General features: G+C 67.2%; 89 protein-coding genes and 1 pseudogene (2 of these 90 cut by a window edge). 28 read left to right on the top strand and 62 right to left on the bottom strand.

Translation table 11 applies throughout. The features are described from left to right. The 4 genes in view from BP05_RS03060 to BP05_RS03045 are tightly spaced (at most 32 nt apart) and all read right to left on the bottom strand, a layout consistent with a single transcriptional unit that may run on beyond the window. Positions 1-916 carry the 5' portion of an efflux RND transporter periplasmic adaptor subunit gene (locus tag BP05_RS03060; protein ID WP_496360299.1) on the bottom strand. The gene continues 302 nt to the left of window position 1, outside the view, so the window shows 916 of its 1,218 coding nt (coding positions 1-916); it begins with the start codon at positions 914-916; its stop codon lies off the left edge, out of view. A 9-nt stretch (positions 917-925) separates the two neighbouring features. Next, positions 926-3,283 carry an ABC transporter permease gene (locus tag BP05_RS03055; protein ID WP_496360631.1) on the bottom strand — a complete coding sequence of 786 codons (2,358 nt, stop codon included), beginning with the start codon at positions 3,281-3,283 and terminating at the stop codon, positions 926-928. Between the two features lie 2 nt (positions 3,284-3,285). Further along, positions 3,286-4,023: an ABC transporter ATP-binding protein gene (locus tag BP05_RS03050; RefSeq protein ID WP_496360297.1), complete on the bottom strand. Its 738-nt coding sequence runs from the start codon at positions 4,021-4,023 to the stop codon at positions 3,286-3,288. 32 nt (positions 4,024-4,055) lie between these two features. Continuing rightward, positions 4,056-4,880 (bottom strand): universal stress protein, encoded by an 825-nt coding sequence (locus BP05_RS03045; protein ID WP_496360295.1) that lies wholly within the window; start codon positions 4,878-4,880, stop codon positions 4,056-4,058. Positions 4,881-5,117: 237 nt separating this feature from the next. On the opposite strand from BP05_RS03045, the gene BP05_RS03040 reads away from it, so the two are divergent. Next, positions 5,118-5,756: a DUF4136 domain-containing protein gene (locus BP05_RS03040; RefSeq protein WP_496360293.1), complete on the top strand. Its 639-nt coding sequence runs from the start codon at positions 5,118-5,120 to the stop codon at positions 5,754-5,756. Here the strand turns inward: BP05_RS03040 and BP05_RS03035 are convergent. Genes BP05_RS03035 through BP05_RS03025 form a run of 3 tightly spaced genes read right to left on the bottom strand, consistent with a single transcriptional unit; the run spans position 5,742 to position 8,432 of the window. Continuing rightward, positions 5,742-6,503, bottom strand: coding sequence for a murein L,D-transpeptidase catalytic domain family protein (locus BP05_RS03035; protein ID WP_496360291.1), 762 nt, complete (start codon positions 6,501-6,503; stop codon positions 5,742-5,744). The genes BP05_RS03040 and BP05_RS03035 overlap by 15 nt on opposite strands. A 45-nt stretch (positions 6,504-6,548) precedes the next feature. Continuing rightward, a complete protein-coding gene (locus tag BP05_RS03030; protein WP_496360289.1) occupies positions 6,549-7,568 on the bottom strand; it encodes a zinc-dependent alcohol dehydrogenase family protein in 1,020 nt (339 codons plus the stop codon). A 24-nt stretch (positions 7,569-7,592) separates the two neighbouring features. After that, positions 7,593-8,432: a universal stress protein gene (locus BP05_RS03025; protein ID WP_496360287.1), complete on the bottom strand. Its 840-nt coding sequence runs from the start codon at positions 8,430-8,432 to the stop codon at positions 7,593-7,595. 203 nt (positions 8,433-8,635) lie between these two features. On the opposite strand from BP05_RS03025, the gene BP05_RS03020 reads away from it, so the two are divergent. Then, on the top strand, positions 8,636-10,315 hold the full coding sequence (locus BP05_RS03020) for an ABC1 kinase family protein (RefSeq protein WP_496360285.1): 1,680 nt from the start codon (positions 8,636-8,638) through the stop codon (positions 10,313-10,315). A 26-nt stretch (positions 10,316-10,341) separates the two neighbouring features. On the opposite strand, the gene BP05_RS03015 is transcribed toward BP05_RS03020, so the two are convergent. The 3 genes and pseudogenes from BP05_RS03015 to imuA all read right to left on the bottom strand — a co-directional run. Beyond that, on the bottom strand, positions 10,342-13,449 hold the full coding sequence (locus BP05_RS03015; RefSeq protein WP_496360283.1) for an error-prone DNA polymerase: 3,108 nt from the start codon (positions 13,447-13,449) through the stop codon (positions 10,342-10,344). After that, positions 13,446-14,870 (bottom strand): Y-family DNA polymerase, encoded by a 1,425-nt coding sequence (locus BP05_RS03010; protein ID WP_496360281.1) that lies wholly within the window; start codon positions 14,868-14,870, stop codon positions 13,446-13,448. Before BP05_RS03010 ends, BP05_RS03015 begins: the two co-directional genes overlap by 4 nt. A 154-nt stretch (positions 14,871-15,024) precedes the next feature. Next, positions 15,025-15,672, bottom strand: a pseudogene (gene imuA / locus BP05_RS03005) (translesion DNA synthesis-associated protein ImuA); the annotation flags it as partial. A 260-nt stretch (positions 15,673-15,932) separates the two neighbouring features. On the opposite strand from imuA, the gene BP05_RS03000 reads away from it, so the two are divergent. Further along, entirely contained in the window at positions 15,933-16,676 is a 744-nt protein-coding gene (locus BP05_RS03000; protein WP_496360279.1) for a 4'-phosphopantetheinyl transferase family protein, read from the top strand. Between the two features lie 142 nt (positions 16,677-16,818). Continuing rightward, positions 16,819-18,213, top strand: coding sequence for a TIGR03013 family XrtA/PEP-CTERM system glycosyltransferase (locus BP05_RS02995; protein ID WP_496360277.1), 1,395 nt, complete (start codon positions 16,819-16,821; stop codon positions 18,211-18,213). A 16-nt stretch (positions 18,214-18,229) separates the two neighbouring features. Here BP05_RS02995 and BP05_RS02990 read toward each other — a convergent pair whose 3' ends face one another. Together BP05_RS02990 and BP05_RS02985 are read right to left on the bottom strand one after the other, a co-directional pair. Then, positions 18,230-19,039 carry a DUF8692 domain-containing protein gene (locus tag BP05_RS02990; RefSeq protein WP_496360275.1) on the bottom strand — a complete coding sequence of 270 codons (810 nt, stop codon included), beginning with the start codon at positions 19,037-19,039 and terminating at the stop codon, positions 18,230-18,232. 137 nt (positions 19,040-19,176) lie between these two features. Further along, positions 19,177-19,584 carry a hypothetical protein gene (locus BP05_RS02985; protein WP_496360273.1) on the bottom strand — a complete coding sequence of 136 codons (408 nt, stop codon included), beginning with the start codon at positions 19,582-19,584 and terminating at the stop codon, positions 19,177-19,179. A gap of 236 nt (positions 19,585-19,820) precedes the next feature. On the opposite strand from BP05_RS02985, the gene BP05_RS02980 reads away from it, so the two are divergent. Genes BP05_RS02980 through BP05_RS02950 form a run of 7 tightly spaced genes read left to right on the top strand, consistent with a single transcriptional unit; the run spans position 19,821 to position 35,413 of the window. Continuing rightward, positions 19,821-26,366, top strand: a complete 6,546-nt coding sequence (locus BP05_RS02980) for an amino acid adenylation domain-containing protein (RefSeq protein ID WP_496360271.1) — start codon at positions 19,821-19,823, stop codon at positions 26,364-26,366. Further along, complete coding sequence (locus BP05_RS02975; protein ID WP_496360269.1) at positions 26,363-29,671, top strand: non-ribosomal peptide synthetase; 3,309 nt, start codon at positions 26,363-26,365, stop codon at positions 29,669-29,671. The genes BP05_RS02980 and BP05_RS02975 overlap by 4 nt, the downstream gene beginning before the upstream one ends. Positions 29,672-29,702: 31 nt before the next feature. Beyond that, entirely contained in the window at positions 29,703-30,503 is an 801-nt protein-coding gene (locus BP05_RS02970) for an alpha/beta hydrolase family protein (protein WP_496360268.1), read from the top strand. Beyond that, entirely contained in the window at positions 30,500-31,339 is an 840-nt protein-coding gene (locus BP05_RS02965) for a hypothetical protein (protein ID WP_496360266.1), read from the top strand. Before BP05_RS02970 ends, BP05_RS02965 begins: the two co-directional genes overlap by 4 nt. Next, positions 31,336-33,093, top strand: a complete 1,758-nt coding sequence (locus tag BP05_RS02960) for a glucosamine inositolphosphorylceramide transferase family protein (RefSeq protein ID WP_496360264.1) — start codon at positions 31,336-31,338, stop codon at positions 33,091-33,093. Before BP05_RS02965 ends, BP05_RS02960 begins: the two co-directional genes overlap by 4 nt. Positions 33,094-33,131: 38 nt before the next feature. Beyond that, the gene (locus BP05_RS02955) at positions 33,132-34,667 is read left to right on the top strand and encodes a lipopolysaccharide biosynthesis protein (RefSeq protein WP_496360262.1); all 1,536 of its coding nucleotides are present in this window, start codon (positions 33,132-33,134) and stop codon (positions 34,665-34,667) included. Then, complete coding sequence (locus BP05_RS02950; protein ID WP_496360260.1) at positions 34,664-35,413, top strand: YdcF family protein; 750 nt, start codon at positions 34,664-34,666, stop codon at positions 35,411-35,413. The genes BP05_RS02955 and BP05_RS02950 overlap by 4 nt, the downstream gene beginning before the upstream one ends. A gap of 67 nt (positions 35,414-35,480) precedes the next feature. Here the strand turns inward: BP05_RS02950 and BP05_RS02945 are convergent, their stop codons facing one another. The 12 genes from BP05_RS02945 to tviB form a co-directional block, all read right to left on the bottom strand. Further along, complete coding sequence (locus BP05_RS02945; protein ID WP_496360258.1) at positions 35,481-37,721, bottom strand: choice-of-anchor Q domain-containing protein; 2,241 nt, start codon at positions 37,719-37,721, stop codon at positions 35,481-35,483. A gap of 461 nt (positions 37,722-38,182) precedes the next feature. After that, positions 38,183-39,703, bottom strand: a complete 1,521-nt coding sequence (locus tag BP05_RS02940; protein WP_496360256.1) for a hypothetical protein — start codon at positions 39,701-39,703, stop codon at positions 38,183-38,185. Position 39,704: 1 nt separating this feature from the next. After that, a complete protein-coding gene (locus BP05_RS02935; RefSeq protein WP_496360254.1) occupies positions 39,705-41,015 on the bottom strand; it encodes an O-antigen ligase family protein in 1,311 nt (436 codons plus the stop codon). 5 nt (positions 41,016-41,020) lie between these two features. After that, complete coding sequence (locus BP05_RS02930) at positions 41,021-42,184, bottom strand: glycosyltransferase (protein ID WP_496360252.1); 1,164 nt, start codon at positions 42,182-42,184, stop codon at positions 41,021-41,023. After that, positions 42,177-43,397 carry a glycosyltransferase gene (locus tag BP05_RS02925; RefSeq protein ID WP_496360629.1) on the bottom strand — a complete coding sequence of 407 codons (1,221 nt, stop codon included), beginning with the start codon at positions 43,395-43,397 and terminating at the stop codon, positions 42,177-42,179. Before BP05_RS02925 ends, BP05_RS02930 begins: the two co-directional genes overlap by 8 nt. Positions 43,398-43,557: 160 nt before the next feature. Beyond that, positions 43,558-44,688, bottom strand: coding sequence for a glycosyltransferase family 2 protein (locus tag BP05_RS02920; RefSeq protein WP_496360250.1), 1,131 nt, complete (start codon positions 44,686-44,688; stop codon positions 43,558-43,560). Between the two features lie 16 nt (positions 44,689-44,704). Beyond that, positions 44,705-46,018, bottom strand: coding sequence for a porin family protein (locus BP05_RS02915; protein ID WP_496360248.1), 1,314 nt, complete (start codon positions 46,016-46,018; stop codon positions 44,705-44,707). Between the two features lie 7 nt (positions 46,019-46,025). Beyond that, positions 46,026-46,775: a P-loop NTPase family protein gene (locus BP05_RS02910; RefSeq protein WP_496360246.1), complete on the bottom strand. Its 750-nt coding sequence runs from the start codon at positions 46,773-46,775 to the stop codon at positions 46,026-46,028. Continuing rightward, a complete protein-coding gene (locus BP05_RS02905) occupies positions 46,772-48,361 on the bottom strand; it encodes an XrtA system polysaccharide chain length determinant (RefSeq protein WP_496360245.1) in 1,590 nt (529 codons plus the stop codon). Before BP05_RS02905 ends, BP05_RS02910 begins: the two co-directional genes overlap by 4 nt. Beyond that, positions 48,358-48,972: an XrtA/PEP-CTERM system exopolysaccharide export protein gene (locus tag BP05_RS02900; protein ID WP_496360243.1), complete on the bottom strand. Its 615-nt coding sequence runs from the start codon at positions 48,970-48,972 to the stop codon at positions 48,358-48,360. Before BP05_RS02900 ends, BP05_RS02905 begins: the two co-directional genes overlap by 4 nt. 77 nt (positions 48,973-49,049) lie before the next feature. After that, the gene (locus tag BP05_RS02895) at positions 49,050-50,048 is read right to left on the bottom strand and encodes an NAD-dependent epimerase (protein ID WP_496360241.1); all 999 of its coding nucleotides are present in this window, start codon (positions 50,046-50,048) and stop codon (positions 49,050-49,052) included. 3 nt (positions 50,049-50,051) lie between these two features. Then, positions 50,052-51,329, bottom strand: coding sequence for a Vi polysaccharide biosynthesis UDP-N-acetylglucosamine C-6 dehydrogenase TviB (gene tviB, locus BP05_RS02890; RefSeq protein WP_496360627.1), 1,278 nt, complete (start codon positions 51,327-51,329; stop codon positions 50,052-50,054). A gap of 252 nt (positions 51,330-51,581) precedes the next feature. Between tviB and galE the strand changes: the two genes are divergently transcribed. Next, positions 51,582-52,685 carry a UDP-glucose 4-epimerase GalE gene (gene galE, locus BP05_RS02885; protein WP_496360625.1) on the top strand — a complete coding sequence of 368 codons (1,104 nt, stop codon included), beginning with the start codon at positions 51,582-51,584 and terminating at the stop codon, positions 52,683-52,685. Positions 52,686-52,751: 66 nt separating this feature from the next. Here galE and BP05_RS02880 read toward each other — a convergent pair whose 3' ends face one another. Together BP05_RS02880 and BP05_RS02875 are read right to left on the bottom strand one after the other, a co-directional pair. Further along, positions 52,752-53,069, bottom strand: coding sequence for a hypothetical protein (locus BP05_RS02880; RefSeq protein WP_496360239.1), 318 nt, complete (start codon positions 53,067-53,069; stop codon positions 52,752-52,754). Positions 53,070-53,188: 119 nt separating this feature from the next. Continuing rightward, positions 53,189-53,494 (bottom strand): hypothetical protein, encoded by a 306-nt coding sequence (locus BP05_RS02875; protein ID WP_496360237.1) that lies wholly within the window; start codon positions 53,492-53,494, stop codon positions 53,189-53,191. A 246-nt stretch (positions 53,495-53,740) separates the two neighbouring features. Here BP05_RS02875 and BP05_RS02870 point away from each other — a divergent pair, with 246 nt between their 5' ends. After that, complete coding sequence (locus BP05_RS02870; protein WP_496360235.1) at positions 53,741-53,965, top strand: hypothetical protein; 225 nt, start codon at positions 53,741-53,743, stop codon at positions 53,963-53,965. Positions 53,966-54,259: 294 nt separating this feature from the next. On the opposite strand, the gene BP05_RS02865 is transcribed toward BP05_RS02870, so the two are convergent. Further along, positions 54,260-54,502, bottom strand: a complete 243-nt coding sequence (locus tag BP05_RS02865; protein WP_496360233.1) for a hypothetical protein — start codon at positions 54,500-54,502, stop codon at positions 54,260-54,262. A gap of 203 nt (positions 54,503-54,705) precedes the next feature. On the opposite strand from BP05_RS02865, the gene BP05_RS02860 reads away from it, so the two are divergent. Further along, positions 54,706-54,927, top strand: a complete 222-nt coding sequence (locus tag BP05_RS02860; RefSeq protein WP_496360231.1) for a hypothetical protein — start codon at positions 54,706-54,708, stop codon at positions 54,925-54,927. Between the two features lie 127 nt (positions 54,928-55,054). Then, positions 55,055-55,468 carry a response regulator gene (locus BP05_RS02855; protein WP_496360229.1) on the top strand — a complete coding sequence of 138 codons (414 nt, stop codon included), beginning with the start codon at positions 55,055-55,057 and terminating at the stop codon, positions 55,466-55,468. A 10-nt stretch (positions 55,469-55,478) separates the two neighbouring features. On the opposite strand, the gene BP05_RS02850 is transcribed toward BP05_RS02855, so the two are convergent. From BP05_RS02850 to BP05_RS02775, 16 genes are all read right to left on the bottom strand, one after another. Then, positions 55,479-56,561 (bottom strand): right-handed parallel beta-helix repeat-containing protein, encoded by a 1,083-nt coding sequence (locus tag BP05_RS02850; protein ID WP_496360227.1) that lies wholly within the window; start codon positions 56,559-56,561, stop codon positions 55,479-55,481. A 4-nt stretch (positions 56,562-56,565) separates the two neighbouring features. Next, the gene (locus tag BP05_RS02845) at positions 56,566-58,056 is read right to left on the bottom strand and encodes an asparagine synthase-related protein (RefSeq protein WP_496360225.1); all 1,491 of its coding nucleotides are present in this window, start codon (positions 58,054-58,056) and stop codon (positions 56,566-56,568) included. Further along, positions 58,037-59,539, bottom strand: a complete 1,503-nt coding sequence (locus tag BP05_RS02840; protein WP_496360223.1) for an asparagine synthase-related protein — start codon at positions 59,537-59,539, stop codon at positions 58,037-58,039. The genes BP05_RS02845 and BP05_RS02840 overlap by 20 nt, the downstream gene beginning before the upstream one ends. A 29-nt stretch (positions 59,540-59,568) precedes the next feature. Continuing rightward, positions 59,569-61,803, bottom strand: a complete 2,235-nt coding sequence (locus tag BP05_RS02835; protein WP_496360221.1) for a polysaccharide biosynthesis tyrosine autokinase — start codon at positions 61,801-61,803, stop codon at positions 59,569-59,571. 59 nt (positions 61,804-61,862) lie between these two features. Next, positions 61,863-64,163 (bottom strand): non-hydrolyzing UDP-N-acetylglucosamine 2-epimerase, encoded by a 2,301-nt coding sequence (gene wecB, locus BP05_RS02830; protein WP_496360219.1) that lies wholly within the window; start codon positions 64,161-64,163, stop codon positions 61,863-61,865. Positions 64,164-64,429: 266 nt separating this feature from the next. After that, positions 64,430-64,954, bottom strand: coding sequence for a low molecular weight protein-tyrosine-phosphatase (locus BP05_RS02825; RefSeq protein ID WP_496360217.1), 525 nt, complete (start codon positions 64,952-64,954; stop codon positions 64,430-64,432). Next, the gene (locus tag BP05_RS02820) at positions 64,929-66,110 is read right to left on the bottom strand and encodes a polysaccharide biosynthesis/export family protein (RefSeq protein WP_496360215.1); all 1,182 of its coding nucleotides are present in this window, start codon (positions 66,108-66,110) and stop codon (positions 64,929-64,931) included. Before BP05_RS02820 ends, BP05_RS02825 begins: the two co-directional genes overlap by 26 nt. A 96-nt stretch (positions 66,111-66,206) precedes the next feature. Then, positions 66,207-66,989 (bottom strand): YdcF family protein, encoded by a 783-nt coding sequence (locus BP05_RS02815; protein WP_496360213.1) that lies wholly within the window; start codon positions 66,987-66,989, stop codon positions 66,207-66,209. A 9-nt stretch (positions 66,990-66,998) separates the two neighbouring features. Continuing rightward, positions 66,999-68,003 carry a nitroreductase family protein gene (locus tag BP05_RS02810; protein ID WP_496360211.1) on the bottom strand — a complete coding sequence of 335 codons (1,005 nt, stop codon included), beginning with the start codon at positions 68,001-68,003 and terminating at the stop codon, positions 66,999-67,001. 28 nt (positions 68,004-68,031) lie between these two features. Continuing rightward, entirely contained in the window at positions 68,032-69,081 is a 1,050-nt protein-coding gene (locus BP05_RS02805) for an EpsG family protein (RefSeq protein ID WP_496360209.1), read from the bottom strand. A gap of 1 nt (position 69,082) precedes the next feature. Further along, positions 69,083-69,946: a glycosyltransferase family 2 protein gene (locus tag BP05_RS02800; RefSeq protein ID WP_496360207.1), complete on the bottom strand. Its 864-nt coding sequence runs from the start codon at positions 69,944-69,946 to the stop codon at positions 69,083-69,085. A gap of 10 nt (positions 69,947-69,956) precedes the next feature. Further along, positions 69,957-71,174, bottom strand: coding sequence for a polysaccharide pyruvyl transferase family protein (locus BP05_RS02795; protein ID WP_496360205.1), 1,218 nt, complete (start codon positions 71,172-71,174; stop codon positions 69,957-69,959). A gap of 174 nt (positions 71,175-71,348) precedes the next feature. Next, positions 71,349-72,638 (bottom strand): lipopolysaccharide biosynthesis protein, encoded by a 1,290-nt coding sequence (locus BP05_RS02790; RefSeq protein ID WP_496360203.1) that lies wholly within the window; start codon positions 72,636-72,638, stop codon positions 71,349-71,351. A 21-nt stretch (positions 72,639-72,659) separates the two neighbouring features. After that, on the bottom strand, positions 72,660-73,853 hold the full coding sequence (locus tag BP05_RS02785; protein ID WP_496360201.1) for a glycosyltransferase family 4 protein: 1,194 nt from the start codon (positions 73,851-73,853) through the stop codon (positions 72,660-72,662). A gap of 303 nt (positions 73,854-74,156) precedes the next feature. After that, on the bottom strand, positions 74,157-75,341 hold the full coding sequence (locus BP05_RS02780) for a right-handed parallel beta-helix repeat-containing protein (RefSeq protein ID WP_496360199.1): 1,185 nt from the start codon (positions 75,339-75,341) through the stop codon (positions 74,157-74,159). A 333-nt stretch (positions 75,342-75,674) separates the two neighbouring features. Further along, positions 75,675-76,847, bottom strand: a complete 1,173-nt coding sequence (locus BP05_RS02775; RefSeq protein ID WP_496360197.1) for a BON domain-containing protein — start codon at positions 76,845-76,847, stop codon at positions 75,675-75,677. Positions 76,848-77,055: 208 nt separating this feature from the next. On the opposite strand from BP05_RS02775, the gene BP05_RS02770 reads away from it, so the two are divergent. Further along, positions 77,056-77,619, top strand: a complete 564-nt coding sequence (locus BP05_RS02770; RefSeq protein WP_496360195.1) for an RES family NAD+ phosphorylase — start codon at positions 77,056-77,058, stop codon at positions 77,617-77,619. 68 nt (positions 77,620-77,687) lie between these two features. Here the strand turns inward: BP05_RS02770 and ligD are convergent, their stop codons facing one another. The 6 genes from ligD to BP05_RS02740 all read right to left on the bottom strand — a co-directional run bounded on the left by ligD (position 77,688) and on the right by BP05_RS02740 (position 86,401). Then, complete coding sequence (gene ligD, locus BP05_RS02765; RefSeq protein ID WP_496360193.1) at positions 77,688-80,126, bottom strand: DNA ligase D; 2,439 nt, start codon at positions 80,124-80,126, stop codon at positions 77,688-77,690. A gap of 61 nt (positions 80,127-80,187) precedes the next feature. Next, positions 80,188-81,375, bottom strand: a complete 1,188-nt coding sequence (locus tag BP05_RS02760) for an MFS transporter (protein WP_496360623.1) — start codon at positions 81,373-81,375, stop codon at positions 80,188-80,190. Further along, entirely contained in the window at positions 81,363-81,755 is a 393-nt protein-coding gene (crcB, locus tag BP05_RS02755; protein ID WP_496360191.1) for a fluoride efflux transporter CrcB, read from the bottom strand. Before crcB ends, BP05_RS02760 begins: the two co-directional genes overlap by 13 nt. A 73-nt stretch (positions 81,756-81,828) precedes the next feature. Then, positions 81,829-83,187: a replication-associated recombination protein A gene (locus BP05_RS02750; RefSeq protein WP_496360189.1), complete on the bottom strand. Its 1,359-nt coding sequence runs from the start codon at positions 83,185-83,187 to the stop codon at positions 81,829-81,831. A gap of 74 nt (positions 83,188-83,261) precedes the next feature. After that, positions 83,262-83,897, bottom strand: a complete 636-nt coding sequence (gene lolA, locus BP05_RS02745; RefSeq protein ID WP_496360187.1) for an outer membrane lipoprotein periplasmic chaperone LolA — start codon at positions 83,895-83,897, stop codon at positions 83,262-83,264. A gap of 134 nt (positions 83,898-84,031) precedes the next feature. Next, positions 84,032-86,401 carry a DNA translocase FtsK gene (locus BP05_RS02740; RefSeq protein WP_496360185.1) on the bottom strand — a complete coding sequence of 790 codons (2,370 nt, stop codon included), beginning with the start codon at positions 86,399-86,401 and terminating at the stop codon, positions 84,032-84,034. A 395-nt stretch (positions 86,402-86,796) separates the two neighbouring features. Here BP05_RS02740 and trxB point away from each other — a divergent pair, with 395 nt between their 5' ends. The 4 genes from trxB (at position 86,797) to infA (ending at position 89,976) form a co-directional block, all read left to right on the top strand. Beyond that, positions 86,797-87,750: a thioredoxin-disulfide reductase gene (gene trxB / locus BP05_RS02735; RefSeq protein ID WP_496360183.1), complete on the top strand. Its 954-nt coding sequence runs from the start codon at positions 86,797-86,799 to the stop codon at positions 87,748-87,750. Continuing rightward, positions 87,750-88,868, top strand: coding sequence for a GNAT family N-acetyltransferase (locus tag BP05_RS02730; protein WP_496360181.1), 1,119 nt, complete (start codon positions 87,750-87,752; stop codon positions 88,866-88,868). The genes trxB and BP05_RS02730 overlap by 1 nt, the downstream gene beginning before the upstream one ends. A gap of 44 nt (positions 88,869-88,912) precedes the next feature. Next, positions 88,913-89,659 carry a leucyl/phenylalanyl-tRNA--protein transferase gene (aat, locus tag BP05_RS02725; protein WP_496360180.1) on the top strand — a complete coding sequence of 249 codons (747 nt, stop codon included), beginning with the start codon at positions 88,913-88,915 and terminating at the stop codon, positions 89,657-89,659. Between the two features lie 98 nt (positions 89,660-89,757). After that, complete coding sequence (gene infA, locus BP05_RS02720; protein ID WP_031372296.1) at positions 89,758-89,976, top strand: translation initiation factor IF-1; 219 nt, start codon at positions 89,758-89,760, stop codon at positions 89,974-89,976. A 66-nt stretch (positions 89,977-90,042) separates the two neighbouring features. Here infA and clpA read toward each other — a convergent pair whose 3' ends face one another. Then, entirely contained in the window at positions 90,043-92,325 is a 2,283-nt protein-coding gene (clpA, locus tag BP05_RS02715) for an ATP-dependent Clp protease ATP-binding subunit ClpA (protein ID WP_496360177.1), read from the bottom strand. A gap of 135 nt (positions 92,326-92,460) precedes the next feature. Continuing rightward, complete coding sequence (clpS, locus tag BP05_RS02710; protein ID WP_056131263.1) at positions 92,461-92,781, bottom strand: ATP-dependent Clp protease adapter ClpS; 321 nt, start codon at positions 92,779-92,781, stop codon at positions 92,461-92,463. 93 nt (positions 92,782-92,874) lie between these two features. Here clpS and BP05_RS02705 point away from each other — a divergent pair, with 93 nt between their 5' ends. Genes BP05_RS02705 through hflD form a run of 4 tightly spaced genes read left to right on the top strand, consistent with a single transcriptional unit; the run spans position 92,875 to position 95,627 of the window. Next, positions 92,875-93,381, top strand: a complete 507-nt coding sequence (locus tag BP05_RS02705) for a hypothetical protein (protein WP_496360621.1) — start codon at positions 92,875-92,877, stop codon at positions 93,379-93,381. Between the two features lie 40 nt (positions 93,382-93,421). Beyond that, positions 93,422-93,886: an NUDIX hydrolase gene (locus BP05_RS02700; RefSeq protein WP_496360174.1), complete on the top strand. Its 465-nt coding sequence runs from the start codon at positions 93,422-93,424 to the stop codon at positions 93,884-93,886. Next, positions 93,883-95,001 (top strand): tRNA 2-thiouridine(34) synthase MnmA, encoded by a 1,119-nt coding sequence (mnmA, locus tag BP05_RS02695; protein ID WP_496360173.1) that lies wholly within the window; start codon positions 93,883-93,885, stop codon positions 94,999-95,001. Before BP05_RS02700 ends, mnmA begins: the two co-directional genes overlap by 4 nt. Before the next feature lie 14 nt (positions 95,002-95,015). Continuing rightward, positions 95,016-95,627 carry a high frequency lysogenization protein HflD gene (hflD, locus tag BP05_RS02690; protein WP_496360619.1) on the top strand — a complete coding sequence of 204 codons (612 nt, stop codon included), beginning with the start codon at positions 95,016-95,018 and terminating at the stop codon, positions 95,625-95,627. 88 nt (positions 95,628-95,715) lie between these two features. Here the strand turns inward: hflD and acnB are convergent, their stop codons facing one another. The 3 genes from acnB to BP05_RS02675 are packed head-to-tail and all read right to left on the bottom strand — an operon-like array spanning position 95,716 to position 99,000. Next, complete coding sequence (gene acnB / locus BP05_RS02685) at positions 95,716-98,304, bottom strand: bifunctional aconitate hydratase 2/2-methylisocitrate dehydratase (protein WP_496360171.1); 2,589 nt, start codon at positions 98,302-98,304, stop codon at positions 95,716-95,718. Between the two features lie 40 nt (positions 98,305-98,344). After that, entirely contained in the window at positions 98,345-98,755 is a 411-nt protein-coding gene (locus tag BP05_RS02680) for a type II toxin-antitoxin system VapC family toxin (protein WP_496360169.1), read from the bottom strand. Then, a complete protein-coding gene (locus BP05_RS02675) occupies positions 98,752-99,000 on the bottom strand; it encodes an AbrB/MazE/SpoVT family DNA-binding domain-containing protein (protein ID WP_496360167.1) in 249 nt (82 codons plus the stop codon). Before BP05_RS02675 ends, BP05_RS02680 begins: the two co-directional genes overlap by 4 nt. A 467-nt stretch (positions 99,001-99,467) precedes the next feature. On the opposite strand from BP05_RS02675, the gene acnA reads away from it, so the two are divergent. From acnA to BP05_RS02655, 4 genes are all read left to right on the top strand, one after another. After that, positions 99,468-102,392: an aconitate hydratase AcnA gene (acnA, locus tag BP05_RS02670; protein WP_496360165.1), complete on the top strand. Its 2,925-nt coding sequence runs from the start codon at positions 99,468-99,470 to the stop codon at positions 102,390-102,392. A gap of 193 nt (positions 102,393-102,585) precedes the next feature. Then, positions 102,586-102,807, top strand: a complete 222-nt coding sequence (locus tag BP05_RS02665; RefSeq protein ID WP_496360163.1) for a hypothetical protein — start codon at positions 102,586-102,588, stop codon at positions 102,805-102,807. Positions 102,808-103,067: 260 nt separating this feature from the next. Beyond that, a complete protein-coding gene (locus BP05_RS02660) occupies positions 103,068-104,747 on the top strand; it encodes a long-chain fatty acid--CoA ligase (RefSeq protein WP_496360161.1) in 1,680 nt (559 codons plus the stop codon). A gap of 159 nt (positions 104,748-104,906) precedes the next feature. Further along, positions 104,907-105,782 (top strand): crotonase/enoyl-CoA hydratase family protein, encoded by an 876-nt coding sequence (locus tag BP05_RS02655; RefSeq protein WP_496360159.1) that lies wholly within the window; start codon positions 104,907-104,909, stop codon positions 105,780-105,782. Between the two features lie 88 nt (positions 105,783-105,870). On the opposite strand, the gene BP05_RS02650 is transcribed toward BP05_RS02655, so the two are convergent. The 8 genes from BP05_RS02650 to carB all read right to left on the bottom strand — a co-directional run. Beyond that, positions 105,871-108,036, bottom strand: a complete 2,166-nt coding sequence (locus tag BP05_RS02650; protein ID WP_496360157.1) for an ATP-binding protein — start codon at positions 108,034-108,036, stop codon at positions 105,871-105,873. Between the two features lie 3 nt (positions 108,037-108,039). Next, a complete protein-coding gene (gene rpfG, locus BP05_RS02645; protein ID WP_496360155.1) occupies positions 108,040-109,152 on the bottom strand; it encodes a cyclic di-GMP phosphodiesterase response regulator RpfG in 1,113 nt (370 codons plus the stop codon). An 81-nt stretch (positions 109,153-109,233) separates the two neighbouring features. Continuing rightward, positions 109,234-110,742 carry a lysine--tRNA ligase gene (lysS, locus tag BP05_RS02640; RefSeq protein WP_496360153.1) on the bottom strand — a complete coding sequence of 503 codons (1,509 nt, stop codon included), beginning with the start codon at positions 110,740-110,742 and terminating at the stop codon, positions 109,234-109,236. An 83-nt stretch (positions 110,743-110,825) separates the two neighbouring features. Further along, positions 110,826-111,954, bottom strand: a protein-coding gene (prfB, locus tag BP05_RS02635; protein WP_496360151.1) for a peptide chain release factor 2 whose coding sequence is annotated in 2 segments (ribosomal slippage) — positions 110,826-111,878 and positions 111,880-111,954 — 1,128 coding nt in all. Because the reading frame shifts where the segments join, the coding sequence is not laid out codon by codon here. A 60-nt stretch (positions 111,955-112,014) separates the two neighbouring features. Next, positions 112,015-113,733: a single-stranded-DNA-specific exonuclease RecJ gene (gene recJ, locus BP05_RS02630; RefSeq protein ID WP_496360149.1), complete on the bottom strand. Its 1,719-nt coding sequence runs from the start codon at positions 113,731-113,733 to the stop codon at positions 112,015-112,017. Then, on the bottom strand, positions 113,730-114,659 hold the full coding sequence (locus BP05_RS02625) for a phosphoglycerate mutase (protein ID WP_496360147.1): 930 nt from the start codon (positions 114,657-114,659) through the stop codon (positions 113,730-113,732). The genes recJ and BP05_RS02625 overlap by 4 nt, the downstream gene beginning before the upstream one ends. A 10-nt stretch (positions 114,660-114,669) precedes the next feature. Then, positions 114,670-115,146, bottom strand: a complete 477-nt coding sequence (gene greA, locus BP05_RS02620; protein ID WP_496360145.1) for a transcription elongation factor GreA — start codon at positions 115,144-115,146, stop codon at positions 114,670-114,672. A 108-nt stretch (positions 115,147-115,254) separates the two neighbouring features. Then, positions 115,255-115,343 carry the 3' portion of a carbamoyl-phosphate synthase large subunit gene (gene carB, locus BP05_RS02615; protein ID WP_496360143.1) on the bottom strand. 3,163 nt of this gene lie beyond the right edge of the window, so the window shows 89 of its 3,252 coding nt (coding positions 3,164-3,252); its start codon lies beyond the right edge, outside the window — the gene reads right to left on this strand; its stop codon occupies positions 115,255-115,257.

Here is a 115,343-nt window from a genome sequence, read left to right as displayed (position 1 = left end):
GGCTGGCGTCCGGCAGCGCGACCACGATCAACACGCGCTGCTCCTCCACGCCCAGCGCCGAGATCTTGGTGAAACCGCCCGGCTCGATGGTCTGCACGGTGCCCTCCAGCGGAGCACTTCCACCCCAGCGCAACAGGCGCACGCCGGTGCCGGGAGCCACCCGCACCGCGTCGGACGTCAGCGCTTCGACGATGACTTCCAGTGCGCGCGGGTCGCCCAGCTCCAGCAACGACTGGCCGGCGCGCACGGGGCTTTCGCTTTCGATGAAGCGTCGGATGACGCGGCCGTCGATCGGCGACAGCAGTGGCAGGCGATTGCCCTGCGTCCGCGATGCGCTGCCCTGCAACGCAAGCACCGCCTTCGCGCTGTCGCGCCGGATCCGCGCGGCCTGCGCGCGCGCCTGCGCGCTGCGCACGTTGGCGGCGGCCGCGGTGGATTGCGCGCGCGCCTCGTCGAGCTGGTCGCTGGCGATCAGCTTTTGCCGCGCGAGCGATTCGGCGCGACGCCGCGCCGCGTCGAGTCGGTCGCGCAGGGCGACTGCCGCGGCGGTCGCGGCGACGGCCGCATCCAGATCGTCGTCGGCGGCGCGCCAGCGCGCTTCGGCCTCGGTGCGGCTGGAGGGATCGAACAGGGCGGCGTTCGCCGGTCGCAACAGCGCGACCTGCTTGCCGGCGGCGACGGCATCCCCGGGTTCCAGCGTGATCCGCTCCACCACGCCGTCCAGCGGCGCGCTGACCAGGTAGCGGTCGCGCAGGCGCGTGCGGCCTTCTTCGGTGAACGTGACGCTCAATGGCCCGCGCACGACCTGCGCCACTTCCACCGGTGCGGCGCGTGGCCAGAACCCCCACAGCGCAAGCGCCACCAGCGCGACCGCCAGCACCAGGTACAGCGGTCGGGTGGGTTTGGCCAGCCGCATCGCATCCCCTCAGTCGCGAGCCTTGAGCACGCCGATCAGGTCCAACCGGCTGATCCGGCGCCGGATCAGCGCCCCGCACACCAGCGCCGTCAGCAGGGTCGTCACTCCGGCGATGCCGTACGTGGAAGCGCTGACGTAGTGCGGAATCCGGAACAGGTCCGAGTCGTACCCTAGCACCAGCAAGGCAATGAAGCCGTGCCCCAGCAGGAAGCCCAGTGGGATTGCCAGCACGGTAAGCAGCGCCAGTTCGCCGAGCAGCAGGTAACCGACTTCCGACTCGGTGAAGCCCAGGATGCGCAGGCTCGCGAGGTCGCGCGCGCGTTCCGAGAGGGCCACACGGGCGCTGCTGTAGACCACGCCCGCCGTGATCACGATGCCGAACGCGGTCGCGATCAGGGTGAAGGTCAGGATCGTGTTGGCCATGCCTTCGTAGAAATTGCGGATGCCCGCGAGGCGTTCGTCGATGCCCGCGATCGCCGGCCTCCGCTGCAGTTCACGCAACAGTCCGGGCAGGGCGTTGGCATCCGCGGTAAGCACGGCGCCGGAGACGCGCTCGCCTTCGCCCATGACGCGATCCAGCGTCTCCTGCGGCAGGTACGCCTGCGCCCCGAAAGGCTCGCCCACCACGCCGGCCAGCGGCAGGCGCACCACGCGGCGGCGGCCATCGAGCGTCACCAGTTCGACGGGATCGCCCGGGCGTGCACCCAGCATCCGCGCCAGGTAATCGGTGAGCACCACGCCGCGCGGTGGCATGCGGATGAGCCGGCCTTCGCGGTCGAGCGTGCGCCGAAGGGTCGCGCCCGGCGTGAGCCCGCGCACCACGGTGCGGTAACTGGCGGCGCGGTGGCGGACCAGCACCGGCACGATGCGCTCGCTCTCCACGGTGTGCACGCCGGGCAGCGCCTCCAGTTCGTGCAGCGTGCGCGGCCCCAGCGCTTCGAAGAACGCGACTGTCACGTCGTGCCGTTCGGCCTGCCGGTACTGGCGGTTGACGATGTCGTCGATGGCATCGTTCTGGAACCGTCCCATCATCATGATCGCGGTGCCCAGCGCGAGGCCGACCCAGGTCATCAGCGTGCGCACGGGCCGGCGTTGCACGTTGCGCGCGATCAGGCGATGCGCCTGGCTCAGGCGCTCCAGCCGGAATGCTTTCACCAGGCGCGGGACCGCGCCTTTCCAGGGCACTTCCGGCCGCATGGCTTCCGCCGGGGCGAGCCGCACCGCCGCCAGCACGGGCAGGGTGGCACCGAGCAGCGCGCTGCCCAGGCTCACCGCCAGCGCCAGCGCCAGGGCCCCGAACGAAAGATGGAAGTCGAGGAAGGGCAGGCGGTAGAACTCGCGATACAGGTCGGCCATCGCGCTCCCCAGCCGGGCGCCCAGCGCCACGCCCAGCACGGCGCCGATCACGCCGACCAGCAGCGCAAAGCCGGCGTAGTGCCGCCAGATCTCGCCCTGGGTGAAACCGAACGCCTTCAGCGTCCCGATCTGTTCGCGCTGCCCCGTGACCAGCCGCCCCAGCACGACGTACAGCACGAACGCGGAGACGCTCAGGAACACCGCGGGGAACACCCGCGCCATGGTGCGCAACTGGCGGAATTCCTCGCTCAGGTAGCGATGCGACGGCTGGTCCTCGCGCCCGATCGCGCCGGTGCCTCCGTACCGGGCCAGCACCCGGTCGATGCCGGCGATCACCTGTTCCTGGCGGGCGCGCGGTTCGAGCGCGAAGGTCACGCTGTTGAACGCCCCGTCCATGTCGATGGCCGCGGCCAGGGCCGGGCGTGGAATCCACACCACGGCGAACCGGCGCGCATCCGGAAAGATCGTCGCGGGCGCCATCTGCGCGATGAACTCCGGCGTCGCGCCGATGCCAACGATCCGGAAGCGTTGCCGCCGCCCGTGCAGGACCAGGGTCAGGCCGTCGCCCGGATGCAGCCGGTGCGCCTGTGCAAACGCGTCGCTTACCGCAAGCGTATTGCGTTCGCCCGGCTCCGGCGCGCGGCCACTGCGCAGGTGCAGGCGGTTGAGGCGCAGGGCCTCGAATTCCGGCGTGCTCAGCGCCTGCACCCGGATCGGTTCGTCGTAGCCGGGCAACTCGGCCCGGCCGAAGGCGGTGATCCGGGTGTCGACCAACGCAATGCCGCGGATCGCGGCCAAGCGCAGCGCCACGCTTTCGGGCGCGCGCTTTACCCCGGCGAATACGTCGGCGAAGGCATATTCGCGGTAGTAGCGGTCGCGGCTGGCCTCCAGCGACTCCAGCGTCGCGCGCGACATCACCAGGTTGGCGACGCCGACCGCGGCGACGAGCACGACGGCCAGCACCTGGCCCCGCAGATGCCACAGGTCGCGCCAGCGCTTGCGCGCGAGCATGCTCACCACGACAGCTCCAGTGCGGGCACGCGCGTCGCGTTGACCGTTTCACGCGCGATGCGGCCGTCGCCCAGGTACAGCACCCGGTGCGCGAGCCGCGCGATGTCGGCGTTGTGGGTGATGACCAGGGTCGTCGTGCCCAGGGCGCGGTTCACCGTTTCGAGGGCGTCCAGGACCTGCACGCCCGTGGCGGCATCCAGCGCGCCGGTGGGCTCGTCGCAGAGCAGGACATCGGGGCGCTTGGCGATCGCACGCGCGATCGCGACGCGTTGCTGCTCGCCGCCCGACAACTGCGAGGGGAAATGACCCATGCGCTTGTCGAGGCCGACCCGCGCGAGCGCCTCGGACGCGGGCATGGGGTCGCTCGCGATCTCGGTGACCAGGGCCACGTTTTCCAGCGCGGTCAGGCTTGGGATCAGGTTGTAGAACTGGAAGACGAACCCCACGTGCTCGCGGCGGAAGCGCGTGAGTTCCTGCTCGTCCGCGCCATGCAGGCGGTGGTCGCGATACCAGAGTTCGCCGCCGGTGGGGACATCCAGGCCGCCAAGGATGTTGAGCAGCGTCGACTTGCCGCTGCCGGAAGGCCCCAGCAGAACCACGAACTCGCCCTCGCGCAGCACCAGGTCGATGCCGCGCAGCGCGTGTACCTCGACTTCGCCGTTGCGGTAGACCTTGGTCAGCTGGTGGACGCGGAACGCTTCCTGCGCCGGCGCGGCTTGGGGCGACAGGCGGGTGGTCACGTCGGGAATCCCTGCGCCGTGCGCCGCAACGCTCAGTGCGAGAACAGGACTGGAACGCGGGCGGTCTCGAGCAGCTCGCGCGTGGTGCCGCCCAGCATCCATTCGCGCAGGCGCGAATGTCCGTAGCCGCCGGCGACCAGCAGCTGTGCGTCGGTCTCGCTGGCGTGGCGCAACAGCGCGGCCGCGACCGTTTCGCCGGCGCTGGAAACGCTGGCGGCGTTGACCTGCAGGCCGTGCCGCGCCAGGTGGGTTCCGATCTCGATGTCCGCGCGTTCGCCCATTCCCGGCTCGTTGATGGTCACCGCGTCGAAACTGCTGCCGCTCCCGAGCAGGAACAGCGCGTCGTTCAGGGCGCGCACCGACTCACGCGTGGGCCGCCAGGCGAGCACGGTGCGCCGTATCGGCAATGTCGGCGGGGCCGCGGGAATCACCAGGACGGGCCGCCCGGACTCGAACAGCATGGCGCTGAAGAAGGCCCGGACCACGGCGCCATCGTTCGCACCCGGTTTGGTGGCGGCCATCACGCTCAGGTCGGCATAACGCGCATGCCGCGCCAGGACATGGGCGGGATCGGAAAAGCCGGCATTGGCGATCCGGACCTCCCAGGAGATGCTCTCGTTGCTTAGCCTGTTGCGCAGTTGCGTCGCCCTGGCTTCGGCCTCGCCGCTCACCAGGGTAAGCATTTCATCGAGGACCAGGTCCGATGCACCCCAGGGCCCGGCCACCGGCGGTGGCACGCTCAGCGGGACCACCAGCGACAGGTGTGCGTTGTATTCGGACGCGAGTGCGATTGCGCCGGCGATCGCGTTTTCCTCGCCGCTGGTTCCGGTCACCGGGAACAGGATGTCCCTGATCATGGCCTGCCTCTTCGTGCGTGGGATGCAGCGACCATCCCACCCGCGGGCATGGCGGCCATTGACCTGCGTCAAACTCGGCACCGGCACGCGGGCTGCGCGCAGCGGTCGCAACGCGGGCTGGCGACGACCAAGTCGTTGCACGGTTCCGGCGGCCGCCATCGCATCGTTGATCCAGGTCAAAGGGCCACGCGCGGGCAGCGGTAGCCTGCGCCGTACGCATTCAACGAAAGGTGCCCCATGAATCGCAGGTCATTCGCCGCCACGGCTGGCGGCGCCCGGCGCAGTGCCTTGGCCGCCGTGGCGTCGCTGCATCGATCCGGCATGGCCGTGCGTTTTCGCCATGCGCTCGCCGGCGTGGTCCTGGCCAGCGTGGCCGCATGCGCCAGCGTGCCGGCGGTGCGGGCCGAGTACGACCGCCAGGTCGATTTTTCGCGCTACCGCACGTTCGGCTTCTTCGACGTCGTCGGGACCGATCGCGCCGGTTACGAAACCCTGGTCACGCAGACCCTGAAGGCCGCGACGCGGAAGGAAATGGAGGCGCGCGGGTATGTCTATGCCGAAGACAATCCGCAGTTGAAGATCAACTTCAACGCCAACCTGACCGACCGCATCCATGTCAGCCGCACGCCGCTGCCGCCGTCGGAGTACTACGGGTATCGCAGCTACGCCACCTGGCGCGCGTACGACGTCGAAGTCGACCAGTTCAAGGAGGGCACCTTGAACATCGACGTCGTCGACGCGGCGCGGGCGCAACTCGTGTGGGAAGGGATCGCGACGGGCCCCGTCACGGCGAGGGTCTACAGGAACCGCGAGGCCGCCATCGAGCAGGCCGTGCAGCAGATCTTCCGCGAGTACCCGTTCTCAGCGCATCCCTGAGGGAATGGAGCTCTCGCGTTCCCGCCCGGCGCCCGGCGGGGCGCACCGCAGCAGCTGCGAACGCGCGAGCCAATCCGGATCCGGGTAGTACGCGAACACGAGCTGCCCATGCTTCAGGGAATCGATCAGCGGCCGCGCGATCGTCGGACGCACGGCGGGACAGCCGTGGCTGCGACCCAGTCGGCCCTGCCGCGCGGCCAGGCTGGAATCGACGTACCAGGCGCCGTGCATGACGATGGACCGATCGCGGGCGTGATCGTTGAAGCCCGGCTCGAGGCCGTCCATGCGCAGGGAATAGCCGTTCCCGCCGGTGTAACTCTCGGCCGTGCGGAACAGGCCCAGGCTCGACTGGTGGCTGCCGTCGTCGTTGGAAAAGCGGCTGGCCAGGTTGTCGCCGGTCCCGCGGCCGTGGGCGACGAGTTCGGCAAACAGCAGGCCGGGCTTGGCCAGGTCGAACACCCACAGTCGTGTCTCGACGGAGGGACGCGTGTAGTCGATCACCGCCAGGCGCTGCGCGTCGGAGGCCAGCAGGCCCTGCCGTGCGGCGCAATCGCGCGCCTCCAGCGCCATCGCGAGCACCCTGGAATCCAGCCCGGGCGCGGCCGCGCGCAGCGAGGGCAGCAGGACGGGGGCGGGTGCGGGGGCGGGGCCGGGCGGCGCTGCCGCCGAGGTCGCGGCAAGCGCGAACAGGAGGGTGCCGGCAAGGCGCCTGCGGACGGTTCGTGCTGGACTGCGGAGAGCGGACATGGGATGCGAATGCTGAGGTAGGGCGCATCCATGCCGCCGACGGGACTATAACCCCGCGGCCGGAGCCGCATCCGCGTCGGGAACCAGCACCGCGGCGCCCTCGATCCGGCCGCTGCGCAAGGCCTCCAGCGCGCGATTGGCGTCGGCCAGGCGGAAGCACGTCACGTGCGTGCGCACGCCCGCCTCAGCGGCTTGGGCGAAGAAGGAACGCGCGTCTTCGCGGGTGAGGTTGGCGACCGACAGCAGCTCGCGTTCCTCCCACAGCAGGCGGTAGGGAAATCGCGGGATATCGCTCATGTGGATGCCCGCGCACACCACGCGCCCGCGCTTGCGCACCGCCTGCAGGGCCAGCGGCACGAGTTCGCCCACCGGGGCGAAGAGGATGGCGGCATCCAGCCGCTGCGGCGGCGGCCGGTCAGAATCGCCGGCCCACGCCGCCCCCAGCGCCTGCGCGAACGCCTGCGTGGCCTGGTCGCCCGGGCGCGTGAACGCGAAGACCTGCTTTCCCTGCCGGCAGGCGAGCTGGGTGACGATGTGCGCGGCGGCGCCGAAGCCGTAAATGCCCAGGCGCCGGCAGGCGCCCGCGGCATTCAGGGCCCGCCAACCGATCAGGCCGGCGCACAGCAGGGGCGCCGCCGCGACCGGGTCGGGCCAGCGCGCATCCAGTTTCACGCAGTAGCCGGCCTTGGCGACCGCATGGGTCGCATAGCCGCCATCGCGGCTGCATCCGGTGAACTCGGCGAAGTCGCACAGGTTCTCGTGCTGCTCCAGGCAGTACTCGCATCGCCCGCACGTCGACGCGAGCCAGGGAATGCCGACGCGCTCCCCGGCCCGCAGCTCGCGGACTCCGGCGCCTGCGGCCTGCACGCGGCCGACGACTTCATGCCCGGGCACGATCGGGTAGCGCGCCTGCGGAAGTTCGCCATCGACGACATGCAGGTCGGTGCGGCAGACGCCGCAGGCCTCCACGCGCACCAGCACCTCGTCGGGCGCGGGCGCAGGGATGGCCCGCGCGGTCGCGACCAACGGCTGATGCGGTCCGTGCAACACCATCGCGTACGACATGGTTGCCGCCCAAGGGCCCGCGACTCAACTCGACAGCAGCACCGGCAGCCGGGCGTTGTCCAGCACGGTCCGCGTGGCGCCGCCGAAAACGAATTCGCTGATCCGCGAGCGGCCCATGGCGCCCATCACCAGCAGGTCGGCGTCGACGGCTTCGCCTTGCCGCAGCAGTGCCACGCCCGCATCCGCGTCCTCGTATTGGTCGACGATGACCGGCACGCCATGGCGCGCCAGGTGCGCGGCCATGTCTGCGCCCGGGTCTTCGCCGAACAGCGCCCGGGTGCGGGCATCCTGCACCACGACCAGGCGAACCGAATCGGCCGCGGCCAGGAAGGGCATCGCATCGGCGATCGCGCGGGTCGCTTCGCGCCCGCCGTTCCAGCCGACCACGACGCGCCGCGCCGGCTCGCCGGCCGGCCATCCGTCCGGCACCAGCAGGCTTGGCCGGCCCGACGCCAGGATCATGCTTTCCGCCAGCCCCAGCATCGTGGTGGAACGGCGTTGTCGCGCGGGCGGCCCGAGGATCGCCAGGCTTGCATGCCTGGCGTGCAGCATCATCGCGTCGACCGGTTCGTTGGCGGACACGCGCCATTCGGCGGTGAAGCTGCGCCGTTCGACCAGGGCATCGAAGTCCGCGCGGGCGCGCGCCAGCGCGGTTTCGGTCGAGGCGCGGTGCGTGGCCAGGAGCTCGGTCAATGCCGGTCCCACCGCGAAGTCCGCGTGCGGCTCGAGCACGAGCGGTTGCGTCACGAAGGTGGCGACCAGGTGCGCCGCCCACTGCCTGGCCAGTGCCGCCGCGAAGGCCAGGCGCGGGCCGCAGCCATCCTGGCTGGGCTCGAGGAATACGACCAGGTCCTTGGGGAACATGAGCGGTGATCCGTTGGATGGGACGCGGGCAGTGTTCGATCCAATGGCCGCAGCGCCGTTGATCTGCATCAACCTTCCGGCGGACGAGGCAGGGCGAAGCGTTGACCAGGATCAAATCGCGTCCCCGGCCGGGCGCATAGCCTGTTCAGCAGCCGCTCGCCTGCGCGCACGCGCCGCCGCGATGGCCACACGAGGACCGGTGCATGTGGGACACGCTGATCGCCGCACACGACGCAGGACGGTTGCAGGCACTTGCATCCGTTCTCATCCGTTACGGGTTCGGGGATTTCCTGCGCCGGCTGGGTTTGTCGCAGGCCCTGGTGCGGGCGGGAAAACTGGTGCCGCTGGGACACCTGCCCGAACTGGTCGAACTGCCGGCACACGTGCGCGTGCGTCGCGCGCTGGAGGAGATGGGGCCGTGCTTCGTCAAGCTGGGGCAGGTGATGGCGACGCGCGTGGACCTGTTCCCGCCGGAATGGATCGCCGAGTTCAGCCGCCTGCAGAATGCGGTGCCCTCCGTACCGTTCGAGGCGCTGCGCCAGGAGATGCTCGAGGCATTGGGCATCGCGCCGGAAGCCGCTTTCGAGTCCATCGACCCGCGACCGCTGGCGGCGGCCTCGATCGCGCAGGTGCATCGTGCCCGCTTGCGCGACGGACGCGAGGTGGTGGCCAAGGTGCGTCGCCCGGGCATCCGCCCGCTGATCGAAGCCGACCTGCGCCTGCTGCAGTACGCCGCGCGGAAGATCGAAGCCAGGTTTCCCGACCTGCGCCGTTTCCATCCGCTGGGCATGGTGCGGCAATTCCAGGCCTCGCTGACAAGGGAACTGGACCTGGCCGCGGAGTGCCGCCACGCCGAACGGATCGCCGCCAGCTTTGCCGGCGATCCGCGCGTGATGGTGCCGTCGGTGTACTGGCCGTATTCGAACGAACGCATGAACGTGCAGGACTACGTCGATGGCATCCCGGTCGCCGACCTGGCGGCGCTGGAAGCGGCCGGCGTCGACCGTCGCCAGGTGGCGCGGACTGGTGCGCAGCTGGTGTTGAAGATGATGCTGGAGGACGGCTTCTTCCACGCCGATCCCCATCCGGGCAACGTGTTCGTGCTGCGCGACGGGCGCATTGCCGTGATCGACTTCGGCATGGTCGGGCGCCTCTCCCAGGCCAGGCGCATGGAGGTGGTGAGCCTGCTGTTCGGCCTGGTCGAGCGCGACGCCGAGCGCGTCACCGAAATCCTGCTCGACTGGACGGGGCGTTCGGACGTCGACGAAGAACAACTGGCGATCGACATCGACGCCTTCATCGACCGCTACCACGGCTTGCCGCTGGCGGAACTCAACCTGGCCGGCATGCTGCTGGAGACCACCGCATTGCTGCGGATGCATCGCCTGGCGCTGCCTGCCGACCTGGCGTTGCTGATCAAGGTCTGCCTGACGCTGGATGGCCTCGGGCGCAGCCTCGATCCGGGCTTCGACATGGCGCGGCAGGCGCGGCCCTTCCTGCGCCGGGCGATGGCCAGCCAGTTCGCACCGGGTGCGCTGGCGCGGCGCGGTGCGCGGGCCATGACGGATACGGCGGTCCTGCTGGCGTCGATTCCGCGCGACCTGCGGCGCCTGTCGCGATCGCTGCGCGGTGGCGGGGCGCGCCTGCACATGCAGGTCGACGAGATCCACGAGTTCGGCCGCGACGTCAGCCATGCGGCAAACCGGCTCGCCGGCAGCATGGTGATCGCCGCGCTGATCGTGGGTTCGTCGATCGCGATGACCGTGGAAGGCGGGCCGACCTTGCTGGGGCTGTCGTTCTTCGGTCTGTTGGGTTTCATCGGCGCCTCGCTGGCCGGGATATGGCTGCTGTGGTCGATCTTCCGCAGTGGCGGGGGGCGTTGACGCCAAGCCGCGGCAACGTCGCCGCGCTAGTGGAAATCGCGCGAACTCGTGGCCAGGCCGGACAACAGCGGGGTCAGGTTTTCCAGGCGCGTGGCGATCAGGTGCTGCACGCCGTCGGCGTGCTCGATCCGGCCCTCGATGGCCATCAGCCTGGATTCGAGGAACTCGCGGCGCTGGCGTTCGGCCACGTGTTGCCAGACCACCGCATTGACCAGGCCATCCTCGTCCTCGAGGGTGATGAAGGTGACGCCGCTCGCGGTCTGCGGCCGCTGGCGCATGGTGACCAGGCCGGCGAAGCTGACGCGCTGGCCATGCTTCATCGTGCGCAGTTCGGAAGAGCGCTTGAAGCGACGGGCACGCAGCGTGGCGCGCAGGAAGCTCAACGGATGCTTGCCGAGGGTCAGGCCCGTCATCGCGTAATCGGCGCGGACATCCTCGGCCGCGCTCGGCAGCGGCAGGGAGATGGTCGTCTCCGCGATTGCGCCAAGCGGATCGAGCAGCGGCAGCTGTGCTTCCACGCCAGCGGCGGCCCAGCGTGCCCGGTGCCGATGACCGGCCAATCCGCGTAGCGCCGCGGCATCGGCGAGGATCCCGCGCAGGCGCTGGTCGAGGTCCGCGCGCAGGCACAGGTCGCTCACGTCGTCGAAAGCCCGCCGCGCCCGCGCGGACTCGATGCGCCGGGCCGCGTCCTCGCGGAAGCCGTTGGCCATGCGCAAGCCCAGGCGCAACGCCGGTTGCACGCGGCGATCCTGCGAATGGGATTCCAGCGTGCAATCCCAGTGGCTGTAGCGCACGTCGATCGGCCGGACTTCGATGCCGTGGCGCCGCGCGTCCTGCACGATCTGGCTGGGCGAATAGAACCCCATCGGCTGCGAATTGATCAGGGCGGCGGCGAATGCCACCGGCTCGTGCCGCTTCAGCCAGCTGCTGGCGTAGGCGAGCAGGGCAAAGCTCGCCGCGTGCGACTCCGGGAAGCCGTAACTGCCGAAGCCCTTGATCTGCTCGAAGATGCGCTCGGCGAAATCCAGCGCGTAACCGTTCTTCAGCATGCCGCTGACGATCCGCTCGCGATGGCCGTGCATGTCGCCGTAACGCTTCCAGGCGGCCATCGAACGACGCAACTGGTCGGCTTCGCCCGGGGTGTAGCCGGCGGCATCGACCGCGAGCTGCATCACCTGCTCCTGGAACAGCGGCACGCCGAGCGTGCGTTCGAAGATGTGCCGGAGCTTCTCCGACGGATAGGCCACCGCTTCCTCGCCATTGCGACGGCGCAGGTAGGGATGGACCATGTCGCCCTGGATCGGACCCGGACGCACGATCGCCACCTGGATGACCAGGTCGTAGAACCGCTTCGGCTTGATTCGCGGCAGCATCGCCATCTGTGCGCGCGATTCGATCTGGAACACGCCCACGGTGTCGGCGGCCTGGATCATGGCGTAGGTTTCCGCGTCGTCGCGCGGGATGCGATCCATGTCGAGTTCGCGGCGCCCGCCCTCGCGCAGCAGGTCGAAGGTCTTGCGGATGCAGGTCAGCATGCCCAAGGCCAAGCAGTCGACCTTCAGCAGCCCCAGCACGTCCAGGTCGTCCTTGTCCCACTGCAGGACGGTGCGGTCGTCCATCGCCGCGTTCTCGATCGGGCCGATCGCCGAGAGCGGCTGCTCGGAGATGACGAAGCCGCCCGGATGCTGCGACAGGTGCCGCGGGAAACCCAGCAACTGGTCGGTCAGCCCGATGACCCGCCGCATCACCGGCGCGTCCGGGTCGAAGCCGTGCTCGCGCAGGAACTCCGCCGGCGGCACTTCCTCGCCCCAGCGATCCATGGTCTTGGCCAGTTCCTCCACCTGGTCCGCGGACAGGCCCAGCGCCTTGGCCACGTCGCGTACCGCGCTGCGGCCGCGGTAGCGGGTGGCCACGGCGGTCAGCGCGGCGCGCTCGCGGCCGTAGCGGTTGAAGACGTACTGCATGACTTCTTCGCGGCGCTCGTGCTCGAAGTCGACGTCGATGTCGGGAGGTTCGTTGCGCTCATCGGAAACGAAACGCTCGAACAGCAATTCCATCTCGCCCGGCTGCAGCTCGGTGATGCCCAGCGCATAGCAGACCGCCGAATTGGCGGCCGAGCCGCGGCCCTGGCACAGGATCTCCTTGCTGCGGGCGAAGCGGACGATGTCGTGCACGGTGAGGAAATACGACTCGTAGCGCTTCCTGGCGATGATCCGCAGCTCCTTGCGGATCAGTTCGACGGCTTTGGCCTTCTGGCTGCGATCCGATCCTTTCCGGCGCCAGCGCTCGCGTATGCCCGCCACGGTGAGGCGGCGCAGCCAACTGCGGGCGGTATGCCCGGCAGGAACCAGTTCGTGCGGGTACTGGTACTTCAGGTCGCGCAGGCTGAAGCGGCAACGCTGCGCGATCCGCACCGATTCGGCCAGCAGTTCCCCGGGGTAGATCGCGGCCAGCGCCTGGCGGGTGCGCAGGTGGCGCTCGCCGTTGGGGAACAGGGCATGGCCGGCCTCCGCCAGCGTCGTGTGCAGGCGGATCGCCGTCATCGTGTCCTGCAGGGCGCGGCGGCCGCGGACATGCATGTGCACGTCGCCGCTGGCGACGGCGGGCATGTCCAGTTGCCGCGCCAGCCGCTGCAGGGCCTGCAGGCGGCCCGTGTCGTCGGGGCCGCGGTGCAGTTCGACCGCGAGCCAGGCACGTTGCGGGAATTTCGCCTTCACCCATCCGGCTTCGTCCGGGCAGGGCTCGGCCGCGGGGATCCACAACGCCAGCAGGCCTTCGAGGTTTCCTTCGAAATCCTCGCGCAGGCAGCGGTACGCGCCCTTTGCGGCACGCCTGCGTGCGCGGGTGATCAGCTGGCACAGGCGCTGGTACCCGGCGATGGATTCGGCCAGCAGCACCAGCTTGGGGCCGTCCTCGATCCGGATTTCGCTGCCGGCGATCAGCTTGAGGTCGCAGGCTTCGGATGCTTCCAACGCGCGCACGATGCCGGCCATGCTGCATTCGTCGGTGATGGCCAGCGCGGCGTAACCCTGCTGCCTGGCGCGTTCGAACAGTTCGCGCGCATCGGAGGCGCCGCGCTGGAAGCTGAAGTTCGACAGGCAATGCAGTTCGGCGTAGGCGGGCAGCGGCTTCATGCGAACCACCCATGCAGCATGAAGGGGCCCGCCTGTTCGCCGGCGATGCGGAACGCCCAGGCGCGTTGGCCCGCCGCGGTCTCGACGAGGTAGTAATCGCGCCGGATCTCGGCCTCGTCCCACCAGCCCGATTCGATGCGCTCGGGCCCGGCGAGCACGCGCTCGACGCGATCGCGCAGCGGCATGGCCTGCGGCAGCAGCCAGCCGGGACGGAGCAGGTCGGGCAGGACCGCGGTGCGGTGCGGCTGGGTGATGCCAGTCACCACGCGCTCGGCCCGGTGGTCGGGCTGCCAGCCCACGCCCTGCACCGCATCGTCGCCCACGCGGGCGCGCAGGCGTTCGCGCAATTGCGTCCATGGCACCGCCTGCTGTGGCCGCGGATCGAACAGGTCGCGCCCTGCCGGAACGAAGGCGGGCAATTCGCGGGCCACCAGCTGCATCCCGCGCACCGGGGCCGGCACCTGCGCCTGCTCGATGCGGCCGCGTGCGAGTTCGAACAGCATCGCCGGGTCGCGTTCGGCCGCCAGCAGGCCGACTTCGATTTCGCTGGTGGCCACGGGATGGACCATGCCGTCGTGTTCCAGCACCACGGTGAAGCGCTGCACGCCGCCGTCGCGCCCGGCGAGGAAGGCGGCCAGATCCGCCGTCAGTCGCCGCAGCGGGAACAGCAAGGCCTGGCTGGATTCGACTTCGTGGTCGAATTCGATGCGGCCCTCGAACACGTCCGGCGGCTGGTACCAGTTCAGCGGTGCATCTGCGCCGCGCAATCGATCCAGGTGCTGCAGCACTTCGCGCGGGAAGCGCCGGTTCAACGCATCCCGGGGCAGGGCGAACGCCTGCCGCAGCTTGCGCAATCCCATCCGCGCCAGGGCATGCGCCACTTCCGGCGCCAGGCCCGCGCGTTCGATCGGCAACTGTCCCAGCGCATTGAGCAAGGCGTGGTCGCCCACGGCCAGGCCGTCGTGCACATTGGCCAGCACGCGGGCCGCATGCGGATTGGGCGCGGCGACCAGGCGATGGCGGAAGCCGAGCGCCTGCAGTTCCTCGCGCATCTGCGCTTCCAGGCGCGGCCACGGACCGAACAGCTGCAGGCTGTGGCCGACTTCGAGCACGATCGCATGCGCAAGGTCGGTGCTGACCTGCGAACTGAAGCGATACGCCCATGCCGCCAGCAACTGTCGCCAGCGTTCGGCGTCGCGTGGATCGTGCTCGGCGATGGCGAAGCTCCCGCCCAGTGCCTGCGCCGCCGCCAGCGGCATGCCCGGGCGCAATCCCGCTGTGCGCGCGGCCGGGTTGACGGCATGCAGCACGCGCCGCTGCGCCGGTCCGCTGACCAGCACCAGCGGCGCCTGCGGATCCGGATGGCGGCGAAGGACGCCGTCGATCGCGAGTTGCGGCAGGAACAGGCAGGCCCAGCGCATGTCAGGCCTCGGAGCAATGGATCGCCTGCACGTCCTTGGACAGGGTCGGGAGGGGAAAGAGCGGAACCGTCGCGGCTTGCGGCGCGCCCCGTCCGATGACGGAGGAGGCGCGCAACGGCGGCGGAATGGGCTCGGGATGCCCCAGTTGCGGAAACGGGATCGCCCGCGCCGGTGGCGTGCCACCGCGGCACTTGAGCACGCGCAACTGCCGGGGCGACGCATCGATGGCGATGCGCAATGCCGCCGGCGACGGATTGATCGCTGCTTTCAGGGGCCGGAAGGCGAAGCCCAGGGCCTGGCCGGTCTCCGCCGCCACCTGCAATCGCCGCAAGGCGCGATCGTCCGCCTGCTGCGGCCAGCACAGCACGGCCTGGCAGGCGCCCGAACGCAGGCATTGCTCGGCGGCCCACAGCGCATCGCGCGGGGTCTTCGTGCGTATCACCTGCAAGGCTTCCAGGCGCACCCCGGCGGCATGCCAGGCCGGCGGATACGGATGGTACGGAGGCGCTACCAGCGCGATCACGCCGTCCCTGGGCCTGCTCAGGCGTGCGAGCGTGGGCCACAGCAACTGCAGTTCGCCGATGCCGTCGGCCTGCAGCAGCAACTCGCTCAATGCCGCGTCAGGCCAGCCGCGGGCGGGCAGGGCGGCGTCGAGCAGCGGCCATCCCGTGGGCTGTTCGAAGGCGGCAAGGGTCCCGCGCGATTGCCCGCGCCAGAGCCGACGCTGGGAAATCAGCCCATCGAGCAAGGGCGGATCGGCGGTTCCCGCCGTATTCCTGGCAAGCGCCGTCACCGTGCCCATGGCGTGCCTCGGAAACCGGATCGGGAAAGGCGCGACTGCATGTTAGCAATAATACTAACAATGCAGTCTCATGGATTAAGATTTGCGCTTTCAATGAGTTGCGCGACTTTTTTAAAGCAGTCTCCCGGATACGGCGGAAACTGACCGCTTCACCGACAGCACCTCGTTGCTTCCTAACACTGGCGACAGATGCGCCCACGCGGCGTCTATGGGCAGGGCGGATGCTGCGGGCTGACATCAATCAGGGCACGAGTTCGAAGATGCGGCACGTCGCCTTGCGCGACGCCTTCGAAAGCGCGATGCCCACGCCCGACTGGCACGCGGCAACCGGCGTGCATGTCGGACTGTTCGATCTCAACGACTGGTGGTCCTGGCTGCCCGACGCCTATGCGCTGCTGGATGCAGCCGAATTGCGGCGCGTGCAGAGCAGGCGGGTGCCCACCGACCGCGACCAGCTCGCCCTGGGTTATTCGCTGCATCGCCTGTTCCTGGCCAAGGCGCTGGGCCGCGATGCATCCGACGTGCCGATCGGCCGCGACGCCAAGGGCTGTCCGCGGCTGGCGGGAAGCCAACTGACCACCAGCCTGAGCCATGCCGACCACTGCGTGGCGCTGGCCACCGCCACCGAAGGTCCGGTCGGCGTGGACATCGAACTGACCGAGCGCGCCCCGGTAGTCCCCGAAATCGCCGAACGCGTATGCCACCCGCACGACATGGTCGGGCTGGCCGCGCTGCCCGGATTGGCGCGCGACGAGGCACTGCTCGCGCTGTGGGTGCGCAAGGAGGCCTACCTCAAGGCCGCCGGGATCGGCCTGCAACGCGAGATGCAGACCTTCGCGGCTCCGGATCGCGCATTACTCGCGCTGCCGCGCGGCGGCTCGGTCAAAGTGCAGATGCTGGACGCCGGTCCGCGCTGGATGGCGGCTGTCGCCAGCGCGCCGCACCTGCCCGTGGCCAGCGCCGTGATGCGTCCCTACGCCGGCACGGCCCGATACGGCCACTGAACACCGAATGCATCAGCGGCCGGGATGAGCCATCCACGCCGTTGTTCCTGAAGAGCCCATCTGTCCTGGTTCGATGCCATTGACTCCGCAATCCGCAAGGACGGGGCGGCATGCGAATTGATCGTCTGCTGCAGGAGAAGCCGTGAGTACAGCACTCGCCAGTCGCAAGAGCCGCGCGTTGTTCCTGTTATGGGTGGCCGAGTTCGGCCTGCTGATGCTGTCCGTCCTCGCGGCGACCCGGCTGCGCTTCCTGAGCGATCCAGAGGGTTTCGCCCTTTTCTTCGAATCGGCGCCGTCGCGGGCCGTGGTGTTCGCGGCCGTGATCACCGTGTCCATGGTCGCGTTCGGCCTGTACCAGGTGCATGTCCGGCACAACCGGATGGAATTCCTCATCCGGTTGCTGCTGTCGTTCGCGTTCGCCGGGGTCGCGTTGCTGGTGCTCTACTACCTGGTCCCGGTCACCTACATCGGCCGCGGCGTCCTGGCCCTGGCGCTGATGGTGGGCATGATCGCGATCACGGCGGTGCGCCTCGCAGTCGACCGGCTCTTCAAGACCGACGTCTTCCGCCGCCGGGTCCTCGTCCTGGGCGCAGGGACCAACGCGGATCTCATCAACAGCCGGCTGCGCCGGAACGCGGACCGGCGTTCGTTCGTGGTGGTCGGGTTCCTGCCGGTGCCGGGGCAACCGGTAAAGGTCCCGGAAAAGCTCCTGCTCAAGACCGACTTCACCCTTTCGGAAATCGCGGAGTGGTTGCAGGTCTATGAAATCGTGGTTGCCCCCGACGAGCGGCGCGGCGCGCTGCCGATGGAGGAAATGCTCAAGTGCGCGCAGCGCGGGATCACCGTCACCGACCTGTCCACGTTCTTCGAACGGGAGGCGGGAATGGTCAAGCTGAACATCGCCGACCCGTCCTGGCTCGCGTTCTCCGGCGGTTTCGACCACTCGGTGCCGCGGCGCCTCAACAAGCGCTTCTTCGACCTGGTCGCGGCCAGCGCGCTGCTGCTGGTGGCATGGCCCTTCATGGTGCTGGTGGCGGCCTGCATCGCGCTGGAGTCGCGCGGTCCGATCCTCTATCGCCAGGAACGCATTGGCGAGAACGGCAGGACGTTCGAACTGATCAAGTTCCGCAGCATGCGCGTGGACGCGGAAGCCGACGGCGTCGCCCGTTGGGCCAGCAACAACGACGATCGCACGACCCGGGTCGGAAGGATCATCCGGCTGTCTCGCCTGGACGAGCTGCCCCAGCTGTTCAACATCCTGCGCGGCGACATGAGCTTCGTCGGGCCGCGTCCGGAGCGCCCGCAGTTCGTCGACATGCTGCGCAACGAAGTGCGCTATTACAACGTGCGCCATTGCGTGAAGCCCGGCCTGACCGGCTGGGCGCAGTTGCGCTATCCGTACGGGGCCTCAGTGCAGGACGCGGAGGAGAAGCTGACCTTCGACCTGTTCTACGTGAAGAACCACGGCCTCGTGTTCGACCTGCTGATCCTGCTGCAGACGGTCGAAGTCGTGCTGTTCCACCGCGGCTCGCGCTGATGCGCTGACGGGATGGTCAGACCGTAGGTGTGTTCAATCCGCTGGTCGCCGAGTTGATGAGCGCCGGCGCGACCGCCACCTGCTCCGATGCCGAAACCGGGTCGACGGAATCCGCCGCGGTAGCGGCGTCGAAACCGATGCGGACCTCGTGGTAGCGCGACGACACGTAGGCGAGAAGGACGTGGATGAAGGCGATCACGCCGATCATCTCCATGCCTTCCTCGAGGCTGACCATCAGGTGGTAGGTGATGTTGCGGTGGCCGTGCCCCTCGCGCCACCAGCCTTCGACCAGTTCCACGCCGAGGGCGCCGGTGAGATAGACCGCGGCGGAGATCGCGATCCCCAGTCCGATCCTGCGCGGCAGGCGCAGCATGAAAGGAATGAAGAACGCGCCCAGTGCGATGACCAGTCCGAACGCGGGAATCACCCAGGCGAAATAGAAGATTCCCAGTTCGTGGCCGCCCAGCATCCGCCGCACCGGCTCGATCATGTGCTCGTGCAGGGACAGGGACTCGTCCATGCCCATGAGCAGGAATCCGATCGCAAGGATCGCCCATTTCGACGCGTCCGCCGAGCGGTTCGCGCGTTCGAGCACGGCGATGAAGGCAAGCAATGCCGACGCCATCAGCAGCAGTCCGGTCGAGAACAGCGCGGGGATGTTCTCCTCGCGGTCGAGGTTGAACATGGGCAGCCCGAACACGTGTTCGTGATGGCTGATCAGCCGGTACGACTGCATGCCGAGGTTGATGCAGACGAACAGGATCGCCGCCATCAGCAGGGGCCCGGTGAGGGTCCAGCGGCCGATCGAAATCTTGTTGATAGTCATGGTCCAGTCATGCCCCAGGCGTGCAGCCGTCCGGCTGCGATCGGTTGTCCATAACCGACAAACGGCGCGGTGCCCTGCGGTCGGTCACCGCGTGGCACGTGCCGGGCATGTGGCCGCGACGCCGTCCGGCCGGCGGCCTACCTCAACCACTCGCCCGAGGCCAGGGCGAGCAGGACGAACAGCAGGACCAGCAACAGGATGGTCAGCGCCAACGCGATCCTGGGGGAAGGCGATTCATGGCTGTCGGAAGGCGGAGCGTAGTCCGCGCGTGGCCTGTACACGACGGTGTGGGACGCATGGACTGCCTGGGCGCGGTTCGGGGCAGCCCCGGGCAGGCGCCCGTAACGGCGATGGAAGCGATTGGCGGTCGTGTACAGCCCGATGAGGTTGCGCAGCGCCGCAGTCGATTCGGGTGTCGACACGCGGTCCGCGGTGCGGGGCTGCAGTTCGGAAATGCGGCGCCGGTACGCAAGCTGCAGTTCGGCCAGGCTGCAGTTCGGCTTCAGCCCGAGCTCGGAATAAAGCAGTGTCAGGTCCGGTTTCATTGCGCTCCCTTCCATGAACCTATCGTAGCGCGCCTCAAGGCCTTGAAAAGGCGCAATCCAAAGCTTCACCGCGTGGCCGCATGACCACTCCAGCGACGTTTGTCACCACATGAGCGCGAGCTTCATGGCCGTCCTTCCGGCCTGGTGAATGCCGGAAGGGACGCGATCTGGTGGGGCATCACATCACACAGCCCGCTTCACGCCTCGGGGTGCAAGCGCGGGGAACGGGAAGGGGCATGAACCAGAAATCCGACAGTCGTTCGCCGCGCGCCCTCCAGACCGGGGCATGCATCACGCAATGGATCGAAGCGCAGGCGAGCAACCGCCCGGACGCCATCGCGGTCAGTTGTGAAGGCGCCAATCTGAGCTATCGCGAACTGAACGCACGCGCCAACCAGTTGGCCCATCGCCTGCGCGCGCTCGGCGTAGGCCCGGAAATCCTGGTCGCGATCGGCCTGGAACGCTCCCTGGAGATGGTGGTCGGGCTGCTTGGCATCCTCAAGGCCGGCGGTGCCTACCTGCCGGTCGACCTGGCCTATCCGCGCGACCGCGTGCAGTTCATGTTCGAGGACGCGCGCCCGGCGGTATTGCTCACCTCATCGTCACAGCGCGAGGCATTGCCGGCAGGCGAAATCCCGACGCTGCTGCTCGATGACTGGACATCACTGTCCAACGAAGCCACCAACGATCCCGAACCCGTGGCCGGGCTCGACAACCTCGCATACGTCATCTACACGTCCGGCTCGACCGGCAAGCCCAAGGGTTGCCAAGTCACCCACGCGAACGTGGCGCGCCTGTTCACCTCGACCGATCACTGGTATGGCTTCGGTCCCGACGACGTCTGGACGTTCTTCCATTCCCACGCCTTCGATTTCTCGGTCTGGGAGATCTGGGGTGCACTGATCTACGGCGGCCGGGTCGTGGTCGTCCCGTATCTGGTCAGCCGTTCCCCCGAGGCATTCCATGAACTGCTGGTGCGCGAAGGCGTGACGGTGCTCAACCAGACGCCATCGGCATTCCGCAACCTGATTCATGCGGACCTGGCGTCGGCTACGTCGCCGGCCGACCTGGCGCTGCGCCATGTGATCTTCGGCGGCGAAGCCCTCGAACTACAGATGCTGCGCCCGTGGTTCGAACGGCATGGCGACCAGCAGCCCCGGCTGGTCAACATGTACGGAATCACCGAGACCACCGTGCACGTCACCTACCGGCCGATCGGCATCGCCGAACTCGAGCGCAATGCCGGCAGCGTCATTGGCGAACCGATTCCCGACCTGCGCCTGTTCGTGCTCGATGCGGAACTGGTGCCGGTTGCCACCGGTGAGGTAGGGGAAATCTACGTCGCCGGCGCCGGCGTCTCCCGCGGTTACCTGAACCGGCCCGAGCTGACCGCGGAACGCTTTTTCCAATGGCAATCGCCCGAAGGCGAGACCGCGCGCCTGTACAAGACCGGCGACCTTGCGCGCCGGCTCGCGGATGGCGACCTCGAATATCTCGGGCGCAGCGACCACCAGGTCAAGATCCGCGGATTCCGCATCGAAACCGGCGAAATCGAAAGCGTGCTCGCGCGGCATGACTCAGTGCGTTCCTGCGCCGTCATTGCCCGCAGCGATCGCGGCGACGAAGCGCGCCTGGTCGCCTATGTCGTACCGCAGGATGGGGCGATCTCGCAGGCCGTCCTGCGTGCGCACCTGTCCGCGAGCCTGCCGGACTACATGATCCCCAGCGCATTCGTCGAACTGGACGCGCTCCCGCTGACCGAGAACGGCAAGCTTGACCGCCGCGCGCTGCCGGCGCCCGCGCGGCAGCGGCCGGAACTGGCGACTGCCTACGAGCCGCCGATCGGACCGACGGAGACCAGCCTGTGCGAGTCCTTTGGCGAGTTGCTGGCCATCGATGCGATCGGCCGGCATGACAACTTCTTCGAGCTGGGCGGCGATTCGATGCTTGCGACCCGCCTGCTGCAGCGCATTGCGCATGCGCGCGACGCCGGCAGCGTGATACCGACCGCCCAGCTCTTCCGCAACCCGACGCCGGCGACGCTCGCGACCTCGCTGGAAGGCCGCGAGGATGCGGCGATCCCGGCTTCCCGCTTCGCTGCGGCACATGGCGCGCATGCCGCGTCCGAACCGATCGCCATCATCGCGATGGCCGGGCGCTTCCCCGGCGCCGACGACGTCGAAGCGTTCTGGCGCAACCTGTGCGAGGGGCGCGACTCGATCACGTTCTTCGGACCCGACGAGCTGGATCCCGCCGTAAGCGCGCAGGACCGCAACGATCCCGCATACGTGCCGGCACGCGGCGTGATCGAGGGGGTCGAACAGTTCGACGCCGCGTTTTTCGGCATCAGCCCGCGCGAAGCCGAACTGATGGATCCGCAGCAGCGGGTGTTCCTGGAGCTAGCATGGGAATGCCTGGAGCGGGGCGGCCATGTGCCGGACGCATCCGGCCCGGTCGGCGTGTTCGCCGGCATGTTCAACGCCAGCTATTTCCAGCGCCATGTGGCCGCGCACCCCGAACTGATCGAGCGGGTGGGCGCCTTCCAGGTGATGCTGGACAACGAGAAGGACTTCATCGCCACGCGCGTGGCGCACAAGCTCAACCTCACCGGACCCGCGATCAGCGTGCATACCGCGTGCTCGACCTCGCTCGTGGCGATCTGCCAGGCCGTGGACAGCCTGCGCCTGGGCCAGTGCGACATGGCGCTGGCGGGCGGGATCACCGTCACGTGCCCACCTCGCAGCGGCTATTTCCACCAGGAAGGCGCGATGCTGTCGCCCGATGGCCACACCCGGCCTTTCGACGCCAACGCCGGTGGCACGGTGTTCTGCGATGGCGCAGCGGTGGTGCTGCTCAAGCGCCTGTCGGACGCGATCGCCGATGGCAACCAGGTGTTCGCGGTGGTTTGCGGCGGCGCCGTCAACAACGACGGCGGCGGCAAGGCGAGTTTCACGGCACCGAGCAGCGAAGGGCAGGCGGCCGTGATCGCGATGGCGCACGATCGCGCCGGCATCGATCCGCGCACCATCGGCTATGTCGAGACCCACGGCACCGCCACGCCGGTTGGTGATCCGATCGAAATCGAGGGGCTGACGCGCGCGTTCCGCCGCGGCACGCAGGATGTCGGCTTCTGCCGCATCGGCTCGGTGAAGAGCAACGTCGGCCACCTGGTCATCGCCGCCGGCGCGACCGGCGTGATCAAGACGGCGCTGTCGCTGCGAGAACAGCGGATCCCGGCGACCGCGCACTTCCAGACCCCCAATCCGGCGATCGACTTCGCGAACTCGCCGTTCGTCGTCAATGCGGCGCTCACTCCCTGGCCCGCCGGTGCCGAACCGCGCCGAGCCGGCGTCAGTTCGTTCGGCGTCGGCGGCACCAACGCGCACGTCGTGCTCGAGGAAGCGCCTGAGCTTCCGGTTTCGGATGCCGCGGCAGGACCGCAACTGCTGGTCCTGTCCGCCCGCACCCCGGCGGCGCTCACGCGCGCCGCGACCGGTCTGGCCGACCACCTGGAGGCGCATCCCGACGTCAACCTCGCGGATGTGGCGTGGACCCTCGGCGTCGGCCGCAAGGCTTTCGCCCATCGCGTGGCCCTGGCCGCCGAGAGCGTGGCCAGCGCCGCCTCCCAGCTGCGCAGCCCCGAGATCGCGGCGGCAATCGCGCGCTCGCGGCCCGCGCGCCAAAGCGACGTGGTGTTTCTCTTCCCGGGGCAGGGCGCGACGTATCCCGGCATGGGCCGCGAACTCTACGAATCCGAGCCCGCGTTCCGCATCGCCTTCGACGATTGCGCCGATGCGTTGCGCGCTGAGTTGGGCTTCGACCTGCGCGAGCGGGTGTTCTCGGACGACCCCGAGGCGATGTTGCCGACCGCGATCATGCAGCCGGCCACCTTCGCCATCGAATATTCGCTGGCCCGCTTCTGGATGAGCCATGGCATCGCGCCCGCCGCGATGATCGGACACAGCGTGGGCGAGTTCGTCGCCGCGACGCTCGCAGGGGCCTTCCCGCTGCCCGACGCCCTGCGGCTGGTAGCGCGCCGCGGCGCCCTGATGCAGGCGCAGCCGGGCGGCGCGATGCTGTCGGTGCGGATGCCGCTGGACTCGCTCATGGCGCGCCTGCCCGCGGACCTGTCGCTCGCCGCCGAGAACGCGCCCGGCAGCTGTGTCGTCTCCGGCGCGTTCGATGCGATCGCCGCCTTCCAGGCGCAACTCGAGGCCGACGGCATCGCCTGTCGCGCCCTGCGGACGTCGCACGCGTTCCACTCGCAGATGATGGAACCGGTGGTCGCGCCGTTCCGCGCCGAAGTCGCCGCGCTGGCGCTCGCGGCCCCAAGAATCCCGATTGTTTCCACCGCGACGGGTGACTGGCTCGACCCTGCGAGCGCGACCTCGCCCGACTACTGGGCAGCGCACCTGCGCGAGCCGGTGCGTTTCGCAACCGCGCTGGGCCGCGTGCTCGACGTGCCGGCGCGCGTACTGCTCGAAGTCGGGCCCCGTGCCACGTTGGCGGCATTGTCGCGGCAGCACCCGGGCATGCAGGCGAACCACCTGACTGCGGTAGCGACCCTGGCCGATACCCCGGCTGCGGAGCAAGCGAGCCTGCGCACGGCCGCGGGCCAGCTCTGGGCGAGGGGCGTCGCCATCGAACCGGACATGTTCGATCGTCGCCATGTGCGCGCCCGCCTGCGCCTGCCGACCTATCCATTCGAACGGCAGCGCTACTGGGTCGAAGCCGCCAGTACGCCGGCCTCCAATGTGGTGCCGCATCCTGCGCTTGCGGCCGCGCGCCGTGTCGAAACCGAAGCCAGCGCGCCCACGACCACCGCCGACGCGACTCCCGCGGACGGTCGCATGCCGCGGCTGGTCGCGAAGTTGAAGGAGGTGTTCCAGGACACCGCAGGCTTCGACCTGGCCGACGCCGACAGCGACGTCAATTTCATGGAACTCGGGCTGGACAGCCTGATGCTCACGCAGGTCTCGCTGCAGTTGCAGAAGGCCTTCGGCGTGAAGGTCACCTTCCGCCAGCTGATGGGCGAGTGCAGCAGCATCGACAGCCTGGCGCGGATGCTCGATGCGCAGCTTCCCGAAGAAGCCGGCGCAGCGCCCGTTGCATCGAAGCGCGGGCCGGACGCGGCCACCGCGCCGCGGGCCGAAGCAGCGGTGGACGAGGCCGAAGCCCTGGCGCATCGCACCTACGACGTGAAGAAGGCCTTCGGCGCCATTGCGCGCATCGACAACGCCGGCGGCCTCCAGCTCACCGACCACCAGCACGATCGACTCGACGCCTACATGCAGCGCTACGTGGCCAGGACGCGCAAGTCCAAGGCCTATACCGGCGCGCATCGCCAGCACCTGGCGGATCCGCGCGTGGTGAACGGCTTCCGGCCGCTGACCAAGGAAGTCACCTACCAGATCGTGGTGGAACGCTCGAAGGGTTCCCACCTGTGGGACGTGGACGGCAACGAGTATGTCGATGCGGTCAACGGCTTCGGCATGAGCCTGTTCGGCTGGCAGCCGGACTTCGTGCTGGAGGCGGTGAAGGCGCAGCTCGACCGGGGCTACGAGATCGGACCGCAGCACCCGCTGGCGGGCGAGGTGGCGCAGCTGATCTGCGAACTCACCGGACACGAGCGTGCGGCCCTGTGCAACACCGGTTCGGAAGCCGTGCTGGGCGCCTTGCGCATCGCCCGGACCATCACCGGTCGCGAAACCATCGTGCTGTTCACCGGCTCGTACCACGGCATCAACGATGAGGTGATCGTGCGTGGCACGCGCAAGCACGCCGCCGTGCCCGCGGCGCCGGGCATCCTGCGCAACACCGCCGAGCACGTGCTGGTGCTCGACTACGGCACGCCCGAATCGCTGCAGGTGATCCGCGAGCACGCGCACGAGATCGCCGCCGTGCTGGTCGAGCCGGTGCAGAGCCGGCGACCGGATTTCCAGCCGGTGGAGTTCCTGCGCGAGTTGCGCGAGGTGACGCAGGACGCCGGCGCGCTGCTGGTCTTCGACGAAGTGGTCACCGGGTTCCGCTCCCATCCGGGCGGCGTGCAGGCCCTGTTCGGCATCCGTGCGGACCTGTGCACCTACGGCAAGGTGGTGGGCGGCGGTTATCCGATCGGCGTCGTCGCCGGCAAACACGAGTACATGGACGCCCTCGACGGCGGCGACTGGCGTTTCGGGGACGATTCCCTGCCGACGGTGGGCGTGACCTATTTCGCCGGCACCTTCGTGCGCCATCCGTTGGCGCTCGCCGCGGCCAAGGCGGTCCTGGAGCATCTCAAGCGCAGCGGTCCACGCCTGCAGGAAGAGGTGAACGCTCGTGCCGCCGCGATGTGCACCGAGTTGAACGCGTTCTGCGCCGATGTCGGCGCACCCATCGAGGTCCGGCATTTCGCCTCGGTGTGGAAGACGTTCTTCCTCGAGGACCACCCGCTGCAGGACCTGCTGTTCGGAATGATGCGCAGCCGCGGCGTGCACATCCTCGAGAACTTCCCCTGCTTCCTGACGACGGCGCACGGCGACGCCGATGTCCAGGCGATCGTCGCGGCCTTCAAGGAATCGGTGCTGGAACTGCAGGAAGCCCAGTTGCTGCCGGGCAGCGCGGTGCCGGTATCCGAACCCGAACCGCGTCGCGTGGCGGCCGTCACCAGCCTGGCCGCGGTCATGGATGCGCGCCGCCCCGTCGTGCCGGGCGCGCGGTTGGGCCGCGATCCGCAAGGCCGTCCGGCCTGGTTCGTTCCGGATCCCGAGCGGGCCGGCAAGTTCCTCAAGGTGGGTACATGAATACTGCAGCGCCGATGCCTTCGCTCGCGTTCGAGCCGGTGGACTACGATCCGTTCGCCGGTGGCGAACTGGCCCGCGTCGTACCGACCACCGAGTCGCAACGGGAAATCTGGCTGGCCGACCAGCTCAGTCGCGACGCGTCGCTCGCGTTCAATCTCTCCGTTTCCCTGCGCTTTACCGGCGCCCTCGACGCCGATGCGCTGCGGCGCGCCCTGCAGGATCTCGTCGACCGGCACGATGCGCTGCGCGCCTGCATCAGCTCCGACGGACAGACCCTGTCCGTGCTGCAGCGGTTCGGCCTGCCGTTGCCGACCCGGGACCTGGCGACGCTGGATCCCAGCCAGCGCGAACATGCGATCGCCGAGCGCATCCGGGTGTCGGTGGAAACCCCGTTCCAGCTCGACGCGCCGATGTTCCGCGCCGAACTGCTGCGCCTGGCCGACGACGAACACCTGCTGCTGCTCTGTGCGCACCACATCGTCTGCGATGGCTGGTCGTGGTGGGTGGTCGTGCGCGAGCTGGGCGTGCTCTACGGAATGCACCGCGGTGCAGGGGGCGAAGCCCTGCCGGCCGCAGCCTCGTTCGCCGATTACGCGATCGCCGAACTCGAACAGTCCCAGGCCGATACGGACGCCGACGGTGCCTACTGGCTGTCGCGGTTTCCCGGCGAGCCGCCCGTGCTCGAACTGCCGACCGACCGGCCGCGGCCCGCCGTGCGCAGCTTCGCGTCCGCACGCGTGGACCACGTGCTGGACGCCGAGTTGTTCGCCGGCCTGCGCCGGCTGGGCGGACGGCATGGCGTGAGCCTGTTCGCGACCCTGCTCGCTGGATTTTCCGGGCTGGTCTCGCGGCTGGCGGGGCAGGCCGACGTGGTGATCGGGATTCCCGCGGCGGGACAGCTGGTTACGGGCAGCGACGACCTGGTCGGGCATTGCGTCAATACCTTGCCGCTGCGCTTCGAAATCGCGCCGGCGATGTCCTTCGCCGAACTCCTCGAATCGGCGCAGGCCACCCTGCTGGACGGGCTCGAGCACCAGCGGCATACCTTCGGCACGCTCCTGAAGAAGTTGCGGGTGCGGCGCGATCCCGCGCGGATGCCGCTGGTGAGCGCGTTGTTCAATCTCGACCAGGCGCTCGACCACCAGGGCACGGCATTCCCGGGCCTGGCGATGGAGTTCGACAGCAATCCGCGCAGCTTCGAAACCTTCGAATTGTTCGTGAACGCGGTGCAGACGAAGGGCCACCTGCGCCTGGAGTGCCAGTACAACAGCGACCTGTTCGATGCCGCCACCATGCGGCGCTGGCTCGCGGCCTTCGAAACGCTGTTGCGTGCGGCCGTTGAACGCGAAACCGCCGCATTCGCAAGCCTGCCGCTGGTCGATGCGATCGCGCGTGCGGAACTGGACGCCCTGCAGCCGCCGGCCTCGGCCTACGATCCGGCGTGCCGCATGCACCAGCACTTCGAGCGGCAATGCGATCGCACGCCGGCGCGCACGGCACTGCGCTGGGGCGAGCAGACCCTGAGCTATGCCGAGCTGGACGCACGCGCCAACCAGGTCGCCCACGTCCTGCGCGAGCACGGTGTGCGCCGGGGCGCACTGGTGGGGCTCGCGCTGGACCGTAGTGCGGACATGCTCGCGGCCTTGCTCGGGATCCTCAAGGCCGGCGCCGGGTACGTGCCGCTGGATCCGCAGTTCCCGTCCGAGCGCCTGGCCTACATGGCCGCGGATGCGGGCCTGGCCATGCTGGTGACGACCGGTGAATACACCGCGCGTTTCGACCTGCGCGGCCGCCCGATGCTGCTGTTCGACGAGCATGCGGCGCGACTGGCGGCGGCCCCCGCCACGCGTCTCGCATGCGATGCGGATGGCGCACAACCGGAAGATGCCGCCTACGTCATCTACACCTCCGGCTCCACCGGCCGGCCCAAGGGCGTGGTGGTGCCCCATCGCGCGGTGTCGAACTTCCTCACCAGCATGCAGCGCGAGCCGGGACTGACCGAGCACGACCGCCTGCTGGCGATCACCACGCTGTCGTTCGACATTGCCGTGCTGGAGCTGCTGCTGCCGTTGTCGGTCGGCGCGCAGGTCGTGCTGGCCGACCGCGAGACCGCGGGCGACGGTACCGCGCTGCTCGCGCTGCTGCAGCGCAGCCGCGCCACGGTCATGCAGGGCACCCCATCGAGCTGGCGCCTGCTCATCGATGCCGGCTGGCGCGGCACGGCAGACTTCAAGGCACTGTGCGGGGGCGAAGCGATGGCGCCCGACCTGGCTGCAGCGCTTCTTTCGCGGTGCGGATCGCTGTGGAACGTCTACGGTCCCACCGAAACCACGGTTTGGTCGACCTGCGCGCGCATCACGCCCTCGCGCGAAGCGCCCGACGTGCATATCGGCAAGCCCATCGCCAACACCACGGTGTGGGTGCTGGACGCGCAGGGCGAGCTGTGCCCGTTCGGCGTTCCGGGCGAAATCTGCATCGGTGGCGAGGGCGTCACCAAGGGTTACCTGGATCGCCCGGAGCTCACGGCGGATCGGTTCCTGCCGGATCGCCTGAGCACGAATCCGTCGCAGGGCAGGGAGCCGCTGCTGTACCGCACCGGCGATCGCGGCCGCTGGCGCAACGACGGCAACCTCGAGCACCAGGGCCGCCTCGACCACCAGGTCAAGGTGCGCGGCTACCGCATCGAACTGGGGGAGATCGAAGCCAATCTCGCCGTACGCACCGAAGTCGCGCGGGCGCTGGTGATCGTGCGCGAGGACCGCGCCAACGACCAGCGGCTGGTCGCCTACCTCGTCGCGAAGCCGGGCGCCACGATCGACGAGGCCGAACTGCGCGCGCACCTGCGCGAGGTGTTGCCGGCCTACATGGTGCCGCAGCATTTCGTGGTTCTCGGGGAGCTGCCGCTGCTGCCCAACGGCAAGATCGACCGGCATGCGCTGCCGCCGCCCGCCGCGATGCAGGAGGGCATGGCCGTCGTCGCGGAGGCAACCGGTGCGGCACTCGACCCGCGCGTGCGCTACCTCGCGGAGGTGTGGACCGAACTGCTCGGCCTGCCGGCGGGACCGGACGACAACTTCTTCGAACTCGGAGGGCATTCGATGCTGGCCGTGCAGATGGCCAGCCGGGTCGAACGCGACACCGGGCACCGCATCAAGCTGATCCGGCTGGGCGCCGAGACGCTGTCGCAGGTTGCCGCGGGACTTCCCGCGCCAACCGAAGCGGCCACGCGCGAAGCCGGCGTGGGCGGGCGCATCAGCAATGGCCTGCGCCGGCTGTTCGGCCTGGCGGCGGGATCGAATCAATGAGCTGCGCAAACTCCAGCGTGAGGCGATCGCGATGAGCATCGGCGACTGGGAGCCGTTCTGGCTCGGATCGGGAGCACGCCGCCTGTACGCGGCGCTGCACGAGGTGCCGGGCGCGCCCTCGACAGGCGTCGTGGTCGTCCCGCCGCTCCTGCATGAAGCCCCGCGCAGCCGGCGGTTCATCGCCGAAGTCTGCAATGAGCTCGCGGACATGGGATTGCCTGCGCTGCGTTTCGACTTCCACGGGACCGGCGACTCCACCGGCAGTGGTGACGAGGTGGACTTCGCCTCGATGCATCGCGACCTCGATCTTGCCGTGGCCGCGCTGCGGGAGCGCACCGGCGTGCGCCGGGTCGTGCTGCTGGCGTGGCGCGGCGGCGCGTTCGCGCTGCGCGGATGGCTCGATCGCGGCGGCGTCGCCGACCTGGCCGTGCTGTGGGAGCCGATCGAGGACGGTGCGTCCTGGCTGCAGGAACTGGTCGAATGCGATGCCGGCGAACGCGCTCAGCGTCCGCCGCCGCGCGCGGGTATTCCCCGCATCACCGATCCGGCCGATGGCCAGTTGATGGGTTTTCCGGCACCGCCGCAGTTGCGCGTGGACCTCGCGAAGGCGCGCCTGGATGGCGGCGCGGAGGACGGCGGCGTGCCCGTGTGGGCCGTCGTCCGCGAAGGCAGGGCACCCTCGATGGAGTTCGCCAAGGTGCTGCCACTGCCGGCCAACGCACCCAGTTTCAACGGCGGCGCCGCCATGGATGCGACGTTCTTCCTGACGCCTTCGACCCGCGAACTGGTGGGCGAACTTGCGCATGCGATGGGCCGGGGAGCGGGGGCATGAACGTGTTGCTCGCCCCGGGACTGGATGCAGGCATGGCCGATGACGTCCTCGTTCGCTTTGGGCCGGGAGGACGCTTGACCGGCGTGCTCAGTGGCCCTGCGAGCGCAGGGCCGACGCTTCTGTTGCCCAGCGCAGGCCTCCAGCCGCGCTCCGGACCGTTCCGCCTGCACACGCTGCTGGCGCAGCGCCTGGCCGCCCGCGGGATCCGCAGCTTCCGCTATGACATCCCAGGGGTCGGCGAAGCCCCGCGTCTCGCCGATTGCGATGCCACCCAGGCCACCCTGGCGGCGATGGACCTGCTCGAGTTCGAGCATCGCAGCCGAACCTTCGCGATCGGCGGCATCTGCAGCGCCGCCGACACCGGATGGGACGTGGCGACGGTCGATCCGCGCGTCGTCGCGCTCCTGTTGCTCGATGGCGTCTGCTTTGCCGGACCGTGGTACCGCTACGCGCGCGTCCTCGGGCTGCTGCGCCGGCTGCCCAAGGAATGGAGGCATTTCGCCCGCAAGGTGCCAGGGCGCCTGCGCGGCAACGCCAGCCTCGATTCGAACGCCTTCCGCACCTGGCCCGGCCACGCCGAGGCACGCGAGCAGTTCGCGCAGTTCGTGGCGCGCGACATGCGATTGCTGTGCATCTTCAGCGGCGGCTATGCCGACCGCTTCCTGCATCCACGCCAGTTCGAATGGTCGTTCGGACCGCCGGCACGCGATCCCCGTGTCGCCATGCATTACTGGCCCGATTGCGACCACACCTATTACGGCCGCGCCCAGCGCGACCGCCTGATCGCCCGGGTCGCCGATTGGATGGGTGCCTTGCCGGCGAGTGGGCCCGCATGAAGGACCCTGGCGCACCCGCGAGGACGCCGCTTTATCCGGCGCCGGAGGGCTGCAAGCGGCCTCTGCGCGTCGTGCTGGTTGGACCGGCGTCGATCCCGGGATGGGTACGCGCGTTTCTCGACCAGGCCGCCGGTTACGACTGGCTGGACCTGACCGTCCTGGCAGTGGCCGACGCCGTCCTTCCGCAGGTCGTGCGCGTGAGCGCCGACGTGCGCGCGGTCGTCGCATTCGAACATGCGCTGCTCGGCCGCAACCGCAGTCTCGCCCTCGTGCCCACCTCGCCTGGCGCGGAAGCGACGCGCTCCGAAACGCTCCCGGATGCGGTCAGTGCGGCCCGTCCCGATCTTGTGATCCTGCTTGGGCCGCACGAGTGGGCGACCATGCTGGCGACCAAGGCGCCGTGGGGTTGCTGGCACGTGGACGCGAGTCTGTCCGACCTGCGCCACGCCGGACTCTCGCTGCTCGCGCCGATGCTGCGCGGCGAGAACACCACCCAGATGGCGCTGATGCTGACGCAACGCGACGGTTCGCCGATCGACCTGGCGGTGAGTTGGGGGCGGACCCGGCCCAGCGCCTTCCTCAAGCAGCGCGAGGACGCATTCCTGAAGCTCCCCGGCTTGCTGCTGCGCGCACTGCATCGGCTCGCGGGCGGGTACGTCGCGCCGGCTTCCTATGCGGCCGCAAGCCTGCACCTGCAGTCGCAGTCGCCGATGGGACATGCGGTCGGGCTGCGCGCGATGCTGCTCGTGGCGCGTGCCGGCCTGCGCAAGCTCATGGGCAAGCGCCGGGACGGCAGCATCGGTTGGACCCTGGTGCTGCGCCTCGGTGGAACGCCGCTGGATCCGGAGTCGCCGTTGATCGGCTCGCACGCCCTGCTGCGCGCGGCCAAGGGCTGGTGGGCGGATCCGTGCGTGGTTTCGGGGCAGGGGCGCCGCCTGATATTCGTCGAGGAAATGGCGCACCCCAGGACCAACAACGCCAACATCGCCTGCGTGGAACTCACGGACGGCGGCGCACGCCGGCTTGGCGTCGCGCTGGATGAGCCGGGGCATCTCTCGTTCCCGCAGGTGTTCGCCTGGGAAGGCGAGTGGTACATGACGGTCGAATCCAGTTACGACCGGCGCGTGAGCCTGTACCGCGCCAGCGGTTTTCCGCTCGAATGGGTGCGCGTGCGCGACCTTGTCACCGGGCGGGTCTGCGTCGATCCGACGCTGCACCACCACGACGGACGCTGGTACCTGTTCACCAACATCGCCGAGAACTGCAATTCGACGAGCGACGAGTTGTTCCTGTTCGTCGCGGACAGCCTCGAGGGCGAGTTTTCGCCCCATCCCGCATCCCCGATCGTCTGCGACGTCCGGCGGGCACGCATGGCGGGCAAGTTGTTCAGCCGCGACGGACGCCTGATCCGCCCCGCGCAGGATTGTGGGCCCGGGTACGGCAATGCCGTGGTCTTCAACGAGGTGCTCGAACTCGGGCCGACGGTTTACCGGGAAAAGCAGCTTTCGCGGCTCGCCCCCTACCTGACCCGCCGGGTCGAGGGCTGCCACACCTACAACAGCGACGGGAACGTCGAAGTACTCGACGTGTTCGGACGGCCGCCGAGCGGGACGGCCTACCTCCACGTTTCCGAGGGCCCGGGTGATCGGGCCACACGAAAAAACGACAGCCGCACTGACAAGGTGGCTTCGCTGCCGTCCACGGTCGCGACCGCCGCAGGCGGGCACGTCCACACCGATACACAGCCACGGTGAATCACAAGGGCCCTCAATGGCGGATCGGATCAAACAGGATGAATAGTCAGGCCGAAATAGCCCAGGCAAGCGGCGACGACGCGCTCGAAGCGACGCAGCCGCGGCCGCGGCCGGACATCGCCACGCATTACCTGCGCTACTCGATTTCGAATGGCGTGGTGATGCTGCTCGGGTTCATCTCGTTCCCGATCCTGACGCGGTTCCTTGACAACACCCAGTTCGGCATCCTGCGCTACTACGAAACCCTGATGCTCCTCGGGGTCGCGCTGATCAAGTTCGGCGCGCCGCATTCGATCGTGCGGTTCTATCCCTACGACGACAACCAGCAGCGGCTGCGGGATTTCGGCACCAACCAGGTGCTGCTGCCACTCATGTTCTCGCTTTCGGTTTGGTCCCTGGGCGCGGCCGCGCTGGTGCTGTGGTCGTGGGCAACGGGCGGCAACTACCACCTGCTGTTCTGGTTCGCGCTGGTGATGGTGCCGATGCTGGCGGCGACCAACATCATCCAGATGGTGGTGCGCGCCAGCGAGCGCTCGGACATCCTCATGGCCACGCGCGTGATTGCCCGCGCCCTGGAGCTGGTGTTCGTACTGGGCGCGGTGATCCTCGTGCAGCACAGCGCGATGGCGGTGTATGGCGGCAAGCTGGTGGCGGCGGCGCTGCTGCTGGCATGGCTGGTGGGCTGGCTGCGCCGCAATGTGCACATCTCGCGCGAGTCGGTCGACTTCCAGGCCTTCCGCACCGGCATCGCCTACGGCGTGCCGTTGATGGCGAACGAACTGGCCTTCAGCGTCCTGGCCAACCTCGACCGCGTGCTGATCAAGCACCTGACCAATGACTTCGCGGTGGTCGGCATCTATGCGATCGGTTACTCGCTGGCCATGCAACTCAACGTATTCATCAGCGCGACCTTGTCGGAGGCGTTCACGCCGGTGGTCATGCGCGCGTACGAGACCGGCGGGAGCACGGCCGTGCGCGAGCTGAAGGAACGCGTCCTGCTGCCGATGACCTACGCCGTGGTGGCGGTGATCTCGATGCTGCTGGTGACGGGACAGGACCTGCTGGTCGCCCTCAGCGGCCAGGACAAGTCGGCCTCGGGCCCCGTCTTCATCATCGTCGGCATCACCGTGTCCACGTACGCGCTGTTCGCCATCGCCAATTACGGCCTGCAGCTGAAGAAACGAACCCTGCACGTGCTGACGATCACGTTGGCCGCCGCGCTCCTGAACGTGGCGATGAACTTCATCCTGATCCCACGCATGGGCTACATCGGCGCCGCCTGGGCGACGGCGATCGCCTACGGGGCCCTGGCGGTCGCGCAGTTCGCGATCTGTCCGAAGGGCCTCGCGCGCCTGCCCGACGCGCGGTCGATGATCGTGTCGTTGGCCAGTGGCGCCGTGCTGGTGGGCGTGGCCCGCGGCACCGGATTGTTCGGCGTGGAGGGAGTCTGGCTGCGGTTGCTGGTCGCAGGCGCGTTGTTCCTGGCGCTGTATGCCTTGCCGGTGCTGGCGCTGGATTCGAGGATGCGCACCATGGTGGCGGCGCTGCTGAAACGGGGTCCGGCAGGCGGATGAAATGGCTGCTGTCGCCGCTGGCATGGCTGCTCTTTTCGGCCGTGCTGGTTGCATGGACGTGGCACCGGCATCGCCATCTCGCGCTGGCGGCTTCGCTGGCGTTCGCGGCGCTCGCCCTCGCCGCGATGACGCCGCTTGGGGCCAATGCGCTGCTGAAGCCGCTGCAGCGGCCTTTCGCCGCCGCCAATGGATGTGCCGGCCAGTCGCCTTCGGTCGCGATCGTCCTAGGAGGGGGTGTCGACGGACGACCGCACGGCGACGCGGATTTCTCGGTGTTGAACCTGGCGAGCCGCCGCAGGATGGATCGTGCGGTCGCGTGGTGGCGCGAGGACCAGGGCAGGACACTGGTGGTGCAGGGAGGCTCGCCGTATCCGGGCGGTCCCTCGCTGGCGCGGCTGATGGCCGCCTACGCCGGGGCGTTGGGGGTGCCCGCCGGCGCGATGCGGCTGGAAACCCGTTCGATCGACACCTGGGATAACGCCGCCTCCGCGGCGGCGCTCGTGCCCCGGGTGCCGCGCCGCGTGGTCCTGGTCACGTCGCTGGTGCACATGCGGCGTGCGCGGGACGCGTTTGCCGGCAACGGCTTCGAGGTCTGCCCGCTGCCTGCGGACGCGCGCCGGCTGCCTTCGCGGATTCCGTGGGCGCTGGTTCCGCGCACCAGTGGACTGGCCAATGCCGAAGTCGCGCTGCACGAATGGGCCGGGCTGGCGTACTACCAGTGGCGCGACCGACGTCGACCGCGCTAGGACTTTTCAATGCGCAAAAAAAAGAGCCCCGAGTGATCGGGGCTCTTGGTGACTCACGTCTTTGTGCTTACAGGGCGACCGAGAACGAGGTGTTCGCGACCTTGGTCACGCCGCCGCTGGTGACGGTGGCGCTGGCCTGGTAGGTACCGATCGAGCTGGAACCCGAGCCCGACACGAAGGACACGCGGGCATAGCCGTTGCTGTCGCTCGTACCGCGCAGTTCGATCGTGTTGACACCGTTCGGCTTGACCGCGACGAAGCTCACGGCGGCACCGGACACGGCCGCACCATCCTTGGTGACGCGGGCGGTCAGGGTCACGGTCTCACCGGCCTTGTAGGCGGTCTTGCTCGGCGAGAGGGTTTCGCTGAGGCCCGTTGCGGCAGCAGCGGTGACCGCATACCACGCCGAGGTGTTGGCCGTATGGGCGCTGCCCACGCTGCTGCTGGCACCGGCACCGATCGCATACCAACCGGCAGCCGTGTTGGCCGGCGAGGTCACGTCGATCGTGACGCTACCGGTAGCGCCCGGAGCCAGAGCGATCGAGTTCGACGACAGCGTGCTGGTCCAGCCGGTGATGGGCGTGCTGCGGGCCAGGGCGAAGGTCGTGCTGGAGCAGGCGGAGCTGTCCTTGTTGGTGATGCGGAAGGAGTAGCTCAGCTTGGTGCCGGCGGCGACCTGGTAGTTCGCCGGAGCGACCAGCTGCAGCGCGGGAGCGGCGCGGGTGCAGCTCGGCGACGGGGTGGGGGTCGGCGTCGGGGTCGGAGTCGGCGAGGTGCCGGCACCGGCGCCGAACTCGTACGCACCGACGTCATTGGCGGCGCCGGTCGGACGCTTGCCCATCACGAAGTCGGTCGTCACGGCGCTGATCAGCGGCGCCTTGTCGATCACCGGGCTGCCCGACTTCGGCTCGGCGTCGAACGTCGCCAGCGTCATGTTGGTCAGGTTCGGGTTCTGCGTGCAGGTGCTGCCGGACGCGCACGAACGCACGTTCCAGCCCATGTTGCCGGAGAACGACTTCACCGCCGGGGCGCTGCCCGCGGCCATCGAGGTCTGGGTGCCGGTGTTGGCGTAGTACGGGAAGCCGACCACCAGGTTGTTCTGCACGTAGACCTTGTCGGTCGAGGTGCCTTCGCCATACGCAATCTGCGCATCGCCTTCGCCGGCAATGGTGTTGTGGCGCACCGTCGCGGTGTCGCCACCGGTCAGGATCAGCAGCAGCGAGCTGCCGTAGGCGCGGCACAGGTCGCCTTCAGTCATGTAGAACTTGCCGCGGAAGTAGGTGCACTGGCCGACCAGCACCGAGTTCTCGATCGTCGAGTTGCCCTTGATCTTGACCTGGTTGCCGGCGTTGGCGACCGAGTAGATGCGACGCAGCATCACCTTGGTGCCGTCGGCGCCGTCCATGTAACGCAGGTCGAGGCCGTCGGAGGTGTTGTGGTGGATGAAGGCGTCTTCGACCAGCCAGTCGCCACCGGTGTCGGTGGTGCCGAAGCCGTCGCCGTAACCGCCGGTCTGCTGCGCCCAGCACGCCCACGGCTCGCCCGTGGCGACCTTCTCGCCACAGCCGTTCCAGGCGATTTCCATGTTGCGCAGGATCATCTTCCCGGAGTTGGAGGCGCTGGTGCCGATGTTGCCGTCCCAGCCCGCCGCGCCGTTCTTGTTGAGCTTGACGCGGTCCATGGTCCAGTTGGTCAGGCCGCCGGCGTTCGCGCCGTTCTTGGCCATGCCATGGATGTTGAGGTCGTGCAGCCACACGTTGCTCGAGGCACGCGCGTACAGGCCGACGCGGGCCCACGGCATCGAGCTGGTGCACGCCACGCCGGCCTGCGAGTGGTTGTAGACACAGTCGCTGTTGTCGGTGACTTCGAGGTTGCCGACTTCGACGTTGGAGCTGCCGTCGAGGTTGAGCACGCGGTGGATGCCGCCGATGCCGACGAGCTTGGGCGCCGTGCTGCCGTTACCCAGGACGCGGGTGGGGGCCGAGGACGTGCCGCTCGGGATGGCCTGCATGTAGCCGCCGCTGCCGATCTGGTAGGTACCGGCGCCGATCAGCAGGGTGTCGCCACCTGCGATGCGCGCCGAGCCCGAGTTGGGCAGCGCGATGTTGGGGTTCTTCCACGCGCAGTTCTGCGCGGTGCCGCTGCCCGGATAGGCAGCGTCGGAACGGCCGTTGCACTGGGTGCCATCGCCACCGTCGGCGCGCACGTAGTACGTGGCGGCCTGGGCGGAACCGATGGCGGCAAGACCGAGGGAAAGAGAGAGGAAGAGCTTGGAAAGCTTCCGACCGTTGGTGATGGAAATAGACAAGGCGCACAACTCCGTAGGAACCAATGGGGGGTGGCCAGGAGCTCCCTCCCCAGACCGGGGGCGGACTCTACGGAGGGGGGGGAGGGGGGGTTGTGCGACCCGCCACACTTCGGGCCCGGGTGCCCGGGCCAGGACCTGACGAAGCGCGTCTCGGGCGCTTAAGCGCCCTGGAAATTCAGGTGTGATTCGGGGAGATGAAAACAGTGAACAGGGGATTCCCTATTCAGGACTTCTCGCGCGCGCGTGATGCGCGCGGATCATAGTCGTCGACCGCGCCAATTGCTGGTCAGGAAAGTGAGGCGTGCGTCACAACTCGAAAGTGCTGGCGGGAATCATGCCAACTGCTCGGACGACGGCGGATCCCCAGTCGAAGTTGAATGCGGCCTCGACCGTATTCAGTCGCACGACCCGTTGGCGTTGCCGCGTGCCGCATGCGACGGACTGACGCAAGCGACGCGGGATCACTTGCCGCAGGCCGTTGCCCCCGCCTTGCCTGCTGCGGGACTCCCAGCGAGTGGCCTGGGATCGAATGCCGCCAGGCTCATGCCGGCCAGCTTCGGATTGCTGCGGCAGTCGGTGCCTTCAGGGCAATGGGCGACTTTCCAGGCCACGTTGCCGGCGTAGCCGATGCGCGCCTTGCTCTTGCCGCCATCGAATGCGGATTGCTTCGCGGGCCGGGCATGCTCGGGAAAGCCGATGACCACGTTGTCGCGGATCTGGATCCGATCGGAGCCGTCGCCTTCGCTGTGGCCGATCTGGGTGGCGCCTTCGCCGGCGATGGTGTTGTCGCGGACGACGGCGGTGTCATTGCCGGTCATCACCAGCTGCAGCGTGCTGCCGTCGGCGCGGCACAGGTCCGCTTCGGTCATGAAGAAGCGGTTGCGGAAATAGCTGCAGTGGCCGACGAGCACCGAGTTCTCGACGAGCGAGTTGCCCTTGATCTTCACCTGGTTGCCCGCGTTGGCGACGGCGTAGACACGGCGCACGGTCACGTGCGTCGAGTCGGCCCCATCCATGTAGCGGAAATCAAGGCCATCGGAAGTGTTGTGGTGCACGTAGGCATCTTCCACCAGCCACGTCCCGCCGGTGTCCGTGGTGCCGAGTCCGTCGCCGTAACCGCCGGTCTTCTGCGCCCAGCAGGCCCACGGCTCGCCGGTGGCAACGCGTTCGCCGCAGCCGTTCCAGCCGATCTCGATATCACGCAGGACGAACCGGCCGGTGTTGGAACTGCCAGCGCCGACATTGGCGTCCCAGCCTGCGGTGCCGTTGCGGTTGAGCTTCACGCGTTCCAAGGTCCAGTTGGCGAGGCCACCGGCATTCATGCCACGCGCCGCCATGCCGTGGATGTTGAGGTCATGGATCCACACGTTCTTCGAGTCGCGCGCATACAGTCCGACACGCGCCCACGGCGTCGAGTCGTCGCAGGTCGCGCGGGCATTGGCGTGCTTGAACACGCAGTCACTGCCATCGGTGATTTCGAGGTTGCCTATCTCGACGTTGGAGCTGCCGTCCAGATTGAGGACGCGATGGATTCCGCGGGTTCCGACGAGTTTGGGGACCTTGCCCGTCGCGCCGAGAATCCGGGTGGGACGCGACGGAGCGGGGCCGCTCGGCACCGCGTGCAGGTAGCCGTCGTCGCCGATCGGATAGGTGCCGGCCCCAATGCGCAGAATGTCGCCACCGGAGATTCGCGGAGCGCCCGAAGGGGGCAGGGCAATGGCCGGGTGCTTCCATGCGCATGCCTGGCCGCTGCCGCGGCCGGAATACGCGGCGTTCGCACGCCCGGTGCATTGGCGCGCGTCGCCGCCATCGGTCCTGACGTAGTAGGTGGTTGCACTGCCTGGTGCCGTGGCGATCGGGATGTCCTGCGGGCCTGCCTTCGCCGAACGGCACACGGTCAGTTTGGGCGCGGCGGTGACGCCGGCCAGCGCAACGACGCATGCGGTCGCGATCGCCAGTGCGAGGCCAGCGCGCGGCGCCATGTCAGGGAAGCGCATCCTTCGGCCTCGCCAATCCGGGCACCGCCCGGGCTGCAAGGGGGAAGCGCTGGCCCATCGGAGGCGGCGGATGCAGCGCCTGCTGGGTCGCGACGACGTCGACTGCGTGCGCCTTGATCGAGCCATAGCGCTCCATCAGTCCGCACAGGATCCAGAAGTTCGCCATGATCACGCTGTCGAAGAACGGACTCCCGTACAGGTTGCCCAGCGCCATCGACACGACCGCGAGAGTGAAGCCCAGCTCGAAGGTCCGCAGCTCAGGCCGCGTGCCCGCGGACTTGCGCAGCCATCGCGTCAGCCGCCACAGGCGCCAGAACACCCACAACAAAGCGAGCAATCCCAGGGGCCCGCATTCGGCCAGCGTCAGCACGAAACCGTTGTGCGCGTCCTTGCCGGCGTATGTGGTGTAGTTGCCGATGTAGTCGCCAAAGCGCCCGAGGCCGACGCCGCCAGGATGGTCGCGCAGCATGTCCAGCGTGCCCTGCCAGATCGCGAAGCGGCTGGCGGTGCTGTCGTCGAACGATACCGCGCCGCTGACGTCGACCTGCTGCGTCTCCTGCACGCGGTCCACCACGCTCCTGGGCAGGAACATGGTCGCCGTCGCGACGAGCAGCACCGCCGCGAGCGTCGCCGCGGGGATGCTCCTCCACGCCAGCACGATCATCACCACGAACAATCCGATCAGGTAGGACTGGCGCGAGTAGGTAAAGAGGATCGCCATCGCGAGCACGCCACTGCCGCCGATCGCCAGCAGCCGCACCAACCGCCCCTGGTGTGGCTGGATGACCAGCGCCGCCAACATCGGCAGGAACATGGCGAAGAAGACGCCGGCGCGGTTGGCCATCTTGATCTGGCCGAACGGACCGGTTGCGCGTTGGGTTTCGGAGAACTGGCCTAGGTTGAACGACAGTCCCTGGAAGACGGCTTCCAGCCCGGCGCCGACCGCGACCAGCAGGACCAGTGCGAGCATCTGCCGGGTTCCCCTCAGGTCGAGGCCGCAGCGGCGGTAGGCCACGTAGAGGAACGGAAACAGTACGGCGACCTTGGCCTCGCGCAGGTCCGCCTCCGCACCGGTCAGGTCGTGCCAGTGCGCCGCGATGAAGCCGATCAGCATGGCGACGAACAGCGCGATCAGCGGCGGCACCATATAGCTCGAGCGCGTCAGGTAGGCGGGATCGCGCGGACCGAACAGCATCGCGACCACCAGCGCAGCCACCGAGATGGCGACGCTCATGTCCGAGGGCAGGTGGGCCGTGTTCGGCAGCAGGATGATCGGGATGGCGTAGAGCAGGCGCATCGGCATTACCGTCCCTGGTCCGCGTGCGCCAGGTCGTGCGCTTGCGACTCGTGAATGCCGAGCAGACAACGCTCGTACACCGCAGAGGTCGCCGCGGCGAGTGCCGCCGGGCTGTAGTGCTGTTCGACGTGCTGCCTTGCCGACTCGGCAAGCCGCGAGCGCAGCGCCGGCTCGGCCAGTCGCGCCATCGCGACGGCGAGGGCGGCGGCGTCGTCACTCGGGAACAGCAATCCGCTGCGCTCGTTCTCGATCAGTTCGACACTGCCACCGACCGCGGAGGCCACCACAGGGCAGCCGGCGGCCATCGCCTCGAGCAGTGCGTTGGACAGGCCTTCGAAATGGGAAGGCAGCACCAGGAAGTCGGAGGCCTGCATCAGTTGCGTGGCGTCCTTGCGCTCACCCAGGAAGCACACGCTGGAGGCCACGCCGCTCTCGGCCGCGAGGCGAGCGAGCGACTCACGCAACGGCCCGTCGCCGACGATGGCCATCCACGGCCGCTGCTCGGGATCCATCAGGGCCAATGCACGCACCAGGCAGGCCAGGTTCTTGACCGGCGCCAGGCGCCCGACGAACAGGCCCATGGGTCGGTCCCTGGGCGCGCCGACCGACGCGCGCAAGGCGCAACGCGCCGACTCGCCCAGCCGGTCGGGGAGCTTTACATCATTGGGGATGGCAGTGAACAACGTATCGGGCATGCCGGTGCGTTGCGCCGTCGCCTGCGCACCCGCGCGCGAGTTGGCGATCACCGCCGCACTGCGTCCGAGCACGAAGCGCTTGAGCCACCAGAACCACGCCGGCCGGTCGGTGCGCACCGAGCTGCGCTCGGACGCCACCAGCACCGGCCTGCGGCCGGAAACCATGCCGGCCAACAGCGTCCACAGTTCGGCGGTCAGCGAATACGCATGCACGAGCGCGTAGTCGCGTTCGCGCAGCAGGCGCGCATAGGCAGCGAGGAATCGGCGATCAAGACGCCCCTGCTTCGGGAGGTAGTGCACCACTACGCCACTGGCGCGTACCGCGTCCACCAGGAATGAGCCGGTCCGGAAATACGCGAGTTCCGGCAGCCATTGATCGCGGTCGAGGCTCTCGAGCAGGTGCTGGACCTGGCGTTGGCTGCCGCCAACTTCCATGCTGTCGATCACCACCAATACCCGCCGGCGCTCACGCATGGCAGGCCGCCTTGAAATGCTCGAGCAGGCGCCCGGCCTCGATGCGCACGTCGAAATCGCGTTCGACCTTGCGCCGGCCTGCTTCGGCCAGCGCATCGCACAGGCGTGGATCGTCCAGCAAGGCCTGCGCGGCGTCTGCCAGCGCCAATGCGTCGCCGGCCGGGACCAGCCGGCCACTCACGCCATCCTCGACCAGTTCGGGGATGCCGGAAATCCGGGTGCTGACCACCGGGAGGCCGCTGGCCATCGACTCCATCAGCACGTTCGGGATTCCGTCGGACTGGCCGTTGGGCGCGACCACGCAGGGCAGCACCATCAACGTGGCTTCGCTCATGTGGCGGACGACCTCGTCGTGCGCCATCGCGCCGGGAAATTCGACGACCGCGTCCAGGCCCAGCGTGGAGCGCAGCGCCTGCAGGCGCGCCCGCTCCGGACCTTCGCCGATCACGGTGCAGGTCACCTCGGTTCCGCGCGAACGCAATTCCGCGAGCGCGTGCAGCAACACGTCGAAGCCCTTCATCGGCACGAGCCGGCCGACCGAGAGAAGCCTGCGCGGCTGGCGCCCGCTGCGCAGGAACGGCAGTTCGGAAAGATTGAGCGAGGAGTGGATCACCTGCACCGGGAGGGCGCCGGGCGCCGGCATCCAGCGTTCCATGAAGCGGACGTTGTGCTCGGTGATCGTGACCGCAAGTGCGGCGCTCGCAAGCTTTCCGGCCATCATGTGGTCGTCGATGAATATGTCGTGCGCGCGGCTGGTGAAACTGAAGGGCCGCTCGAGCAAGCGAGACAGCAGCCAGGCCACGGTCGCCGGATACGTGGCCCACGGTGCGTGTACGAGCTGCGGCTCGAAGGTCCGGATCTCGTCCATTCGGCCCAGGGCGCGGCAGATCGCGACCAGGCTCTTGGCGAGCACGACCGGACGGCGCCAGAACTCGCGCGCCACCATCGCCAGGAACGCCAGGCTGACGGCGGGCTGCCTTATCACGACACCGCAGGCCGCCGCGAAGGTCCGCCGTGCCGTCGCCGGGCTGAATACGCGATCGAGCAGCGCGGCGGCTTGCGGCTGCACGATGCGTTCGCGAGAGGTCTTCAGCGACAGGATCCGCACGTCCACGCCACGTTCGATCAGGGCATGGATCTCGCGGACGATGAACGTTTCGGACAGGCTGGGGAACTGCGATACCACGTACAGGACGCGCTGCAGCGACGGCATCGGTGGCACGTGAGGATGCGGGCAGTACTCGCCCCGCGACGCCGGTGCGGGCGCGCCATTCACGTCGGGAAACAACACATCCGCGCCTGGTGGCATTGGTTCTGATCCGTATCTGGCCTTAAGAGAACGCAGCAGGCGAATCGTGACGGCCATGCGTTGCTCAGCGCCGCGGCGTCCATGTCACGACGCGTTCGCCGCGTACGAACCTGAAGAGACTCACCGCAGAGGCGAGATTGGTGAGCAGGAAGTAATACGGCTGGGCAAGCAGGCGCGATCCTGCCAGCGCGCGCAGCGGCGTGAAACCGAGCATTCCTGCCAGCAGCACCGCGAGCTGCATCGCCAGCAGCCACAGGTAGCGGCCCTGCATGGCGAGGGCGGCATTCGCGAGCAGGGCCACCATCCAGAACAACGGGGACAGATAGCGCAGGAGTTTGTGCGACCACAATTGCCAGGCGAACAGGCCGTACCGCGGCCCCAGGAACCGGCGCTGGCTGGCGAGCGCGGCCAGGCTTCGCAGCCCGACGCGGACGCGCATGGACAGCTCATGATCGGGGCGATCGAGGGTCTGCTCGTAACAGGTGGCGTCCGGTTCGAGCACGGTGCGCAGCCCCTGTTCGCGCACCACCATGGCGGTAACGAAGTCGCTGATCAGTTCCGGCGCAATCGCGCGATAGGCGCTCCGGCGCACGGCGTACAGGCAGCCGGAAACGCCGATCAGCGAGCCGAGCGCGCTCTCCGCCATGCGAAGCATGATTTCGTAGTTCCAGTACGACTTGCCGCCGTGCCCGGTTGCTTCCTCCCGCGCCGCCACGTATGACAGGCGGCCGGCCACGCAACCCACGGAGGGGTCGTGGAAATTGTCCGCGATTGCCTGCAGCGCCCCCGGCGCGATGTCGGTGGTCGCGTCGGTGAACAGCAGGACATCGCCGGTTGCGATCGCGGCCGCCGCGTTCTGGCATGCGGTCTTCCCGAGCCGGCCTTCCACCCGCAGCAGGCGCACATTGGGGGCACCGAACCCCGTCACGATGCTGTCGGTGGCGTCGCTCGACGCATCGGACGCGACGATGACGTCGAGGGTTCCCGTGTAGTCGAGGGCGAGGACGTTGCGCAGCTTCTGGCCGATGTGCGCTTCCTCGTTGTAGGCCGTGATGATCGCGGTCACGGATGGCGACATGTGCGCCTTGCGTACCGGGCGCGGCCATGCGCGCGCCAAAGCGATCGCGGCCACGGGATAGCCTGCGTAGATGTACGCCAGCAGGAAGATCGCCGCCCAGAGCAGTAGTTCCAGCATCCCCTGGCTCCGTCGTTCAGCGCTTCCACCAGGCCGTCAGCTGCACCGCGTTCTCCTTGTACACGGGGTCCGCAAGGTTCGAGTTGCGATGGTTGCGGAAGACTTCCGCCCGCCAGCCCCAGTGCCGGGTCCGCTGCTGCTCGATGCCCACACTCAGCACGTGGTCGATGTCGGTCTCGTCACGGCTCAGGAAATCACGCTTCCGGATCAGTCCGCTGACGAATGCGCTCGTCAGCGGGCGCAGCCGGTAGGCCACGCGATAGCTGAAACTGCGCTCGGTGCGGTTGGAATCGGCCCGGTCCAGGTATTCCAGGCGCCGGTCGACAGCGCGCGCGCGAAGGCTGAGCCGCTCGCCGTTGAGGCGGTAATCCGCTTCGTTGGCACGCAGCTTGTAGACGCCGCCGCTCACCAGCGAGTCCGACGAGGCCACCAGGTCCGGGATCAGCACTTCGTCGGGGTCGCTCAGCCTGACGATCAGGTCCTGTACTTCATCGGCGAACTGGCGGCGCGCCCGCAGGCGCAGCCGGTTCTGCTCGTTGATCTGCCATTGCAGGTCTGCGCGCAGGAGCGGGTTCGAGGCGTCGGCAGCCCCGCTGCGTTCCAGACGGGAGCGGCCGGCGTCCAACTGGTAGGTCACCCGGCGCAGGTTGCCTTCGTAGCGCACGAAGCCGTCCTTGCGGGTGTAGTCGACGGTCGTGGCGTCATCGAAATCCGCCCGGGTCGATGCCAGGTGCAACGAAACCTTCGAGGTCTCGGTCAGGTCGTGCTGTAGCACGCCCGCCGCGCTGTAGCGGCGGCTGTCGAAGCCTGGCGAGATCTCCGCATAGGTATCGGCACCGCGCAGGTCCAGCTGGAAGCGGGTAGTGTCGCTGAAGCGCGCGTAGAGCGTCGGTCCAGCGAGGAACACATTCACCTGCTGCAGGTTGCCGGGGTAGCGGCCGTCGCGGAAATTGATCGGCTCCTCGCTGAGGTAGTCCTCGACCACGAAGTTCAGGCGCTGCGGGAACAGCGACCAGTTGAGCTGGCCTGCGAACTCACTGCGCGTCTCGTCGTCGAATTCATTGCCCGAGTAGTGGCGGCGCTCGATCGCGCCGCGCGCCTGGATCTCGACCGAGGAGCCTTCCTCCCTGAAATCGAACTCGAGGCGAGGGATCAGGACTGTCTCCTTGGCCTGGTTGTTCTCGCTGAGGTTGATGTTGTCGCTGTGCAGGGCCGAGAGCTCGAACTGGTAGTTGAGCCGCGCTGCCTGCGCGCCACCTGCGCCCAGACCCGCGGCCAGCGCGAGCGGGAGGATCGCCAGGCGCAGCCGGCGGGAAGGGGCTGGATGCACGACCGTCTCAGGCGTTTTCATTGAACACAACGCCGGCAAACTTGCGCGGGTCGAAGTTGCCCGCCGCGATCGCGATGTCGGACGGCGTATTGCGGCCGTAGCCAGCGACCAGGATCACCACGTCGGCCAGCTCCGAGAGCATCCTCGCGTCCGGAGCGCCAAGGGCGGGAGGACTGTCGAGGAAGATGTAGCGATCCGAGTAGCTCGCGCGCAGCGAGTCGAGCAGAAGGCGCATGCGGAACGAGGCGAAATGCTCGGTCTCCAGCTCGCCATACGTCGATCGGCCGGCAGGGATCAGCTTGAGGCGCGGGATGCCGGTGCTGTACAGCATCGGGTCGACCTCGGCTTCGGGGTCTTCCAGGTAGTTGATCAAGCCGCCCCGCGCGGTGTCGATCTTCATCGCCACGTGCTGGGTCGGACGACGCAGGTTGCAGTCGATCAGCAAGGCCGTCTTCGACTGGTCGAAGGTCACCGACAGCGCGAGGTTGCGCGCCACGAAGCTACCCCCGCAGCCATCGCTGACCGGGACGACAAGCGTGATGAAGTTGTCGTTCGAGATCGCCAGCAAGCGCGTACGCAGGTCGCGGAAGGAGTCGACCAACTGACGGTTCGCGCCATCGAGGTACGGGATGATCGAACGCTCCGCCAGCTGCGCGGGCGTCAGCGACGTCGACTCGCTGCGCCGAACGATGCTGCGGTGTTCCGACGCAGCCATCCTCGCCAGCGCTTCCGCCGTGGTTTGGTTGAAGTCATTCATAGGACGTCCACCATCTTCAGCATCAGTACGACCGCATAGATCACGGGCACGGAAACCAGGAGGGCCGATCCGAGCTTGAACTGGCGCGCATGCTGTTCCGAGCGATCGCGCGACATGTGCATCGGGATCGTGGCCAGCACGGGCAGTCCGGCCTCGCGCTCGATCTGCAGCGGCATGCGCACGCGCGGATCGTGCTTGACCAGCAATGACAGCAACAGCAGCGGCACGAAGATGGCAACCGCCAGCCCAGCCATCGCGAAGTGCATCAGCCGCAGTCCGGTGGGGAGGAGCGGAACGGAGGCGGGCTCCTGGATCTGGAATCCCAAGCTGCGGCCGTCGGCGTCCAGGCTCATGGAGACACGCGCATTCTCGCGCCGCTTGAGCAGGTCTTCGTACATTTCCTTGTTGACGTCATGGGCGCGGGTCAGCGCCGACACGGTGCCTCCCGATGCCAGTATCCGGTTGCTCCGATCGAGTTCCTCGCGCAACAGCGCCTGCGCGGTCGCGACGCGCGACGCGGCGGCGGCGCCTTGGCGGCGCACATCGGCCAGCTGGTTCCGCAGTTGCTCGTACACCGGATTCATCGTTGCCGTACCGCCCGGCAGCACGGAACCGGTGACGCGGCCGCTGCGCATCTGGCCCCGCATGGCCTGGATCTGGTTGCGCACGCGCACGACGTCCGGGTGCTTGTCGGTGTAACTCAGCAACAGGCGGTCGTACTCGGCCTGCAGGCCGGCGAGCTGCGCATTGGCCTGGCTGGAGCGGGAGATCGTGCTGATCTGGCTCTCGCGCGACAACATGCCCATGACCTGGTGTTCCTGCGCGCCCACGTCGGCCAGGTCCATGCTGGCGTTGTCCACCGCCCGGCGCAGTTCGCCGATCCGGGCAGCGACGTCGGTGTCCACTCCCGGCACCGCATCGGGATTGCTCATGCGGTAGGCCTGCAGCTTGCGATCGGCCTCCGCCAGAGCCTTCTGGTACTGGTCCACCTGTGCATCGATGAACTGGTACGCGGACTTGCTGGCGCGTGCGCGCGTGTCGAGCACCTGCTCGATCAGCGCCTCGGAGTAGCGCTTGGTGACCGCGTACGCACGCTTGGGATCGGAGTCGGAGTAGGTGATCTTGACCAGGCTCAGCTTGGGATCGGACGAGCGCACCTGGGTGCGTTCCGTCACTTCCACCTCGGTGCGATCCATGATGCTGTTGATGGCCTTTTCCTTCTGCAGCGGACTGAGGTCCTTGTCGGTCCAGCCGCCGGCCCGCAACACGTCGTCCATGACGCGGTGGCCGAAGAGAACGTCACGGGAGATCACCGCACGCGAGGCATCGTTGGGAGCCGCGGCGCGTCCTTCCAGCAATGGCGTGATCGGCGCGTTGTCCTGCACCAGCAGCGTCGCCGATGACTGGTATGTCGGTGGCGTGACCAAGCCCCAGGCCAGGAAGAACAGCGCGATGGCCGCGAAGATCGTGGCGAGCGGCAACAGGTAGCGGCGAAGCTCCTTCCGCGCAACGGTGAGCAGGGACAGCGTCGGCAGTCGATCCGGCGCCGGCCCGGGCAGGCTCAGCTGCCTGTACGGACTGTTCACAGGATGCGCTCCGGAACCGTGATGACGTCGCCCGGCGCGACCTTGTAGTTGGTGCTCAGGTCGCCGTTCTCGAGAATGTCGCCCAGCTGCACTTCGTAGGCTCCCGCGCCTTCGCCGCTCTTGCGGTGCAGGCTGGACCGGTCCGGCGCCGCGAATTCGGTGACACCACCAGCGGCGAGCACCGCGTCGAGCACCGTCATGCCCTGGCGATAGGGAATCGACACTGGCGTGCGCACCGCGCCGGTGACGCGAACGCGCGACAGGTACTCGTGGCTGCGCAACTCGGTCAGGATGACCGTGACCTGCGCGTCGCGCACGTACGCGCCGAGCTTGTCCTGGACGTCCTTGGCGACGGCATCCGGCGTGCGTCCACCGGCGACCACGTCACCGACCAGCGGCACCGAGATCTTGCCGTCGGGGCGGACCGGGGCGGTGACGCTCAGCTCCGGATTGCGCCATACCGAGACCTGGACCAAGTCGTCGACACCGATCAGGTATTCGTCCGCGGGAGCGGGCGCGGGCGGGGCGCCCGAAGTGAGGCTCGCGGTGCTGGCGCAACCGGCAAGCAGGAGGGACAGGCCGAAAGCCCGAAGGGCAGCTGCGACACGCATGGCAATTCTCCGATAGACCCCTTTTGGACAACGCCGAGCGCCAGGGCGCCCGGCCAACTTGACAGCGAAAAACTCCTTCAGACCCGGTGGTAGCCGCGGTACCACTCCACGAAGCGTTCCACGCCTATTTCCACGGGCGTGGAAGGCGAGTAACCGACGTCCCGGCGCAGCGCTGCGACGTCCGCCCAGGTGTCCGGAACGTCGCCGGGCTGCAGCGGCATCAGCCGCCGTTCAGCCTTGCGGCCAAGGCATTTCTCGAGCACGTCGATGTAGTGCAGCAGTTCCACCGGCTGGTCGTTGCCGATGTTGTAAACGCGATACGGCGCAGTGGACGTGCCCGGCGACGGCGTGACGGCCACGTCAACAACGGGCACCCGGTCAAGCGTGCGGACGACGCCCTCGACGATGTCGTCGATGTAGGTGAAGTCACGGCTGTGGCGGCCGTTGTTGAAGATGTCGATCGGCTCGCCGGCGAGGATCTTGCGGGTGAAGAGGAACAGCGCCATGTCCGGCCGGCCCCAGGGGCCGTACACGGTGAAGAAGCGCAATCCGGTGGTCGGCAGCCCGAACAGATGGCTGTACGTGTGCGCCATCAACTCGTTGGCCTTCTTCGTCGCCGCGTACATGCTCACGGGATGGTCGACGTTGTCGTCGACCGAAAACGGCAGCTTCCGGTTGGCGCCGTATACAGAACTCGACGACGCGTAGACGAGGTGCTCGATGCCGCGATGGCGGCAGGCTTCCAGGATGTTGAGGAAGCCCACGATGTTGCTGTCGACGTACGACCGGGGATTTTCCAGGGAGTAGCGAACGCCGGCCTGCGCGGCCAGGTTCACCACTCGCTGCGGGCCGAAGGCTGCGAATGCCTCGGCCACGGCTGCGTCATCTTCGAGCGAGCCCCGCATGAAGCGGAAATTCGGGTGCGGCAGCAGCCGGTCCAGCCGGGCCTGCTTGAGCGCCGGGTCGTAGTACGCATTGAGATTGTCGAAGCCGAGCACTTCGTCGCCGCGTGCAAGCAGCACTTCGCTCAGCTTCGAGCCGATGAATCCCGCCGCTCCGGTTACCAGTACGCGCATGGGTCAGAGACAGCCGTCGACGCTGGCCCGCGGCAGCGCTCGCTTGACGTCGAAGAGGACCGCGCCCGGAGAACCGTAGGCGCGGATCCGATCCGGGCCCATCGACACGAATTCGCCATGGGCCACGGCGAGTACGACCGCGTTGTACTCGCCGGCCTTGGGTTCGGAAACCATCGTGACGCCGTATTCGTCGCGTGCATGTTCGGCGTTGACCCATGGATCGTGGACATCGACCCGCGCGTTGTAGCAGCGCAGTTCGCGCACGATGTCGATCACCTTGGTGTTGCGCAGGTCGGGGCAATTCTCCTTGAACGCCAGCCCCAGGATGAGCACGCGCGACTGGGTCATGTCCTGGTTGCGCTGGCGCATCAGTTTCACCACGCGCCGCGCGACGTGGCTGCCCATGCCGTCGTTGATCCGCCGGCCCGCGAGGATCATGTCCGGGTGGTAGCCGATCTGCTGTGCCTTGTGCGTGAGGTAGTACGGGTCGACGCCGATGCAGTGGCCTCCGACCAGGCCTGGACGGAACGGCAGGAAGTTCCACTTGGTTCCGGCTGCCTCCAGCACCTCGTGGGTGTCGATCTCGAGCCGGTGGAAGATCAGTGCGAGCTCGTTGATCAGGGCGATGTTGACGTCGCGCTGGATGTTCTCGATGACCTTGGCCGCTTCCGCGACGCGGATGCTCGACGCCTTGTGGGTGCCGGCCGTGATGATGCTTCCGTACAGCTGGTCGACGAACGCCGCGACTTCGGGCGTGGAGCCCGAGGTGACCTTCTTGATGGTCTCCAGGCGATGCTGCGGATCGCCGGGGTTGATGCGCTCGGGGCTGTAGCCCGCGTAGAAATCCTGGTTGAAGACAAGGCCCGATTCGCGCTCCACGATGGGAATGCAGATTTCTTCGGTGGCGCCGGGGTAGACCGTGGATTCATAGACGACGACGCCGCCACGCCCGATCGCGCGGCCCACCGTGCGGCTCGCCGACTCCAGCGGTCGCAGGTCCGGGCGCTTGTACTCGTCGATGGGGGTCGGCACGGTCACGATGAACACGTTGCAACCCGCGAGCGCGGCCGCGTCGCTGCTGAACTCCAGCAGGTTCGCCTCGCGCAGGTCGTCGCCGGTCACCTCGCGGGTATGGTCGTGGTGGTTCCGGAGTTCGGCCACGCGCGACGCATTGATGTCAAAGCCGACGGTCGGAAACCGCTTCCCGAATGTCACGGCGAGAGGCAGCCCGACATAACCCAGGCCGATGATGGCGATGCGCACTTCATCGAGCGCGGCCAACGGTGCATTGATTGCCAAGCAAACCTCCCCTGGATCGACTTCCGGGTCGAGACGCGCGCCCGATGGCGGCATCGGCTCACTGGGAAACGCCAATTGCGTGCCAACGCGGACAGACGGCATCAAACCGCCCTGAATGTGAAGGACGCATGCGCGCGCGCCGCGCAGGGCAGGGTGGACGGCGGCGCCGCTGTTTCGCGTTGTCTTGGAGACGGGAAGCAACCACGGCGGGCGCTCATGGCGGGCAAGGCACCAATGTCCATCCTTGTCTGCGGCGGCGCCGGCTACATCGGCAGCCACACCTGCGTCGCGCTGGCCGAGCAGGGCTTCCGCATCGTCATTGCCGACAACTTCGCCAACAGTTCGCCGCGCGTACTGTTGCGCCTGCAACGGATCATCGGCGCCCCGGTGGAATGCGAACGGGTGGACCTGCGCAGCAAGAGCGCGCTGAAACGGCTGTTTTCGCGCCACCGCTTCGACGCCGTCATGCACTTCGCCGCCCTCAAGGCCGTCGGCGAATCCTGCCAGCAACCCTTGACGTACTTCGACAACAACATCAGCGGCACGGTCAACCTGCTCCAGGCCATGCAGGGGGCGGGGGTCCATCGACTGGTATTCAGCTCGTCCGCCACCGTGTATGGCGAACCGCAGCGCGTGCCCGTCGACGAACACGCCTCACTCGGCGCGACCAACCCCTACGGCCGCACCAAACTGGTCATGGAACAGCTGATCGGCGACGTCTGCCGTGCCTCACCGACGTTCCACGCCGCCAACCTGCGTTACTTCAATCCCGTGGGCGCGCATTCCTCCGGCCTGATCGGCGAGGACCCCGCGGGCGTCCCCAATAACCTGATGCCGTATATCTGCCAGGTCGCGGCGGGCAGGCGCAGCAAGTTGAGCATCTTTGGGGGCGACTACCCGACCCCGGACGGCACCGGCGTCCGCGACTACATCCATGTCACCGACCTCGCCCAGGCGCACGTGGATGCCCTGGGCTTCGTGGTCCGCGAGCAGCAGAGCGTTACGGTCAACCTGGGCGCCGGCCGCGGCATCAGCGTGCTGGAACTGGTGCGGGCCTTCGAAAGGGCATCGGGCCGCCGCATCCCCTACGAGGTCGTCGACCGCCGTCCCGGCGACGTGGCGCAGGTTTACGCCGATACCTCGCTGGCCGAGCGCCTGCTTGGCTGGCGCGCCCGCCTGGATGTCGATGCCATGTGCCGCGACGCTTGGCATTGGCAGTCCGCGAATCCGCATGGCTACGAGCGGAGGAGGGGAGATGTGGGGGAGAGGGTGCGTCCGGGCCGAGCCGAGCGGCCGCGTCATCCCGACGGCTCGGATGGAGTCGGCGCGGTTACATGACGGCGCCCGCCGGGGTGCGCGGCCCACAGTTCTACAGCGGACCGCGACTCGAAACCGGCACCGCCCTCAACTGAAGCGTTGATCGAAGCCCAGAAGTTCCGCCGCGGCAGCCAGGTAAGGGTCGGCCGTGCGGCGCGCGGCACGCGTGTACTTCAGATCCCGGTCGATGAGGTGGTCGATGGCCTTCAGGGCGAAATCGACCGCGGCGCCTCGCGCGGCCGTTTCCTGCTCGAAAGGCCCCAGCTCGCTGCCGATCGGAGCCCTGAGCCCCGCAATGAGCACATGGGCCCGCCAGTGTCCGCCCTGATTTTGGTCCGTCGTGATGTGGAACCCGATACCTCTGTGTACGTAGCCTCTTGCACAGCCTTGCATGCTGTCCCCCATGTCTGCTTTCCCTCGGCGTGGTGCCTCGTAGCGACTATCCCGGCACCGGAGTCGGTTGTTCGTGAATTTGCCTGGTGCGCTGCGCGTCGTGCATCGCGCCGGCTTCGGCGCAGTCGCTCTCAGGACTGCGCCGCCCAGAAGTGACGCCGGCGCTTGGGCATGACATCCAGCGCCGGGGCGGGAGCGTTCTCCGCGTCCCAGAGCTGGTCTGTCGCACGCTGCGAGTACGGCGGCGGCGGGACAGTGCGGGCAGGCAGGCCCAACGGTTCCGCCTCCCAGGTGATCAGGATCTGCTCGTACTGATCCATGAGCGAGCTGTCGTAGAGGTGCAGGCCGGCCCGATGGCCTCGGCTCAGCGTCGCCACGCGATCCAATCGGGCAAGCAACTCCCGAAGTTGTGCGGCCTGCATTTCAGTCAACTTCATGATGATCTCCCTCGTTGTAGGGAGTGATCTATCACCGGCAGCGTCAACGCGAAATCAGCGATGCGATGCATGGCCCCGCAATCGAGGGGAATTGATGAATCGTCCATGAAGCCATGGTGTTTTGCGGCGTCGGCGGCAGTTCGGTTCGCGATTCCACGACGGCAGTCGCGAACTTTCGGAAGGGGTTTCACCCACTTTTGATGCTCCCGACTTTTACGCTTGCGGCCAACATTCGAGAGGCGACCGATGGCTGCTCTGACACTCGAGGAGCAGGGATTACTCCTGATCCTGGAGCGGATCAAAAACAAGACCTTCGTGCCGGGACCTGCTGTACGCGCCGCATTGCTCCAGCGCCAACTGGTTGCTCCGGGAAGCGTGCTCGTACTTACTGCCGAGGGCGAGCGCTGCCTGTTCGACTTGAGGCGTCGCGCCGCGACGCGTGCCCACGCATCGGCCCGATCGCCCGCGTGATGCGCCCCGAGTGAGTATTCACGGGTCTGAGGCTCATGACTTCGTGCTGGCGTCGCTGCAGAGGCTGCAGGAGGCCGAGCGTGGCGACGGACTGCAAAGCATGCTGGCGCCCGCGTCGCTACGCGTCTAGTTACATAATATACATTATGCGAAGTTGAGGGGCATCCGGGTCGGCACCTCGAGCCGCTTTCCAGCGCCCCAGCCAAGGCAAAGCCAGCCCTTCGAGCCAGTTGGAACGCAGACGCCGACGGTCCTTCCGATAAGCCCTGTCGGCGCCAATCTGCGCCCGGCCCGCTATCCCGACCGCACCGAAACTGAAAGCGCTCGGCGCTCGTGCTGGGTTGACGTTGCGGGCGCGCTGGCCGGTTCCTGCGATTGCGACTGCGAGCCCTGAAGCTGGCCCTGAAGCTGGTTCTCCCAAGCGATCAACGTCGCCAGGTACTTGTCGAAGAGTGCGCGGTCGTCCAGGTGGAGTCCCGCCCGATGACCGCGACTCACCGTCGCGACGCGGTCGAGCCTGGACAGCAACTCGCGCATGCGGGCCCTCTGCGATTCGCCCGATCCAAAATCCATAACGACCTCCCTCTTAATGGAGACCGGTCTACCAACGACACTGTCAACGCTGCGCGATAGCGTGATCGACCGCGTGTATCCCAACGCGATCTTCCTGGGCGTTTTTCCCTAAAGCCGTGGCAACGATGGCGCAGTAGGATCGGGCGTTCGTACGGAGGGAAACCGCCATGCATCCCATCACACCGGCCCAACGCGCCTATCTGGAACACCTGGGCGAACAGGCGCACAGGGAATTTTCCAGCAGTTCGTGGAACGATCTCAGCCAGATCCTCGCGGCACGATGGCGGCAGTTCAAGCTCGACAACGATCCGGCATGGGAGGACGTCAGTTCGATCGCCCATACGGCGTGGCTGGCAAAGACCTTTCCCGGGGAAGTCCGCAAGCCTTAGTCCGACCGCGTGCCCCCGAAACCAAGCGCTTCCGTATCAGCGGCATTCAGCCCGAAATGCGCGCAACGACGCAGCAACGACATCGTCAGCCGCAGAATCCCGAGCTGGAAGCTTGAGGGAGCGCCACATGGGCCCAGCGGTCGCTGGAAATCGCGTGCATGGCAACAACCTGCCCGGCAACACCGTGCTTATCGTCGAAGACGAAAAGCTTCTCGCCATGATGCTGGAGGATCTTCTGCTCGATGCCGGGCACCGCGTCGTGCATGCCACGTCGCTGGATGACGCGCTGGCGATCGTGGAAAGCCAGGCGTTCGACGCCGCGATCCTCGACATCAACATCGAGGGTCAGGAGGTGTTTCCGCTGGCAGCCCGCCTGCGCGAGTTGCAGACGCCATTCGTATTCGCCTCGGCCAGCGACGCGGTGCGTATCGGCCCGGAATTCCAGGCAGAACAGCTGATCGCCAAGCCCTACACCATCGAGCAACTGCAGCAGTCGCTGGATCGCATGCTCTCCCCTGCCCCGGCCGGACCACACGACTAGCACCCTGCAATCAGTCGTACTGGTTCGCGGATACGACATTTCCCGGTGAGTCCGGCGCGAGTTGCACGTGCGCGCGTGCGGAGCGGCCCACCGCGGCGGAGACGCGAATGCTGCTGTTGTTGGCTGAGAACCGGTTTGCTTCCACGCGGAAACCGTTGGTCCTGCCACGCAGCGCGACGCCCGCATGGCGGTTGCGCCGGATGAGGTTCTCCGCAACCAGGCCGTTCTCGGCCTGCACGGTGTAGATGCCAAAGCCGTTGCCGTCGATCGTGCAGCCGCGGATCTTCACGTTGGCGGCCCGGTGATAGACCTGTATCCCGCCGCCCCTGTTTCCGCGCAGGACGCAACGCTCGATGGCGATGTCGTCGGCGCGACCGGGGCGGTCCGGTTCGATGTCGATGCCGTATTCCGGCTTGGTTCCATGGGTGTCGCTGAACTCGGAATCCACCACGCGCACGCGGCGCGACCGGCCGATCGTCAACCCCTGCCTGCGATTGCCACGGCTGACGACATTGGCGATGAGAATGTCGGTGGATGGCCGCCCTTCCGCACCGACCCTGGCCAGGCCGCCGATGGAAATGCCATCGCCCCAGCAACGTGATACGCGCAGGTTGCTGACGGTCACGCGCGATGCGCCCCGGATCATGATGCCGTGCCCCCATTCGCCGGCGCTCCCCAGGTGAGCATCGCGTTCGCCGATGATCTCGCCGCCGGTGATCCGCACATCGCTGACGCCTTCCACCAGCAGTACATATCCGCGCGGCGCGGCGTTGGGCTTGGCCATGAGGACGGCTCCGCTGGCCATTCGCAGCGTGATATTGCTGCGCAATCGGATGCTGCGAACCGGATCGATCAGGTAGCGGCCCGGCGGCACGGTCACGACGCCCGCGGTCGTTGCCGCCCGATCTATGGCGTCCTGGAATGCGACGGTGTCGTCGTGGATGCCATCGCCGCGGGCGCCGGTGGCGCGCACACTAACGCCAGTGGCTGGCGTCGCGGTGGCAAGCGCGCACCAGGCCTGCATCGGCGCCAACGACCAACCGTACAGGGATGCACGCAGCAAGCGTCGCCGAAGCTCGTTCGTTGCACGCATGGACTCAGGCTCCGCCACCGTGGTGCTCCAGCCATGGAATGACCACCGCGAGCAGGTAGAACTTGGACGCGTGGTACTTGTTGTCGAGACGGTAGCGGTTGGCTTCCAGCCAGGTGCGTGCACCGGGCAGGATGTGGCGCACGCGCGTGGCGGCGTCGTGTACGTATTCGTAACGCGCGCGCGCCAGGCCGCACAGGTCGAACCGGAAGCTGCCCTTGCGCGAGACGTAAGGCAGCCTGTCGAAGCGGGTGGCGATGTGCTCGCGGACCAGCACCTTGTTGGCGCGGGTGATCGGATCGACCAACAGTTCACGTGGTACCTCCCGGTATACCCAGTCGCGCAGGTCGCCATCGCAGAACGGGTATGCAGCCCGGATGCCTGCGGCCGTGCTGCTCAGCAGCCCCTTGCCGAAGCCGCCCGCGGACCCCGCCACCGACATGGCGATGGCGAACCATTCGTCCACCGTATGCGCGGATGCCAATTCGTCGCGGTAGATCTCCAGGCGCTGGCGTGACCGCTGCGACACGGCGCCGCCGAACAGCTCATCGACCTCCTGGTCGCTGAAGCGGGAGCCCGGGAAGGTGCGCTCCACGCGTTCCATCTGCAGGGTCGCCAGCACGTAGCTCAACGCGAAATTGCGCTCGACGAACGGCAGCTTCGACAGGAATGCCGGCAGCCTCCAGCCCCGCGCCAGCGCCGACAGCATCCGGTGCGTGCGATCGACGGACAGGCCGAAGTAGGAGTCCGAGCCCATGCCATCGATGACCCCGTCGCCGGCATTCCTCGTGATCTCGGTGACGAGGTCCACGTACGACAGCAGGGCGAAGTCCGCGGTCAGCAACGACATGCGCGGAACGATCGCCAGGTAGCGGTCGTATGCCCGGGCCGGGTCGCAGACCAGGGTTTCATGGCGCAGACCCAGCTTGCGCGCAACGAAGCTGGCGGATGCGACTTCGTCCTCTTCGGTGCCGCCCAGGTAAGTGACGCAGGTCGTTTCCGGCCTGACCTCGGCGGCGGCGATGGCGAGCGGCGTGGAATCCTTTCCCCCGCTCTGCAGCAGCCATGGCGCGTGCATGTCGCTGCATGCGCGCCCCAATGCGCCACACAGCAGGCGATGGTACCGACCCACCCAGTCGAGGCCTCCTCGCCTGGACTCGCGGTTCTTTTCGATATCGCGGAACCGGTAGCGGAACTCGGGCCGCGCGTGCATGTCCTGCAGTGGGCTGAAGCCGAAGGTCACCACCTTTACATCCTCGTACACCGAGTGCGGTGGATAGACGAATCCGTTGCGCAGCAGGTCGGCGATCGAGACCTTGTCCAGCTGGCGCCGCGGCCCGCGCACCAGCGCCGAAAAGTCCGGCCGGCCGTAGTACGGCGACATGCTGATCTGCAACCTGGCATGCGACGCGCGTGGCGCATCGATGACGACCGCCGGGACGATGGGCGCCTCGCCTGGAAACGCGGCTGCCGCAGGGTCATGGAAGTTCGCGTGCATCGTCGCCCCTTGCGGTTATCCACGGTAGAACCACTGCGAGCAGGTAAAACTTGGATGCGTGGTACTTGTTGTCGAGCCGATGCCGGTTGCGCTCCAGCCAACGGGCCGCGCCAGGCAGCAGCGGTCTAGCCTGGCGCGCGAGATCGTGCACCTGGTCGAAACGCGCGCGTGCCAGGCCCCGCAGGTCGAAGCGGAAGCTGCCCTTGCGCGAGATGTACGGCAGGTCGCGGAAGCGCGTGGCGATGTGCTGGCGCACCAGCACCTTGTTGTCCTTGGTCGCCGGATCCTGCAGCAGCTTGCGCGGCACCTGGCGATGAACCCACTCCCGCAGGCGCCGGTTGCAGAACGGATAGGCCGGGCGCAGTGCCATCGCCTCCAGCGTGTACAGCCCCTTGGCAAAGGCTGCCGCCCCACCCGAGATAGAGGCCACCATCGCCCGCCATTCGTCGGGCGTTTCCGCCGTTTCCAGTTCGGACTCGAAGGTCGCCAGGCGCGCGCGCGAAAGGCTGGCCACTGGCCGACCAAACAACGCGTCGACCTCGGCATCGCTGAAGCGCGAGCCCGGGAACAGGCGCTCGACGCGCGTCATCTCCAGGGTCGACAGCATGAAGCACAGGGTGAAACTGCGATCGATCAGCGGCAGCTCCGACAGCGAAAACGGCAGCCGCCAGCCGCGCGCGAGGGCCGTGAGCAGGCGCTGCTGGCCCTGCATGGCCATGCCGAAATACCAGTCCGACCCGAGGCCATCGATGACGCCGTCCCCGCCGCCCGCCGCCACCTCCGTGGCCAGGTCGACGTACGAAAGCAACGCGAAGTCGGCGGTGAGCAAGGGCATCCGCGGCGCGATGGCGACGTAGCGGTCATAGGCCCGCCCGGGGTCGCAAACCAGCGATTCGTGGCGCAAGCCCAGCGTGCGGGCGATCGAGCGCGCGGAGGCGACTTCATCCTCCTCGCGTCCGCCCAGGTAGGTGATGCAGACCGTTTCCGGCCGCGCCTCGGCTGCGGCGATGGCGAGCGTGGTCGAGTCCTTGCCGCCACTCTGCAGCAGCCAGGGCGCGCGCATGCCGCCGCAGGCCTCGGTGACCGCTGCGCACAGCAACCGGTGGTATGTGGCGACCCAGTCGCCGGCACCGTCCTCGCCCGCGCCAGCGCGATCGCGCTCGCGGAACAGGAAACGGAACCGCGGCGCGCTGCCCATGTCGGTGCGCGCATCGAAACCGGGCATCACCAGCTTGACGTCCTCGAAGATCGAGTGCGGCGGATAGACGAAGCTGTTGCGCAGCAGGTCCCCCACGGAGACCGCATCGATCCGGCCACCGCGGCGCTGGGCGAGGGGCGACAGGTCGGGCGTGCCTGCATATGGCGACGTCTGGATCTGCGCGTGGCGGACGGCGTCGCCGCGATTCGCGGCCGCCTCCCCTGCCCTGCCCCACGGATGGCTGCGCGGCACTGCGGCGATGGCTTGGACGGTATGTCGTGGCATGCCGTGCTCCAGGGCTCCGGCTGCGCGCCTCAGGCGGCGCGCAGCGGTTCCTCGTAGCTGTACACGTAGTGCCCGGCGCTGCGGGCGCTGCCCTTCTGCACGCCATTGACGATGGCGCCCTTGAGCTCGACGCCGTTCTGCTCGAGCCGCTGCTTGGCCATCGCGATTTCGCGCGACTGGTTTTCGCCGTAGCGCACCACCAGCAGGCTCGTGCCGGCGTGCTGGCCGATCACGGCGGCATCGGTGACCGCCAGCACCGGCGGCGTATCGATGATCACCAGGTCGTAGCGCGATTCCAGCTGGCGCAGCAGGGAGGCGAAATTGGCGTGCATCAGCAGCTCCGAAGGGTTCGGCGGAATCCGTCCGCGCGAGATGAACGACAGGTTCTCGGTGCCGGCGACGCGGCGGATGGCCTCGTCCAGGGGAACCTGACCGGAGATGAGTTCGGAGAGTCCGTCCTCCGCGCGCACGCCGAGCACACGATGCAGCGTGCCGCGCCGCATGTCGGCATCGATCAGCAGGACGCGCTGGCCCGCCTGGGCGATGGTCACGGCAAGGTTGGAACAGACGAACGACTTGCCAACCCCGGGGCTCGGCCCCGCGATCATCAACAGGTTGTTGCGGGTTTCCATCCGCGCGAAATGCAGGCTCGTGCGCAGGCTGCGCAATGCCTCCATCGCCATGTCGGAGGGTGCGCGCAACGCCAGAAGGCGCGGGCGATTGCCCGTGCGCGCGCTCTGCAGGCGCGGCGCATCCACGCGCTGCTTCGGGCTGAGCATGATCGAGGCGTAGACCGGCAACCCCAGGCGCTCGACTTCGGCCGGATCCTGCACGCCGCGGTTGAACATCTGCCGCACGAACACCCACGCGATCATCAGCAGCGCGCCGGCCGCGGTGGCACCCAGCACGAGGGGAACCTGCTTCGGCCACACCGGATTGAGCCGATCGACCGCGGGCGCATCGATGACGAAGGCGTTGCCGATGGCGCTCGCACGGGCAATGTCGAGCTGCTGCGCCTCGTTCATCAGGTTGGTGTAGGTCTGGTTGGTGACCTCCACGTCGCGGGTCAGGCGGAACAGGCCACGCTGTACGTCGGGCATCGCGCCGAGCTGGCCGCGCAGCTTCGCCTTCTCGTGCTCGAGTTCACCGATCTGCTGCATCAGCGCCTGCGAGGCCGGATGCGCGGAAGTGAACTTGCTGTTGATGTCCGCCTGCTGGACCTTCAGCTGCGCGATGCTGCCGGACAACGCGGTGGTCTGGGCCAGGATCGCGCCGGTCTGCTGGCTGACATCGACGGCCTGGTTGCGCGTCTGGAATTCCTGCAACGCGGCCTGGGCACGCTCGAGGTCCGCGCGCACCTTGGGCAGTTGCCCGTTGACGAACTGCAGGCGGTTCTTCGCTTCCGCGGACGTGCGATCGACGTTCTGCTGCACGTACGCCTGGGTGATCTTTTCCAGCACCTTCTCGGCCAGGACCGGATCGGTGTTGTTGTAGCTGAGGGCGATGATTCCCGAGTCCTTGCCGCGTTCCACCGCCTCGAGCTGGTTGGACAGGCCGGTGACTGCGGTCAGAGGGCTGCTCTTCTGCACGTCGAAATAGGTGCCGGGATTCGCCGCCAGCTTCTGCAGGCGCATCGTGACGCCTTCGCCGCGCGCGGTCTCACCGACGCGGCCTTCCACCAGTCGGCGACCGTTGCCGTCGAACAGCGTGTAGCGCTGGTCGCGGCCGGCCACCAGCAGCAAGGGAACATCGAACAGCGCCTCAGGCACATCGAGTTGCGCGATCTTCAGCTGCTCGCCACCCCAGCCGTAACGGTTCAGGCCGAACCACGCCGGAGCGGCGTCCGTTCCGCGGTAGCTTCCCGCGATGGCCTTTCCAAGCACCGGCATGCGTCGCGGCTGGGCCTGGATGTCGAGGTGGAGATCCCTCACCGCCTCGCCCAGCACGCGCCGGGACGTCATCACCGGCACCTCGGTCGCGGCATGCGGAGAGCCGGCGGCGACCGGCTGCATCTGCTGCTCCTGGCCCGGCGCACCAGCCCCGGGTCCCTCGATCTGGATGACTGCCGTGGCCTGGTAGATCGGCGGGGTGACGAAAACGTACGCCAGGCTGGCCAGCGCGAACAGCACGGTGCCGATGAGGATCGACCACTTGTGGTCGGACAGGACTCCAAACAACGCCGGTACGTCCACGTCATCCGTGCTTCCCCGCGAGTCCATGCGAACCGGCGTGGGGCGATTGGATCCAAGCATGATGTCGTTCACGTACTACCTCCGTTCACTTGCCGCTGGCCCGCAACCGCGGGCCCGGGAAACTGGTTGGATCACGCCGCCAGCGCCGAGCTTCGCGACGGCACCGCCGCGAGCGCATCGACGATGCGGTAACTGGGTGCCTCTGCCTCGCCGTCGCGGAAGGCGGCGCGCAGGGCCTCGTAGATGCCCCTGTCACTGAGCAGGCTCATCACTCCCTTGGAGATCGCGGCCTCATCGACGGCGAGCTGGCGCGGATCGGCGGCGTCGACGCGATCGCCGGCATCGCGCAGCACCAGGATGGGTTTGCTCAGCAAGGCTGCTTCGCTCTCGACTTCCGCGGAACCCGTCAGCACCACGTAGGCGCGCTGCATGAGCCAGGCAAACGCCATGTAATCCAAAGGCTCGACCAGGTGCACGTTGGCCGGACGCCATCCGAGGCGCTGCGTGTCGCGCTGGGCATCGGGCGACATCGCGATCGGATAGACGATGTCCACGTCGGGACGCATGCGCGCAACCTTGCGCAGTGCCCGGCCGAGCTCGGCGAATCCATCGATCTGTTCGCGGTGCGTAACCAGCAGCAAGGGACTGGCGGGGCGCAGGAAGGCAAACCTGGCGCGTAGCGCCAGTTCCGTGTCGCGATCGGAGCGGATGCGCTCGATCGCCGTACGCAGCGTTTCCGCGGCCGTGTCGCCGGTGACCATGATGCGGTCGCGCGGGACCCCGGTCGCTTCGAGTTCATCCCCAGTAGACTCGCTCGGCAGGAAATGCAGGGATGCAAGCGCATTGGCCACGCGCCGATGGATCTGTTCGCCCGCCGGTCTCGCGGCCATGCCCATCACTTCACCGGCGGACTCCAGCCGCGCGACGGGAATCTGCTGATAACTGGCCGCAAGGGTCGCCGCCAGCGTGGTCGAGGTGTCGCCGTGTACGAGCACCACGTCGGGCTTGAGACGGGTGAGCAACTGCGCGATCCCGTCCAGCGTCGCGGAAGTGATTTCGCTCGCATCGGCGCCGGCCAGCGCGATCCCGAGGTCGACGTCAGGCTTCAGATCGAACAGTTCGAGGATGCGCTGCTGCTTTTCCGAGGCGAGGTCGGTGACGCAGACATGGGTGTCGAAGCGCTCGTCGTGGCAGAGCTGGCTTGCGACCGGGGCGATCCGGATCGCGTCCCGCGACTCTCCCAGTACGCACAGGGTCTTGAGTTGCGAGAGGTTGGGTTGCGTGGATTCGGGATGCGCGCGAGGCGGCAGCGATTCGATGGCATCGAGCGCGCGCGCGCCCTCGCCTTCCAGGGCTGCGGCCACGGCCGCGCCTACCTGCGGTTGCGCCTGTCCCGCCCGGCCCAGCCATGCGAGCGCAACGGGCAACCTGGCGATGTACAGACCGAGCAGCGCGAAAAAGCCCGCAACGCTCGCCAGTTCCGGCAAGTCGCGCAGCACGTAGCCCAGCATCGCCAGGACGCTTGCCGCACCAACGACCAGAACCAGCGCGGCGCGAGGTGAAAAGCCGGCGTCGAGCAGCAGGTGATGCAGATGCTGGCGATCCGGCCTGAAGGGCGAACCTCCGGCCCGCATGCGCCGCACCATCACTCCCAGCGTGTCCATCACTGGAATGGCGACACACCAGAGCACGTCGGCGGGCGCCATGCGGCCGATGTGGCGCTGGCTCAGATGGATGAGGCTCCACGCCAGCAGGAAGCCGATCAGGGTGCTCCCGGCATCGCCCATGAAGATCTTGCGCCCGTCGGGCCATCCCAGGTTGACGCCGAGATACGGCACCAGCGCCACCAGCAACACCTGCAGCAACAACAGCACGCCCAGCGCCTGCCAGCCGGTACCGGTGGTGAAGGCGAGCACGGCGAGGATGCTGACCATCGCCAGGCCGCCCGCAAGGCCGTCGATCCCATCGAGCATGTTGAAGGCATTCATCAGCCCGACCACGGCCAGCACGGTGAGCGGAATGCCGAGGGCATGCAGGCGAACGTCCTGCGTGCCAAACAAGTGTCCAGCGCTGTCGATGTACACGCCGGTCGCGGCAATCACCACCGCTGCTGCACCTGCCTGGATCGCGAGACGCGTTCCGACGCTGAGGTCGTAACGATCATCGAGCATGCCCGTGACGACGATGACGGCGCTGGTGACGAGCAGCGAGACGGTGAACCGATCAAGGACGCCCAGGTAGCTCAGCCCAGCAACCAGCCCGAGGAAGAAGCTGATCCCGCCAACCAGGGGCACCCTGCCCTTGTGGCGCTTGCGGTTTCCGGGGCGGTCGACGAGTCCCACCCTGGGCGCCAGCGGCCTGAGCGAAAAGATCGCCACCAACGTCACTGTCAATGCGACCGAACCGGCGGCCACCAGTCTTGCATCCGGCATGAAGTCTCCTGCCCATTTTCTGTCTGTGAAATCGAGTCGCAATCCATGCCATTGCAGCAACTACGGACACCAACCCAGTGTCTCTATCGATGTTTTTACGAATTCTTTGGGCGGACCAAACGTGCGCGCTAGGTTATGCACGACGAGTTGACGAGGAAATGAAATCGGACACGCGCGTACATCTGCGATACACGATTGTCGACACGTTCAAAGGCATGAACGCGAAACGTGTTGCGGTCGTCGCGTGGCCCGCTGCGCAACAGCGTTCAAACGCGCGCGGACCATTCCCGCGAGGCACGTTCGATTGTTCCGTACAGGCTTTCGAACGTTGCGATCGGCTGTCCGAATGGATCGGGCACATCGATGTCGTCCAGCCAGCGTCCAAGGCCGAAAGTCCGGCCGGCCGCGGAGGGAATCTGCCGTTGCATGAAGTGCATCTGCGCGCGCTCCATGACCAGCACCAGGTCGGCGTGGTGGATCATCCATTTCTCCAGCCGGCGCGCGGCATGTCCCCGTCCTTCCAGACCATGCGCCTCGAGCACCGCCAGTGCGGACGGGTCGATCGGAGCTCCGTCGATCGCACCGATGCCGGCAGATTCGACGAGAACGTCGCGCCCAGCCAGCTCCCTGCGCAGCACCAATTCGGCCATTGGGCTGCGGCAGACGTTGCCTAGACACACGACCAGGATCCGCCGGATCGAGAACCCGGGCCGGCGCTCGTGTTCGCAGGAAGTACGAGCGCGAAACGCCGGCGCGGCCGCGGCCTCAGTTGCTGACGTTGCCTTGAGCACTGGTCGCAGTGTTGAGGATTGCCGACAGCGGCAGCAACTGGCTGAAGAAGCGGTTCCAGCGGGTAATGCCTGCCGGGCCGACGAACACGACGTCGCCCGCTCGCAGCGGGAACGAACTCGCCACCGCGAACGCAGCCGGCGATTTCGCCCGCAGGTGGTATACCGTCGCCGTGGAGGGCGCTTCCTTGGACAGGTTTGCAGCGTCGACGCCGCGGATGACATAGACGGCGTCGCCGTTCGAGGTCACCTGGTTCAGTCCGCCGGTCCGGCCCAATGCCTGGGTTAGCGACATGTCGCTGGTCTTGAACGTCAGCGCCTGCGGACGCACGACCTCGCCCAGCACGTAGACCTGCTTGCGGTCGTTGAAAGGCAGGTACAGGCGATCGCCTGGCTTGAGGTAGATGTCGGCCACGCTACCCCCGCGATGGAGCGCGTCGAGGTCAATGTTGTAGCGGCGCCCTTCGCGAATCAGGGTCAAGCCCGACAGGTCGGCCTGCTCGACGTTGATGCCGGCCGCACCCACCGCCTTCGATACCGTCATCGGCACTGTGCCCAGGCCCTGCGGCGCGGTGTTGTTGAACGCACCTTCGAGCACTACCTGCCCGCCATTGCCGCTCACGCCGACATCCACCTGCGGCTTGCGCAGGTACTTCGCGAGCCTGCTCGTCAACGTGCTGCGTAGCTCCTCGATCGTCATGCCGGCCACCTTCAGCTGGCCGACATAGGGATAGAACAGCGTCCCGTCGGGATAGACCAGGCGACCATTGCTGGCAGCCGCCTGCTGCGCTCCCGCCGGCGTGGTCAGCTCCGGGTGGTCCCACACCGTGACCAGCAGCGTGTCGCCCGGCTGTATCTGGTAGCTCTGCGGGCGATACTGCGTCAGCTCCGGCGGCAACTCGACATTCGCGGCAGCGTTCTGGTTGCTGGCAACCAGCTGTGGGGTGATCTCGACCATTCGCATGTCGCTACCGTCCCCGCCCACGCTGCGCGACATCTGTTGGCCGGTCAGGCAACCGCTCAGCAGCATGCTCATGCCGACGACGAATCCGAACCCCTTTGCGCGCGCAGCGAGCGTCACCGCCTGCTTGCCAATGCGTGGGACCGGTGTCATGCACGCGCCGTAGTTTGCCTTCGCCTCGAGGGTGATCAACCGCATTTTCAGCTCCTGTCGCAACATCGCAGCGGCCGAGCCTAGGTTGCGAATTGATCACGCAACGTGAAGTCCGACTGCATGAACGGCTCGTTCAGCGCGCTATAAAGTTGCTGTTGCGCGTTCATGTCCAAGTGCAAGCACGGCAAGCGCCACGTATTCCTTCAAGGCGCGCCCGCTGCGCCACAACGCGCTGCGTGAGGGCATCCATTTGTCCAGCAACGTGGTGCGCACTGCCCGCTCCGGCACGGGGACAGGCACGACTTCCAGTCCGGTACGTTCGAAGAGTGTCATCGCCCGCGGCATGTGCAGTGAGGAGGTCACCAGCAGAATGCGCCGCGCGCCGATCCCGTGCGCAATGCGCGCAGTATTGAGTGCATTTTCTTCGGTGTTGAGGCTGCGTTCTTCGAGCACGATCGCGTCATCGCGCACGCCAAGCCGCACGATCGCGCCCCGCATTCGCGCCGCCTCGCTGCCATCCCGGCCAGCCCCGCCGCCGCTCAGGATGACGAACGGTGCGCGCTCCGACAGCCAGGCGCGCGCACCAGCGGCAAGGCGGCTGTTCCCCAGTTCCCAGGGATCCACGCGCGCACGCTGCATCCATCCGTACCGGGTGGCTCCGCCGAGCACGACGATCGCGTCGGCGCGCGGCAATTCACGCTCGTCGACGATGCGGTACCGGCTCTCGAGCGTCCCGCGCAGCCACTCCGATGCGACGGGAATCGACCACAGCAGCGACCACGCCAGGGCCAGCCCGATGAGCGCTGCGCCGATCCGTCGCCGGCGCAGGATGATGATCGCCGCCACGCCAACGGCGATGACCACGAGGGACGTGCTGGGCGGGTAGCTCAGTAGCGACGCCGCGTTGGACAACTGCTCGGACACGGGGAACGTCTACACGAACCGCACGATCTCATCCGTGCTGCGCCGTGGCGACGCGGCGACCGTCAGCCGCTCCGGCGCGTAACCCGCGCCCATCATGGTGATGATCGCGTAGTGATCGTCGATTCCCAGGCTACGCCGCAACGCACGATCGCGCCCGGGCTCCACGCTCCAGTTCAACATGCATGCCCCGACATGCAACGAATGCAGGGCGAGCGCCATAGACATCGCGAAGATGCCACCGTCCACCCAGCACTGGTTCCTCTCGCCCAGCGACGTGAATGCACGCATGTCCGCGGCGACAACGATGACGGCGCCCAGGCGGTCGCCGAAGCCACGGTTGCCATTCTGGAAGCCCAGCATCTCGTCCATCCGCGCGCGCTGGTTGCTGGCGAAGATGCGCGCGCTCTGGCGGTTGCATACAGAGGGCGCCTGCTGTGCGATGCGGGCCGCCTCGCGCAGTACCGCCTGGGGCACCGGCCGGCCGTCGAACTGCCTGACGCTGCGGCGGCTGCGCAGGAATCGCTGCGCGCTGTCGCTATCGAAGGGAAACAGGGTTTGCGAGGTCAGCGCATCGACGCCCGCGCGGCAGCTACCGGTTGCACTAGTGTCCAGGAATTCGCCGAGTTCCGCTTCCAGCTTCGTGTCGAGCTTTCCGAGGCTGAATTGGCGATAGCTTTCCAGCGCGCTCCGGGCGAACCCGGTCACGTCCGATCGGCCGTAGCGGTCTTCGTAGCGCCGCACACTGCGGACCAGGCGCAGCGCCACGTCGCGACCAAAGCCGTGGCGCGGATTGGGCAACGCCATCCCCTTTTCCAGGCGGTGGTAGTCCATGGTGATGTGCGCTGCGAGGCGTTCGGCGTCATCGGCGGAACGTCCGGCCGTCGACGCCACCAGGTAGCGGCGCGCGTCGTAGCCATAGCTGGAGAGCGCCTTGACCCGCGCGAGCATGCGCCGGATGGCAACCCGGCGCTCCGCCGGCACGATGGCCTTGATCCGTTCGCGCATCACCGACATCGATTGCTCCATCCGTGCGGTATTTGCGTCATACGACGATCCCATTGCTTACGTAGTAGTAGAGGGCCACGCAGGAACCCAGCAAGCCGGCCTGGATCAGCAGCGGGTTGCGAAGCACCGGCAGGCGGCTGCAGCAGAGGATGGCGGCGACGATCAGCGATGCGGCCAGCCATGCCGGCAGCAGGAAGCGGTTCGAGTACGAGCCCCATCCGACCGCGAAGAATGGCAGGACCATCACCAAGTACACCGCCGCGCCTTGCAAAATCCTTTCCCGCTGCGGCTCGCGGATCAGCGGCGCGAACATGTGCGGCAGCAGGTACCAGAAGATCGAGAACACGGCGAAATCCACGCGCACGCCCGAGCGGTAGTCCGGATTTGCCGCGTATTCCTGCACGAACGCATACAGCGCGGGGACGAACGCCTTCACCAGCTGCATCGACGCTCCCGAGACGTAGAGAACGAAGGCAACCGCAGCCAGCCAGCGCAGCGAGCGCGCGCCGAGCAGCAGCGCCGGCGCGCAGGCCAGGTACATCAGCGACGACAGGTGCAGGCTTGATGCGAGACCGCCGAAGAGCAGGAACTGCAACCATTGCCGGCGGTGGAAGGACAGCAACGCGGTGAACACAAGCAGTGCCGCCAAGCCCTGGCGTACGGCGTTGATGGCGCCGTTCATGAACATTGGCGACACGAAGAGCAGCATCAGTGAGGCGGTCAGGAAGACCATGAAACCGCGGCCACCGCCGATGTAGGCGAAATACTTCCGGCATGCCGTAACCACTATGAGGAGCAGCAGCGCGAACAACGCGACCTGGTAACCGACGACGCCAAACCCCAGCTTGCGCACCACCCAGCTGAAGAAGACGAATCCGGGCTCCAGCCGGGTTTGCAGGGCCGTGTGGCCCAAGGCTTCGTAGAAGCCCGCGTAGACACTGGTGTCCGTACCGGTGTCGAGCGGACGGGTGCCCACCACCCAGCAGCCGAAGACGCACGCCAGCACCACCAGCAGGAGGCTCAGCCCGGATGCGGCTGCATCCGCGCGACTGGGCGCTGCCACCGGGACCGCAGCGTATGCCGTCATGTCAGCCTCGACCCGTTCCGGCCGCGCCCGCGCGTACCCGCATCAGTACGTTCCGCCTGGCCCTGCGGAGGCTGCCGACGACGCGCGCTATGCGATGTTCCATCGGACTCACCAGGCCCTGGCGCAGCAACTCCCTGCGGACTTCCTTGCCTGCCTGGTGCATGGCCGCAAGATCCGCGCTCAGCCCGCCGGCGCCATAGGTCGGCTTGTGCCATGACGCGAGGGTCTGGTTGAGCTTGGCGCAGCGGTAGCCCGAGAACGCGATCTGGGCCCAGAGCAGGAAGTCCTCGACGCGGCGGAACTTCTCGTTGAAGCGGAAAGGCAGGTCGCGGCGCAGGACCACCGACGCCGTCGGAAACGGGTTGTTCAGCAACAACCGGCGCCGACCGACGATGCGCGCGCGGACCGGCGGCTTGAGCCGGGGCGGTCCGGCGGCCCGGTCACGCACGTCCATGCGATGGGCAATGAGCACGATCTCGGGATCGCTGCGCAACGCCTGCATCTGCAGTTCCAGCTTGGCCGGAGCCCAGGAGTCATCGGCATCGAGAAAGGCCACGAAGTCCTCGCTCGCATGCGCCCAGCCGATATTGCGCGCCTGCGAGGGCCCACCGTTGCGCGGCGAGGTCAGGACCTTGACCCACCCTTGCGGATACGTCGCGGCCAACTGGTGCAGCGTAGACAGGGTCGCGTCGCCGCTGCAGTCGTCCACCAGCAGCACCTCTTGTGGCGGCATCGTCTGTACGGCGATGGACGCCACGGAAGCGGCAATCGTGTCCGCACAGCGATAGCACGGAACGACCACGCTGACCGGGGCGCGCCACTTCACCTGCGGCTGCGCGGCAATCACTGAGCTCGAATCCCGCATGCGCGCCACCTCAGGCCAGCACGCCCGAGAGCCGCCGCGCCGCCGTCTTCGCCTGGTCCTGCAGCTGCGGAATCCTGTGCGCAAGCGTGTGCTGCAGCGAGCGCTCCTCGCGAAGCAGCCAGCCGAGGCTGCGTTGCAGCGTGTCGGCGCTCAACTCGGTCGTCGGCAGCACCGCATCTTCGTTGCCGAACAGGTCGCGGTTGATGCCACGCGCCTTGACGCTGTACGCGATGGAGACGGTGGGCACCCCGCTGGACAAGGCCGCGATGGTCGAGTGGGTGCGTGCGCCAATGAAGAAGCGGAGCTGGCTGATCACGTACTTGATCTGCGCCGCATTGAGCTCGTGCGGCATCATCGCCACGCTGTCGCCAAGATCGGCAAGGCGATCCATCAGGTCGCGCATGTAGGTGCCGTCGCCCGCGGCATGCTCGCCATGCAACGCGTGCACATGCGGGACGAGCAGGACGCCCAGGCCGTACTGCCGCACCGCGCGGCGGATGAACTCCGCGACTTCGGCGCGCAGGTCCTGGTCGGGCCGCTTGTAGCGCTCGATCAGCGCGCTGATGTTGACGCCGAGAACGCCGTTCGGGCACTGGGGCCAGAAGCGTGCGTAGTCGACGGTCTCGCGCCCCAGCATGAAGGCCGGGTCGGCCATCTTCACCACGTTGCCAAGGCCGAGCTTCTCGGTCAGGTAGCTGTAGCTTGCGGTTTCGCGCACGGCTATGAAATTCATGCGCGACAGGTGTCGCGTCACCGCGGGGACGAAACCCGGCTCGCGGTCGAAGGGGCCCACCGACGCGCCCCACAGGATCACGGGCTTGCCCATGTCCATGGCCCATCGATCCAGGCTCATGATCGGTGAGGGAATCCGGTAATCCAGGGAGTAGTTGTCGCCGCCGACCGCCAGCACCGCATCGACGCCTGCCAGCTGCTGGCGCAGCCAGGCCGGCATCGGGAACGGCCAGTTCGCCCGTTTCAGGAACGGCAGCGGCAGGCGCTGCAGGTTGACCCAGTAGCCTGCGGCTCGCGGCAGGTAGGCGCGGACGAAACGCACGCCCTGCTCGGCCGCATCGGGCCATTGCGCGCGGTCGCGCTCGATATCGACCGAAGGCACCAGCACCCGGACGTCGCCGAACTGCGCACGCAACAGCGCCACCGTGCTGCGCACGATCGCCTCGCAGCCGCGGTTGCCGAAAGTGCGCTGCCCTGAAAGATAGAATGTTCTCACTCCGGCTGATCGCTCCTGCACATCGCTTCCGCACATGATTTTGATCCAACGACACAAAGCGACATCATCGATTTCACGGGTGATGCATCCGTGAACTGAACGTGTCGCATGGACGTCGCGCTATCCGCGCACGCAGGAAAAGCGTGCGCATGGCGCAGCAACCTGTCCGCCAGTTCAACGGAATTCCGCACCGAATCGCCTCGCACCGACCCATGTTGTCGTGAACAGTGCGATCTCGCCGCCAACGATCGCGTAGGCAGCGCCCATCTCGCGATGCCCTGGGATCAGCAGCAGGTCCAGGATGATGGTGACCATCGTCGCCAGGGCCATCATCAACACGCGGTAATACATGTGCGTTCCGGTCAACAGGATCGACCCAACGGCGGTCGAAAGGAATCGGATGGGAGGACAGAGCGCCAACACCGAGAGCACGGGAACGACGCCGAGATAGGCCGGACCGAAGATCCGCGGAACTGCCACCGGCATGGCGAACAGCAGCAGAACGCCGATACTGCTGCCCAAGCCCAGCATCGCGATGATTCCGCGGCGGTAGACCATCCAGAAGCGGGAGCGGTCGTGCGCGGCCCACCGATGCAGCTTCGACAGCAGGAATTTCTGGTAGATCGTCGTGGGGATCAGATAGATGGCGGACATGACCGCCATCGCGATGCCGAAGCGACCGGCATGGATGTCGCCTCCTAGGTACTTGAGCATCACCGTGCTGACCTGGAAGAAGATCGGATACAGGGCGGCTGCCACGCCATACGGCCATGCCTGCGCCCACACCTCACGCGCCGATGGCACGGACATGGCTGGCCAGCGCTCCGGTCGCGGCCCATGGCCGTGCAATTCCATCTCGCCGCGGAGCATCGCGCGCACGTGCGGGATGGCCATGGTCGCGACGAGCGCCGCAACGACGCCATACCCGAGCGCGATGGGCAGAACCTGGGTGGCTGCAAGCAGCACGGCCAGCAGTGCCACCACGAGGCGGCCCGCAGGGAGCAGGAGCTGCCACCCCGCCAGCACCTGATAGCGCTCTTCGAGGCGCAACTTGCAGCCCACGAGTTCCACGGCAAGAAGAGCTGGAACCATCGGGATCAGGAGCAGCAATACCCGTCCCGTCGTCGGCGGAACCAGCGCCGCCCAGGCGATCACCGCGGTGCAGGCCAGCAGGCCCGTGAGCACGCTCAAACGCACGGAAGGAACGGTCCAACGATCGGCCGACCAGCCTTCGGCGCCATAGACCCGCAACCGGAACTGCGACAGCCCGAAGCCGGCGAACGGCGCAATCATGCTCACGGTCGCCAAGGAAGAGGCGAACAATCCGTAGGCGGCAGGTCCCAACTGGCGCGCCAACAGCGATTGCGTCGCCAGGACCAGTACCGCGCCGACTGCGGTCGCCAGCGACAGCAACGAGAGCGCTGCCAGTGCCCGCTTCACGCCGGCGAACCGCACGATGCCCACGGCTGCATCAGGGCGCGACACTCAGGCGGCCTGGCGCGCGGACCGGGTGGCTTCGCTTCCCGCGCGCCAGCCGGAGTGCGCGAGCAGTTCCTCGTACACCTCAACCGTGCGGCGGATCACCAGCTTCTCGTCGAAATCGCTGAGCGCGCGGTTCCGCGCCGATGCGCCGAGGCGATCCAGGAGTTCGCGATCGTCATCCAGGCGGACCAGCAACTCGGCCAGCGAGGCCGCGTCGCGCGGCTGCGCATGCAGCCCGTCGATGCCGTGGCGGGTAACCACCTCGCGGCAGCCCGGTAGATTGGTCGTGACCAGGGCCAGCCCGCACGCGGCGCCCTCGATCAGGCTCTTCGGCACGCCCTCGCGGTAGTAACTGGGCAGCGCCATCACATCCACGGAGCGCAACAGCGCCGGCATGTCCTCGACGTGGCCGAGCCATTTCACCAGCCCACTGCGCACCCATTCCTCGACCTGGGACACTTCCACCGAGCCGGGGTTTCCCGGATCGGGCGTTCCGGCCAGCAGGAACTCCATGTCGCCGCCGCGCGCGCGGACGAGCGCCGCTGCATCCACGTATTCCTGCACTCCCTTTTCCCATAGCAGGCGCGCCGCGAGCAGGACGCGCAGGGGCTTCCGCGCCTGCCCCACGCGCGGGGACGCATGCGGGGCGAAGCGGCTCGTGTCGACGCCCGAACTGCGGATCAGGCGTATGCGGTGCGCGGGCACCAGTCTGGAGCTGACGAACGCGTCCGCGTCGTCCGGGTTCTGCAATACGAGGCGCGAGTTCTCCTGCCCCAGCGTGCCGCGCATCAGGGCCTTGACGACCGGGCGCAGGGTCTTCGCCATCAGCGACTCGCTGGTGAAGACATAGCCCATGCCAGCCACTGCATTGACCACCGCAGGCACCCTGGATATGCGCGCGGCCAGCGCACCGTACACCGCGCACTTGACGGTGAAGTTGTGCAACAGATCCGGACGTTCCTCGGAAAGCACTCGCACCATGTGCCGCAGCGTCGATACTTCGCGGGCAGGATTCAGGCTGGCGCGCTGCATGGGCAGCGTCAGCCAGCGGATTCCATGTTCAGCGAAGCGCCCGCCGAATGGACCCGGCGGCGACAGCATGACCACTTCGGCGCCCTGTTCCTGCAGGTGCAATGCGGTGGGGAGGCGGAAATTGTAGAGATACCAATCGGTGTTGGCGAAGAACATGAACTTCATGTCGGTCCTGCGTCATCCTTCCGTATCGATTGGACGGGCGCATTATCCGAAGCAGGAGTGAAGGTCACTTCATGTTTTCGCCATCGTCGCGCAAAGAGCGACACACATCGAGCGATCACCGTTCAAGCAAGGCTCAGTCTTCATGCGTGCGATTCGGAACGCCGCGCCTTGAGTGATGCGCCGGGATGGCGTCGTGCAATGCCCTGTTGCAGGCTGTTTCTTGCGACCTGGATTGACGCAAAAAAAAAGATGGCCGGGCGAAACTCCTCCGCCCGGCCATCGACCCCCGCTTCTTCCATGAAATCACAACGCGTAGTAGTTGGTCCCGACGTTCATGCTGTAGCAGTCCGCAGTCACTTCCAGCTGCCAGGAGCTCTTCATCGTTCCGGATGAGCCGGTCCCGACGATGCTGGTCAGCGCGCCGATGGATTCCTTGACGCCGTAATACAGCGTCTTGTTGTTGCGGAACGTATTGGAGCTGATCTGGTATCCATGCGCGGCGCTACGGGCCGACACGCCGTACAGTCGGTTGTGCATGATCTTGTTGTTGACCACGTAACCGCTGTCCGCGTTGAGCAGCAGGACGCCGTAGCCTTCGTTGTATTCGATGGTGCAGGCCTTGATCACCACGTTCAGCACGGTCTTGTAGACCTGGATGCCGTTGCCGGCATTGTGGTGGATCCAGCAGTTCTCCACGCGCACGCCGCTGGTGCTGGCACCCGCATCGGGATCGGGCTCGATGTCGATGCCGCAGCCGGGCTTGATGCCGCTGGTGAAACTCAATTCGGAGTCGTACACCTTGACCCCGCGGGAACGCCCGATCGTCACCGCCTGGCGCCGGTTGCCGGTGGAGACGATGTTGGCGACCGCGACATCGTCGCTCGGTATGGTTCCCGTGGTTGCGGCGGCGCCGCCGATCGACAGGCCATCACCCCAGCAGCGGGACAGCCGGATGTCGCGCACGGTGACGCGCTTGGAACCGCGCACCATTATCGCGTGGCCCCACTCGCCCGTCGTGCCCATGTGCTGGTCGCGCTCGCCGATGATCTGGCCGCCGGAGATTTCCACGTCGCTGACCTTGTAGACGTTCAGCACGTAGTAGCGGTCGACCGCGTTCGGGATCGCCACCAGCTTGGCGTCGGGCGCGAGCTGCAGGTGCATCTGGCTGCGCAGGCGCAGGTTGCGCACCGCGTCGATCATGTAGGTTCCGGCGGGCACGTACACGGTGCCACCGTCGGTCGGCAGCGCATTGATGGCAGCCTGGATCGCTGCGGTGTCGTCATGCACTCCGTCGCCGAATGCGCCGTAGTTGCGCACGTCCAGCACGGCGGCGCCACGCGTACGGGAGGGAGCGATGTAAGCGGCAAGCGCCGGCAATGCCGTGGTGGCCAGTCCCAGCGACACGGCGACGGCGGAGGACTTCTTCAGGAAATCGCGGCGCGCCATTCCCGGCGCGTGCGCGACGCGCACGTATTCTTCGACGTTCATGGAAACCCCCCTTCTGGCGCCGGCCGCCACGGCTCCGGTACAAGCGGCTGATCGGCCTGGGTAGCAATGCCAGGCTCAGGGGGAATGTATAGATATCGTGAAAAAAATCCGTGGCGCGATCTCGGTTCTGTGAGGCGATTCAATCAAAGCGCCATGAATCATTCATGGGTGTGATGATGAATACGAGAGCACAGTGCGCGATCGATTCAGTGCTTCATTCACTCGCGTAAAGAAACGCGACGCGCTATCAGTTGTGAAGGTGTCCCGCCTCGGCTTGACCAAGCAAGCCCCGATGGATGCTGCCACTCGGGACAGCATCCATCTTCACGCCCATCAATGCGACGTCGTGTCGCCGCTGGTGCCGGAGGTTGGCGTCGACGAGCTGCTACGGGACGACGTGCCGGTCCGAGTATCGGTGGTGGACTGTCCCTGGCCAAGGCTGCTGGCCATCGAACTCACCTGGATGCGGTTGTCGACCTCCTTCACGCCGATGCAGGAGTCCGCAATGTCTTCGGCGCGGTGCTTCATCCAGCGCTGGTCGACGGCGCCTTCCAGGGTGACCTTGCCGGCCGCGACCCGGACCGTGATGTCGCTGGCGTCCAGATCGTCGTCGTCGGTCAGGCGCTCGTTGATGTCTTCGGCGAGACGTTCGTCGGAACGGCGATAGTTCTTCGGTCCGACTCCCCGATAGCTGGTGGCGCCGTAACCGCCATAGCCATACTGGCCGGGGGCAGTGCCGTAACGCCCCGAACTGCTGCTGCCGTATTGCTGCGAGCTCAGTTCGCGGCCGCCGTAACCGGACATTTCGCCCTCATCCATGTAGCCCTGGCCTGCGTGCTGCGAGGCGCGGCTGCCGGATGCGCTGCTCGCGCCACCAAGGCGGCTGCCCTGCGTGCGCGAGGACTGCTGGGTGTAGCCGGAACCCTCGCCATAGCCTTGGTTGCGGCCATAGGTGTTGTAGTCGCTGCCGAACGAGCCTTGCGCGCCATAGCCCTGGCGGCTGCGGTAGTAGTCGCTGCTGCCCGCCTGCGCGCCGTATTGCGCGCCCTGCTGGCGTCCAGCTCCGCCCTGCCCTTGCGACCGTTCGGCGTAACCCGAGGCGCCGTAACGCTCCGGTCCGCCCTCGTAATCCCAGTTGCCCCGATCGTCGTCCCAGCCGACGCCTTGCGCGCGATCCGAGAACTGGCCGCCGTAGTATTCGCCCCGGCTCCGATTCGCCTGGGTAAAGGACTGCTGCGTCCGGTTGCGTTCGGCCTGCCCCCGCTCGGCTTGCTCGCCATAGCCGTACTGGCTCCGTGCCTGGCGCGCGGAGCCGCGGACGTTTCCTTGCTCCTCGCCGTAGTTCCGGCCGGACAGGTGATCGCGACGGTCGTCGTCGTCCCGATGATTCATGTCTTCTCTCCTCTCGTTAAGCCAATCGCGACCCGCTTGTACGCATCGCTCGCCAAAGCGCACGACTTCCTGCGCCATTTCTTTCAGTTCATGACCGATATTGGAGTCACGCATTCGGACCCTCCTCTGGCTTGAATTGATTGCAACCGTTAGCGGAAAGCCAGCACCCGCAAGCCAGCCGATTCCACGGGAAGCATGGGACCGTGCGCGTTATGCGCGCGTGCTGTGGCCGCGATGACAACGAAAAATGCGGGCACCGGAATCGTCACCGTCCGTGCGCGCTTTCCGCCCTACTCTCGCGGGCAAAACGCGGAGCCAGGACGTGGCCCAGGAGCGCACTCGCAAGCGACAGTCCAACGCCGCGCCCGCCGTGGGCGAGTTGGCGACCGATGCCGCGATCACCGCCTTGGCGGAGCCCGCTTCCGACCCCTCAACAATTCCGGTGTTCCGGGTGGTCACGCGGGATGTGGCCAGCAGCGCGTTTTCCAGCGAGGCGAACCGCTCCGGCGGGCGCTGGACCAGCCCGGGGGTGGCGGCCGTGTACGCGTCGACCGCGCCCGCGGGCGCGATCCTGGAATTCCTGGCGCATCTGGATGGCGAGAAGCCCATCGATCTCGCGCTGGTCTCCGCACGCTTGCCTAGCCGGCATGTCGTTCGCGCCCGCGACCTCCCGCGTGGTTGGCGGGAGACGCCGCATCGCGATGATGTTCGTGAATACGGAAATCGATGGGTCGAGTCAGGCAGATCCCTGGCGCTTGCTGTGCCGAGCGTGCTGTGCGAGCGATCGACGAACCTCCTCATCAATCCCGGGCATGAGGACGCCAGTCAACTCATCATCGAGAACGTCGAACCCTTCGTCCTGGATCCGCGCCTGCTGCGCGAGTGAGGACGGCTGCGGCGACTGCCGCGGTGGGTGTGCATGGGGCTGTGCGATCGGAGGCGCGTCCGCACTTTCTACTTGGGCTTGGCGACCGGCAGGACCGGGGCGCCGGCAATCAGCTGGGCGACGTCCTCGGGAATGTCGCGCTTGGCGGCATTGGCGATGCTGAAGCCATCCGGGCGGCGAATGCGCGTCAGTTCGTCCCAGGTCAGCAGCATCGCGGCGGGGGCGCCCGGACGCGCGCGCAACGACCAGGCGGCGACGCTCGTGGCGCCGCGACCGTTGCGCAGCCAATCGATGAAGATGCGTCCTTCGCGCTTGGCCTTGCTCATGGTGGCCACGTAACGATCCGGTGCTGCGCGCGCGAGGTCGCCGGCAAGGGCTTCGCAGTAGTTCCGGACCTGGTCCCAGCCGGCATGCGGGCGCAACGGTACGACGACATGCACTCCCTTGCCGCCGGTCAACCGCGGGTATGACGGCAGGCCCGCGTTCGCCAGCCGGTCGCGAATTTCCACCGCCGCCCTCCTGACGTCCTTCCAGGCCAGGGCGGGATCGGGATCGAGGTCGAACACCATGCGATCGGGCCGCTCGAGGTCGGCGACGTGTGAACCCCACGGGTGGAACTCGATGGCATTCATCTGCACCAGGTTCATCAGGCCGGAAACGTCGTCGACGTGGAAGTACTCCGCCGTGCCGCCATCGGCCTCCTTGATCCGGACCCGCTTGACCGAATCGCCGAAGCCCTTGCCGGCGTGCTTCTGGAAGAACCGCTGCCCCTCGATGCCATCCGGACAGCGGACCACGGACAACAACCGTCCGGATATTTCCGCCAACAAGGGCTCGGCCGCCGCCAGATAGTAGTCGTAGACCTGTTGCTTCGTGGCCTTGATATCGGGGTAGACGATGCGCGTGGGACTGGTGAGCGTCGGCAGTGGCTCGGGCTGCTCCAGGTCCGCCGCTGGCTTGCGGTCCGCGCGCAGGCGGGAGAACGACGCCTGGCGCAACAGCCCTTCCTTGCCCCAGCCGCGGAAGATCACCTCGACGACGAGCTGCGGCTTGACCCAGTGCACCCTGCCGGGCGGGAGCGGCGTATGCGCGGGCAGCGCCACCACTGGCTCGCTGGTTTCAAGCGTCTGCAGCTTGCGCGGCAACTCCTGCAGCATCGCGTCACTGAGGCCTGAGCCCACACGCCCCGCGTACACGAGCTTGCCCTTCTGGAGCTGCGCGAGCAGCAGCGCGCCGATGCCCTTGCGGCTGCCTTTGGGCTGCGTGTAGCCAACGGCGACGAACTCGCGCGTTTCCTGCGTCTTCACCTTCAGCCAGTCGCTGCTCCTGCCGCTGCGATAGGCCGCATCGGCGCGTTTGCTGATGATTCCTTCCATGCCGCGCTGGCTCGCCGCGGCGAACACCTCGGGGCCATGCCCCACCACGTGGTCGCTGTAGAACAGGCGTGGATCGCTGCCCTTCAACAGCTCGCGCAGCAGGATCTTGCGCCACTGCAGTTCGACGCCGCTCAGGTCGATGTCGCCAAGGCGCGGCAGGTCGAACACCGCGAGGCGCAGCTGGTCGGTCTTTCCGCTCTTCAAGGCGGCCTGCAGCGCGTTGAAATCGCTGTAGCCCTTGGCGTCCACCGCAATCAGTTCCCCGTCGAACACCGCGCGGAAGTCCAGTTCCGCCAGCGCGGCCTCCAGTTCCGGCACGCGGCCGTTCCAATCCAGACCGTTGCGCGACCACAGGCGGACGGCGCCGCCCGGATCCGTCGCCGCGATCAGGCGATAGCCGTCCCATTTCCATTCGTGCAGCCAGCCATCGCCTTCCGGTGCGAGCTTGGCTGCGGTGGTCAGCATCGGCGCAATGAAGCCGGTCTTGCCGGCGCGCCGGGCGCCTGGCAGCGAGCGGGCGCCATCGAGCAGGCGCTGGTGCATCGCGGAAGTGCTTGCCGCCTTCTTCGTGCCATTGGCGGTGCCGCGCGCACGTGTCGACTCGCGCTTCGCAGTCACGCCTTCGAGCAGGTCGTCGGCTTCGAAGTCGCCGGCATGGCTGTCATTGCGCTTGAACAGCAGCCATTGCGGCTTCACGCCGCGCTTGCCGGTACGCACGAGCTTCCAGCTTCCCTTCAAACGGGATCCCTTCAGTTCGAAGTCGAGACTGCCGCGCTCCAGCGCCTGCGCCGGATCGTCCTCCGTCGTCCAGGTTCCGCGGTCGAACACCGCGACATGGCCCGCACCGTAGTGCCCCTCGGGTATGGTTCCTTCGAAGGACGCGTACGAAAGCGGATGGTCCTCCACTTCCACTGCGAGCCGCTTCTCGCCTGCACGGAACGACGGGCCCTTCGGCACCGCCCAGCTGCGCAGGACGCCGTCGACCTCGAGGCGGAAATCGTAATGGCGCGCCCGCGCGTGGTGCAGTTGGACGACGAAGCTGCGCGCCTTCGCCTTGCGCGGGGCCAGGCGTCCCCGTGGTTCCGGGGTCTCGCGGAAGTGACGCTTGCGCTGGTATTCCTGAAGGCTCATCGCAGTAAGCACCGACGGTTCGCTGCACCTTCGCGCAAGGCCTGTAGCCCCGCGGTGAAGCTCAATCGGCCGTGCCGCGCAACCACGCCACCATGAGGATCGACGCCAGCAGGGCGCAGCCCGCACCGAAGGCGAAGGCCGCGAAGACGGAGAACTTCTCCCAGAGCTCGCCGAACAGCAGCGAGGCCGGCAGCAGCGCGACGCCCAGGGTCAGGTAATACCACCCGAATGCCGTACCCAACTGCTCGCGCGGCACCAGATCCGCCACGAGCGCCTTCTCCGCCCCTTCCGTGGCGGCGATGAAGATGCCGTAAGCGATGAAAAGCGCCCACACGCCCCAGGGTTTTATGCCGCTCCAGCCCAGCAGCAGGTAGATGGCCGCATAGGCGAGCCAGCCACCGATGATCAGGCGCCGGCGTCCGAAGCGATCCGAGAGCGCGGACAGCGGTGTCAGGAATACGGCTGCCACGCCCGACATCGTCGCCCACAGCAACGGAATCTGCGCCTGCGGGACGCCCAGTTCGCGTGCGCGCATCAGCAGGAACAGATTCGACGAGTTGCCGAGCATGAAAAGCGCCAGCACAACCAGATAGCGGCGAAACGCCGGCGGAAAATCGCGCAGGTGCCAGTTGAATCCCGGTGCCGGCGCGTGTGCGCTCGCGCCGGCTTCCGGTTCGCGCAGCCGCAACGTGGCGATCAACACCACCACGGCGGGGATGGCCGCGCACCAGAAGACCGTCCGCAACTGGAACCCCATCCCGAGCAAGGCCGCGGCGATCAGCGGACCGAGCACCGCGCCTGCATTGTCCATCGCCCGGTGGAAGCCGAAGGCCAACCCGCGCTGGCCGGCATCTACGCTGCGCCCCAGCAGGGCATCACGCGGCGAACTGCGCAAGCCCTTGCCGATGCGATCGGCGAGCCGGCACAGCAGGACGAACCACCATCCCGTCGCCGCGGCGATCAGCGTGCGCGCCAGGCCCGCCACTCCGTAGCCGCCGACGACGAACGGTTTCGCGCGCCGCATGCGATCGGACCACACGCCCGAGGCAAGCTTGAGCAGGCTGCTCACGGCTTCGGCGAGCCCCTCTATCAGCCCCAGCACGCGCGGGCCGGCGCCGAGCATGCCGGCGAGGAACAGGGGCAGCAGCGGGTACACCATCTCGCTGGCCGCATCGTTCATCAGGCTGATGAATCCCAGCAGCCAGACGCTGCGGGGCAACGACCTCAGGCTTGCAGTCAGGGCCGCCACAGGTGTGCGATCCGCGCGCCGCCCCAGACCAGCAGCAGGCCGAGCAGCAAGGTCAGCAACAGGTAGAGGAAGGCCAGCTCGGTCCGCGACGAACGCGAATACAGCAGGCACTCGATCATCAATGCCGAGTACGTGGTGAATCCGCCAAGCAGGCCGACGACGAGGAACGCGCGCCAGTACAGCGCCGAGGCACCGCGGCCCTCGAGCCAGACCGCGAGGAAGCCGCCCGCGAACGCACCCAGCAGGTTGGCCGCGAAGGTACCCCAGGGGAATCCGTCGCCCACTTGCCGCAGCATCACGCCGCCGAGCCAGTAGCGCCCAGCGGCACCGAGCGCGCCACCGAGCATCACCAGCCACAGTTGCTGGAACCACAAATTCATGCGCTTGCAGTCCTTATCGCCTGTGGCGCCGTCGGTCGCGGCGCCGCCGCAGGCAGGGCCATCGACATGCCGGTCACTCCCCTGCCCCGTTGCGCGCCGCCTCACGGGCCGCCCGCAGCGCGTCGAGCTTTTCCTTCAGGCGGATTTCCAGGCCGCGATCGACCGGGCGGTAGTACACGCGTTCGCCCATTGCATCGGGAAATCCGGTCTGGTCCAGCGCGATCCCGCCTTCGACGTCGTGGTCGTACTGGTAGCCCCTGCCATAACCCAGTTGCTTCATCAGCCGGGTCGGCGCATTGCGGATGTGCAGCGGAACGGGCTGCGTGCCGTATTCGCGCACGTCGTCGCGGGCCGCGTTGAAAGCTGCGTAGCCCGCGTTGGATTTCGCCGTCGTCGCGAGATAGATGGTCAACTGCGCCAGCGCGAGCTCACCTTCGGGGCTGCCGAGACGGTCGTAGGTTTCCCAGGCATCGATCGCCATCTCCTGGGCCCGGGGATCGGCCAGGCCGATGTCCTCGATGGCCATGCGCACCAGCCTGCGCGCGAGGTAGCTCGGATCCGCGCCGCCGTCGAACATGCGCGCGAGCCAGTACAGCGCGGCATCCGGGTTGGAGCTGCGCACGCACTTGTGCAACGCGGATATCTGGTCGTAGAACTGCTCGCCACCCTTGTCGAAGCGGCGCGTGCGGTCCGCGAGCACCTGTTCGAGCGTCGCTTCGGTGATCGCGCCGCCCTCGCCGGCCAGGTCGGCGGCGATCTCGAGGAAGGTCAGGCCGCGGCGCACGTCACCGTCCGCCGCCGTCGCGATCAGGTGCAGAAGGTCATCGGCGATCCGCAGCTTGCGGTCGCCCAGTCCGCGCTCCCCGTCGTCCAGCGCACGCTTGAGCGCAACCGCGATGTCGTCGGCCGATACCGACTCCATGACATGGACGCGGCAGCGCGACAGCAGCGCGGAATTGAGTTCGAACGAAGGGTTCTCGGTGGTTGCGCCGACGAAGATGATCGTGCCGCGCTCGATGTGCGGCAGGAACGCGTCCTGCTGCACCTTGTTGAAGCGGTGGACCTCGTCGACGAAGAGCACGGTGCGGCGCCCGGCGGCGAAGCGCTGTGCCGCCTCGGCCAGGACTTCACGCACCTGCGGCAACCCCGACAGCACGGCGGAAATCGCCTGGAACTCGGCATCGGCGTAATGCGCCAGGAGCAGCGCCAATGTCGTCTTGCCGCAGCCGGGCGGCCCCCACAGGACCATGGAATGCACGTGACCGGATTCAATGCCCTTGCGCAGCGCGGTGTTGGGGGCGAGCAGCCGCCGCTGGCCGACCATTTCATCGAGCGTGCGCGGACGCATGCGCTCCGCGAGCGGGCGCAGGTGGTCCTGGTCGGAATCCAGCAGGTCGGCGGCGCGTTTGTCCGAAGGGCTGCGGCGTGGCATGCAGCCATTGTAGGGCTTGCCCCTGCGGGGATCTTTGCCTGGCCGTCACCGGGTGCCGGGGGCCAGGCAATGCCTCAGCCTTCGCCGATCACATCCACGCCCTTCGGCGGTGCGTAGCGGAACGTGCTGGCAGGGAATGCGGGATTGCGCTTCCAGCTGCTGAAACTGATCTCTGTCCGCTGTCCCAGGGCATCGATGACCTGCATCTTGACGAGGCCAGCCTTGCCGAAACCGAGGCGTGCGGAGCGGAAGCTGGCGTCGGCGGCGTTGCCCTTGGGCGTCAGCACCAGCCAGTCGAGGCCACTGGCCGAACCGCCTTCCTTGACCACGAACTGCGCCTCCAGCTTGCCAGGATCGATCAGCGCGGAAAGCGGGCTGTTCTGTTCTTCCGCGCCCTGGGGACGCTTGGTCACCTGCTGCAGGTCCGGATCGTAGACCCAGACAGTCTTGCCATCGGCAACGATCAGCTGCGGATACGGCTTGACGTATTCCCAGCGGAACAGGCGCGGCGCCGAGAGCGCGACCTTGCCGCTGGAGCTCTCCTTGAGCTTGCCCTTGGCATCGAACACCTGCTGCGAGAACGTGCCATCGAGACCCTTCAGCCCTTTGCTGAAGGCCGCGAGGCCATCGCGCGCGCCGGCGAACGCGACGCCGGGAATCAGCGAGATGGCGACGGTCGTGGCGAGGGCGAACTTGAACAAACGATTCATGGGCGACTCCAGAAAACGCATGGGGAGAGTCTGGCGAAACGAAACTGAACAAGGTGGGATGAAAGCCGGGGGTCCGCGCCCACCCCGGGGCGCTCGATTCAGCTGTCGCCCCGCATCGAACGGCGAATGCGACGCTATTTCGGAGGGGGCGGTGCGAGCACGCTGCGATCGCCGTTGTGCTCCGGCGGCGTGACCACGCCGGCGGCTTCCATGGCCTCGATCAGCCGGGCCGCACGGTTGTAGCCGATCTTGAGCCGGCGCTGCACGCCGGAAATCGAAGCGCGGCGGGTTTCGGTGACGATCCGTACGGCCTCGTCGTACAGCGGGTCGGACTCGTCCCCCGCCCCGCCGCCGCTTTCCGGCAGGCCGGTGGCGCCGACCACCACGCCATCCCCGAGGGTCTGCACTTCGTCAAGCACGCCTTCGATGTAGTCCGGCGAGCCGCCGATCTGCTTGAGGTGCTCGACCACGCGATGCACTTCCTCGTCGCTGACGAAAGCGCCATGCACGCGCTCCGGCAGTGCCGTACCGGGCGGCAGGTAGAGCATGTCGCCGTGGCCCAGCAGGGTCTCCGCGCCGGACTGGTCGAGGATGGTGCGCGAATCGATCTTGCTGGAAACCTGGAACGCGATGCGCGTTGGGATGTTGGCCTTGATCAGGCCGGTGATGACGTCCACCGACGGGCGCTGGGTCGCCAGGATCAGATGGATGCCGGCCGCCCGCGCCTTCTGCGCCAGGCGCGCGATGAGTTCCTCGACCTTCTTGCCGACGATCATCATCATGTCGGCGAATTCGTCGATGAACACGACGATGAAGGGCAGCGTCTCCAGCGGACGCGGCGCCTCGCCCAGTTCCGCGTTGGGCTTGAACAGCGGGTCCATCATCGGCTGGCCCGCGTCGATCGCGTCCTTCACCTTCTTGTTGAAGCCGGCCAGGTTGCGCACGCCGACGGCCGACATCAGCTTGTAGCGCCGCTCCATTTCGGCCACGCACCAGCGCAGGCCGTTGGCGGCCTCCTTCATGTCGGTCACGACCGGCGCCAGCAGGTGCGGGATGCCCTGGTAGACGCTGAGCTCCAGCATCTTCGGGTCGATCATAAGCATGCGCACGTCCTTGGCGGACGCCTTGTACAGCAGCGACAGCACCATCGCGTTGACGGCGACGGACTTGCCGGAACCGGTCGTACCCGCGACCAGCAGGTGCGGCATGCGCGCCAGGTCCGCCACCGTCGGGCGGCCGGCGATGTCCTTGCCCAGCGCCAGCGTCAGGGGGCTGGGCGACTTGTCGTACTCCTTGGAGCGCAGCAGCTCGGAGAGGAAGATCATCTCGCGCGACGTGTTCGGCGTTTCCAGGCCGACCACCGACTTGCCAGGGATGACGTCGACCACGCGCACCGACTTGACCGACAGGCCGCGCGCGATGTCCTTGTCGAGCGAGCTGATCTGGCTGACCTTGACTCCGGGCGCGGGCTCGAGCTCGAAGCGCGTGATCACCGGCCCGGGATAGGCGCCGACCACCTGCGCGTCGATGCGGAAGTCCTTGAGCTTGAATTCGATCTGGCGCGAAAGCGTCTCGAGCGTCTCCTCGCTGTAGCCCTTGGGCTGGGGCTTGGGATCGTCCAGCAGCGCCAGCGGCGGAATGCCGGTGCCGTCGCCGACATGGAACAGCGGGATCTGCTGCTCGCGCTTGGCGCGGTCGCTCTTCTCGACCACGGGCGCCGGCGGCGGTTCGATCTTCACCGGCGTCCGCTTCGCACGCAGTTCGATGTCGACCTTGCGAGCCTCTTCGCGCTCCTCGCGGTAGGCGCGCGTCTGCTGCCATTCGGTCGCCTGCTGGCTGCCGCGACGGAACAGGTTGCTCAATAGTGGCGGAACCGCGAGCGTCCACTGCCCCAGCTTGTCCATGACCGTCAGCCAGGACAATCCAGTCGCGAGCGTTACCGAAACGAGCAGCAAGGCGAAGGTGAAAAGATTCGCGCCCATCGGGCCAAAACCCTTATGCAGGGAATTGCCCACCAGCCGCCCCAGGATGCCGCCGGATCCCGCCGGGAAGTAATCCGGAGACGCGACACGCAGGTACAGCAGGCCGGTAGTGGAAACGAGGAAGCCCACGATGCCGATCAGTCGCAGCGCTGGCCCCAGGTCGGCGTCGCCGTCGCCATCCGTGTCCATGCCGAACAACGCGATCCAGGCAATGAAGCCGAGCATGATCGGCAGCAGGAACGCGACATACCCGGTGAGCAACAGCAGTCCGTCGGCGATCATGGCTCCGACGCGGCCGCCCACGTTGTGGAGCGGTACGGTCACGCTGCCCGAATGCGTGAACCCCGGATCGGTGGAGGAATACGTAAACAGGCTCGCCATCAGGTACAGCAGCAAGGGCGCGATCAGGATCAGCGCGATATCGCGCATGAGCCTTTGGCGGCGCGGCGATGGCGGTGCGCGCTCTCTGCCGGCCTGTTCCGCCTTGGCCTTCTTACGGGTAGCTGCCTGGGCTTGCGCCACTGTGAGGTTCTGCCTGAGCTAGGTACTGTTAGTTGTTGAAGATACGGGAAAAAGCCTTGCCTTGGAATAACTCACCCGCCGCGGCCATCCCTGGGACGCGATTCGAGCATAGCGGGGAATCCGACGACCGAAACCCGATCCTGGCCTAGCGGACGCGGTCTTGGAGCCGACGCCCCTCGCGGTGACCGGCTCGGCTCCTTCACCGCGCCGTTTCGTGCGATGCGTCGGACGCGTAGCCGATCGAGATCGCAACACTGCAGATCGCGGCGCTTGCCTTGTAATGCCGCGACGCGGCCGCCACTCTATTGCCCACCCGGCGCATCGACGATGCGACCGCCCCGATCCCGATGCATCCATTGCGCCGCACAGGGCGCCCAACAGCTGCGATTACACCCATGACCCCATCGAAGCACTCCAGCCTGATCATCCTCGGTTCCGGTCCTGCAGGCTGGACAGCTGCCGTGTACGCGGCGCGCGCCAACCTCAAGCCTGTGGTGATCACCGGCTTGCAGATGGGCGGCCAGCTGATGACGACGACGGAGGTCGACAACTGGCCCGGCGATGCCCATGGCCTCATGGGGCCCGACCTGATGACCCGCATGCAGGCCCATGCCGAACGCTTCGATACCGAAGTCGTATTCGACCACATCCACACCGCGGACCTGTCGCGTCGCCCGTTCCGGCTCAAGGGGGACAGCGGCGAGTACACCTGCGACGCCCTGATCATCGCCACGGGCGCCACCGCCAAGTACCTCGGCCTGCCTTCCGAAGAGGCGTTCAAGGGCCGCGGCGTTTCCGCCTGCGCGACCTGCGATGGCTTTTTCTACAAGGAACAGGATGTCGCCGTCATTGGCGGCGGCAATACGGCGGTGGAAGAAGCCCTGTACCTGTCCAACATCGCCCGCAAGGTCTACCTCGTGCACCGCCGGGACACGCTGCGCGCGGAGAAGATCATGCAGGACAAGCTCCAGGCCAAGATCCAGGCCGGCAAGATCGAGCCGGTTTGGCACCACGTCGTCGACGAGGTCCTCGGCAACGACGCGGGCGTGACCGGCGTGAGGGTGAAGTCGGTGCAGGATGGCTCCACGCGCGACCTGGCGATCCACGGCCTGTTCGTCGCGATCGGCCATACGCCGAACACGACGCTGTTCGAAGGCCAGCTGGACATGAAGAACGGCTACATCACCATCCGCACCGGCCTTGCCGGCGAAGCCACGGCCACCAACGTGCCGGGCGTCTTCGCCGCGGGTGACGTGGCCGACCAGGTCTATCGCCAGGCAATCACCTCCGCGGGCTTCGGCTGCATGGCGGCGCTGGACGCAGAGAAGTTCCTGGACAAGGAAGGCTGATGGCCCAAGCGCGCATCGCCAGCGCGCTTTCCACGATCCACGCGGCGCAGTGGGACGCGCTGCACGATGGTTCCAATCCTTTCGTTTCCCACGCATTCCTCGCGGGCCTGGAGGAGAACGGCTGCCTGCGCTCGGAATGGGGATGGACGCCCCACCACCTTGCCTTATGGGAGGGCGACCGCCTCGTTGCTGCCGCCCCCGGGTACGCCAAGACGAACTCGCATGGTGAGTTCGTATTCGACCATGCCTGGGCCCATGCATTCGCACGGCACGGCCTGGACTACTACCCCAAGTGGCTCTGCGCCGTGCCGTATTCGCCGGTCCCCGGACCGCGGCTGCTGGCGGCGGACGACACGCATCGCCGCGAGTTGCTGCAGGCCATGGTCGGGCTATGCCGGGAGGACTTCTCCTCGGCGCACATCAACTTCCTCGCCGAACCGGATACGACGTTCGACGCCGACTGGATCGCCCGCACCGACGTCCAGTACCACTGGCGCAACATCGAAGGCTGGCGGAATTTCGACGAATTCCTCGCGACCTTCGACCACAAGCACCGCAAGAACATCCGCCAGGAGCGCGCCAGGGTGTTGCGGGCCGGCGTCCGGTTCCGTCGCGTCCACGGCGACGAGGCGAGCGAGGCCGACCTGACCACGATGCATGGCTTCTACCGCCGCACTTTCGCCGAATACGGCAACCATCCGGCCCTGACCCTGCCCTTCCTGCAGCACCTGGCGCGGTCGATGCCGCGCGCCCTGCTCCTGATCCTGGCCGAGCGCGACGACGAACCGATTGGGGGCGCGCTTTGCCTGCGTGGCGGCGACACCTTGTATGGCCGCTACTGGGGGGCGACGGAGCAGGTGCCGGGACTGCATTTCGAGGCGTGCTACTACCAGGGGATCGACTACTGCCTGCAGGAAGGCCTCGCGCGTTTCGAACCCGGCGCCCAAGGGGAGCACAAGCTGGCGCGAGGATTCCTGCCCGCATTCGTGCACAGCCGGCACTGGATCGCCCATGAGGGCTTTCGCGAGGCGCTGCGCCAGTGGTGCCTCCAGGAAACCGCGTCGATCAGGCGTTACGCCGACACGCTGGCGATGCATTCGCCATTCCGGCAGCACTGACCCGGGCTCCACCTCCGGCGCCGGTTGAGCGATGATCCCGACGAATGTCGATACGCCTGCCCGCCCTGTCGCCGGACCCGGAGGCCCCATTTCCGCCTGGGCAGTCCGCCCTGCGCCATCCGGAAGGGCTGCTGGCGATCGGCGGCGACCTGACGCCGCAGCGCCTGCTCAACGCGTATCGAGCCGGGATCTTCCCCTGGTACTCCGAGGACCAACCGATCCTCTGGTGGTGCCCCGATCCGCGCACGGTGTTTCGTAGCGACGGTGTCTACCTCTCATCGCGCTTGCGGCGCTGGCTGCGGCACAGCCGCTGGACAGTGCGTGCCGACACCGCCTTCGAGCAGGTCATCCGCGCCTGCGCCTCCGTGCCGCGCCGCGCGCAGCAGGGAACCTGGATTACCGACGAGATGATCGAGGCGTATCGGGAACTGCATCGCCGGGGCCACGCGCATTCGATCGAAGTCTTTGCCGCCGAGCGGCTGGTGGGCGGGCTTTACGGCGTTGCCGTGGGCAGGATGTTCTTCGGGGAAAGCATGTACAGCGCCGAATCGGGCGGGTCCAAGGTGGCGCTCGCGGCGCTGGCCCACCGCATGCGGGAATGGGGATGGCCCCTGCTCGACGCCCAGGTCGAGAACGACCACCTCCGCTCGCTTGGCGCGGAGCCATGGCCGCGAGATGCCTTCCTGGCCGCGGTCGCCGAGCTGACGGCCGCGCCGGAGCCTGCCGGATCGTGGGTGGAGCGTTTCGGCGAACTGGGCGCCGCTGAACTGGTGCCGGCCGCGCGCAGCTGAACCCGGCGCTCCCTGCGCCACCGAGTCGGCTTTTGTGGCAGAATGCGCGGCTTCGCGGGCGCTCGCGCCCGTCTACCCAACGCGCAACCGGAAACTTCATGGCAAAAGACGATGTGATCGAATTCGAGGGCACGGTGGCGGAAACCCTTCCGAACACCATGTTCCGCGTGCGCCTCGAGAACGGCCACGAGATCATCGCCCACATCTCCGGACGCATGCGCAAGAACTACATCCGCATCCTGACCGGCGACAAGGTGAAGGTCGAAATGACCCCGTACGACCTGACCAAGGGTCGTATCACCTACCGCATGAAGTGATCGCGGACAGCGCATGAAAAAAGGCGGCCATCGGCCGCCTTTTTCTTTGCCCGGATATCTGCCGCATCACACCGTGACCGGCAGCAGCTTCTCCGGCTCGGCTTGCGCTTCGACCACCAGTTCCTCGTCCTTGACGTCGATGGTGACGCGCCCGCCGCCCACCAGCTTTCCGAACAGGAGCTCGTCGGCCAGCGGCCGCTTGATCTTGTCCTGGATGACGCGCGCCATCGGCCGGGCGCCCATCAGCGGATCGAACCCGTGCTGGGCCAGCCAGTCGCGGGCCGACGGGGTTGCCGTCAGCGAGACATTCTTCTCGTGCAGCTGGGCCTCCAGTTCGATCAGGAACTTGTCCACCACCCGCAGGATGTGATCGAAGCCGAGCGCCTGGAACTGCACCACCGCGTCCAGCCGGTTGCGGAACTCGGGGCTGAAGGCGCGGCGGATCACTTCCATGGCGTCGGTAGAGTGGTCCTGCTTGGTGAAGCCGATCGAACGCCGGGAAGCCTGGGCCGCGCCGGCGTTGGTCGTCATCACCAGCACCACGTTCTTGAAGTTGGCTTCGCGGCCGTTGGTGTCGGTGAGGATGCCGCGATCCATGACCTGCAACAGGATGTTGAAGATGTCCGGGTGCGCCTTCTCCACCTCGTCCAGCAGCAGCACGCAGTGCGGCGTCTTGACGATCTTCTCGGTCAACAGGCCACCCTGGTCGAATCCGACGTAGCCCGGGGGCGCGCCGATCAGGCGGCTCACCGAGTGCGGCTCCATGTACTCGGACATGTCGAAGCGCACCAGCTCGATGCCGAGCTGTAGCGCGAGCTGCTTGGTCACCTCGGTCTTGCCAACGCCGGTCGGGCCGGCGAACAGGAAGTTGCCGATCGGCTTGTCCGGATTGGCCAGGCCCGAGCGCGCGAGCTTGATCGCCGAGGTGAGCGTCTCGATCGCAGCGTCCTGACCGAAGATCACCATCTTCAGGTTGCGCTCGAGGTTCTTGAGCACGTCCTTGTCGGATGCCGACACCTGCTTGGTCGGAATGCGCGCCATCTTGGCGACGATCGTTTCGATTTCCTCGGTGTCGATCAGGGTCTTGCGCTGGTCATCTGGCAGCAGGCGCTGGCGCGCGCCGGCCTCGTCGATCACGTCGATGGCCTTGTCCGGTAGCAGGCGGTCGCCCAGGTGCTTGACCGACAGGTCGACCGCCGCCTGCAGCGCCTCGTCCGCGTAGGTCACGCCGTGGTGCTGCTCGTACCTGGGCTTGAGTCCCTGCAGGATCTCCACGGTCTCGCCCACCGTCGGCTCGACGATGTCGATCTTCTGGAAGCGGCGTGCCAGCGCCCGATCCTTCTCGAAGATGCCGCGGTACTCCTGGAAGGTGGTCGAACCGATGCAACGAAGCTCACCCGACGCCAAGGCCGGCTTGATCAGGTTGCTGGCGTCCATGGTGCCGCCCGAGGCGGAACCCGCGCCAATGATCGTGTGGATCTCGTCGATGAAAAGGATCGTGTCGGGCAGCTTCTTCAACTGCGCCAGCACGGCCTTGAGGCGCTTCTCGAAGTCACCGCGGTACTTGGTGCCGGCAACCAGCGCGCCCAGGTCGAGCGAATAGATCGTGGCGTCCGCCAGGACCTCCGGCACGTCCCCATCGACGATGCGCTTGGCCAGCCCTTCGGCGATTGCGGTCTTGCCCACGCCGGCCTCGCCGACGTAAAGCGGATTGTTCTTGCGGCGGCGGCACAGGACCTGGATGGTGCGTTCGACCTCGTTGACTCGTCCCACCAGTGGGTCAATCCGACCTTCGCGTGCCAGCTGGTTGAGGTTGATGGCGAACTCGGCGAGCGCGTCGCCCTTCATTTCGCCTTCCCCGCCCTCCCCCTGGCGCGAGTCGCCTTCGTCCTGGTGCTGGGATGACTCGTCCCCGCCGTGCTTGGCGATGCCGTGCGACAGGTAATTGACGACATCGAGGCGCGCGATGTCCTGCTGGTTCAGGAAATAGACGGCGTGGGAATCCTTTTCGCCAAAGATCGCCACCAGCACGTTCGCGCCGGTGACCTCCTTTTTGCCCGAGGATTGCACGTGGTAGACCGCGCGCTGGAGCACACGCTGGAAACCAAGCGTGGGCTGCGTGTCGCGGCCGTCGTCGTCGGCCAGCTTGGCCACCGAGGTGGAAATGGCCTGCTCGAGATCGCTGCGCAGGCGGCCGAAATCCGCGTGGCAGGCTTTGAGGACGGCTTCGGCCGACGGGTTATCGAGCAGCGCCAACAACAGGTGCTCGACCGTCATGAACTCATGGCGCGCCTCACGGGCGCGCTTGTAGCACTGGCCGATGCTGTATTCGAGATCCTTGCTGAACATGGGGCGATAGCCTCCGGAAACACTGCGACCCTATCTGGGGACAGCAACCGGCGTTTTCCATGCCAGCCCCCTCCGGCGTTCGGAACGCTGCGTGGCACTCTCAGCACAATCCATACAACGCCCTTTGCGATGCTTTTAGGCCTTTTCCATCGTGCAGAGCAAGGGGTGCTGGTTGAGCCTTGAATATTCGTTCACCTGCGCCACTTTGGATTCGGCTACTTCGCGGGTGAAGACGCCGCAAACGCCGCGTCCGCGGGTATGGACGTGCAACATGATCTGGGTCGCCTTTTCCGCGTTGAAGGAGAAAAAGCGCATCAAGACCTCCACCACGAAGTCCATCGGGGTGTAGTCGTCGTTCAGCAGCAGCACGGAATACAGCGGCGGCCTGGCGACTTCCGGCTTGCCGGTTTCCACCATGACGCCGTGGCTGTGTTCCTGGTCGGTCCTTTTTGTCATGGTCGAATTATAGGAAATGGCGCCACGCCGCGGCTCGATGGACGCCTCGTGTGCCGCCCCGCACAATGACGACACTCCATTGCCCCAGGGGGCCTGATGCGCGCGTTCGTTGCTGCCATGCTGCTGTGCTTCTCCGCTTCCTCCGCCGTAAATGCGGCCGAGCCGGCCAGCCCGGCCAAGGCGGCCGGGGACCCGGCGGTCAAGCAATTGCTGGACAAGCTGAAATACAAGTACGAAGTGGACGAGGAAGGGGATTATCGGCTGACGTTCAGTCTCGACGAGACGAAGGACGGCCGCAGCCAGCTGGTGTTCGTGCGCTCCCCGGTGGAGAGCTTCGGCTCGCACCGGGTGCGCGAGATATGGTCGCCGGCCTACGTGTCGGCAACCGATGAATTTCCCGTCAAGGTCGCCAACCGCCTGCTCGAAGCCACCCAGGTCAGCAAACTGGGGGCGTGGGCCAAGCAGGGCCGCTACGCGGTGTTCGTGGTGAAGCTGGCGGCGGACGCCGATGCCACGCAGCTCGACGATGCGGTCGAGGCCGCCCTGCGGTCCGCCGACGAGATGGAAGCGGAGCTGACGCCGGGCAAGGACGAATTCTGATCCCCCAAGCGAGTGAACCGGCCCGAATGAGCAAGTCCCGATGAGTTACCGCGAAGGGCGTTTCTGGCAACCGGACGTGACCGTGGCAACGGTCGTCGTCAGCGATGGCCGCCTGCTCGTGGTCGAGGAGAGCGCAGGCGGCCGACTGGTCCTGAACCAACCCGCCGGGCACCTCGAGCCCGACGAGAGCCTGCTCGACGCCGCCCTGCGCGAGACGCTGGAGGAAACAGGCTGGGAGGTTCGCCTTACCTCCTTCATCGGCGCCTACCAGTGGAAAGCCCCGGAAACAGGGCGTCACTACCTGCGCTTCGCCTTCGCGGCGGAGCCGTCCAGGCACCACGCCGACCGCGCCCTGGACGAAGGCATCGTTCGTGCCCTCTGGCTGACGCCGGCGGAACTCAAGGCGGAAGCCGCGCGCCACCGCAGTCCGCTGGTCTGGCGCGTGACGTCCGATTTCCTCGCCGGCCGTCGCCAGCCCCTGGAACTGTTGCAGCACCTGGAATGAGCAAGGCACGCACCATCGTGGGCATGTCCGGCGGCGTGGACTCCTCAGTCGCCGCGCTGCGGCTGCGCGACGCCGGGGAGGCGATCGCCGGACTCTTCATGCAGAACTGGGCCGATGACGGCAGCGGCGACTGCCGCGCGGAGGACGACCGCCGCGACGCGGTGGCCGTCTGCGGCCGCCTGGGCATCCCGATCCACTTCCGGGATTTCTCCTCGGAGTACTGGAACGGCGTGTTCGCGCATTTCCTCGCCGAATACGCTGCCGGCCGGACACCCAATCCCGACGTGCTGTGCAACCGGGAAATCAAGTTCAAGTACTTCCTCGACGCGGCGCACGAGCTGGGGGCGGACTCCATCGCCACCGGCCACTACGCCCGGGTCGCGCAGGTCGACGGCCACTGGCGATTGCTGAAGGCGGTCGACCGCAGCAAGGACCAGAGCTATTTCCTGCACCAACTGGGGCAGAAGCAACTGGCCGCGACGCGCTTTCCGCTGGGCGACCTGCTCAAGAGCGATGTCCGTGACATCGCGCGCAGCGCTGGCCTTCCCACCCATGCGAAGAAGGATTCCACCGGCATCTGCTTCATCGGCGAGCGCGATTTCCGCGAATTCCTCGCCCGCTACCTCCCAGCGCGCAGCGGCGAGATGCGCACGCCCGAAGGACGCGTGCTGGGCGAGCACGCCGGGGTCTTCTACTTCACCCTGGGCCAACGCGAGGGGCTCAACATCGGAGGCGTGCGTGGCTTCGAGCCCGCGCCGTGGTACGTCGTGGGCAAGGACGTCGCCAGCAACGTGCTGTACGTCGACCAGGGCACCGATAGTCCGTATCTCTACTCCCAGCGGCTGTGGTCGGAAGCGGCGCACTGGATCTCCGGCAACCCGCCCTCCGCGCGCTTCCAGTGCATGGCGCAGACGCGCTACCGCCAGCCCGACCAGGCATGCGAAGTTGCCGTCCGCGACGACGGCACGCTGGAAGTGCGGTTCTCCGAACCGCAGCGCGCAGTCACGCCGGGGCAATCCCTGGTGCTGTACGACGGCGATGCCTGCCTGGGCGGCGCCGTCATCGCCTCCACCGACGCCGCGCTGGAGCAGCGCCTCCGGGATCACGCCGCATGACCGACCACGACCCGTTGTCCGATCCATTGTCCGACCGCATGCTCGCCCTCGCCGGCCTGTTGCAGGCCCTTGCGCAGGTGCGGCGCATCGCCGATACGGGACAGGCGCACGCGGACGTGCTGGCGACCTCGCTGGACTCCGTCTTCCGCATCGATGCGGGCAGCACCGCCGAGGTCTACGGTGGCGCCCAGTCGCTGCGCACCGGACTGATGCTGCTGCGCGACTACTTCGGCGGCGCCATGCCGGATGACCAGTTGCCGCGCCTCGCGCTTGCAGTAATCCAGCTCGAGCGCAGGTTCGTGCGCGACGAGGACATGGTGCTGCGCGTGCTCACCGGCATCCGCGCCCTGGACGAACCCGCGCAACGGCTCGGCAGCTCGCATCCCGACGTGCTCAATGCCCTGGGCGCACTGTACGCCGACACCCTTAGCCATCTGCGCCCGCGCGTGCTGGTGCAGGGCAACCCGCATTACCTGGGCCAGGCCGCCGTGGTCGCCGAGGTGCGCGCGGTTCTGCTGTCGGCCGTGCGCTCGGCCGTGCTGTGGCGGCAACTGGGCGGCAGCCTGTGGGACTTCCTGCTGCGCAAGCGGGCGATGGGCGACGCGGTGCAGGAATTGCTGGCGTAGCAGGCTTCGATCTCACGGCGCGCCACGCGCGCAACATGAAAAAGCCCCGGCGAACCGGGGCTTTTTGTTTCGCTGGGACGACCGGCGCTTACGCCGCGACGACCTTCTCCGCCACGTCGCGGTATTCCTCGATCTGGTCGAAGTTCATGTAGCGGTAGATCTCGGCGCCCTGGGTATTGATGACGCCGATGTCCGCCATGTACTCCTCGCGGGTCGGGATGCGGCCCAGGCGCGAGCAGATTGCCGCCAGTTCCGCGGAGCCCAGGTACACGTTCGTGTTGCGGCCCAGGCGGTTCGGGAAGTTGCGGGTGCTGGTCGAGAACACCGTCGCACCCTCGCGCGCCTGTGCCTGGTTGCCCATGCACAGCGAGCAGCCCGGCATTTCCATGCGTGCGCCGGCGGTGCCGAAGGTGCCGTAGTGGCCTTCCTTGGTCAGCTCGGAAGCGTCCATCTTGGTCGGCGGCGCGACCCACAGGCGGGTCGGGATGTCGCGCTTGCCTTCCAGCAGCTTCGCGGCGGCGCGGAAGTGGCCGATGTTGGTCATGCACGAGCCGATGAAGACCTCATCGATCTTGGCGCCGGCCACGTCGGACAAGGTCTTCACGTCATCCGGATCGTTCGGGCAGGCCACGATCGGCTCGACGATCTGGTTGAGGTCGATCTCGATGACCGCGGCGTACTCGGCATCGGCGTCGCCTTCCAGCAGCTGCGGGTTGGCCAGCCAGCCTTCCATCGCCTTGATCCGGCGCTGCAGCGAACGCGCGTCGGCGTAGCCCTCGGCGATCATCCACTTCAGCAGCGTGATGTTGCTGGTGAGGTATTCGATGATCGGTTCCTTGTCGAGCTTGACCGTGCAGCCGGCGGCCGAGCGTTCGGCCGAGGCGTCGGACAGCTCGAACGCCTGCTCGACCTTGAGCTGCGGCAGGCCTTCGATCTCGAGGATGCGGCCGGAGAAGATGTTCTTCTTGCCCTGCTTGGCGACGGTCAGCAGGCCCTGCTTGATCGCGGCCAGCGGGATCGCGTTGACGAGGTCGCGCAGGGTCACGCCCGGCTGCATCTCGCCCTTGAAGCGGACGAGCACGGATTCGGGCATGTCCAGCGGCATCACGCCGGTGGCGGCGGCGAACGCGACCAGACCCGAGCCGGCTGGGAACGAGATGCCCACCGGGAAGCGGGTGTGCGAGTCGCCGCCGGTGCCGACGGTGTCGGGCAGCAGCATGCGGTTGAGCCAGCTGTGGATCACGCCGTCGCCCGGACGCAGGGCGATGCCGCCGCGGTTGCTGATGAAGGCCGGCAGCTCGTGGTGGGTCTTGACGTCGACCGGCTTCGGATAGGCCGCGGTATGGCAGAACGACTGCATCACCAGGTCGGCGGAGAAGCCCAGGCACGCCAGGTCCTTGAGTTCGTCGCGGGTCATCGGGCCGGTGGTGTCCTGCGAACCCACCGAGGTCATCTTCGGCTCGCAGTACGTGCCCGGGCGGATGCCCTGCCCTTCGGCCAGGCCGCAGGCGCGGCCGACCATCTTCTGCGCCAGCGAGTAACCCTTGCCGGTGTCGGCCGGGTTCTGCGGCAGGCGGAACAGCGTCGACGGCGCTAGGCCCAGCGCTTCGCGCGCCTTGGCGGTGAGGCCACGGCCGACGATCAGCGGGATGCGGCCGCCGGCGCGGACTTCGTCGAACAGCACCTCGGACTTGACCGAGAACTCGGCGATGACCTGGCCGTTCTTCAGCGCCTTGCCTTCGTAAGGACGCAGCTCGACCACGTCACCCATGTGCATCTGCGAGACGTCGAGTTCGATCGGCAGCGCGCCGGCGTCTTCCATGGTGTTGTAGAAGATCGGCGCGATCTTCGAACCCAGGCACACGCCACCGAAGCGCTTGTTCGGGATGAAGGGAATGTCCTCGCCGGTGAACCACAGCACCGAGTTGGTGGCGGACTTGCGGCTCGAGCCGGTGCCGACGACGTCGCCGACATAGGCGACCAGGTGTCCCTTGTCCTTCAGCGATTCGATGAACTTCACCGGGCCGCGCTTGCCGTCTTCTTCGGGCACGATGCCGTCACGGGCGTTCTTCAGCATCGCCAGCGCGTGCAGCGGGATGTCCGGACGCGTGGTGGCATCGGGCGCCGGCGACAGGTCGTCGGTGTTGGTCTCGCCGGTGACCTTGAACACGGTGATGGTCATCGAGGCCGGGACTTCCGGCTTGCTGGTGAACCATTCGGCATCGGCCCAGCTCTGCAGCACGGCCTTGGCGTTGGCGTTGCCCTGCTGCGCCCTCTCCTGCACGTCATGGAAGGCGTCGAACATCAGCAGGGTGTGCTTGAGCGCGTTGGCGGCCACTTCGCCGACCTGCGCGTCGTCGAGCAGCTCGACCAGCGGGTGGATGTTGTAACCGCCGAGCATGGTGCCAAGCAGCTCGGTCGCGCGCTCGCGCGAAATCAGCGCGTTCTGCTCGGTGCCGAAGGCAACGGCGGCCAGGTACGACGCCTTGACCTTGGCGGCATCGTCCACGCCGGCCGGGACGCGATGGGTCAGCAGGTCCAGCAGGAACTGCCCTTCGCCCGCCGGCGGATTCTTCAGGAGTTCGATGACGTCGGCGGTCTGCTGCGCGGTCAGCGGCAGGGGCGGAATGCCCAGCGCGGCGCGTTCGGCGACGTGTTGGCGGTAAGCAGCAAGCATCAGGAACTCCATGTGTGGCGGGTGTTGAAAGGACTGGCGCTCAAGCAGCAGGAACGATCAGCTTGAGGCCCTTGAAGTACTGTCGATAGAAGGCGTCGTCGCGGGTGATCAGGCCATCGCATTGCAGCAGCGCATGCGCGCCGACCAGGAAATCGGGGAGCGCGCGCGTTTGGGTACCGCCCCGCTGGCGATGACGGCGCTGCATCTCGCCGGCGCGCAATGCCGACTTGGATTCGATCGGGCTGAAGCGGATGCTCATCTCCTCGAGCACCGTCAGCGCTTCCGCGCCATCGTGCAAGGCGCTGCATACCTGCGCGAGCGCCACGTCGCTGATCACCACGGGCCCGTTGCTGAGCGACTGGCGCAGGCAGGCCTCGGCGGCGTCGGCCTGCGGTCCATTGGCGAGCAGGTCGACCAGGACCGAGGCATCGATGGCGATGGTCGCGCTCACGCGTCCCCGCCCTCAGGGCCCTTGTCCGCGGCGCGTATGGCTTGCAGGGCGTCGTCGGTGGATTCGAAACCGTCGAGCCGGAAACGGCCGCGGGCGCGGGACACGGCGTCGTCCACGCTCTTGCGCAGGACGATCCGGTTGCCCTCCAGTTCGACCTTGAGCAGGGTGCCCTTGGTCAGCCCGAGGGCATCCCGCACGGCCTTTGGCAGTGTGATCTGGCCTCGCTCGGCGACGGTGGCTTCCATGGGCGGCTCCCATTCGGTATGTATGAATTATACATACCTGAGAAGCCATACCCCAGCACCGAGTCCGCAGGACAGGCCATCCGGAGCAATGGTGCTTAGAAGCCCACGGCTCGCAGGTCCAACGTGCGAGCTCACAAGTCCGTCGTTGGAGCTTGGAAGCCCGTTACTCGAGGCCCGCAAGCCGTTGCCCGAGCTCAGAAGCCCATCGCCTGGGCTCGGAGGCCCGGCGCTGAACTTCGAAGGCCTGTCGTTGGCACTCGCAAGCCTGTCGTTGGACCACGGACTCCCGTCGGCGGGTACTCGGAAGTGCGGCATCCGACTTGGGAAGCCTCCCGTTGGACTTTTTCTGGCCTCCGACGGAGTTGAAGCGTCGCCGTGCCTGCCGAACCTCCCTGGATCGGCGGCAGCGCGCCCCGGGGGCGAGCACAGACCCGGACGAGCGGCGCCTGCGCGTGGAAAGTCCTCCCATGGCCCCGCTGCTTCCCATCCGCGTAACACTCGAATCGCCAGCCTTCGACGCTGACGCATTCATAATCGACCTGTCATGCCGCGTGGCTGGACCTGCGGCAAGGCGAGCCCTCCGAGGCCCCCTCCTCGCCCGCCGCACCAGAACAAGGAGCCCCACCATGTCGTCCGACTCCTTCGCCACCCGCGCACAACTCGCGGTCAACGGCCAGTCCTACACCTACTTCAGCCTGCCCGAGCTGGGCAAACGCTTCGACCTGTCGAAGCTGCCGTACTCGATGAAGATCCTGCTCGAAAACCTGCTGCGCCACGAAGACGGCGGCATGACGGTCGGCAAGGAGCACATCGAAGCTGTCGCGCAGTGGGATGCCAAACAGGAGCCTGACACCGAAATCGCCTTCATGCCCGCGCGCGTTGTGCTGCAGGACTTCACCGGCGTGCCCTGCGTGGTGGACCTGGCGGCGATGCGCGATGCGGTGACGAAGCTGGGCGGCAGTCCGAAGCAGATCAACCCGCTGATTCCCTCGGAACTGGTCATCGACCATTCGGTCCAGGTCGACGTCTTCGGCCGACCCGATGCGCTCGACCTCAACGGCAAGATCGAATTCGAACGCAACATGGAGCGCTACAGCTTCCTGCGCTGGGGCCAGAAGGCGTTCGGCAACTTCAAGGTGGTGCCACCGAACACCGGCATCGTGCACCAGGTCAACCTGGAAAACCTGGCGCGCGTGGTGATGGCGCGCGAGGTCGACGGCGAGCTGCAGGCATTCCCGGACACCGTATTCGGCACCGACTCGCACACCACGATGATCAATGGCATTGGCGTGCTTGGCTGGGGCGTCGGCGGCATCGAGGCGGAAGCGGCGATGCTCGGCCAGCCCTCGTCGATGCTGATTCCGCAGGTGGTCGGCTTCAAGCTGACCGGCAGGCTGCCCGAAGGCACCACTGCCACGGACCTGGTGCTGACGGTGACGCAGATGCTTCGGGCGCTGGGAGTCGTCGGCAAGTTCGTGGAGTTCTACGGCGACGGGCTGCGGCACCTTCCGCTGGCCGACCGCGCGACCATCGCCAACATGGCGCCCGAGTACGGCGCGACTTGCGGCATCTTCCCGATCGATGCCGAAGCGCTGACCTACCTGCACCTGTCCGGGCGCAGCCAGGAGCAGATCGCGCTGGTCGAGGCCTATGCCAAGGCGCAGGGCTTGTGGCACGAGCCCGATGCGCCGCATGCCACCTACTCGGCCACGCTGGAACTCGACCTGGGCGACGTGAAGCCGTCGCTGGCCGGTCCCAAGCGGCCGCAGGACCGGGTGCTGCTGGAGGCGGTGAAGGACAATTTCCGCCAGAACCTCGAAGGCCTGACCGTCAACCGCAAGCCCAAGCCCAAGGAAGCACTGGCGCGGCTGGCCGGCGAAGGTGGTGCGCAACCCCAGGCAGAGCACCTGGCCGCGAAACCGAAATCGAAGATCCGCATCCATGACATGGACTGCGACCTCACGGATGGCTCGGTGGTCATCGCCGCGATCACCTCCTGCACCAACACGTCGAATCCCGCCGTGATGCTGGGCGCAGGCCTGCTGGCCCGCAACGCGGTCAAGCTGGGCCTGAAGGCCAAGCCGTGGGTGAAAACCTCGCTCGGCCCGGGCTCGCTGGTGGTCACTGATTACCTGAAGAAGGCCGGCGTGCTCACCGACCTGGAGAAGCTCGGCTTCTATGTCGTCGGCTACGGGTGCACTACCTGCATCGGCAATTCGGGTCCGCTGCCGGACGAAGTGTCCAAGGGCATCGCTGAGAACGAACTCGTCGTCGCATCGGTGCTGTCGGGCAACCGCAACTTCGAGGGCCGCGTGCATCCAGAAGTGAAGATGAACTACCTGGCCTCGCCGCCGCTGGTGGTGGCGTATGCCCTGGCAGGGACCGTCGACATCGACCTGAGCAAGGAGCCGCTCGGCCATACGCCGGACGGCAAGGACGTGTTCCTGCGCGACATCTGGCCGACCAACAAGGAGATCGGCGACGTCATCTCCGCCACGGTCGGGCCGGAGCTGTTCGCACAGAATTACGCCGACGTATTCAAGGGCGATTCGCGCTGGAACCAGATCGCCTCACCCGAAGGCGAATCGTTCCACTGGGACGCGTCCTCCACCTACATCAAGAACCCGCCCTACTTCGATGGCATGACGATGCACGTCGGAACCATCGAGGACGTGCAACGCGCGCGCGTGATGGGCATCTTCGGCGATTCCATCACCACGGACCACATCTCGCCCGCGGGCAACATCAAGAAGGATTCGCCCGCGGGCCGCTTCCTGGTCGAACGCGGGGTGCAACCGGCGGACTTCAACAGCTATGGATCCCGCCGCGGCAACGACGACGTGATGGTGCGCGGCACCTTCGCCAACATCCGGATCAAGAACCTGATGCTCGGGGGCGAGGAAGGCGGCAACACGATCTACCACGGCGAGCACGGCGCGACCGAGAAGATGTCCATCTACGACGCAGCCATGCGCTACAAGGCCGAAGGCGTGCCGCTGGTGGTGTTCGCGGGCAAGGAATACGGCACCGGTTCGTCGCGCGACTGGGCGGCCAAGGGCACCAACCTGCTTGGTGTGAAGGCGGTTGTCGCCGAGACCTTCGAACGCATCCACCGCTCGAACCTGGTCGGCATGGGCGTGCTGCCACTGGCCTTCTGCGAGGGACAGAACGCGCAGAAGCTCGGCCTGGACGGCTCGGAAACCGTCGACATCACGGGCCTGGAGGACGGCACCTCGAAGACAGCGACGGTGACTGCGCGCAAGCCGGACGGCCGCGAGATCAGGTTCGAGGTAAAGGTGCTGCTACTGACGCCGAAGGAAGTCGAGTATTTCCGCCATGGCGGCATCCTGCACTACGTGCTGCGCCAGCTCGCCGCCAGGAAGGGCGCGTAGCGAGGCGCGGAATCCGGGCGGGCGGTGCAACCGCCCTGCCCCTTTCCGCCTCAGAGCCGGGATGTCCAACGGGCATTGACCAGGCGCCACTCGCCATCTTCGAGTCGCCAACCGGTTTCGACGTCGTAGACCTGCCGCTGTCGGGCAGCGCGCCCTCCGCGCCAGACAGCGCGGCCGTGAAACGGACGGTCGCATGCTGCGACTGCAGGGCGATATCCATCGGGCCCACGCTCACTTCCACATCGCGATAGCGCAGGAACATCGCTTGCGCCAAGCGCTGCGCGCCTGCGCGATCCAGCCCGTCCGGCCCGATGAAGTCATCCGCCAGTGCATCGCGAACCGCCGAGGCATCGTGCCGTTCGATGGCACCCTGGAGGGCCGCCATGGTGGAGCGGAGTGCTTCCTCCGGCGCTGACTTCGCACACGCAGCAAGCGCAACGACCAGCAGCACAAGCCGCCAGAACGCGGCCCCGGCCACAGCCCGATTTTTCCTTTCCATCCGCTTCACCCCATCGCTCTTCCGCCCAAGCCTACGCCGGGCCACTACCTGCGCGCGCCTGCCTTGCCAGCCCATAGGCCCTATGCTCCAATCGACCGGAACGACCGTACGGCGGCGCATTTCAAGCCGCTCGACGATCACAACGATACGAATCGCCGATTAAAGAGGGGATCGCGATGAGCAATGAACGTCCGTGGCTGGCCGAGTACCCGGCAGGCGTGCCGGCGGAAATCGACATGAGCGAGTTTCCGTCAGTCGTTTCCGTGCTCGAGAAGGCCATCGACGCCTACCGCGACCGTCCGGCATTCGCCAATCTCGGCAAGGTGCTGAGCTACGGTGAGGTCGACCGCCTCAGCAAGCAGTTCGCCGCCTATCTGCTTGGCGAACTGGGGCTGAAGAAGGGCGATCGCGTCGCCATCATGATGCCCAACTGCCTGCAGTACCCGATCGCCATCTTCGGCACCCTGCGCGCGGGCCTGACGGTGGTCAACGTCAATCCGATGTACACGGCGCGCGAGCTCAAGCACCAGCTCGTCGACGCAGGGGCGAGCGTCCTGGTAGTGCTGGACAACTTCGGCCACACCGTCCAGGAAGTCATCGCGGACACTTCGGTCAAGCAGGTGATCACCACGGGTCTGGGCGACATGCTCGGATTCCCGAAGGGATCGATCGTCAATTTCGTCCTGCGCCACGTGAAGAAGATGGTGCCGGACTACGACATTCCGGGCATGGTCCGCTTCCGCGATGCACTGGTCATCGGCCAGCTCAAGACGCTCCCGGCGGTACAGATCGATCCGGAAGACATCGCCTTCCTGCAGTACACCGGCGGCACCACCGGCGTGTCCAAGGGCGCGATGCTCACCCATCGCAACCTGGTCGCCAACATGCAGCAGGCGGCGGCGTGGGTCGGCACCAACGTGAAGCCAGGCGAGGAAATCATCATCACCGCGCTGCCGCTGTACCACATCTTCGCGTTGACGGCGAACTGCCTGGTATTCATGAAGTTCGGCGGATTGAACTACATGATCACCAACCCGCGCGACATGCAGGGTTTCGTCAAGGAGCTGAAGAAGGTTCCGTTCACCGCGATCACCGGGGTCAACACCCTGTTCAATGGCTTGTTGAACACTCCCGGTTTCGACCAGGTCGATTTCTCCAAGTTGCACCTGACGCTGGGCGGCGGCATGGCCGTGCAGCGCGCCGTGGCCGATCGCTGGAAGCAGGTGACCGGCGTCACCCTGATCGAAGCCTACGGCCTCACCGAAACCTCGCCGGCGGCCTGCATCAACCCGATGGACCTCAAGGCCTACAACGGCGCGATCGGCCTGCCGATTCCATCCACCGATGCCTGCGTCAAGGACGAAGAGAGCCGCCAGCTAGCCGTCGGCGAAGTCGGCGAGCTTTGCATCAAGGGCCCGCAGGTGATGCGCGGCTATTGGAACCGCGCGGAGGAAACCAGCAAGGTCATCGACGACCAGGGCTGGCTGCACACCGGCGATATGGCGAAGATGGACGAGAAGGGGTTCTTCTACATCGTCGACCGCAAGAAGGACATGATCCTGGTCTCCGGCTTCAACGTTTATCCGAACGAAGTCGAGGATGTGATCGCGATGATGCCGGGCGTGCTCGAAGTCGCGGCGGTGGGCGTGCCAGACGACAAATCCGGCGAGGCCGTGAAGGTCGTCATCGTGAAGAAGGACCCCACCCTCTCGGCCGACCAGGTGAAGGCGCATGCGCGCGAAAACCTGACGGGATACAAGCAGCCCAAGTACGTCGAGTTCCGCAGCGAGCTGCCAAAAACCAATGTCGGCAAAATCCTCCGCCGCGAGCTGCGCGACGCACCCGCGAAGGCCTGAAGCCCCGAATCTCCGCTTTCAGGCGCCCGCAAGGCCTTGCCCTTGCGGGCGCTTCGTTTTAGGGGCATAGAATCCCCCCGTCGGACGCAATTCACCTGACCCCATTGCCGTCCAAAAAACGCGCGACCGGCCGGGCGGCACCCCTTCGGAGGATTTGCTATGTCAGCCGTTCACCCGTTCCCACGTCCAGATACCGGTCACACCCTGCGCGTGATCGAAGAACCCGGGCGCGATGTTTACTGGTGCCACATGCATGCGGACGCTGTTCCTGGACAGCGGGCGTGCTTCTCGAGCCAGCTCGTGAACGACATCCTGGATTACCAGCGCAGCCTGGGCGGCCGGCTCAGGGCCCGAGGCCCCTCGACCGAAGCCGTCCCGCACATCGTGCTGGCGTCCGACGGCGACGCGTTCAACCTTGGTGGCGACCTGGAGCTCTTCTGCCGCCTGATCCGGGCCGGCGACCGCCAGGGCCTGCTCGATTACGCACGCCAGTGCGTGCGCGGGGTGCACGCCTTCCACGATGGGCTCGGTGCGGGCGCCCACAGCATTGCACTCGTCCAGGGCGATGCCTTGGGAGGCGGGTTCGAGGCTGCATTGAGCTGTCACACGATCATTGCCGAGGAAGGCGCGCTGATGGGCCTTCCCGAAGTGCTCTTCGACCTATTCCCGGGAATGGGCGCCTACTCGTTCCTGTGCAAGCGGATACCGCCGCACCAGGCCGAAAAGCTGATGCTCGAAGGCAACGTGTATTCCAGCGAAGAGATGTACAAGATGGGCCTCGTCGACATCCTCGCCCCGCGCGGCGGCGGTGCGCAGGCCGTCGAAGATGTCATCCGTGCGAACCGTCGCACCCCGCATGCTCGTGCCGCGATGCACAAGGTTCGCTCCTTCGCGCAATCGGTAACGCTCGAGGAGATGATGCGGATCACTGAAATCTGGGTGGATACCGCGCTGCAGCTCGGTGACAAGTCTCTCAGGACGATGGATCGGCTGGTCCGCGCGCAGACACGCCGCAGCAGTGCCGCAATGGCCTGATCGGCCAGGTAAGGTCGGAGGGGAATCGGGCCCGGCCTCGCGCGCCGGGCTTGGGCCTGCCAGTCGGCAGGCTTGATGGGGAAGGCGGTTATTCCGCCTGGCCGCTGTCACGCTGTCTGCGTTCGCGCTGACGGTCATCGAGTGCGGCACGCCCTTGCTGCAGCATGCCCTCGATATCGTCTCGCCGTTTGCGCCACTCGTTACCGAGCTGCCAGTCCGGCAGCCGCATCATTTCGCCGCCCGCCGCCGCCAGCTTGATCAGGCCGAGGTTGCTGGCGACGCCCTTGAGCGCGTGCGCCTGTTCGCGTTGGCGCTCCCAGTCCTTGGCTTCGCCTGCGCTGGTCAGCCCGGCCAGGCAACCGTCGGCGTCCCGCAGGCACTGGGCGATGAATTCGCGTTCGAACCCCTCGCCCATGCCCAGGGCATCGAGTTCGTCCAGCACCGAACTGTCGAAGATGCCGTCGGGGTTCGGCGCATCTTCGCGCACCGCGATAACCGGCGTGGTGATGCGGCCGTTGGCGGCGATCTCGGCCAGGACGTCCAGCAGCCTGGCGGTGGCCACGGGCTTGGAGAGGAACGCACGCGCCCCGGCCTGCTGGCAGGCCTGGATGGACTCCGGCGTGACGTCCGCGCTGAGAATCAGGACCGGCGTGCGCGTCGGACTTCCGGCCTGCATCACGCGCAACTGGCGCAGCAGGTCCAGGCCGCTCACGTCCGGCATGTGCAGATCCGCGATCACCGCGTCGTAGTCGAACGCCGCAACCGCTTCCAGCACCGCTTCGCCGCCATCGACACTGGTGACCCGATGGCCGGCCTTTTCCAGCAAGCGTTGCAGCACGGTGCGGTTGGCGGCGTGGTCATCCGCGATGATGACCGAGAGGCTGCGCACGCGCGCCCTGTGGCGCAGGAAGGGATCGCCGAAGGAGATGATGTTCTTGGGCGACGCAACCGGCGGCTCGATCGCCCCGCGCTCCGCTTCGGCGGCCGGTGCAGAAGCGACCCGCACTGCGAACGGCAACTCGACCCAGAAGCGCGTGCCGCGCTGCTCCACGCTTTCGAATCCAATGCTGCCCCCCATCGCCTCGGTCAGACCCTTGGCGATGGTCGTTCCCAGCCCGGTGCCGCCGTAGCGGCGAGCCAATCCGGCATCGGCCTGTTCGAACGCCTCGAACAAGCGCTGCCGCATCGACTCGGGTATGCCGATCCCGGTGTCGCTGACCGTAAACCGCAACCGGACCTGTTCGGCCGTGCGCGCGATGACCACGGCCTCCAGGCGCACGGAGCCCTGGTCGGTGAACTTGACCGCATTGCCAGCGAGGTTCAGCAGCACCTGGCGCAGATGCCCTGCATCCCCCAGCACCGGGTCCGGAACGTCGTCGGCGACTTCCGCCAGATACGCCAGTTGCTTCGCCCGCGCCTGCGGCAGGAGGATCAGCCCGATGTTGCCGACCACTTCGCGCACCGAGAACTCGGTGATGTCGAGCTTGAGCTTGCCAGCTTCGATCGCCGAGATGTCGAGCACATCCTCTACCAGGGCCAGCAGGCTGCGCGTCGAGGCCTGGATGGTGTTCACGCACTCGCGCTGTTCGGTATCGAGCCGCGTGGTCGCCAGGACCTCCGACATGCCGGCCAGCCCATTGAGCGGCGTCCGGAACTCATGGCTCATGTTCGCAAGGAAGCGGCTCTTGGCCTCGTTGGCCTTGCGCGCGTCGTCGACCGCGCTGGTCAATGCCCGCAACAGCGAATCGAAGTACAGCGGAACTGCCGTCAGCCCCAGCAGCAGGCCCCAGGAGAGGTACGGATTGCCCCGCCAATACGGCGAGATCTGGATGACGAGGAAGAACGACACCGTGGCGAGCGCCGTGGCGGCTCGCAGGTAGCGATGGCCGTAACGCATGCCGTTGCCGATGGTGACCCAAAGGTACACCGCGTACAGAGGCGAAGCCGGCTCGCCCTGGATGCACATGATCCAGCCCATCGCCGTGTAGTCGGTGAGCATGCCGATCCAGCGCCGCGGATCGGAACTGGCAGGCTGCATCACGATCGCGACGAGCAGCCCCAGCGCCACCGCCAGTTCGCCAACCAGGATCAGCCAGGTCTGGAGCAGCGTGTCATCGCTGTCCAGGAACAGGTAGCGCCAGCCCAGGTAGGTGATGAACAGCGCGGTGATGACTATGCGGATGATGTCCTGCGCATGCTCGCTGTCCGGGCGGCCGGACAGGCGTGCCTTCAGCAATTGCAGGAGGTGCGACATCGCCTACTCCGTGCCAGGACGCCGGGATACCCGCGAATAACGTTGGCAAATGTCTTCCAGCCGCTCGCGGCTGCGCATGAGGGCATCCACGCAGCGCGGATCGAACAGCCGACCGCGCTGCGAGTACAGGTATCCCAGGGCCGCGTCCATTTCCCAAGCGTGTTTGTAGGGACGCGGTGAAACCAGCGCATCGAAAACGTCGGCAACCGCAACGATCCGGGCCTCCAGCGGAATCTCCTCGCCGATCAGGCCGTCGGGATAGCCGCTGCCGTCGTAACGCTCGTGATGGCGCAGTGCGATCACCGCACCGGCTTGGATGAAGCGGTTCTGGCTGCCACTGAGCAGTTCGTGGCCGATACGCGGGTGCTGGCGCATCACCGCGATCTCGTCCTCGGTCAGCGGACCGGGCTTGAGCAGCACGGAATCCGGAATCGCAATCTTGCCGACGTCGTGGAGGGGCGCGGCCATTTCGACCAGGCGCGCTTCGTCCTCCGACATGCCGAGCTGTTCGGCGATCAGGCCAGCGACATGCGACATGCGCTCGAGCCATGCGCTCGTGCCCGCATCGCGGTATTCGATCGCACGGGCCAGGCGGTGGAGTGTTTCCCTCTCGCGCTCTTCGACCTCGTGCATGCTCGCTAGCAGGCGCTGCTCCAGCGACATCGCGCGCTGCTTGACGTTTTCGGACTGCTGCCGCAGCTGCAGCAGGTTGCGGCAACGCGCGCGCAGCTCACGCGGCCGGACCGGCTTGACGAGGAAGTCGATGACGCCCGCATCGAGCGCGGCCTGGCGGATGGGCTCGTCGCCGACGACGGTGACCAGGATGATCGGGATGTCGCGGTGCAGCGGCGCTCGGCGGAACCGGCGCGCGAACTCCAGCCCGTCGATGCCCGGCATGCGGTAGTCGAGCAACAGCAGGTCGGGCTGGTTGGATTCGCACCAGTCCAGGGCCGCTGCGGGCTCGCCGAAGTCGTGCACCCGCAGCTCGGAAGCAATGTCCTCGATGATGTGGCGCAACATCGTGCGCGCCGACGTCTGGTCATCGACTATTACGACATCCACGCAACTTCCCCCTTGTGGCCTGCGCCATTCATCCTTGGCTGTTGCGGGGAGCATAGCGCGGCATCACGGGCCGTGCGCAATGATCCGCTGTTGGCCGGATTCATGCCCGATTACGTGTGAACGCTCCGCCGGGCCTCAGGCCTCGGGGCGCATGTAAGGGAACAGCAGTACGTCGCGGATGGATGCCGAACCCGTCATCAGCATCACCAGGCGATCGATGCCGATGCCAAGCCCACCGGTTGGGGGCAGGCCGACCTCGAGGGCACGGATGTAGTCCGCGTCGTAATGCATGGCCTCGTCGTCCCCGCCTTCCTTCGCCTCGACCTGCGCCTGGAAGCGCGCGGCCTGGTCCTCGGGGTCGTTCAGCTCGGAGAAGCCATTGGCGAGCTCCTTGCCGTTGATGAACAGCTCGAAGCGGTCGGTAATGCCCTTCTCGTTGTCGCTCTCGCGGGCCAGCGGCGACACTTCCACCGGGTAGTGGGTGATGAACGTGGGCTGCTCCAGCTTGCCCTCGACGGTCTTCTCGAAAATCTCCAGGAGCAGCTTGCCCCAGCCGTAGCCGGACTTCACCGGGATGCGCAGGCGCTCGCAATGCCGGGCCAATGCCTCCCGGTCGCGGCATTCGGCGACGCTGATCTCGGGGTTCTTCTCGCGCACGGCCTCGTCCAGGCGCCAGCGGCGGAAGGCCGGGCCGACGTCGATGGTGGCGCCGTCCCACTCCATGACCGTCGTGCCCAATACTTCGCGGGCCACGTCGCGGATGAGGTTCTCCGTCAAGTCCATGACCTCGTTGTACGTGGCGTAGGCCTCGTACAGTTCGAGCATGGTGAATTCCGGATTGTGGCGCGTGGACACGCCCTCGTTGCGGAAGTTGCGGTTGATCTCGTAGACGCGCTCCAGGCCGCCGACGGTGAGTCGCTTGAGATACAGCTCGGGCGCCACGCGCAGGAACAATTGCAGGTCGAGCGCATTGTGGTGCGTGACGAATGGCTTGGCCGCGGCGCCACCCGGGATGTAATGCATCATCGGGGTTTCGACCTCGAGGAAGCGGCGCGCATCCAGCCAGGCGCGCATGGCGCGGATGATCTTGGAGCGCTTCACGAACACGTCGCGCGACTCGGGCGAAACGATCAGGTCGACGTAGCGCTGCCGGTAACGCTGTTCCACGTCGGCCAGGCCATGGAACTTGTCCGGCAACGGACGCAGCGACTTGGTGAGCAGGCGCAGGCGGTCGGCGCGGACCGACAACTCGCCGGTTTTGGTACGCGTAAGCACGCCCTCGGCGCCGACGATGTCCCCGGCGTCCCAGCCCTTGAACGCCTCGTAGGCGTCGCCGAGGTTGTTGGCCTGCAGGAACAGCTGGATGCGCCCCGATTCGTCCTGGATCTGCACGAAGCTGGCCTTGCCCATCACGCGCTTGAGCAGGATGCGGCCGGCGACGACAACGCGCGGCGCGCCGGATTCCAGTGCTTCCGCGGTCCACTTCCCGGCGTCGGCGTACTGCTGCTGCAGGTCGCCCGCATAGTCCGCACGACGGAAGTCGTTGGGGAAGGCCACGCCCTGCTCGCGCAGCGCCTTGAGCTTGGCGCGGCGCTCGGCGATCAGGTGGTTCTCATCGGGCGGCAGGGTCGTGTCGTCGGTCATCGTCGTGTCGTCAGGAATGTCGCAGGGCGCGATTGCTGGAGGAAGGGCTGGTCCGTGAACGCCGCTCGCGCGGCCAATGCGGCTTAGGCCGCGTCACTGCGTTTGGAACCGGCCTCGAGGCCCGCCTTCAAGCTCGCTTCGACGAACTCATCCAGGTCGCCGTCGAGCACCTTCTGCGTGTCGCTGCGCTCGATGCCGGTACGCAGGTCCTTGATGCGGCTCTGGTCGAGCACGTAGTTGCGGATCTGGCTGCCCCAGCCGATGTCGGACTTGGTCGCTTCCACCGCATCACGCTCGGCGTTGCGCTTCTGGATCTCCAGCTCGTACAGCTTCGCGGCGAGCATCTTCATCGCGTTGTCGCGGTTCTGGTGCTGGCTGCGGCCGGTCTGGCACGCCACGACGATGCCGGTCGGGACGTGGGTGATGCGCACCGCGGATTCGGTCTTGTTCACGTGCTGGCCACCGGCACCCGAGGAGCGGTACACGTCGGTCTTCAAATCCGCCGGATTGATGTCGATGTCGATGTTGTCGTCGACTTCGGGCGACACGAACACCGAAGTGAAGCTCGTGTGCCGCCGGTTGTCGGAGTCGAACGGCGACTTGCGCACCAGGCGGTGCACGCCGGTCTCGGTCTTGAGCCAGCCGTAGGCGAAGTCGCCCTCCACGCGCAGCGTGGCCGACTTGATGCCGGCGACGTCGCCGCCGCTGGCTTCCATCAGTTCGGTCTTCCAACCGCGCGATTCGCACCAGCGCAGGTACATGCGCAGCAGGATCTCGGCCCAGTCCTGGGCTTCGGTCCCGCCGGCGCCGGCCTGGATGTCGACGAAGGCGTTGGACGCATCCATCTTCCCGGAGAACATGCGCTGGAACTCCAGCTTCTCCACGTCTTTCGCGTAGCGTTCGACGTCGTCGACGACGGCGAGCGCCGTGCTCTCGTCGTCCTCCATTTCGGCCAGTTCCAGCAGTTCGCCCGCGCCCACCAGGCCCTCGGTGAGGCTGCGGATGCCGTTGACCACTTTCTCAAGTTGCGAGCGTTCGCGGCCCAGGGTCTGGGCGTACTCGGCGTTGTTCCAGATATCGGGGCTTTCCAGCTCCCGGTTCACTTCTTCGAGACGTTCGACCTTCTGGTCGTAGTCAAAGATACCCCCTCAGCGCATCCAGCCGGCCACGGAGGTCGGCGATGCGCTGGCGGACGGGATTGAGCTCGATCATCGATGGATGCTGTTGCGGTGAAGACCGCGAATTCTAGCAAGCGGGCCGAGCCTTGCGGGCTCAGGCCGGCTCGCGGTGCACGATCACCAGCTGGACGGCATCGCCGCCCCGGTAGTCATCGGGCTCCAGGCGATAGGCGACGCGCACGCGCCCGGTCGGCGCCACGCCCTCCCAGCCGCCGAAATGGATCGCATTGAGGCGCCTGCCGGCATGCCCGAGCTCCAGCTTGAGGTGGCGCTCGCCCACGACCCGGGTCGCGAGCACGTCGAACTCGCCATCGAACTGGGGCTCGGGAAATCCCTGCCCCCACGGGCCCGCGTCGCGCAGCAGCTCGGCGTGGCGGCGGTCGAATTCGCCGGACGCGAGTTCGCCATCGCTGAGGATCTCCGCCTGCAACAGTTCGGGTGTCAGTCCGCGCGCCGCGCACTGTGCGAACGCCCGCTCGAAGTCCGGCAAGCACGCCAGCGGCAGCGACAGACCCGCCGCCATCGCATGGCCGCCGAACCGCTCGATCAGCCCGGGATGACGGGCTGCGACCTCGGCGAGCGCGTCGCGCATGTGGAAGCCGGCAATCGAGCGGGCGGAACCGCGCAGGCGGTCGCTTCCGGGCTCGGCCGGTGCGAATGCGATGACCGGCCGGTGCAGCCGCTCCTTCATCTTGGACGCGACCAGCCCGACTACGCCGGGATGCCATTCGGCGTCGAAAAAGCAGAATGCAACGCGGTCGCTGCCGCCGGCGTCCGCCGGCAGCGCACCGAGGGCGCGCTCGGCTTCCTCGGTCATCTGCTGTTGCACGGCGCGACGCTCGCCGTTGATTTCGTTGAGCATGGCGGCGATGTCGCGCGCCCGCGCCCGATCGTCGGTAAGCAGGCATTCGATCCCGAGCGCCATGTCTTCCAGGCGCCCCGCGGCGTTGATGCGCGGCCCGATGGCGTAACCGATGTCGGCTGCAGTCAGGCGCGCGGCGTCGCGTTGCGAGACCTCGATCAGCGCTTGCAGACCCGCGCAACCCTGCCCGGCCCGCAGCCGGCGCAGTCCCGCCCCGACCAGGGCCCGATTGTTGGCGTCCAACGGCACCAGATCGGCGACGGTACCGACGGCGACGAGGTCGAGCAGTTGCGACAGGTCCGGCGCGCCATCGGGATAGTGCCCGGCCTCCCGCAGCTGCTTCCGCAACGCCAGCAGCACGTAGAACATCACGCCCACGCCCGCCAGCGCCTTGCTGGGAAAGCGGTCGCCGCGCAGGTTCGGATCCACGATTGCATCTGCGGCCGGCAGCGAATCGCCTGGCAGGTGGTGGTCGGTGACGAGCACTTTCCAGCCACGCTGCTTCGCCGCATCGATCCCGGCATGGCAGGCGATGCCATGATCGACGGTGACCACGAGGTCGGGCCGCAGGGCCGCGAGCTCGTCCACAAGCGATGGCGACAGGCCATACCCGTGCACCATCCGGTTGGGCACGGCATAGGACACATGTTTCGCGCCGAGCATGCGCAGGCCGCGCACGCCGACGGCACAAGCCGTGGCGCCGTCGCAGTCGAAATCGCCGACCACGACGATGTGCTGGTCGCCGGCCATGGCCTCGGACAGCAGGGCCAGTGCGGCATCCATCCCGTCGAGGAGGTCCGGTGGAAGCAGGTTGGCCAGCTTCGGCTGCGCCTGCTCGATTCCCGAGGCGCCACGCGCGGCATACAGCCGCGCGAGCAGTGCCGGGAAGCTCTCCGGCCAGCCGTCGACGTCGGCGACCGCGCGACGGACAAGTCGGGGCATCGCCTTCATGCCGCGATCGAATGCAGCGGCCGGCGCCAGAAGCGCCAGCGTTGGCGGGCACGCAGCGCGAACCGGGCGCCGTCGGCGAAATCCAGCCACGCCGCGCCGAGCGCGCCGGCCTGCAGGTCGCGCAGCATCGGCTCCACCCACTGCGACTGCAGCAGCGCCAGGTCACGCATATGGCGCAGGTCGAACACGCGATCGCCTCCGCCAGCGCCCCAGCGCGGCGGCAAGGGCATTGCCGTCGCCTTGGCCAGTGTGGCAAAGGCTTGCACGGCGTCGTCGTCGCTGAAGATCGCCGAAAAGGACGCGGTGACGTGGTCCGGCAGCGCGCCTGCGCCCCAGAACCACAGCGAATTCACCGGAGCCTTGCCGGTAGAAATGCGCTTCTGGTTCACCGGATGGTTGTGCAGGACCACTTGCGCTTCGCTGAGCAACGCGCGCCAGCGCCGGCCTTCGGGCCCTTCCGGCAGGTGTTCGAAGAGATCCGCGCCCAGTGCTTCGTCCGGGCCGTTGAATGCAGGCAGCCGGGCCTGTTGCGGCAACCGCAGGTACCAGCGCGACGGCGTCGGAGCATCGATCGGGAAACCCGCATCACCGAACAGGGGTCGCAGCGGGCGCAACAGTTCGTCCACCTCCTCCCGCGACAGCGCGAGCGCCTCCCCGTAGGCGAGCAGGCGCGCGCCATTGATGTCCGGGCGGACGTACGCCGGATCGGCGCGGAGCCATGCGGCAAGGGCAGCGTCGCCGGCATCGCGCTGTCGCGTCACGGCAGCTGCGGGCCAGCCGCGCGGAAGGATGTCGAAGATGCGGGCACGCTGCGCGCCGTCCACCGCCTCGCGGTCGCCACGCCCAAGCGCCCTGGCGACCCCGGGCGCCAGGCGCTGGCCGCCAAAACTGTCGCGGCTTGGCAGCAACAACATCGCCGAGGCCATCGTGGCGATCTCAGCCCTGATAGCTGACGCTGACGATCTCGTACTCGCGGGTGCCGCCCGGGGCATCGATCGTGATCGTGTCGCCTTCATGCTTGCCGATCAGTGCGCGCGCCACCGGCGAAGAGATCGCGATCAGGCCCATCTTGATGTCGGCCTCGAGGTCGCCAACGATCTGGTACTTCTTCTCCTCGTCTGTATCCGCATCGGCCAGCTCGACGGTTGCGCCAAAAACGACGCGCGAGCCGGCATTCAGCGAGGACACGTCGATGACCTGCGCGTGGGACAGCTCGGCCTCGAGCTGCTTGATGCGGCCTTCGATGAAGCCCTGCTGCTCGCGGGCGGCGTGGTACTCGGCGTTTTCCTTGAGGTCGCCGTGCGCACGCGCTTCGGCGATCGCATTGATCACGGCCGGGCGCTTGACCGACTTGAGTTCTTCCAGTTCGGCGCGCAGGCGTTGCGCGCCTTTCATGGTGATGGGAGCTCGCATTTCTTCTTGTCCGATTCAGGCCACGCGTATGGCGGCCTTTCTGGGGCCGATTCTGTCTCAGATCGCGCGAATCGTCATCCCGGCGCGCCGGGGGATGACGGCGGGATCTCAGGCAGCGCCGTTCACTTCCGCATGCAGTTCCTGCAACGACCAGACCGGGCCGGTGCCGCGATAGTCCAGCGAGTTCACCAGCGCAC

The sequence above is a fragment of the Lysobacter oryzae DSM 21044 genome, from assembly GCF_059568595.1.
This window is presented reverse-complemented; position numbering and strand designations above follow the sequence as displayed.

Bases quoted from the DNA above. Each gene is read 5' to 3' on its own strand.
- BP05_RS03055 (WP_496360631.1), bottom strand. From the start codon at position 3,283: ATGCTCGCGCGCAAGCGCTGGCGCGACCTGTGGCATCTGCGGGGCCAG.
- BP05_RS03045 (WP_496360295.1), bottom strand. From the start codon at position 4,880: ATGATCAGGGACATCCTGTTCCCGGTGACCGGAACCAGCGGCGAGGAA.
- BP05_RS03040 (WP_496360293.1), top strand. From the start codon at position 5,118: ATGAATCGCAGGTCATTCGCCGCCACGGCTGGCGGCGCCCGGCGCAGT.
- BP05_RS03035 (WP_496360291.1), bottom strand. From the start codon at position 6,503: ATGTCCGCTCTCCGCAGTCCAGCACGAACCGTCCGCAGGCGCCTTGCC.
- BP05_RS03030 (WP_496360289.1), bottom strand. From the start codon at position 7,568: ATGTCGTACGCGATGGTGTTGCACGGACCGCATCAGCCGTTGGTCGCG.
- BP05_RS03025 (WP_496360287.1), bottom strand. From the start codon at position 8,432: ATGTTCCCCAAGGACCTGGTCGTATTCCTCGAGCCCAGCCAGGATGGC.
- BP05_RS03020 (WP_496360285.1), top strand. From the start codon at position 8,636: ATGTGGGACACGCTGATCGCCGCACACGACGCAGGACGGTTGCAGGCA.
- BP05_RS03015 (WP_496360283.1), bottom strand. From the start codon at position 13,449: ATGAAGCCGCTGCCCGCCTACGCCGAACTGCATTGCCTGTCGAACTTC.
- BP05_RS03010 (WP_496360281.1), bottom strand. From the start codon at position 14,870: ATGCGCTGGGCCTGCCTGTTCCTGCCGCAACTCGCGATCGACGGCGTC.
- BP05_RS03000 (WP_496360279.1), top strand. From the start codon at position 15,933: ATGCGGCACGTCGCCTTGCGCGACGCCTTCGAAAGCGCGATGCCCACG.
- BP05_RS02990 (WP_496360275.1), bottom strand. From the start codon at position 19,039: ATGACTATCAACAAGATTTCGATCGGCCGCTGGACCCTCACCGGGCCC.
- BP05_RS02985 (WP_496360273.1), bottom strand. From the start codon at position 19,584: ATGAAACCGGACCTGACACTGCTTTATTCCGAGCTCGGGCTGAAGCCG.
- BP05_RS02980 (WP_496360271.1), top strand. From the start codon at position 19,821: ATGAACCAGAAATCCGACAGTCGTTCGCCGCGCGCCCTCCAGACCGGG.
- BP05_RS02975 (WP_496360269.1), top strand. From the start codon at position 26,363: ATGAATACTGCAGCGCCGATGCCTTCGCTCGCGTTCGAGCCGGTGGAC.
- BP05_RS02970 (WP_496360268.1), top strand. From the start codon at position 29,703: ATGAGCATCGGCGACTGGGAGCCGTTCTGGCTCGGATCGGGAGCACGC.
- BP05_RS02965 (WP_496360266.1), top strand. From the start codon at position 30,500: ATGAACGTGTTGCTCGCCCCGGGACTGGATGCAGGCATGGCCGATGAC.
- BP05_RS02960 (WP_496360264.1), top strand. From the start codon at position 31,336: ATGAAGGACCCTGGCGCACCCGCGAGGACGCCGCTTTATCCGGCGCCG.
- BP05_RS02955 (WP_496360262.1), top strand. From the start codon at position 33,132: ATGAATAGTCAGGCCGAAATAGCCCAGGCAAGCGGCGACGACGCGCTC.
- BP05_RS02950 (WP_496360260.1), top strand. From the start codon at position 34,664: ATGAAATGGCTGCTGTCGCCGCTGGCATGGCTGCTCTTTTCGGCCGTG.
- BP05_RS02940 (WP_496360256.1), bottom strand. From the start codon at position 39,703: ATGGCGCCGCGCGCTGGCCTCGCACTGGCGATCGCGACCGCATGCGTC.
- BP05_RS02935 (WP_496360254.1), bottom strand. From the start codon at position 41,015: ATGCGCCTGCTCTACGCCATCCCGATCATCCTGCTGCCGAACACGGCC.
- BP05_RS02930 (WP_496360252.1), bottom strand. From the start codon at position 42,184: ATGCGTGAGCGCCGGCGGGTATTGGTGGTGATCGACAGCATGGAAGTT.
- BP05_RS02925 (WP_496360629.1), bottom strand. From the start codon at position 43,397: ATGCCGTCGCTGCAGCGCGTCCTGTACGTGGTATCGCAGTTCCCCAGC.
- BP05_RS02920 (WP_496360250.1), bottom strand. From the start codon at position 44,688: ATGCTGGAACTACTGCTCTGGGCGGCGATCTTCCTGCTGGCGTACATC.
- BP05_RS02910 (WP_496360246.1), bottom strand. From the start codon at position 46,775: ATGAATGACTTCAACCAAACCACGGCGGAAGCGCTGGCGAGGATGGCT.
- BP05_RS02900 (WP_496360243.1), bottom strand. From the start codon at position 48,972: ATGCGTGTCGCAGCTGCCCTTCGGGCTTTCGGCCTGTCCCTCCTGCTT.
- BP05_RS02895 (WP_496360241.1), bottom strand. From the start codon at position 50,048: ATGCGCGTACTGGTAACCGGAGCGGCGGGATTCATCGGCTCGAAGCTG.
- galE (WP_496360625.1), top strand. From the start codon at position 51,582: ATGTCCATCCTTGTCTGCGGCGGCGCCGGCTACATCGGCAGCCACACC.
- BP05_RS02880 (WP_496360239.1), bottom strand. From the start codon at position 53,069: ATGGGGGACAGCATGCAAGGCTGTGCAAGAGGCTACGTACACAGAGGT.
- BP05_RS02875 (WP_496360237.1), bottom strand. From the start codon at position 53,494: ATGAAGTTGACTGAAATGCAGGCCGCACAACTTCGGGAGTTGCTTGCC.
- BP05_RS02870 (WP_496360235.1), top strand. From the start codon at position 53,741: ATGGCTGCTCTGACACTCGAGGAGCAGGGATTACTCCTGATCCTGGAG.
- BP05_RS02865 (WP_496360233.1), bottom strand. From the start codon at position 54,502: ATGCGCGAGTTGCTGTCCAGGCTCGACCGCGTCGCGACGGTGAGTCGC.
- BP05_RS02860 (WP_496360231.1), top strand. From the start codon at position 54,706: ATGCATCCCATCACACCGGCCCAACGCGCCTATCTGGAACACCTGGGC.
- BP05_RS02855 (WP_496360229.1), top strand. From the start codon at position 55,055: ATGGGCCCAGCGGTCGCTGGAAATCGCGTGCATGGCAACAACCTGCCC.
- BP05_RS02850 (WP_496360227.1), bottom strand. From the start codon at position 56,561: ATGCGTGCAACGAACGAGCTTCGGCGACGCTTGCTGCGTGCATCCCTG.
- BP05_RS02845 (WP_496360225.1), bottom strand. From the start codon at position 58,056: ATGCACGCGAACTTCCATGACCCTGCGGCAGCCGCGTTTCCAGGCGAG.
- BP05_RS02840 (WP_496360223.1), bottom strand. From the start codon at position 59,539: ATGCCACGACATACCGTCCAAGCCATCGCCGCAGTGCCGCGCAGCCAT.
- wecB (WP_496360219.1), bottom strand. From the start codon at position 64,163: ATGCCGGATGCAAGACTGGTGGCCGCCGGTTCGGTCGCATTGACAGTG.
- BP05_RS02820 (WP_496360215.1), bottom strand. From the start codon at position 66,110: ATGCGGTTGATCACCCTCGAGGCGAAGGCAAACTACGGCGCGTGCATG.
- BP05_RS02810 (WP_496360211.1), bottom strand. From the start codon at position 68,003: ATGTCGGTGATGCGCGAACGGATCAAGGCCATCGTGCCGGCGGAGCGC.
- BP05_RS02805 (WP_496360209.1), bottom strand. From the start codon at position 69,081: ATGACGGCATACGCTGCGGTCCCGGTGGCAGCGCCCAGTCGCGCGGAT.
- BP05_RS02800 (WP_496360207.1), bottom strand. From the start codon at position 69,946: ATGCGGGATTCGAGCTCAGTGATTGCCGCGCAGCCGCAGGTGAAGTGG.
- BP05_RS02785 (WP_496360201.1), bottom strand. From the start codon at position 73,853: ATGAAGTTCATGTTCTTCGCCAACACCGATTGGTATCTCTACAATTTC.
- BP05_RS02780 (WP_496360199.1), bottom strand. From the start codon at position 75,341: ATGAACGTCGAAGAATACGTGCGCGTCGCGCACGCGCCGGGAATGGCG.
- BP05_RS02775 (WP_496360197.1), bottom strand. From the start codon at position 76,847: ATGCGTGACTCCAATATCGGTCATGAACTGAAAGAAATGGCGCAGGAA.
- ligD (WP_496360193.1), bottom strand. From the start codon at position 80,126: ATGAGCCTTCAGGAATACCAGCGCAAGCGTCACTTCCGCGAGACCCCG.
- crcB (WP_496360191.1), bottom strand. From the start codon at position 81,755: ATGAATTTGTGGTTCCAGCAACTGTGGCTGGTGATGCTCGGTGGCGCG.
- BP05_RS02750 (WP_496360189.1), bottom strand. From the start codon at position 83,187: ATGCCACGCCGCAGCCCTTCGGACAAACGCGCCGCCGACCTGCTGGAT.
- lolA (WP_496360187.1), bottom strand. From the start codon at position 83,897: ATGAATCGTTTGTTCAAGTTCGCCCTCGCCACGACCGTCGCCATCTCG.
- trxB (WP_496360183.1), top strand. From the start codon at position 86,797: ATGACCCCATCGAAGCACTCCAGCCTGATCATCCTCGGTTCCGGTCCT.
- BP05_RS02730 (WP_496360181.1), top strand. From the start codon at position 87,750: ATGGCCCAAGCGCGCATCGCCAGCGCGCTTTCCACGATCCACGCGGCG.
- aat (WP_496360180.1), top strand. From the start codon at position 88,913: ATGTCGATACGCCTGCCCGCCCTGTCGCCGGACCCGGAGGCCCCATTT.
- infA (WP_031372296.1), top strand. From the start codon at position 89,758: ATGGCAAAAGACGATGTGATCGAATTCGAGGGCACGGTGGCGGAAACC.
- clpA (WP_496360177.1), bottom strand. From the start codon at position 92,325: ATGTTCAGCAAGGATCTCGAATACAGCATCGGCCAGTGCTACAAGCGC.
- clpS (WP_056131263.1), bottom strand. From the start codon at position 92,781: ATGACAAAAAGGACCGACCAGGAACACAGCCACGGCGTCATGGTGGAA.
- BP05_RS02700 (WP_496360174.1), top strand. From the start codon at position 93,422: ATGAGTTACCGCGAAGGGCGTTTCTGGCAACCGGACGTGACCGTGGCA.
- mnmA (WP_496360173.1), top strand. From the start codon at position 93,883: ATGAGCAAGGCACGCACCATCGTGGGCATGTCCGGCGGCGTGGACTCC.
- acnB (WP_496360171.1), bottom strand. From the start codon at position 98,304: ATGCTTGCTGCTTACCGCCAACACGTCGCCGAACGCGCCGCGCTGGGC.
- BP05_RS02675 (WP_496360167.1), bottom strand. From the start codon at position 99,000: ATGGAAGCCACCGTCGCCGAGCGAGGCCAGATCACACTGCCAAAGGCC.
- acnA (WP_496360165.1), top strand. From the start codon at position 99,468: ATGGCCCCGCTGCTTCCCATCCGCGTAACACTCGAATCGCCAGCCTTC.
- BP05_RS02665 (WP_496360163.1), top strand. From the start codon at position 102,586: ATGCTGCGACTGCAGGGCGATATCCATCGGGCCCACGCTCACTTCCAC.
- BP05_RS02660 (WP_496360161.1), top strand. From the start codon at position 103,068: ATGAGCAATGAACGTCCGTGGCTGGCCGAGTACCCGGCAGGCGTGCCG.
- BP05_RS02655 (WP_496360159.1), top strand. From the start codon at position 104,907: ATGTCAGCCGTTCACCCGTTCCCACGTCCAGATACCGGTCACACCCTG.
- BP05_RS02650 (WP_496360157.1), bottom strand. From the start codon at position 108,036: ATGTCGCACCTCCTGCAATTGCTGAAGGCACGCCTGTCCGGCCGCCCG.
- rpfG (WP_496360155.1), bottom strand. From the start codon at position 109,152: ATGCTCCCCGCAACAGCCAAGGATGAATGGCGCAGGCCACAAGGGGGA.
- lysS (WP_496360153.1), bottom strand. From the start codon at position 110,742: ATGACCGACGACACGACCCTGCCGCCCGATGAGAACCACCTGATCGCC.
- recJ (WP_496360149.1), bottom strand. From the start codon at position 113,733: ATGAAGGCGATGCCCCGACTTGTCCGTCGCGCGGTCGCCGACGTCGAC.
- BP05_RS02625 (WP_496360147.1), bottom strand. From the start codon at position 114,659: ATGGCCTCGGCGATGTTGTTGCTGCCAAGCCGCGACAGTTTTGGCGGC.
- greA (WP_496360145.1), bottom strand. From the start codon at position 115,146: ATGCGAGCTCCCATCACCATGAAAGGCGCGCAACGCCTGCGCGCCGAA.